78 protein-coding genes (1 of these 78 cut by a window edge) are annotated in these 102,582 nt (G+C 65.7%); 47 read left to right on the plus strand and 31 right to left on the minus strand.

The features are described from left to right. Positions 1–190, plus strand: the 3' portion of a protein-coding gene (locus G5C50_RS19850; RefSeq protein WP_165072165.1) for an alpha/beta hydrolase. The gene continues 803 nt to the left of window position 1, outside the view; 190 of the gene's 993 nt are visible here — the last part of the coding sequence; its start codon lies beyond the left edge, outside the window; its stop codon occupies positions 188–190. Here the strand turns inward: G5C50_RS19850 and G5C50_RS19855 are convergent. The 4 genes from G5C50_RS19855 to G5C50_RS19870 all read right to left on the minus strand — a co-directional run bounded on the left by G5C50_RS19855 (position 153) and on the right by G5C50_RS19870 (position 6,351). Next, the gene (locus G5C50_RS19855; RefSeq protein WP_165072167.1) at positions 153–2,522 is read right to left on the minus strand and encodes a tetratricopeptide repeat protein; all 2,370 of its coding nucleotides are present in this window, start codon (positions 2,520–2,522) and stop codon (positions 153–155) included. The genes G5C50_RS19850 and G5C50_RS19855 overlap by 38 nt on opposite strands. Positions 2,523–2,668: 146 nt before the next feature. After that, entirely contained in the window at positions 2,669–4,066 is a 1,398-nt protein-coding gene (locus G5C50_RS19860) for an MFS transporter (protein WP_165072169.1), read from the minus strand. Positions 4,067–4,198: 132 nt separating this feature from the next. Then, positions 4,199–5,350 (minus strand): glycosyltransferase, encoded by a 1,152-nt coding sequence (locus tag G5C50_RS19865; protein ID WP_165072171.1) that lies wholly within the window; start codon positions 5,348–5,350, stop codon positions 4,199–4,201. Continuing rightward, positions 5,347–6,351 carry a DUF1573 domain-containing protein gene (locus G5C50_RS19870; RefSeq protein ID WP_165072172.1) on the minus strand — a complete coding sequence of 335 codons (1,005 nt, stop codon included), beginning with the start codon at positions 6,349–6,351 and terminating at the stop codon, positions 5,347–5,349. The genes G5C50_RS19865 and G5C50_RS19870 overlap by 4 nt, the downstream gene beginning before the upstream one ends. Positions 6,352–8,064: 1,713 nt before the next feature. Between G5C50_RS19870 and G5C50_RS19875 the strand changes: the two genes are divergently transcribed. The 7 genes from G5C50_RS19875 to G5C50_RS19905 all read left to right on the plus strand — a co-directional run bounded on the left by G5C50_RS19875 (position 8,065) and on the right by G5C50_RS19905 (position 15,413). After that, complete coding sequence (locus tag G5C50_RS19875; protein ID WP_165072174.1) at positions 8,065–9,081, plus strand: hypothetical protein; 1,017 nt, start codon at positions 8,065–8,067, stop codon at positions 9,079–9,081. A gap of 682 nt (positions 9,082–9,763) precedes the next feature. After that, entirely contained in the window at positions 9,764–10,237 is a 474-nt protein-coding gene (locus G5C50_RS19880) for an STAS domain-containing protein (RefSeq protein WP_165072176.1), read from the plus strand. Positions 10,238–10,261: 24 nt separating this feature from the next. Next, positions 10,262–10,624 carry an STAS domain-containing protein gene (locus G5C50_RS19885; RefSeq protein WP_165072178.1) on the plus strand — a complete coding sequence of 121 codons (363 nt, stop codon included), beginning with the start codon at positions 10,262–10,264 and terminating at the stop codon, positions 10,622–10,624. Between the two features lie 134 nt (positions 10,625–10,758). Further along, entirely contained in the window at positions 10,759–11,196 is a 438-nt protein-coding gene (locus G5C50_RS19890; RefSeq protein ID WP_165072180.1) for a PilZ domain-containing protein, read from the plus strand. Positions 11,197–11,557: 361 nt separating this feature from the next. Further along, positions 11,558–12,817 carry a hypothetical protein gene (locus G5C50_RS19895; RefSeq protein WP_165072182.1) on the plus strand — a complete coding sequence of 420 codons (1,260 nt, stop codon included), beginning with the start codon at positions 11,558–11,560 and terminating at the stop codon, positions 12,815–12,817. Then, a complete protein-coding gene (locus tag G5C50_RS19900) occupies positions 12,814–14,358 on the plus strand; it encodes a hypothetical protein (RefSeq protein WP_165072184.1) in 1,545 nt (514 codons plus the stop codon). Before G5C50_RS19895 ends, G5C50_RS19900 begins: the two co-directional genes overlap by 4 nt. Before the next feature lie 569 nt (positions 14,359–14,927). Further along, positions 14,928–15,413, plus strand: coding sequence for a TraR/DksA family transcriptional regulator (locus G5C50_RS19905; RefSeq protein WP_165072186.1), 486 nt, complete (start codon positions 14,928–14,930; stop codon positions 15,411–15,413). A gap of 167 nt (positions 15,414–15,580) precedes the next feature. On the opposite strand, the gene G5C50_RS19910 is transcribed toward G5C50_RS19905, so the two are convergent. The 4 genes from G5C50_RS19910 to G5C50_RS19925 all read right to left on the minus strand — a co-directional run bounded on the left by G5C50_RS19910 (position 15,581) and on the right by G5C50_RS19925 (position 18,711). Next, positions 15,581–15,982, minus strand: coding sequence for an RNA recognition motif domain-containing protein (locus tag G5C50_RS19910; protein WP_220369762.1), 402 nt, complete (start codon positions 15,980–15,982; stop codon positions 15,581–15,583). 197 nt (positions 15,983–16,179) lie between these two features. After that, positions 16,180–16,812, minus strand: a complete 633-nt coding sequence (mobA, locus tag G5C50_RS19915; protein WP_165072190.1) for a molybdenum cofactor guanylyltransferase — start codon at positions 16,810–16,812, stop codon at positions 16,180–16,182. 24 nt (positions 16,813–16,836) lie between these two features. Then, a complete protein-coding gene (locus tag G5C50_RS19920; protein WP_165072192.1) occupies positions 16,837–17,271 on the minus strand; it encodes a TIGR03067 domain-containing protein in 435 nt (144 codons plus the stop codon). 111 nt (positions 17,272–17,382) lie between these two features. Continuing rightward, positions 17,383–18,711 (minus strand): sulfatase-like hydrolase/transferase, encoded by a 1,329-nt coding sequence (locus G5C50_RS19925; RefSeq protein ID WP_165072194.1) that lies wholly within the window; start codon positions 18,709–18,711, stop codon positions 17,383–17,385. 254 nt (positions 18,712–18,965) lie between these two features. Between G5C50_RS19925 and G5C50_RS19930 the strand changes: the two genes are divergently transcribed. Both G5C50_RS19930 and trpD read left to right on the plus strand, forming a co-directional pair. Next, complete coding sequence (locus tag G5C50_RS19930; protein WP_165072196.1) at positions 18,966–20,483, plus strand: trypsin-like peptidase domain-containing protein; 1,518 nt, start codon at positions 18,966–18,968, stop codon at positions 20,481–20,483. 12 nt (positions 20,484–20,495) lie between these two features. Further along, on the plus strand, positions 20,496–21,518 hold the full coding sequence (trpD, locus tag G5C50_RS19935; RefSeq protein ID WP_165072198.1) for an anthranilate phosphoribosyltransferase: 1,023 nt from the start codon (positions 20,496–20,498) through the stop codon (positions 21,516–21,518). Here trpD and G5C50_RS19940 read toward each other — a convergent pair. From G5C50_RS19940 to G5C50_RS19955, 4 genes are all read right to left on the minus strand, one after another. Continuing rightward, complete coding sequence (locus G5C50_RS19940) at positions 21,509–22,003, minus strand: GNAT family N-acetyltransferase (RefSeq protein WP_165072200.1); 495 nt, start codon at positions 22,001–22,003, stop codon at positions 21,509–21,511. The genes trpD and G5C50_RS19940 overlap by 10 nt on opposite strands. Next, the gene (locus tag G5C50_RS19945) at positions 22,000–22,932 is read right to left on the minus strand and encodes a rhomboid family intramembrane serine protease (protein ID WP_165072202.1); all 933 of its coding nucleotides are present in this window, start codon (positions 22,930–22,932) and stop codon (positions 22,000–22,002) included. Before G5C50_RS19945 ends, G5C50_RS19940 begins: the two co-directional genes overlap by 4 nt. A 175-nt stretch (positions 22,933–23,107) precedes the next feature. Beyond that, positions 23,108–23,488 carry an STAS domain-containing protein gene (locus G5C50_RS19950; RefSeq protein ID WP_240907278.1) on the minus strand — a complete coding sequence of 127 codons (381 nt, stop codon included), beginning with the start codon at positions 23,486–23,488 and terminating at the stop codon, positions 23,108–23,110. Between the two features lie 158 nt (positions 23,489–23,646). Beyond that, positions 23,647–23,871, minus strand: a complete 225-nt coding sequence (locus G5C50_RS19955) for a hypothetical protein (protein WP_165072206.1) — start codon at positions 23,869–23,871, stop codon at positions 23,647–23,649. A 359-nt stretch (positions 23,872–24,230) separates the two neighbouring features. On the opposite strand from G5C50_RS19955, the gene G5C50_RS19960 reads away from it, so the two are divergent. From G5C50_RS19960 to G5C50_RS19975, 4 genes are all read left to right on the plus strand, one after another. Next, on the plus strand, positions 24,231–25,256 hold the full coding sequence (locus G5C50_RS19960) for an FAD:protein FMN transferase (protein ID WP_240907279.1): 1,026 nt from the start codon (positions 24,231–24,233) through the stop codon (positions 25,254–25,256). A 96-nt stretch (positions 25,257–25,352) separates the two neighbouring features. Continuing rightward, a complete protein-coding gene (locus G5C50_RS19965; protein ID WP_206107775.1) occupies positions 25,353–26,330 on the plus strand; it encodes a DoxX family protein in 978 nt (325 codons plus the stop codon). A 29-nt stretch (positions 26,331–26,359) separates the two neighbouring features. Beyond that, positions 26,360–27,913 carry a Gfo/Idh/MocA family protein gene (locus G5C50_RS19970; protein WP_165072209.1) on the plus strand — a complete coding sequence of 518 codons (1,554 nt, stop codon included), beginning with the start codon at positions 26,360–26,362 and terminating at the stop codon, positions 27,911–27,913. A gap of 163 nt (positions 27,914–28,076) precedes the next feature. Then, on the plus strand, positions 28,077–29,405 hold the full coding sequence (locus G5C50_RS19975) for a citrate synthase (RefSeq protein ID WP_165072211.1): 1,329 nt from the start codon (positions 28,077–28,079) through the stop codon (positions 29,403–29,405). 18 nt (positions 29,406–29,423) lie between these two features. Here G5C50_RS19975 and G5C50_RS19980 read toward each other — a convergent pair whose 3' ends face one another. Next, positions 29,424–32,000 carry a bifunctional YncE family protein/alkaline phosphatase family protein gene (locus G5C50_RS19980; RefSeq protein WP_240907280.1) on the minus strand — a complete coding sequence of 859 codons (2,577 nt, stop codon included), beginning with the start codon at positions 31,998–32,000 and terminating at the stop codon, positions 29,424–29,426. Between the two features lie 352 nt (positions 32,001–32,352). On the opposite strand from G5C50_RS19980, the gene G5C50_RS19985 reads away from it, so the two are divergent. Next, on the plus strand, positions 32,353–32,655 hold the full coding sequence (locus G5C50_RS19985; protein WP_165072213.1) for a carboxymuconolactone decarboxylase family protein: 303 nt from the start codon (positions 32,353–32,355) through the stop codon (positions 32,653–32,655). 12 nt (positions 32,656–32,667) lie between these two features. Here the strand turns inward: G5C50_RS19985 and G5C50_RS19990 are convergent, their stop codons facing one another. From G5C50_RS19990 to G5C50_RS20005, 4 genes are all read right to left on the minus strand, one after another. Next, positions 32,668–33,330, minus strand: coding sequence for a LutC/YkgG family protein (locus G5C50_RS19990; RefSeq protein ID WP_165072215.1), 663 nt, complete (start codon positions 33,328–33,330; stop codon positions 32,668–32,670). Next, positions 33,327–34,820, minus strand: coding sequence for a LutB/LldF family L-lactate oxidation iron-sulfur protein (locus G5C50_RS19995; protein ID WP_165072318.1), 1,494 nt, complete (start codon positions 34,818–34,820; stop codon positions 33,327–33,329). Before G5C50_RS19995 ends, G5C50_RS19990 begins: the two co-directional genes overlap by 4 nt. Before the next feature lie 32 nt (positions 34,821–34,852). Continuing rightward, entirely contained in the window at positions 34,853–35,614 is a 762-nt protein-coding gene (locus tag G5C50_RS20000) for a (Fe-S)-binding protein (RefSeq protein WP_165072217.1), read from the minus strand. 141 nt (positions 35,615–35,755) lie between these two features. Then, positions 35,756–37,111 (minus strand): hemolysin family protein, encoded by a 1,356-nt coding sequence (locus tag G5C50_RS20005; protein ID WP_165072219.1) that lies wholly within the window; start codon positions 37,109–37,111, stop codon positions 35,756–35,758. 272 nt (positions 37,112–37,383) lie between these two features. Between G5C50_RS20005 and G5C50_RS20010 the strand changes: the two genes are divergently transcribed. Beyond that, positions 37,384–38,226, plus strand: a complete 843-nt coding sequence (locus G5C50_RS20010; RefSeq protein ID WP_240907282.1) for a gluzincin family metallopeptidase — start codon at positions 37,384–37,386, stop codon at positions 38,224–38,226. 609 nt (positions 38,227–38,835) lie between these two features. On the opposite strand, the gene G5C50_RS20015 is transcribed toward G5C50_RS20010, so the two are convergent. The 7 genes from G5C50_RS20015 to G5C50_RS20045 form a co-directional block, all read right to left on the minus strand. Then, the gene (locus G5C50_RS20015) at positions 38,836–39,363 is read right to left on the minus strand and encodes a hypothetical protein (protein WP_165072222.1); all 528 of its coding nucleotides are present in this window, start codon (positions 39,361–39,363) and stop codon (positions 38,836–38,838) included. Continuing rightward, on the minus strand, positions 39,360–41,207 hold the full coding sequence (locus G5C50_RS20020) for an alkaline phosphatase family protein (RefSeq protein ID WP_240907283.1): 1,848 nt from the start codon (positions 41,205–41,207) through the stop codon (positions 39,360–39,362). The genes G5C50_RS20015 and G5C50_RS20020 overlap by 4 nt, the downstream gene beginning before the upstream one ends. A 134-nt stretch (positions 41,208–41,341) precedes the next feature. Further along, entirely contained in the window at positions 41,342–44,584 is a 3,243-nt protein-coding gene (locus G5C50_RS20025; RefSeq protein ID WP_165072224.1) for an efflux RND transporter permease subunit, read from the minus strand. Between the two features lie 48 nt (positions 44,585–44,632). Next, positions 44,633–46,030: an efflux RND transporter periplasmic adaptor subunit gene (locus tag G5C50_RS20030; RefSeq protein WP_240907284.1), complete on the minus strand. Its 1,398-nt coding sequence runs from the start codon at positions 46,028–46,030 to the stop codon at positions 44,633–44,635. Positions 46,031–46,193: 163 nt separating this feature from the next. Then, positions 46,194–46,931: a TetR/AcrR family transcriptional regulator gene (locus G5C50_RS20035; protein WP_165072227.1), complete on the minus strand. Its 738-nt coding sequence runs from the start codon at positions 46,929–46,931 to the stop codon at positions 46,194–46,196. Positions 46,932–47,094: 163 nt separating this feature from the next. Then, positions 47,095–47,625: an ankyrin repeat domain-containing protein gene (locus G5C50_RS20040; RefSeq protein ID WP_165072229.1), complete on the minus strand. Its 531-nt coding sequence runs from the start codon at positions 47,623–47,625 to the stop codon at positions 47,095–47,097. Positions 47,626–47,666: 41 nt separating this feature from the next. Continuing rightward, complete coding sequence (locus tag G5C50_RS20045; RefSeq protein ID WP_165072230.1) at positions 47,667–49,202, minus strand: sulfatase family protein; 1,536 nt, start codon at positions 49,200–49,202, stop codon at positions 47,667–47,669. Positions 49,203–49,590: 388 nt separating this feature from the next. On the opposite strand from G5C50_RS20045, the gene G5C50_RS20050 reads away from it, so the two are divergent. Beyond that, positions 49,591–50,640, plus strand: coding sequence for a DUF1559 domain-containing protein (locus G5C50_RS20050; protein WP_165072232.1), 1,050 nt, complete (start codon positions 49,591–49,593; stop codon positions 50,638–50,640). A gap of 34 nt (positions 50,641–50,674) precedes the next feature. On the opposite strand, the gene G5C50_RS20055 is transcribed toward G5C50_RS20050, so the two are convergent. Beyond that, positions 50,675–51,079 carry a hypothetical protein gene (locus G5C50_RS20055; protein WP_165072234.1) on the minus strand — a complete coding sequence of 135 codons (405 nt, stop codon included), beginning with the start codon at positions 51,077–51,079 and terminating at the stop codon, positions 50,675–50,677. A 657-nt stretch (positions 51,080–51,736) separates the two neighbouring features. On the opposite strand from G5C50_RS20055, the gene G5C50_RS20060 reads away from it, so the two are divergent. From G5C50_RS20060 to G5C50_RS20070, 3 genes are all read left to right on the plus strand, one after another. After that, entirely contained in the window at positions 51,737–52,435 is a 699-nt protein-coding gene (locus G5C50_RS20060; protein ID WP_165072320.1) for a 3-keto-disaccharide hydrolase, read from the plus strand. 184 nt (positions 52,436–52,619) lie between these two features. Further along, positions 52,620–53,183 carry an elongation factor P gene (efp, locus tag G5C50_RS20065; protein WP_165072236.1) on the plus strand — a complete coding sequence of 188 codons (564 nt, stop codon included), beginning with the start codon at positions 52,620–52,622 and terminating at the stop codon, positions 53,181–53,183. Between the two features lie 83 nt (positions 53,184–53,266). Next, entirely contained in the window at positions 53,267–54,418 is a 1,152-nt protein-coding gene (locus G5C50_RS20070; protein WP_165072238.1) for a M20 family metallopeptidase, read from the plus strand. A 208-nt stretch (positions 54,419–54,626) separates the two neighbouring features. Here the strand turns inward: G5C50_RS20070 and G5C50_RS20075 are convergent, their stop codons facing one another. Then, entirely contained in the window at positions 54,627–54,959 is a 333-nt protein-coding gene (locus tag G5C50_RS20075; RefSeq protein WP_165072240.1) for a hypothetical protein, read from the minus strand. A gap of 106 nt (positions 54,960–55,065) precedes the next feature. On the opposite strand from G5C50_RS20075, the gene G5C50_RS20080 reads away from it, so the two are divergent. Beyond that, positions 55,066–56,253 (plus strand): M28 family metallopeptidase, encoded by a 1,188-nt coding sequence (locus G5C50_RS20080; protein WP_165072242.1) that lies wholly within the window; start codon positions 55,066–55,068, stop codon positions 56,251–56,253. A 3-nt stretch (positions 56,254–56,256) separates the two neighbouring features. Here G5C50_RS20080 and G5C50_RS20085 read toward each other — a convergent pair whose 3' ends face one another. Then, a complete protein-coding gene (locus G5C50_RS20085; RefSeq protein ID WP_165072244.1) occupies positions 56,257–58,332 on the minus strand; it encodes a PD40 domain-containing protein in 2,076 nt (691 codons plus the stop codon). Positions 58,333–58,721: 389 nt separating this feature from the next. Between G5C50_RS20085 and G5C50_RS20090 the strand changes: the two genes are divergently transcribed. From G5C50_RS20090 to G5C50_RS20130, 9 genes are all read left to right on the plus strand, one after another. Further along, complete coding sequence (locus G5C50_RS20090; protein ID WP_165072246.1) at positions 58,722–59,249, plus strand: 3-hydroxyacyl-ACP dehydratase FabZ family protein; 528 nt, start codon at positions 58,722–58,724, stop codon at positions 59,247–59,249. 355 nt (positions 59,250–59,604) lie between these two features. Then, the gene (locus G5C50_RS20095) at positions 59,605–59,991 is read left to right on the plus strand and encodes an acyl carrier protein (protein WP_165072248.1); all 387 of its coding nucleotides are present in this window, start codon (positions 59,605–59,607) and stop codon (positions 59,989–59,991) included. 134 nt (positions 59,992–60,125) lie between these two features. Beyond that, positions 60,126–60,674, plus strand: a complete 549-nt coding sequence (locus G5C50_RS20100) for a 3-hydroxyacyl-ACP dehydratase FabZ family protein (protein ID WP_165072250.1) — start codon at positions 60,126–60,128, stop codon at positions 60,672–60,674. A 123-nt stretch (positions 60,675–60,797) separates the two neighbouring features. After that, on the plus strand, positions 60,798–62,120 hold the full coding sequence (locus G5C50_RS20105) for a beta-ketoacyl-[acyl-carrier-protein] synthase family protein (RefSeq protein WP_165072252.1): 1,323 nt from the start codon (positions 60,798–60,800) through the stop codon (positions 62,118–62,120). Between the two features lie 70 nt (positions 62,121–62,190). Then, positions 62,191–63,489: a beta-ketoacyl-[acyl-carrier-protein] synthase family protein gene (locus tag G5C50_RS20110; RefSeq protein ID WP_165072253.1), complete on the plus strand. Its 1,299-nt coding sequence runs from the start codon at positions 62,191–62,193 to the stop codon at positions 63,487–63,489. 68 nt (positions 63,490–63,557) lie between these two features. Beyond that, positions 63,558–64,646, plus strand: a complete 1,089-nt coding sequence (locus tag G5C50_RS20115) for an alpha/beta hydrolase (protein ID WP_165072255.1) — start codon at positions 63,558–63,560, stop codon at positions 64,644–64,646. Between the two features lie 26 nt (positions 64,647–64,672). Continuing rightward, on the plus strand, positions 64,673–66,367 hold the full coding sequence (locus tag G5C50_RS20120; RefSeq protein WP_165072257.1) for a GH3 auxin-responsive promoter family protein: 1,695 nt from the start codon (positions 64,673–64,675) through the stop codon (positions 66,365–66,367). A 174-nt stretch (positions 66,368–66,541) separates the two neighbouring features. Then, the gene (locus G5C50_RS20125) at positions 66,542–67,936 is read left to right on the plus strand and encodes a DUF1571 domain-containing protein (protein ID WP_165072259.1); all 1,395 of its coding nucleotides are present in this window, start codon (positions 66,542–66,544) and stop codon (positions 67,934–67,936) included. Positions 67,937–68,141: 205 nt separating this feature from the next. Further along, positions 68,142–68,534, plus strand: coding sequence for a response regulator (locus G5C50_RS20130; protein ID WP_165072261.1), 393 nt, complete (start codon positions 68,142–68,144; stop codon positions 68,532–68,534). Positions 68,535–68,562: 28 nt separating this feature from the next. On the opposite strand, the gene G5C50_RS20135 is transcribed toward G5C50_RS20130, so the two are convergent. Continuing rightward, positions 68,563–70,797: an NfeD family protein gene (locus tag G5C50_RS20135; protein WP_165072263.1), complete on the minus strand. Its 2,235-nt coding sequence runs from the start codon at positions 70,795–70,797 to the stop codon at positions 68,563–68,565. 271 nt (positions 70,798–71,068) lie between these two features. Then, positions 71,069–72,046, minus strand: coding sequence for a hypothetical protein (locus G5C50_RS20140; RefSeq protein WP_165072265.1), 978 nt, complete (start codon positions 72,044–72,046; stop codon positions 71,069–71,071). Between the two features lie 609 nt (positions 72,047–72,655). On the opposite strand from G5C50_RS20140, the gene amrB reads away from it, so the two are divergent. From amrB to msrB, 11 genes are all read left to right on the plus strand, one after another. Then, a complete protein-coding gene (amrB, locus tag G5C50_RS20145) occupies positions 72,656–73,921 on the plus strand; it encodes an AmmeMemoRadiSam system protein B (RefSeq protein WP_165072267.1) in 1,266 nt (421 codons plus the stop codon). Between the two features lie 123 nt (positions 73,922–74,044). Further along, positions 74,045–75,313 (plus strand): precorrin-6y C5,15-methyltransferase (decarboxylating) subunit CbiE, encoded by a 1,269-nt coding sequence (cbiE, locus tag G5C50_RS20150; protein ID WP_165072269.1) that lies wholly within the window; start codon positions 74,045–74,047, stop codon positions 75,311–75,313. Positions 75,314–75,346: 33 nt separating this feature from the next. Next, positions 75,347–76,090 carry a PIG-L family deacetylase gene (locus G5C50_RS20155; protein ID WP_165072271.1) on the plus strand — a complete coding sequence of 248 codons (744 nt, stop codon included), beginning with the start codon at positions 75,347–75,349 and terminating at the stop codon, positions 76,088–76,090. A gap of 87 nt (positions 76,091–76,177) precedes the next feature. Then, positions 76,178–77,116 carry a PP2C family protein-serine/threonine phosphatase gene (locus G5C50_RS20160; RefSeq protein WP_240907285.1) on the plus strand — a complete coding sequence of 313 codons (939 nt, stop codon included), beginning with the start codon at positions 76,178–76,180 and terminating at the stop codon, positions 77,114–77,116. Positions 77,117–77,195: 79 nt separating this feature from the next. Next, the gene (locus G5C50_RS20165; RefSeq protein WP_165072273.1) at positions 77,196–78,533 is read left to right on the plus strand and encodes a serine/threonine-protein kinase; all 1,338 of its coding nucleotides are present in this window, start codon (positions 77,196–77,198) and stop codon (positions 78,531–78,533) included. A 69-nt stretch (positions 78,534–78,602) separates the two neighbouring features. Continuing rightward, positions 78,603–83,036: a DEAD/DEAH box helicase gene (locus G5C50_RS20170; protein WP_165072275.1), complete on the plus strand. Its 4,434-nt coding sequence runs from the start codon at positions 78,603–78,605 to the stop codon at positions 83,034–83,036. A gap of 120 nt (positions 83,037–83,156) precedes the next feature. After that, the gene (locus G5C50_RS32765) at positions 83,157–84,683 is read left to right on the plus strand and encodes a protein phosphatase 2C domain-containing protein (protein WP_240907286.1); all 1,527 of its coding nucleotides are present in this window, start codon (positions 83,157–83,159) and stop codon (positions 84,681–84,683) included. A gap of 88 nt (positions 84,684–84,771) precedes the next feature. Then, on the plus strand, positions 84,772–86,310 hold the full coding sequence (locus G5C50_RS20180) for a class II fumarate hydratase (RefSeq protein ID WP_165072277.1): 1,539 nt from the start codon (positions 84,772–84,774) through the stop codon (positions 86,308–86,310). A gap of 96 nt (positions 86,311–86,406) precedes the next feature. Next, a complete protein-coding gene (locus G5C50_RS20185) occupies positions 86,407–87,609 on the plus strand; it encodes a hypothetical protein (protein ID WP_165072279.1) in 1,203 nt (400 codons plus the stop codon). Between the two features lie 60 nt (positions 87,610–87,669). Beyond that, positions 87,670–89,130, plus strand: a complete 1,461-nt coding sequence (locus tag G5C50_RS20190; RefSeq protein WP_165072281.1) for a M4 family metallopeptidase — start codon at positions 87,670–87,672, stop codon at positions 89,128–89,130. A gap of 96 nt (positions 89,131–89,226) precedes the next feature. After that, a complete protein-coding gene (gene msrB, locus G5C50_RS20195) occupies positions 89,227–89,955 on the plus strand; it encodes a peptide-methionine (R)-S-oxide reductase MsrB (protein WP_165072283.1) in 729 nt (242 codons plus the stop codon). Positions 89,956–89,966: 11 nt separating this feature from the next. Here the strand turns inward: msrB and G5C50_RS20200 are convergent, their stop codons facing one another. Beyond that, entirely contained in the window at positions 89,967–90,836 is an 870-nt protein-coding gene (locus G5C50_RS20200; protein ID WP_165072285.1) for an alpha/beta fold hydrolase, read from the minus strand. Beyond that, positions 90,829–92,067, minus strand: coding sequence for an enolase C-terminal domain-like protein (locus G5C50_RS20205; protein ID WP_240907287.1), 1,239 nt, complete (start codon positions 92,065–92,067; stop codon positions 90,829–90,831). The genes G5C50_RS20200 and G5C50_RS20205 overlap by 8 nt, the downstream gene beginning before the upstream one ends. 178 nt (positions 92,068–92,245) lie before the next feature. On the opposite strand from G5C50_RS20205, the gene G5C50_RS20210 reads away from it, so the two are divergent. From G5C50_RS20210 to G5C50_RS20235, 6 genes are all read left to right on the plus strand, one after another. Beyond that, positions 92,246–92,806: an NfeD family protein gene (locus tag G5C50_RS20210; protein ID WP_165072287.1), complete on the plus strand. Its 561-nt coding sequence runs from the start codon at positions 92,246–92,248 to the stop codon at positions 92,804–92,806. 40 nt (positions 92,807–92,846) lie between these two features. After that, complete coding sequence (gene floA / locus G5C50_RS20215; RefSeq protein WP_165072289.1) at positions 92,847–93,926, plus strand: flotillin-like protein FloA; 1,080 nt, start codon at positions 92,847–92,849, stop codon at positions 93,924–93,926. Between the two features lie 42 nt (positions 93,927–93,968). Beyond that, positions 93,969–94,718: a hypothetical protein gene (locus G5C50_RS20220; protein ID WP_165072291.1), complete on the plus strand. Its 750-nt coding sequence runs from the start codon at positions 93,969–93,971 to the stop codon at positions 94,716–94,718. Positions 94,719–94,991: 273 nt separating this feature from the next. Beyond that, the gene (locus tag G5C50_RS20225) at positions 94,992–96,071 is read left to right on the plus strand and encodes a thioredoxin family protein (RefSeq protein WP_165072293.1); all 1,080 of its coding nucleotides are present in this window, start codon (positions 94,992–94,994) and stop codon (positions 96,069–96,071) included. Between the two features lie 69 nt (positions 96,072–96,140). After that, a complete protein-coding gene (locus tag G5C50_RS20230) occupies positions 96,141–97,211 on the plus strand; it encodes a YihY/virulence factor BrkB family protein (RefSeq protein WP_165072295.1) in 1,071 nt (356 codons plus the stop codon). A gap of 335 nt (positions 97,212–97,546) precedes the next feature. Continuing rightward, positions 97,547–102,154, plus strand: coding sequence for a tetratricopeptide repeat protein (locus G5C50_RS20235; protein WP_165072297.1), 4,608 nt, complete (start codon positions 97,547–97,549; stop codon positions 102,152–102,154). The last annotated feature ends 428 nt before the right edge of the window (positions 102,155–102,582 follow it).

Consider the following 102,582-nt stretch of genomic DNA (forward strand, 5'->3'; position numbering starts at 1 on the left):
CTACGCGCGGCGTCTATCAGCGGCCGGGACGCCGACGACTCTTTCCCGATACCTGGGCATGATCCACGGCTTCCTTCGGCGTTACCCGTTCTTCGACGAGGGGAGACGGGGCATCGACGAGATCGCGACGGCCCTGCGTGCGGCGTTCGGTCTTACTGGGTCGAGCCGAGGCGTTGACGGAGTCGGATGAACTTCTCCCGGATCCGGCCGCCCCCCAGTTCGGGGTGCAGGATTGCCGTTCCCTCGATGAGTTGCTGAGCGTCTTTCCGTCGACCAAGCCGGTAATACGCCAGGGCCAGCCCGTATCGGGCGTCGAACCACGGCGGCGAGCCCGCGGCGAGTTTCTTGATCCGCAATCGTTCGACGTCGATCGCCAGCTCATTGGCCTCCAGCCGGAAGTAGGCGTCGGCCAGATCCTTGAGAAACCGATCGTCGACTCGATTCGTGGTCGGCGACCAGTTCTGAAGCGTCGTTTGTGCAGCCTGTGCATCGCCCTGGAAGAGCATGGCGCGAGCCAGGCGGAAGGTCAGCTCGTTCCGAAGATCGTCAGCCAGAGAGGGGTCCTGGAGGAGCGGTTGGATCAGCATCCGGGCCACCTGGCCGAACCTCCTCTGAGGCAGGTCGGTTTCCGAGGCCGCCGCGTTGAGGTCGATCTGGCGGACCGCGTCCAGGAGACCGGCGCGGTCGGATGGGTCGACCCAGTGCGGATGTTGCTGGGCCTCGCGCTCGGCCTCGACGTAGCGGCCCTGGGCCGCCATGGCGATCATTCGGGCCAGACGCGCTCGATAGCGCTGGGACGCTGTGAGATTCATCGTCAGGCAACGATCGGTCGCGTCGCGAGCTGTCGCCGGCTTCCCGACGATCGGTACAAGATTCAAGCGAGATTGCGCAATGAGAAGCTCAGCGCGGTCAGATTCGGGGCGGGGACGGGCGAGGTCGATGCTCTCCTCGATGAACGCCTCAGCTCGGGAGAAGGCTGAATCGAGCCCTTCCCGTTCCTCCGCGGCCACCCGATCTTCCAGTGCGTGCCGAGACGCCTCGCTCGCGGCCGTGCGCGCCTGGATCCAACGGGACGATCCGAGCGGCACGCTTTTCCAGAGCTCCAGTGCGCGGTCGGTGCGTCCTTTCGACTGTTCCAGAACGCCCAGAAGCCAACGGGCCTCGATCGCGGTGGGGTCGTCGGGGAACTCGCGGAGTTGCCGTTCCAACGCATGTTCATAGGAATCGGTGGAGCCGCCAGCCGCGGACGCCCGTGCTCGCGCAAGGGCTTGCAGCAGCCCCGCCCTGGCGCGCGCCGGCCCGGCCTCGCGGTCGGAGACGACTTTTTCCAGGACGGCGTCGGCGTTCGTGTATTTTCCAGCCTGGAAGAGGAAGCCGCCGGCGCGAAGTCGGGAGGAGGCGGCCTGATCGCGTCGACCGAGTGCATCGGCACGCGCGGCGGCTCGTTCGCTCATCTCGGCGGCCTTCACCGAGTCCCCCCTGATCTCGTGGCCTTCAGCGACGGCGTCCCACAGTTCAACCGGGGCCTCGTCAAACGTCGCTCCGGCGGCCAACTCAGAGAGGGCCAGCCGCAACTCGGCCGCGTGAGCGTTCCGGAGGGACTGAACCTGATTCAAGAGGTCGCCCACAAGTTCTCGACGCCTGGCCTGTGCCGCATCGCCGGAAGCGTCCTTCCATTCCGCCAGATCGATGCGCAGCCGCCAGAGGTCCTTTTCCGGGTCGCTGATCGTCATGGCGTCGGCCGCCTTTCGGGCTTCGGTGAAGCCTCGGCGGACGAGAAGGATTGGGATCAAGACGTCGAGAATCTCGGCGTCCGGCGGAGGGGTCGCAGCCTTGGCCGCCGCGGCGACTTGCACCGCCGCATCGTCGAGATTGCCCTCCTTCCGCAGCAATTCCGCCGTCAGCAAGGCGTGAAAGCCGGCCAAAGAGGGTTCGCCTGGCGGCTTTTTCAGGAGGTCGAGAGCCTCATCGCGGCGAAGACGGGCCGTCGGCGAATCGAGCGGCTCCAGAGCGGCCCGATCGGTCAGGGCCCAGGCCAGCCGGAACCGGATGTTGTCTGTGAGCCTCCCCGGATCGCCGCCGACGATCAGCCGAAGCCTCGCGATCGCATCATCGAGCGCGGCGGTTTCCTCGGCGACGGCCCGCGAGTCGGCCGGGAAGAGGGCGTGGTGATCGTGCCAGGCGCGAGCCGTGGCCCAGCGGTAGACGGCCGACTGGAGGCCGAGCTCACGCTTGCGGGGTAGCTCCGCGTTGTGCTTGCCGAATTCGTCGAGAAGGCCGACGGCGGCGTTCCACCGTGTCACCTTGTCGTCGAGCTTCGGCTCAGCCCTGGCGGAGCGATCGAGCGTCGCGGCGGTCTCCAGGGCCAGGTCGGTTCGGACGCCGAGGTCGATCGTCGGGTCGTCCAGCCGCTGCTGCATCGCGTTTAAATGTCGCCGGGTCTCGTCGAGTTCGGGCTCCTGCGCCCGAAGCGACGAGACCAGGCCGAGAATCACCGCGGTGAAGAGCATGGCTCGCCGCACGATAGACCGCCTCCCAGGCCGGGACGTATCGAATCCGTTCCTGCCTTCAGCTTACCGCATCACCGACTGCGCGAGCGACGCCTTCGAAATCGAAGCGGCGGGGAGGACCCCCGCCGCCTTGACCTCACGATGCAGCGAACCGTCGCTCAATGAACGGCCGCCGTCGATTCCGGCAACGCCTCGCCGTCCTCGCGGATCTCGCCGATCTGCTCCTCGCGGAACAGCAAGGCGAAAATCCCCATGCAGACGAGGGTCAGCAGGAACGGACCCATCCAGATGCCTTGCCAGTTGTGATCGGCGGCGGTCGCACCGGCGCCGGTCTTGAAGTGGTCGAGCGTGTAGCCCGCGATGGCGCTGCCGGCCACCGTGCCGAGCCCGTAGATCACGAAGATCAACAGCGACTGGGCGGACGCCTTGATGTCGCGGCTGGCCGACTTGTCCACGAACATCTGGGCGACGATGAAGAAGAACCCGAACGCGAAGCCGTGGAGCATGAGCGTGCTGATCATCAGCCACTTCGGCTGGCCGACCGCTGAGAGCCCGAAACGAGCCGCCCAGGCCGTCATGCCGATCAGCATCGTCTTCTTGAATCCGAGGTTGGCGACCGACCAGGGGATGAAGAGGACGACGACCGCCTCGGCGAACTGCGAGATCGTCATGAAAGCGCCGACCTGCTCGGCCTTCACCTGGATCGCCTCCAGGAAGAAGTTCTCGCAGGCGAAGTAGAACGCCAGCATGATTCCGATCAACGCCGCGACGACGATCAGAACGGCGAACGAACGAAACCTCATCAGCTCCAGCGACTCCAGCAAGGCCGACTTCTTGTCGATCGGGTCGGACTCCTTGGCCGGGGTCGGGGGAGTGTGCGGCAGCGTCAGGCAGTAAAGGCCGTACAGGAGGGAGAAGAAACCGGCCACCCGGAGGCAGTCCTTGAAGCTCGGCAGACCGACGAAGGGGATCGCGAAGAGCGATTCCAGAGCCGGGACGACGGACGCCCGCCACCAGCCCAGGAAGGACTCGAACGGACCGGCCAGGCCGATCAATTCGAAGATCGAGCGGTAGAAGCCGAGTTCCTTGTAGTCCATGTAGGCGGCGAAGAAGAGGCCCGCCGCAATCCAGCCCACGGTCCCCCAGACGCGGATCGAGGGGAAATACGACTGGTTGGCTTCGCCGAGGCTCCTAAATGAGAGCGAGTTCGTCAGGGCCATCGTCGGCATGTACAGATTGCAGTACGCCAGAAGCAGCAGGAAGATCGGCCAGAAGCTTTGAGCGTACGCCGCGGCGATCAATAAGAGGCCGCCGGTGAAATGCGCGAACGCCAGCACACGCTCGGTGGCGAAATAGCGGTCGGCGAGTTGCCCCATAATCAGCGGGCCGAGGATCGAGCCGAACCCATACACGCTGAAGATCCAGCCGATCTGACCACCGTCGAGCTTAAGGTCGTTCGGCCCGAGGTGCTGCGCCAGCATCGGGAGCCAGATGCCCCAGACGAAGTATTGCAGGAACATCATAATCGATAGGCGCACGCGCAAACCAAAGCTCATCGAGGTCCTCCTTCGGGCGTGGTCGTTCCCGCCGGCGGCGAGTCGTCGACGCGAATCTCGGAAACGACTCTAGCGACGTAGCCCGTTCGACGCCACCTCGTTCCGACGCATACCGATCTCTTGACGAACGCATCAGCCCATCGCGGCGACGACTCTGGCGGCCACCTTCGCGCAGGTGTTCGCCGCGGCGTGCTCGCGGCGCAAGGCGGCTCGGCCGTCGTCCGAGTCGGCCGCGAGGATCCGGCCGACCGCCGCGATGAACGCCTGGTCGGATTCGGCCACGTCGAACAGGTGGGGGTAAAGAAGGCATTCGGGCAAGGCCGTCGAGACCATCGGCCGCGTCGCTCCCATGCCGTCCATGATCTTCGTCGGCGAACACGCCAGATTGAACGGGTGGTCGACGAGGTAGGGGATCAGGTTGACATCGAACGACTGATAGTAGGCCGGCAGCTCGTCCTGCCGCCGCCATCCTATCACATGAACGTTCGGGAGTTCGATGACGCGTCGGCAGACTTCACGCCAGGGCTCGACTCCCGGACCCGGCGGCCGGCCGATGATCACGATCGACGCCTGAGGGAAGGTTGCGGCGAGTTCCTCAAGCAACGGCCAGTCGAGCCGATCCTCCAGCGAGCCGACGTAGCCTAGCAGCGGGCGAGGGAGTGCGGCGACGTCGGCCGGGGCCGGGCCTGGCCGGTGCAGGGGGCCGCTCGCCAGGAACGCGGCGGGCGTTCCGTGGGGGATGTGGTGGATCCGAGAGGCGGCGGAGGGAACCGCACGCCGAAACGCCTCGGCCTGAGCACGCGCCACGCAGACGGTCGCCGCCGACCGCTCAATCAGGTCGTGTTCCAGTCGTCGAAGCGGCTCCGCCCATCCCGGCCAGTAGAGGGCGTAGTCATCCATGTTGTAGTAAAGGGTCGCCTCGGGTCGGGCCAGGTCGACCAGATGACGGTAATGAGGGTACGTCACGACCAGCCCGCGACGGGCTTCCGGGCGGATGTTCCAGAATCGCTGGATCGCGCGTGAGATCGGCCGCATCCCCAACTGGGGGAACCGCTTCATCCAGCCGGGAGGGAGCAGAACGTCCTTCGCCCACAACTGCTCACCAATCTGACGCCTGCGACAGGACGCCGACCAGGGGCGAATCCCCTTGCGCCAACCGTTGCGGTAGTCCATGCAGCGAAGGGCAAGGGTCGAGATCGCCGGGTCGTTCAGCTCGCGGAACAGGTTTTCGGTCGTGAACCAGCTGACGTCGGCGACGGCCAGCGCGAGCGGCTGGGAACTCATTGGCTGACGGTCGCGAAGGCCTTGAGGACGGCCTCCGGCTCGTCGGGGATGTCGGTCTTGACCTTCATCAGCGAGTGGAATGCGCCGGGGGATTCGGGGGCCTTGAACGTCAGCTTGACCTGATGGACCGCCTGGGCTCCCTTGGTCTGGTCGTCGGACTGGAGGTCGTCCCTCGTGGTCGCCAGGCTCGTGATGGAAAAAGGTCGATCGGACCGGACCAGGACCGTCTTGGAGACGCTTTCCCCGGGCTTCACCTGGCCGAAGTTGATGATCGAGGGAGTGAGAGCCACGGCGCTCTGGATGTTGGCGACGACGGAGACCGGGATCCTCTCGTTTCTGCTGGTGATCAGAGTGATCCCGTCCTTGAAATACCCGGTGGGGGCGTTCGCCTTGAGGGTCGTCGTCAGCGAGTAGGCGGCATAGCCCTCGACCGTCCTGCCTGCATCCTGGAGCCTCGCCTCGATCCGGTCTGTTTCCGTTTCGATCGCCGTCACGGCCCAGTCGGGCTGCCCGCCGGCATACGTCAGCGTCAGTGTGGACGTGGGAGGGGTCCCCGAGCGGCGGACGATGCCGAAATCGACCTGACCGGGACTGACGGTGATGTCGCCCCGGATGTAACAGGCGGTGTTAAGGTCCACCTGGACGTACGAAGGGCTTTCAAAGATCAGGGTCAGGCCGGACGGCTTGTGCCCAAGAAACCGCGTCGTGTCGACGGTGACTTCAACGGTCGTCTGAGTGCCGGGAGGAATTGACTTCGCGCCGACCTTGACGTCGGTGCAGCCGCACTTGGTCCGCCACTCCAGGATCCGGATTTCTCGGTCCGTCCGATTGACGACGGGGAAAGCGTGGCGAAGTTGAGATCCTCGGGCGACCGTTCCGAAGTCGAACGAACGCTCGGGAAGGGCCGAGTCGAGCCAGTCGTAGCTCTGGGCGCGAACGGCGGGGACGGCCGCGGCGTACAGGACGGCCAGGCAGAACCGGTGGAATCTCATCGAACGCATCGCGGCGGCTCCGAGAAGGTTGCGACGCCTGGTTGTGAGGCTGGCCGGAAGGCTCGACTCCATTTCGAGTCGGCGGACCTCGTCGCGTCCGGGCTGACGCCTTGCATTGTACTCCGTTGGCGAGCCCGTGCGAGAGGAGGCGCGGCCCACGGGCGCTCCCATGATCGGTCATCGGCGGACGAGATCGGGGGCCAAAGTCCAATTCACCAACACCTTCAGGCCGCCGTTCGGTTGCAAGGGTTCTCCGGATTCCTTCGCCGAAGGCCTCGGCGGACCGCGACCAGGAGTCCCGGCCCTCCCGCGGCGTGCGGCGGGGACGCGGGTCGGCTCCGAAATGGCTCCGTTCGCACGAGACCGCGAGCAAGCCCGATCGATGGAATTCCCGTGTGAATAGTAGGTTGCGGAGCGACCGCCGGTTTTGCGCGGTGGGTTCGTTCGATCGTTTTCCACAATCGAACGTCACGTCCCACCGCCGGTTTCAATTGCATGGCGGCTCACGAAGGGGAAGGCCGCAATTCCCGACGCACGGTGCCGATCGGGCGCTGGTGACCTGGACGATGATCAGCACCGACGCGTCAGCTTCGGTCGGGTTCGCTCGCACGCCGCGCGAATAGGTCGATGTCGACGCAACATCTCCTGTCGAAACGTGTTGGAGTCGGTTCCTCGCCGCATGGCGGCGGGTTCGTTCGGCCGAATTCAGGCCAGACGCCCCGTCGTCGCCGCGGGTTTCGAGTTCGGAAGGCGAATTGTCAAAGAGGCGTCGTCCATCAAGTAGAGTGGGGGGTGGAAACTCGTCGTTGAAACGGGAATTCTTCCGGTTTTTACGAGTGAGGAGCTCTCGATCCGTTGCAGACGAGATATCCCGGATATCCCGACTTTCGACACCTCTCCTCAACCGGCACGCTCGGTCTGGGGCGTTGACATCACTTCAAGGACGAATTCCCGAGGCGACAGAATACCCCATCTTCGCCAAGAACCGTCGAGCAGCATTGATGCCCCCGTCCGCCGCCTCCTCTGTCCCCGTCCGCCGTCGGTCCGCTGTCACCGTCCCGCGAGGAGCAGTGATGTCCCGGTCCGTCCCACCTGTCCTCGTCCTTCCCGCCCGGACATCGTGGACGAACCTGATGCGGGGCGGGGTGAACGCATCCGAATTTGCCCAGACCGCCGGCGAATTTAAGAGCGACCCCTTTTGAGTCCCCCTTTTGAGTCCCCTTTAAGAGCGACCCCTTTTGAGTCCCCTTTTGAGTCCCTTTTGAGTCCCCTTTTGAGTCCCCCCTTTCCGGCGAATTTAAGAGCGACCCCTTTTGAGTCCCCCCCTTTTGAGTCCCCTAAGAGCGACCCCTTTTGAGTCCCCTAAGAGTGACCCCTTTTGAGTCCCCTAAGAGCGACCCCTTTTGAGTCCCCAAGAGTGACCCCTTTTGAGTCCCCTTTTGAGTCCTTTTGAGTCTCCCCTGGTGGAGCAAGTGAGCCATGACGGTTCGTCGTGAAACCTTGTGCGGGCTCGCCCGGGTATTGCTCTTGGGGTTGGCGGCGGCCGCCCTCGGCTCACCTTTTGGGGCTGAGGCCCAATCGGTCGACGGACTGGCGGCTGATTTCGAGTCTGCCCTGACTCGGTTGGGGCCCCCGCCGACCGTCCATCGGTCCATGATGAATCCCAACCCGACGCCGATGGTCGTCCTGGGCCTAGACCGCTACCGGTCGGAGGCCGAAGCGTTGGCCAAGCGGTACGGGCCCGCCTCCCTGAATTATTTGTCTGAGCAGATCGAGGCAGTGCCAAGCCGAGCTAGCAACATGTCTCGCCGAGAGTTGGCGTTCGCAGTCCTGGTCGCCATGGTCGATGATGAGGGGGCCGCGAGGGTCCTCGAACGTTGCCTCACCCGCCGTAACCTCGACGAACGCCTGGCTCTCGTCGCCGCCACTTACGCGCCGCCGAAGCTCGGCCGCCGGCTCGGCCTCGAGGCCATGGCGAGGATCGCGCCAAGGAATGCCGCCCTTGAGGATGCCACTGTCCTACTGCGTTTCTTCGGAGACGAAGAGGACCTCAAGAAGTTGGAATCGATGCTCGATGCGGATCGACCCGCAGCTTCCAAACTCAAGTCCAATCTCGTGGCGATGCGCCAGAGGCTCCGGCTTCCCGTCGCGGAGCGCCTCCCTTGGGTGGATGACGACCTGGCCGTCTGGCGTGCCGCCAATTACACGCGGGACCGATCCGCCTCCGGCCAACAAGGCATCTTGGTCAGCGAACTCGGGCTTGCCGCACGGGGGCGAATCCGGACCGGCTATCTGAGGGATCGCCTGACGGCTTCGTCCATCCACTCCGACGAACTCTTCCTGGTGCTTTTGACGGTCAAGCGTCAAGATGAGGCCTCATTGACGTCCGAACTGGCCGGGATCGTGTCAGAAGGGCGAGAGGGATGGCAAAACGCCGCCATTGCCTTAATGTCGATAGGCGATCCAGCCGGGTTGAAATCTCTCCGTACGTTCTTGTCCCAAGCGACGGGGGGGCCGCCGGCCTCGGACGCCGATGTCGCTCTACGAAACCTCCGGAGGCAACTCCTCGCCTTCCTCACGACCCAACGCATCTTTGATCCGGCGACCCCGGCTACGTTGGACTTTTGGACGAGCCTGAGCGAAGACCCATCTTACCCGCCCGCCGATCGCGCCGCGTTTTCACGCGTCAGGGATTTCGTGAAGGACATCCTCTCCAAGCATCCGAACGACGTTCGTTAATGTGGTGCAAATTGTCGACCGACGGTAAGAGTTGCGAGGCATCACGAGCCATGCACCAGCTTTCGACATATGCGGGTGGGAAAGCGGGTGGGAAAGGCGGGTGGGAAAGGGGTCGCAGGGTGGGAAAGGGGTCCAGGGTGGGAAAGGGGTGGGAAAGGGGGTGGGAAAGGGGTCGCTGCTAGATTTCGTGGCAACCCAGGTAGGATGGACCGTTTCGGCTCGCGCGACTCGATGCCTCGTCCTGGCCGTACACTTACGGTTCGGGGATCGACGCGCGGTAAATCGGGCCGGGTCGCCCCGGGGGATTGCTCCCCCCGAGCTCCCACTGCCTCTTTGGGTCCGCTGTGCGGGCCTTTTAACGTCTAGAATAATAGACCCGCTTCAATGCGTCCCCCGATCGGCCGGCTAGGCGTGGAGATCAGCGGGCGAGCGGCTCCGTGAGGAAGGGGCCTGTTGCTCGGTGACCAGGGTGAAGCAGGACGTTCCACGCGGCTCGTACGCCCGCCGGTCGTCCGGAATCGCACGACCTGGATTTTCGACTTGGACCCGCACAGCGGATCCCCTTTCTCGGACTCGGGCCTACACGCACAGGCCCGGGGGACTCGCGCCTGGTGGCGGGTTGGACCCGATGCTAAGATAAACCCCGAACCGATCCGAATGGTCCGCCCGGCCCAGGTGAACGATGCTGAAGCCTTCCGTCCAGGTCCACGACGTCGACGGGATCTTGCTGGCCGAATTCTGGGACTGCCTCCGGCTTGATCCGGCTCCCACGCTTGAACTGCGCGAACATTATGATCGACATCTCAAGGCGAATCGACGCCCGTTCGTGTTGATCGACCTGTCGGGTGTAGGGTTCGCAGGCTCGTCGGCGCTCGGGAATTTCGTGGCACTGCAACGAACCGCCAGGCAGAATGGTGGCCGAGTGGTCTTCTGCCAGGTCGATCCGACGGTCGCTGAGGTCTTTCGGGCCAGCAACCTTGACCGGTTGTTCGAGTTCGTCGCAGACCGAGAGGCCGGTCTCGCCGCCATCGCCCGAGGCGAGCCGACGACGGACGCCAAGGCGGCGGAAGTCGCCTCCGCCCCCACGACCCGGCCGGCCGGCTCCGATCCCCTCAGCCGCCTCCGCCGCAGGCGGTCGACACCCGAAACCGAATGATAAAATAAAGCAGGATCAGCAAACATGCCCCCAGCAGACCGGATCAGCATGTCGGAGGTCGACGGGGTCAAGGTCGTCCGCTTTCACGACCGCCAACTGTTCGACGAACGGACCGTTCGCGAAGTCGCCGACCAGATCGCCGCCAAACTCCCCAACGACGGCAAGCCGATCCGTCTGGTGCTTGACTTCAGTGAAGTCGGCCTCATCTCCAGCACCCTTCTGAGCAAGCTCATCCTGCTGCAACGCCGGGTCGACGGCTCGCACGGCAAACTCCGGCTCTGCGAGCTTTCTCCCGTCCTCCAGCAAGTCTTCCGCACCTCCAACCTCGACCGCCTCTTCGGAATCGACCGCGATCAGAGGTCGGCCATGGAAGTGCTCCGAGTCTGAGCGCGTTGCCAAATCCCTGCGCGCGTTGAATTCCGGCGACGCAGCCTGCACCCTCCGCTAAGCGGCCTAGCGTTGCGATAGAAGGCGACGTCATGTGTCGCCTGCGACGCTCCGGCGCGAATCGGGAGGTAGGCATGCGTGAACTGAAAAGGTCGACCGAGGAAGGGGTCTCGTCACGTCCTCGACGGACCGGGGGACCCCACATCTCTCTGGAACGCCGGCTCCATCCCCGGCTGCCTGCGGTCGACTACAGAATCTGGGTCGGCGGTTGGGCGTCGGCGCGCGACTTCGTCACGATCGCCGCGCGCGTCGTCAACCTGAGCCGGGGCGGCTCACTGATTCTGACGAACGTCCCCTTCGCCGTCGGCGACGACGTTTGGCTGCGGCTCGGAAGTCCCGCCTACGACGGCTGCGTCCGGGCGGAAGTTCTCGATGCGACCCCAACGAGCGAAGGCGATCACCTCGTTCGTCTCTGTTTTCACGAGCAATGTCCGGACGTCTTCTACGAGGTGGTGACCATCGGGCTCGCCTTTGGAGACGGTGAGCATGGAAAGGCTTCGCAGGGGGCCTGACGAGGTGGCGCAGGGTGACAGGACCGAGGACCTCCTCGAAGCCGTTTCGTTACCTGATCGCCCATCGGCGTGAGCCGGCGAGCAACTGTTTGGGGCTTCCTCGGTTTGTGGGCTGAGCATGGGAGACCCGCAACTTCTCCATCGATCACCGGTAACGCGATTCGCGGAATCGGGACCTCCTCACTCATAGGAGCCGCGGCCTCATCCCGAGGCCGCGGCTTCGTGCGCGCTGGGAACGTTGACCTGGCGGACGCCGGCCTCCATAATCACGAAGACGTCTGTCCGACGTTCGTCCTGATTTCGACGCCGTCGTTATGGCCGCCGTGCGGTCGAAGCGCGAGCGGGCGGGGAGAGGTGGGTCTTGGGGCTCTTCGGCCGCGCGAAGAACTTGATCAAGGGCCTTGCGGCTCCGAGCGAAGCCGCTGTTCAGTACTACAACGTCGTCTGTCCGTTGGGCCATCGTGTCCGGGGCCAACGGACGGCAGGCTATCAAGCGCTCAGGTGCCCGGCGTGCGGCGAGGGGGTCTTCGTCCTGCCGATCAGCCCGCTGCCGGACCCAGGCCCCAGGCTCGCATCCCCTTCGGGTCGGCGAAGCGTCGATCCCCTGGAATCGTCGCGGGTCGTCGAGGAAGGCCCGGTCGAGCTCCACGACCCTGGCGAAGCGACCATTGAGATCGCCGACGCCCCGAAACCGCGACAAGACGTGGAGATCCCCTGGGAAGAGGACGTCAAGCCTTCGCCCTCCCCGGCGGAGTCGACCCCAACGCGGCAACCGGAGCCTCGTCAGCCCGAGGCCCGACCCCGTGCGGAGCCCTCGCGTAAACCGAGCCGTCCCATTCCCGAACCAGCAATGATCGAGGTCCAGTCGCGCGGCCGCCGTCGCGAGGGCTGGCACCCACTCTGGATTTTCGGGGTCGTCGGTTTGCTCGTTCTGGCGACCGTGGCTCTTCGCGTTCGGCGGAACCTCCGACAGGAGTATCCCCAACTCGCCGAGTTGGGTCGCGTCGAAGGGATCCCCGCACTCCAGGCCGGCGAATTCGACCGCGCGTACCAACTCCTGGCTCCGGCCCGGCTCGCCGTCGATTCCCTCGGCGGCCAGGTCGAGGGCGCCGATCGGATCCGTCAGGCCGCCGATGAGGCTGAACTCTACGTCAACTTATCTCCGATCGGCCTGGAGGAAATGCTCAACGACGCCCATCTCAAAACGCCCGAGGCCTGGGCTCCTGTTTTCTCCCGGTACAAAGGGAGGGGCGTTCTGTTCGACGCCCACATCAGCTCGACTCCGGACGGGCCGAAGAACCGTTACGAGATCGACTATATTGTCCTTCCCACCGAGCAGGCCGCCAACTTTCGAGCCGGCGGCCTTCGCCCGGCGACCACGGCGAGGATCGACTTCAAGGGATTCGAGTTGTTCGACCTGGCCAAACCCAAAGTCGGCGACCACGTCGTCTTCGGGGCCCGCCTGGCCGGCTTTCAGTACGACGCATCAAAAGACGAGTGGATCGTTTCGTTGGAGCCCAAGAGCGGGCTGTTCGTCCAGTTTCACGAGGCTTTGGAATCGCTGGGATGGCCCGAAGCCGTCGGTGGCGGAGCCGCTCCTGAGATCGGAGGCCAACGATGAGACGCTTCAGCCTCGTCCTGACCATCTTTGTTCTGACCTCCGGCCTTCCCGCGGCCAGAGCCTGGCAGGAGTCGGCCACAGCCGTCGAGCCCGCCGACCTGGCGCGTCGCGAGGATCTGGTGGGCAAGCTCGTCAACGTGGACGACCGCGTCCGGTTCTTTCAGAACCACCCGCGCGTCGGCTTCGACGAGTTGTATCTCCGTCGCACGCCCGTGGTCTTCCGTCTCCCCCCACCGTTGCGTCCCGACTCGCAGCCGGGAAATCCGGCGGTCGTCGTACAGGGGCGATTGGTCAGAGAAGGTACGCAGCTTTTCGTCGATGTGACGTCGCTCAGCCTGCAACCGGCTGACCTCGAACGTCTCGACAAGAGCGTGGCCTCGCTCTCGGCACGCGATTACACTTCGCGCCTGAAGCTGGCGGAGTGGGCGGCGAGGCGAGCCCGGGATTTTGCCGACAACGCTCTGGCCGCGCGGGCGAAGGAGATCGAGGCGGAAGGCTATCGGATTGAATCCAACGCCAAACGCCTCGTCGACCCTCCTCAGGAATGGCTGTCGCTGGCGAAAGAAGGGCGGAAGAAGGGCGTCGCCGAGCCCGATCCATCGGCCCTCGCTCATCGAGCGTTTCGCGCCATGCTGGCGGCTGCGAAGAGTCCGCCCGACCTGGACTCGCTCAAGGAGGAGGTCGAACGGTTTTTCCCGTCGTCCGCGACCCCTCCCGCCGGCGGCGAAACGGGCCTTGGCGCCTGGGGGGAGCAGTACGAGCAGGACCCGGCCACGGCCTACCGTTCCGCCCCCGCGGGGGTCCGATCGGCCCTCGACCGCCGACTTTGGGCCGACATCGTACAGAAGGTGCTGGAGTCGCGGGTCGCCATGGATCTCCAGGGCGCGCTCAAGGCTGTGGACGATGCCGAGAAGTTGGTGCCCGAGAGGCCGTTGCTGGCGGCGAAGCTGGTCGATCAGGCCCAGACGCGGGCCCGAGAGACTCTGGCCTCGCTGAGTTTGGCCGAAGCTCGCAGCGTCGCGTCTCTCCTGCAGAAGCAGGCCAAAGACCAAGGACCGGCGCTCGAATTCTACCGCGATTGGCTCAAGGTCCGCCGAGATCGACTCAGTCCCACCGACGCGGAAGGGCCCGTTGCACTCGCATCGCTCTATGAGTCGCTGCTGAACGACGCCGACTCCGCCCGACGGCTCCTCGATCGGGCCTGGAAGATCGCGCCGGGATCGGGACCGGTCACCGAGGCGTACAAGCTCCGGGGCTATCGTCGAGTCGGAGACGGGTGGGAGAAAGATTCCCCGGCCGTCGCCGAGGTCGCCGCGGCGCCGACCGGAACGCCCGACGCCAGCCTGCAAGGCAAAACCCCCGCGGAAGTCAAGGCCATCGTGGGCGGGGAACCGACGAATCAGGTCGTCGTCGCCACCAAGGGACGGATTACTCTCCAGTGGATCTTCCAGGAGACCCGGCAGACGCGTTACGTCAATTTCGAGCGTCGTCCAGGGAGTCAGACTCCGCGCGTGGTGTCTGATTTCTTTCTGGCTCGGTAGGAAATGGTGCCCGTTCCGTCGGGAGAAACCCTCCATTCTCGATGAATAAATCGTTGAGCAGGCGATTTTTTTGTTGATTTTCGGGGATCTGGCTCCAAAATAGCGACGCTTTCCCGCCTCCTCATCCTTCCGCCTCTGATCGTCGAGCATCCCCCCACGATCGAAGGGGTCGGCCCATCCGGGAATGAAACGCCGCAGGCGATTCAAGATGGCCGCAGGCGCGGACCGAGAAGGTTGGAACAAAATCCTAGAAAATTCGTCAAACCTTTCGAGGATCGCGGCGTAGAACTCCCAACATCGGTTTGGTCGAGTCTTCGATCCCTCCCCCTTGCCGGCGGCGCACTATGTGCTAGTAGTCGATCGCTGGGAGGCTGAGGATGGGTCGGAACGACTGAACCCGTGGGGAATCCCCCGTTCCGAACGACCGGGGCCGCGTGAATGAGCTATCCTTGGGTCGACATCCAATTCGAACCGTATCATACGTTCGCTGATACTCGTCGGTGATGCGGAGTCCGAACCGCGGCAGCCGAGTCTCGGTGAGATCGAAGAAATACACCAGGAGGTGTAAGATGGCCCGTAAAGACGCTCTGCTTCGCTTGACCTCTCGGTTGGTCGCACGACGGGACGCTCTCCGCAAGGCCCTCTCCGGGGACCTCGACGGTTTTCGTAAATTCTCCGAGACGGGCGGCGTGGGCGATAACGTCGACGCGGCGGTCGACTCGGCCAACGACGAGATCAGCTCCCGGCTAGTAGAAATCGAGAGTCGCGAACTAGGCCAGATCGAGCACGCCCTGCAGCGGATCGCCGCCGGGGTCTACGGTCGTTGCGAGTTCTGCGGCGGTAAGATTTCCGAGCCTCGTCTGAACGCTCTTCCCTATACGAACAGCTGCATTGATTGCCAGCGCGAGAACGAGCGGCTAGGGCAGGGGGGCCGCGGGCTGGAGACCGATTCCCACCGGTGGGCCAAGGTCTTCTCCAAGCCGGCCGATGACGAAGCCGAAGCCCCGATCAATCTCAGCGACTTCGAGATGGACTTCAGCGACTCCGCCCGCTGAGACGGCGACCACGGCGCGGGCCGTTTGAAGAGCGATTGATGGAAACGACGCAGGCCGCCGAGAGATTGGTATCTCTCGGCGGCCTGCTTTGCTTTTGGCTCAGGGGAGTCGCGAGGTCGACCCTGGATCAAACGCGATAATTCGAGCGAGCGCTGAACGGAGGGCGATCAATAGCGGTCGCGACCGCCACGGCCGCCGCCGTAGCCGCCGCCACCGTAGCCGCCGCCGCCGCCACCGTAGCCGCCGCCGCCGCCACGGGAGCCGCCGCCGCCGTAGCCGCCGCCGCCACCGTAGCCGCCGCCGCCGCCACCGGGTCGGGGCTCACGAGGACGAGCCTCGTTCACCGTGAGACGCCGGCCGCCGTTCTCCTGGTCGTGCAGTGCCCGGATCGCATCCTGAGCTTCGGCGTCCGTGTCCATCTCGACGAAGCCGAATCCCTTGCTGCGACCGGTCTCGCGGTCCGTGATCACCTGGGCGCTCTGGACCGTCCCGAACTGGGAGAACATCTGCTCCAGCTCAGCACTGGTGACCCCGTAGGCGAGGTTCCCGACGTACAATTTCTTGCCCAACTTGCAATCTCCTGAGCCTGGTCGTAAAGCGGCCCGCATTTGACTTTCTGGGCCGAGGCGAAAGGGGCCGGATGGAGGCCCGGGGCGGCGGGGCAGGGGAGTCGGCGATAAGGTCCTACGAGGATCGACGTCGCGAAAACTTCCAGTTCCCAACCATCCCTGATTATACAGTCGCCTTGTGACGCCTCCCAACAAAATCATTCGCGTTTTGAGGGATTCGCGAGACCGGTTTCCAACCGTTGACAGGCCTGATGGTACTCCCCCGGCGTATTGAGGTTCAGAATCGTCGAGAGCGTTGGGTCTACGTGTCGCAACTCGTGTTCAGGGATAAGTTTGCATCGCACCGCGGAGAGAACCGCCGAGAGCCGTCGGGTGCCTGCGGCGAGCAATTCCTCGGCCGCCGCCCTCACGGGAGAGCAGCGGTAGAGCGCCGCGATGGGGCTGGGACGGCCGTCGACGATCCCGGCGACCGCTTCTTGATCGCCGATCCTCGATGCCAGCAACTCCAGCCACGCTGGCGAAAAGAAAGGTGCGTCGACAGCGCTAAGGTAAGCCAGTTCCGTCCTCTTTGGGACGGCCCGGAGCCCCGTGACGAATCCGTGAAGCGGTCCCCACCCGGCCTCGGTGTCTCGCGAGATGACGACATCGGCCGGGAGGTTCGGCACGATCTGATCGGGAGCGGCCGAGATGATGACCGGCGATGTTACGGGCGAGAGCAGTCGCACCGCGCGTTGCAGAAGTGATTCGCTCCCCATCGGAAGGTCGGCCTTCGACCTCCCCATGCGTCGACTCTGGCCGCCGGCGAGGATGATCGCCGCGATCTCGGGCATGCTTGGAAACCCCGCGAATCGGACTTACGGCCTGTTCGAATCGGCGACTCGGGGAGGCTCGGATCGACGAAAGGCGACGACGTCGGCCAGGGGGCCGTCCCCAGGCGCAAAGTCGACAGGGCGCGCCCCGTTGAAGCCCCCGTTGCAGAGGATGAGAGCTTCACCTTCCAGCTTATAGACCCCCTGAATCTCGGGGATCGCCTGAAAGTCGCCAGCCGAGAAGCCCACCCAGTCCACTCGCTTCGGCGATGTGGACTCGTCGATTCTAATTTCCCCTCGCGCCTTGATCTTCAAGCCCTGAGGCGTGTGGATGACGACGTGCGCCTGTTTCCCCGTGAACTCAAGGGTCACGCGCAACTCGCGTGAAGCGCCCGCCTGAGTCTCCCACTTCCCCTGGAGCTTTGCTAGATCCCCGGAGACCAGGCCGTCCTCGCCGGCCTCGGCCCATGCTGCCGTCACGACGAGGAATCCCAACGCCCACCGAATACGAGTTCCGACCACGTTCGCCTCCCTCGTTGAATCTCGATGCTTCTGAATCGCGCCGATCGGTTGAGCACTCCCGCCTTATGATCACTTCGCTCCGGTGCCGGCCGTGGGCAGCCAGGCGTCGAGGCTGGACTTGAGAGCCTCGACGTATTCCGGGTGCTGGGCCGAAACGTCCCGTCGTTCACCTGGGTCGTGAGCCACATCGTAGAGTTCGGGCTTGCCGCCGCGCGTGACGACGAGCTTCAGGTCGCCCTGCATCGCCGCGATCTGATCTGAGCCCTCGTCACGCCACTTCCAGAAGAGTGCTCGAGGCGGCAGAGAGCCCTTCCCGAGCCAGACCGGTAGCACGTCCAGGCCGTCCACATGCCATGAAGGCGGAACGGTCGCCCCCGCCGCCGCCGCGAAGGTCGGCAGGAGGTCGATGAGTCCGAAAACCTCGTTGGAGGCGCTCCCCGCGGCGATTCGCCCCGGCCATCGCACGACGGTCGGCACCCGGAGGCCCCCTTCCCACAGGGTCCGTTTTTGACCGCGGAAAGGCCCGTTGCTGTCGAGCGCTGCACTCGCCCCGACGTTCCCCGCTTCGAAGGTGGCTCCGTTATCGCTCGTGAAGACGATCAGCGTCTCCTCGCGGAGTCCCAGGGCGTCGAGCCGATCGAGGACCCGCCCCACGTTCGTATCAAGTCGGGTCACCATCGCGGCATAGTGGGAACCGAACTCCTGGCCCGGCGTCGGCTCCGGCACCCGTCCACGGTGCTTCTCAACCTCTTCAGCAGGGGCGGCGACCGTGAAATGGGGAGCGATATAGGCGAGGTAGAGGAAGAACGGCTCCTCACGACGACGATCCAGGAAATCGAGAGCGCGGTCCGTGAAGAGGTCGTCGGCGTACCCCGCGACGGGAACGCGACGGCGGCCATCCCAGAGCTGCTTGGGGAATTTCTCCCAGGCGGCCGTCGCGTCGGTATAGCCGAAGAACGCATCGAACCCCTGATCGAGAGGATGCACATAGTCGCGTTCGCCTGCGGGTGGTCGGCCGTGATGCCACTTGCCGAAGACGCCCGTTGCGTAGCCGACCGGCTTCAACGCCTCGGCGATCGTGGTTTGAGCCGAGGGGAGGTCGTCGCTGTTCCTGGCGACTCCGGAGTGGATTGGCGACTTGCCCGTCAGGAAAGCTCCCCGGCTCGGAGCGCAGATTGGGGCAGCGGCGTAGCATCGATCGAGTTTCAACCCCTGGGCGGCGAGTCGATCGAGATGAGGCGTGGACCACTCCTTCCGCCCGTTGAATCCGACATCCCCCCAGCCAAGGTCGTCGGCCACGATCAGCACGACGTTCGGTCGATGCTCACCAGACTTCGCTGAGCCTGTGAACAACAGGCTGACCACCCAGGTTCCCATCCAGAATCGTGCCTTGCTCATGTCTCGTCACGCTCCCCTGGGGGGTCAACTAGGTGACTCATCACAACTGGATTCGACCAGACACGCTCCAGGTCTTCAGACAATCAATAGTTTGCCTATTGGAAAAGTCAAGAATAGGGTCGGCGACGCGCCGGCTTTTGACTTGAGGAGAGTCGGAGAGGTATATTGAAGGGGCGATGGTCCCCTTCGGGCGTTTTTGCGCGATCGTTCGCACACCTGCCGCGTCAGCCGATCTTTAGGCCTGGAGCCTGTTTATGAAGATGCGGTCGGCCTCGATGATGCTCGCTGCGGGCTCGCTGGCAGTCGGCCTGGGAGTCGGCTTTCAGCTCGGTCGGGGCGGCGGTGTCTTGTCTGCCCAGGTGGCGCCCGCACGCGGTGGGGACGGGGCGGAGCTCCACAAGGTCAGCCGAGTGGAGGAGAACGACGCCAAGACCTATGACGAGTTGGCCCGGGAGTACGACCGGTTCAAGCACGTCGACCGGATGTTCGAGCTGGTTTCGCGGGCCGTCCGTCCGACGGTCGTCCATATCGTCACCCAGAAGACGACGCGGCAAGAGGAAGGCCAACGGGTCCGTAAATTCGAGGAGACGGGCTCGGGGGTGATCGTCCGGAGCGACAAGGCTCCGGGATTGTTCGTGCTGACGAATCACCACGTGATCGAAGGGGGACGGCCCAACCGGGTGCGGGTCTATCTCCACGACGGTCGTTCGTTCGCGCCGGAGAAGATCTGGAGCGACGTCATGGCGGACGTGGCCGTGCTCAAGCTCGACCGAGACGATCTTCCCGCCGCACGCCTGGGCGACAGCGACACGGTTCAGATTGGGAGCTGGGTTCTGGCCCTGGGCAGCCCGTTCGGACTGACGCATTCGGTCTCTCAGGGAATCATCAGCGCCCGCAGCCGCCACATGGATGAACTGCAGGACGTCGAGAACCAGGACTTCCTTCAGACCGACGCGGCGATCAATCCCGGAAACTCAGGCGGTCCCCTGGTGAACATGCTCGGCGAGGTGATCGGCGTGAACAACTCGATCGCCAGCAGCCACGGCGGCAATGAGGGGGTCGGCTTCAGCATCCCGATCAACCTCGCGCGTTGGATCATGAACGAACTGATCGTGAACGGCCGGGTATCTCGCGGTGGGCTGGGCGTGGAACTCGACCCCGACTTCCGGCAGGAGAAAGCCGTCGAGCGTGGGCTCGATCGCCCCCGAGGCGCACTGATTCAGAGCGTCAGTCCGAATTCGCCGGCTGCGCAGGCCGGCGTCCGCAAGGGTGACGTCGTTATTGAGTTCGCCGGCGTTCCGATCCAGGATCTGAACCACCTGATTAACACAGTTTCGATGGCCCCGATCGGCCGGGCCGCCGAGCTTGTGGTCTGGCGCGATTCGCGGGAAACCAAGCTCCAGGTCACGGTGGCCGAACGGGAACGGACGCTCCGCACTCCCAACGACTCCAACCGCACCGGGGGAAAACCCGACGGAGCGCCCACTCCCGCCCTTGGGCTCGATCTGATCAGTCTCGACGACGATTCAGCCGTCGCTCACGGGCTTCCTCGCACAACCCGAGGAGCCCTGGTGGTCGCCGTCGACCCCGACAGCCCGTTCGCCTCGCTCTGCAAGGTCGACGATGTGATTTCCTCCATCAACGATCAGGCGATTCAGTCCGCCGAGCAGGCGGCGCGGTACCTCGCCCACGAGGACGCATCCCCACTCATCATCCAGATCGACCGCCCCGCCAACGGCCGGATCGAACGCCACATGTTCCGGGTTCCCTGACGAATGCACGCAATGGAATTGGTCGCGACGGCCGTCGAACGCCTGGCCTCGAACAAGCACCTGGGGCGTGAGGAAGTCCGCGACGCCGTCGCCGCGATGCTCGACGGCCAGGCGGGAGACGTCGAGACCGCCGCCTTCCTCACGGCCCTTCATATCAAGGGCGAGACCGGCGAAGAATTGCTCGGCGCGGTCGAAGCGATCCGCGAGCGGATGATCTCGTTCGACTCAGGCCGATCGGGAGCGATCGACACCTGCGGCACCGGCGGCGACCGGGCCGGAACCGTGAATATCTCGACGGCGGCGGCGGTCGTCGTGGCGGCCTGCTCGGTTCCTGTCGTCAAGCATGGCAACCGCGCCGCGTCCGGCAAGTCCGGGAGTTCGGACGTTCTGGCGGAGCTGGGCGTCGCCGTCGAGGCGGAGCCCGCATTACTCCGTTCGATTTTGGATGACCTGGGGATCGCCTTCCTGTTCGCTCCGCGGTTCCACCCGGGTCTGCGAGGAGTCGCTCCAATCCGACGAAGGTTGCCGTTTCGGACGGTCTTCAACCTGGTCGGGCCGTTGTGCAACCCGGCATCGCCTGCGTTCCAGGTCGTGGGAGTTCCCCGCGAGTCGCACGCCCGACGAATGGCCGAGGTTCTTGCCCGGACTCCCTCCATCCAACGCGCCGTCGTCGTGCGGGGCGTCGACGGGCTGGATGAGGTCACGCTCACTGGCCCGACCGAGGTCTTGCTCGTCGAAGGAGGTACGATCTCCGAACTGACGTGGACTCCGGCTGATTTCGGGCTTCCCGAAACCCACGCGAGGGGACTGGGGGTCGACGGTCCGGCGGCGAGCGCCGCGCTGATTCGGCGGACATTCGCCGGCGAAGACGGTCCGGTCCGGTCGTACATCCTGGCCAACGCCGCCGCCGCCTTGTGGACGGTGCAGGGAACGCCGCTCGCCGACGCTGTCGTCTGTGCCGCCGAGGCGATCGATTCGGGTCGGGCCGCTTCGCTTCTGGAGCGTTGGGCGGAGCTTTCTCAGCCTCAAGCCTGAGGCGTGTCGTCGGCCTTCGATGGGTTCAGCCAGAGTTCCTCGAGGACGGAGTATCCGGCGTCAGCCATTCCCAGGGCCTTGTAAGCGTCCTGGGCTCGGTGGTTTTCGTCCTCGACGTAGAGCCGGATTCCGATGACGTCACCGGCCGCGATCGCCTCTTCGCGAATTCGGGCGTAGAGAGCCTTGAAGACGCCCAGGCCGCGGGCGTCGGCCGCAACGTAGACGCTCTGAAGCCACCAGAGCCAGCCGTTGCGCCAGTCGCTCCACTCGCGGCTGACCGCCGTCTGGCCGATGACGCCGCCGTCGCGGACGGCAACCCAGTATCGAAGCCGATCGGACTCCGCCAACGCGCGGTCGACGCCCTCGCGAAGGATCGCAAGGTCGAGCGCTTTGTCCTCAGTCTCCCAGGCGAGCCGGCGGTTGAACTCGACGATCACGTCGAGATCAGTGGGGACGGCGTCCCTGATCGTGAAAGGAGTCGTCAACGCCGGTCGCTCCGCCGGTCGCGGGCGCGTCGGCTGGCCTCCTGGAGGACCTTCCGTTCATCGTCGGTGAGGTCGTTGCCTCCCTCTCGGGCGATCTTGGCGAGGACCTCGTCGAGCCTGGCGTCGAGCTGGTCCTCCGGCAGTACCGAGGTGGTGGGAGTCATCGAGCCGACCGTCTCATTGGCGGTTCGGGTCGGGACGGGGGTCCGGGGACGGCTCGCCTCATAGCGAGGAGGTGCAACGACTTTCAGCCGGGGACGGCCGAACCGTCCCTCGATCAGTCGCGACCATCGGAGATCAAAATGCTTGAAGAGGAAGGCGAAACCCGCCCCCGCCAGGTGCGACTCGATGGCAACGCCTCCCGCGCCTCCCCGTCCCTCGGCCAGGATCGGCCAGACGAGGTAGATGGCCAGGACCAGCCACATCGGCATGGGAATGAAGCCGAAAAACAGGATCTCTCGCTTGGGGTAGTAAAGCGTGTAGAGCGTTACGACGGCCAACACCGCCCCAGAGGCTCCGATCATCGGCAACGGATTGGGGGAGAACTCCTGGACCAGGGCCCAACAGAACGTGCTGACGATCGCCGCGGCCAGATAGAAGGCCAGGAAGTCGCGCCCGCCGTAGAGCGACTCCATCTCCCGCCCCACGATCCAGAGGAACACCATGTTGACGATGATGTGCAGGAATTTCTGCTGATCGTGGAGGAATGTAGCCGTCAACAGCTCCCAGATCCGGCCCTGATGGAAGATCCCCCGCGGCGTGGCAGCCAACCAGTCGACGACGAATCCGTCGTCGATATTGAGGAGTCGCTGGGCTAGGAAGACGACCACATTGATGAGGATGAGGGTCTTGCACCAGGGGGCTGGACCGCTGAACCACCCGGGCCCGGTTTTCTCGCCACGATAATACTCGCGGTCGTAGATTCCCATCTTCAGCGGGGCTCCCGGAAAGGCGGCGTCTGGGCAAGTTCTCGGTGGATCAGCGGCCTGAATCGTTCATCATGGGAGCCGCAGGGGAGACTGTCAACGCCTGCCGTGAAGAGTCGACGCGACGTCGCATCGGCCCTTCGTGCTTGACATCCGGAACGGCCTGTCGAGGCTGCGGTCAGTCGAGCATCAGAGCCTCGATCGCCTCGTTTCGGGTGTCGTAGATCGGCCAGACGATGTCGAGCGAAGTGACGCGAAGGAGTTCGCGCGTCCGCTCGGTCACGCCCGAGATGGCCATTGACCCGCCCCGAGCCGAAGCCAGCTTCCAGGTCCGGATCAGAAGGGCCAGGAACATCGACCCGAAATAGTTGACCCGGCTGAGGTCGAAGAGGATCAGCGGGTTGTCCTGCTTCTTAATCGGGTCGAGGATCATTTCGGCGGCCTGCTCCTCGAGCCGAAACGAGAGCTTTTCCAGCGCCGGAGTGGCCGTGATCACCGTCACGTCGCCATGTCGCTCGATCGTGAAGGCCTCGTCGGTGTTGGATTTGTTGGTGACCATACGATGTGGCTCGCTTCGAGAGGTGCGAATCGAAAGGGGTCGGGCCGTGGCGGAGTGGCGACGCGCCCGCATCATCTGCCACCTAGCCTAGCGCCTCATCGGCGCGTCGGCAAGGTCGAAGGAGGGCGGACGCGTCTTGCAGCCGTGGATGGTCTGATTTAGGCGGAGGGTCGGCAATTCGAGAAAGCGCGCACGACCTCGTAAAGATCACCGCTCACGAGCAGCTCGTCGTTTTCGAAGTCTCGAAGCCAGACGTAGTTGTCGCGATAAGCCTGGGCCAGCAGGGGATACAGGTCGCAGAGCCGGATGGGGATGGACGGGGATTCGACTTCCTCGTGGTCTTCCTCGGGATACGGGAAGAGACGCAGCCGTGCGGTCGCCATCGATATTCGTCCTCCGTGCAAGCCCGCGGGCCGAGATCGGACGATCCCGCGCCGTCTTCGTTTCGCTCGAGGGCCGAGCATGAGCCAAAGGCGCGTCGACGAGACATGAGCTCGACCCGCCCGGCTCCATCCTGAGACAGATACATCCATCGGCGCCGCACGGGGGTGTGCATCAGGAAAAAGGGCGGTGGGGCGGGGCCGCTGGAGTTTCTGCCGGTATGGACTCTTCCCGCGCCGGCTCCGTCTGTTATAGTCGAGGGATCGCCCCCGCCGTCCAAGGCCCGGAGCGACCCTCCCACACCCTTGCAAGGGCCCCCTCCGTGAAGGCTCCTCGAAGCGGAGTGAATCGTCGCGATCTTATGCGCCTCCGGCGTATGGGAGATCAGGCCTCGCGCACTCCCGTCGACGCTCACGGGCACGCTGGGGCCGCCGACCTGCTGCGCGTCCACCGGCCGGGGATGGGCTCTTCTTTCGAGGTCCGTCTGGGGGCCCGCGTCCCTGGCGGCCTCGATCTGGCTTGCCGCGCTTTGGACGTGGTCGAGGCCCTCGAATCCCAACTGACGATCTATCGCGACGATTCCGAGGTCGCCCGCCTCAACCGGACGGCCCATGAGGCTCCGGTCGTCGTCGAAGAGGGCCTGTTCCGGCTGCTGGAGTTGGCCCGAGCGATTTCGGAGTGGAGCGGCGGCGCGTATGACGTGACCGCTGGGGCCCTGTCCGAAATCTGGGGATTCGTTCGAGGCCCTCGTCGCGTTCCCTCCGACGCCGAGCGGGCTGACGCCCTCGCTCGTTCGGGGTGGAACAAGCTCCACCTCGATCCGGCTCGTCGCTCGGTCGCATTCGACGTGCCGGGGCTTGTGGTGAATTTCGGCAGTATCGGCAAAGGATATGCGATCGACCGGGCCGTCGACGTGATCCGAGGCCATCTTCTGCCGACCTCGGCTCTGGTGCACGGCGGCCGTTCCAGCCTGTACGCCCTGGGGTCCCCCCCGGGCCGATTCGCCGACCGTTGGGACGTCGCCTTGAGGAATCCGTTCGACGCCGAAACTCCCCTGGGGGCCTTTCGCGTCCGCAATCGCGCGATCGGTACTTCAGGAGACGCATTCCAGCGGTTCGAGGTCGGCGGCCGATCATACGGCCACATCCTCGATCCTCGCACGGCCGAACCGGTCGAAGGACCGGCCAGCCTGACCGTCCTCGCCCCCAACGCCGCCGAGGCCGATGCGCTTTCGACGGCCCTATACGTCCTGGGTCCCGACGCCGCCCGCGACCTGGTCGCGCGCCGGCCCGAGATCGGGGTCGTCATCGTCGAGGAGGGGCCGTCGGACCGCTCCCCACGCGTCACCGCCATGGGACTCGGCCCCGGCGATTTCTCCCCCACCTGACCCCCTTCACGCCTGTAAGCTAGTCAGTAAGAAAGGAGGCGTCCCCTGAACGCCGTCAGACGCTACCAGATAGGGTTCCTCGGGGCGCTCTTTCTCGTGCTCCTCCGCATCGCGATCGGCTGGCATTTCCTCACCGAGGGGCTTGAGAAGTATCATGCCGACAAGACCGGCAAGCCCTTCTCCGCCGAAATGTACCTGAAAAACGCCAACGGTCCTTTCGCCCCCTACTTCCGGGGCATGCTGCCGGATCCCAACGGGATCGACCTGCTCACGCCCGAGCGGCTCAAGCAAGCCTGGACCGACGACGTCGCCAGGATCGAGCGGTTCTACGGTTTCGACGAAGATCAGAAGGGACTCGCCGAAAAGCGCCTGGCCGAGGCCGTCAAGTGGGCCGACCAGTGGTTCGCCATTCCGGACAACGCCCACGACCGAGACAAGTACTTCCACGACCTGCGTCAAGCGATGCTCGTCGAGCGCGACCCGAAGGCCATGTCGTTCGAGAAAGAACGAGCCTGGGACGCCCGCAAGGAGCTGGAAGGCGATCGCAGGAAGCTCACCGCCCCCATCCTTGAACAGGCCGCGGCGCTGCGAGCGGATATCATCGGGAAGGCGACCCCCGACCAGAAGGAGGCCAAGGCCAAGGCCATCGACCTGACGGGTTCCGGTCCCCAGTATCAGGGACCGACGACCTTTCTGGACGTCGTCAACGTAATGACCAAGTACGGTCTGATCGTGATGGGCGTCTGCCTGATCCTGGGTCTCATGACGCCGTTCGCGGCCCTCTGCGCGGCGGCCTTCCTGGGGATGATTTATCTCTCGATGCCTCCCTGGCCGGGCCTCCCAGACAATCCGAAGGTCGAGGGACACTACTTCATCGTCAGCAAGAACCTGATCGAGCTGATCGCCTGCCTGCTGATCGCCTGCACGCCGAGCGCCCACTGGCTGGGACTCGACGCCCTGCTGTTCGGCGCCCGCCGCCGTCGCCGCCTGGCTCGCCTCGATGCGGCCGAGGCGCGGGCGGAAGCCGATGACCTTGCCGCCGACGAATCCGCCCGTTACGCGTCCCGTCACTAAGAGACGCTTCTTATTCGAGAGGAAATGCCATGACGCATCTGACCCCCGAGCAGCGCCTCCTGGGCCGTGAGAACGCCGACCGGGCCCTGGGCATGAGCCGTCGCGACTGGTTGGCCGCCGCGGCCGCCGCCCCCGCGATGGGCGCCTACTATTTCGGCTACAACAAGATGGGGGACAAGCCCCCCGTCAAGGCGGCGATCATCGGCACCGGCGACGAAGGTTGCCAGGCCATGATCCGCTTCCACAACCGCGACTACATGAACTTCATCGGGATGTGCGACATCCGCCCCACCCAGCAGGAGCGGGGCCGCAAGGAGTTCGCCAGCCACAAGCAGTACGGCGAGGCCGACGCCGCCAAGATCAAGCAGTACAAGAACAAGGAAGAGATGTACGCCGACCCGGACGTCGAGGTCGTTGTCATCGCCCTGCCGCTCTGGCTGCACGCCCCGGTCGCCATCGAGGCCATGAAGGCCGGCAAGCACGTCTTCACCGAGAAGCTGATGGCGCACTCGATCGCCGAGTGCAAGCAGATGTGCCGGGTCGCCCGTGAGACCAACAAGCTGCTCGCCGTGGGCCACCAGCGCCACTACTCGGCGCTCTACGACAACGCCAATTACCTGCTCACCAGCGGGCTGATCGGCGACGTTCGCCACATCCGCGCCCTCTGGCATCGCAACAACGCGCTGCCTCGGATTGCCAAGGACAAGGCCGGCAACACGGTCTATGACTCCAACGGCCTGCCCCAGGTCGAGCGTGACGAGAAGGGAAACATCGTCTACCAGGATTCCTGGAAGCGTCCCATTCCGGACGCCGACAAGGACGTCGACTTCAAGGCCCACGGTTATGAGAGCCTCGACGAGCTGATCCGCTGGCGGCTCTACAACCGCACCGGCGCCGGCCTGATGGCCGAGCTGGGGAGCCACCAGCTCGACGCCTGCTCGATCTTCCTCGGGAAGAAGCACCCGCTCGCCGTCACCGGCGTCGGCGGCAAGTTCTTCTACAAGGACGACCGCGAGGTCGACGACCACGTCTTCACGATGTTCGAGTTCCCGGGGGCCGACGAGTCGGACCGCATCGTCGTCACCTACTCGTCGATCAACACGAATTCCTTCGACGGCTACGGCGAGCAGGTCATGGGCTCGAAGGGGACGATGCTCGTCGCCGGCGAGAAGGAACTGCTCCTCTTCAAGGAGGCCGGCGCCGCCGCGCTCTCCAAGACGACCAGCGTCACGGTCGAGACCCAGGGCAAGAAGCCGGTTCTGGAGACCAGCCCCAGCACCGCCGGCCCCAGCGCCGCGACGGCTATCGGCGGCCTCGCCACGGCCGACCCGTCCCGCGGGTATCGTGAGGAGCTGGAGCACTTCGCCTACTGCGTCCGCCACGGCGACGCCTCCAACTATCACGCGGACAAGGACCACCAGCCCCGCTGCAAGGGCGAAGTCGCCCTGGCCGACGCGGTCATCGCCCTGACCTCCAACATCGCGATGCGCGAGAACCGCCGGATCGTCTTCGATCCCAAGTGGTTCGACTACGCCGACAACGCCACCCCCGACGGCTCGACCGTGGTGGTTCAGCGCGGCTGATTCGTCTCTCCGATGATTGCGACGGGCGGGACGATCGACCTCGCCCCGCCCGTCCCTCCTTTCTCGCCCGTGGTTTCCCGGCGCGGCGGTCCTCTCTCCCTCACCGAGCCGACGTCTCGCGTCGCCCCGTCTTCGTTCGCCGGCTCACGTCGAGGAACCGTTCATGCAACCCGCCCCTGCTCCCGCTCCCGACGCCGACACTCAGCGTGCGTCCGCCCGCGTTCAACTTCCCGAGGTCGAGGTCGACCTTCCTGTGATCGTCGGCACCGAGGACGAGCACGCCGTCGATATCAGTCGGTTCCGAGACAAGACCGGCTACGTCACGCTTGACCCGGGCTTCGGCAACACCGCCGCATGCAAGAGCGCCATTACGTACATCGACGGCGAGCAGGGCATCCTCCGCTATCGCGGCTATCCGATCGAAGAACTGGCCGAAACGAGCACCTTCGTTGAAGTCGCCCTGCTGCTAATCTTCGGCGAACTCCCGACGAAGGAGAGGCTCGAACGCTTCCGCGGGATGCTCACCGACGAGCAACTTCTCCACGAGGGGATGCGCTACCACTTCGAGGGCTTCCCCTCGCACGGGCATCCCATGGCCATGCTCTCGGCCATGATCAACGCGTGCGGATGCTATCATCCGGAACTGCTCTCCTCCGAGATGGACGACGAGCGGCTGCTCCGGGCGACGGCCACGGTCATGAGCAAGGTCTGCACGATCGCGGCGTTCAGCTACAAGATGACGAAGGGGCAGCGGATGGAATATCCCGACCCTTCGCTCTCCTACTGCCGCAACTTCCTGCACATGATGTTTTCGAAGCCGCACCGGCGGTACGATCCGCCGTTGCAGGTCGTCCGGGCGCTGACGAAGTTCCTGATCCTCCACGCCGACCACGAGCAGAACTGCTCGACGTCGACGGTTCGCATGGTCGGCTCGTCGGGGGCCAACGTCTTCGCCTCGGTCGCCTCTGGCGTGTGCGCCCTGTGGGGGCCGCTGCACGGCGGGGCGAACATGGCCGTGATCGAGATGCTCCAGGAGATCCAGGCCGGCGGCGACGATCCCAAGACGGTCGTCGCCAAGGTGAAGGACAAGAAGTTCCGCCTGATGGGCTTCGGCCATCGGGTCTACAAGAACTTCGATCCCCGCTCAAAGATCCTGGAGAAGACCTGCACCGAGTTGTTCGACGTTCTGGGCGTCTCCGACCCCCTGCTGGACACCGCCCGCGAACTGGCCTCGATCGCGCTCACCGACGACTATTTCCTGGAGCGGAAGCTCTACCCCAACGTCGACTTCTACAGCGGCATCATCCTCCGGGCGCTTGGCATCCCGTTGAACATGTTCACGGTGATGTTCTCGATCGGCCGTGTTCCCGGCTGGATCGCACACTGGTACGAACTTTACGGCGACCCCGACCGCCGCATCTGCCGGCCCCGTCAGATCTACACCGGGGCCGGCAAGCGCGAATATGTTCCGATGGATGCGCGTCGTTGCTAGAAGGGATCTCGCGGAAGGTCACTCGGGCGACTTGCGGAGCGGCCTGAAAGCGATCGCCCTCCGGACTGCGGGGGGCGTCGGCGCATCGGCCCCTTTGATCGCGTGCCAGAGGATTTCGTTCAGCTCGAAGTCGTCGACGAGGTCGTACTCGCGGAAGTCCATCTGCGACGACCGATCAGCTCCGTACGCCAGCGGCGTGTTCTTGGCGTTGAGATCGATCCGGGCCGGGAGGTGGTCGTAAGCCGTCAGGTCGGCCTGATCGGTGAATGACTCGAACATCGGCCTCGCCGCCGCGTCGAACTGGCTGAGAGGGTGCAGGCCGAGGATCAACTCCATCGTTCGAATCATGCTGACGGTCTGGTACTGGGTGCTGTCCACGAACTTGCGCTTGGTATACGGGCTGATGACGAGGCCCACGGTGCGGTGGGCGTCGACGTGATCGGGCCCGTTCTGGGCGTCGTCCTCGATGACGAAGATCGCCGTTTCCTTCCAGTATTTCGACTTGCTCACGGCGTCGACCAGTCGCCCGAGCGCCAGGTCGTTGCTGGCCACGCAGGCCTGGGGAGTGAAGGCTCCCGGCGTGGTCCCTGAAGTATGGTCCTCGCCCATGCTCATGACGATGAAACGCGGCAGGTCGCCGTCCTGTTCGTAGCGACGGAATTCTTCGAGGAAAGCGTCGACGTTGTCGGTGTCGCGGTCGCGTTCGCCGGCGACTTTCGGGATCCCGTACTTGGGCGCCATGTGGCCGACCAGGCCCGGGACGGCCGCCTCGAACTTCACGGCGCCATCGGCCTCGCTGACGCGGCGACCGGCTTCGCGATAGCTGCGATAGGTCAGCCCGGCACGGGCCGCGGCGTCCCAGATGTAGCCCGAGGGAGCCTTGGTCAGGTTCGCCTCATCGTCGTCGTCGATCCCCTCGCGGCGCGAGTACGTCAGCATCCAGTCGCGGGCGACGTAGTCGGTGTTGTAGGCCATGGTTGACCAGGGATGCCCGTCGCGAGAGACCTGGCCGTTGCAGTACAGGTTGTCCAGGAGAACGAACTCCTCGGCCAGCTTGTGGTGGTTCGGCGTCACCTCGCGGCCGAACATCACCAGGCTGGGATCGCCGTTCCCCTTTTCGATGTCGCCGAAAACCTGGTCGTAGGTTCGGTTCTCCTTGATGATGTAGATGATGTGCTTGATGGGCGACGGATCCCCAACCTTGGTTGGGATGGCCGTCTTGGTGGGATGCGGGGCGGCGGTCAGTTGCTCGTCAGAGTAAGGGCAGTTCTTGTAGACCGTCGCCGTGTAGGCGGCCAGGGCCTTCTCATCGGGAATTGGAACGATCGAAAGCGCGCCCGAGAGGGTCGTGCCGATGTAGGGGTAGAGTTGACCCCTGGCGTTCGCCTTCTTCGCCGGCGCCTGGGCAGTCTGTTTGTCGGCGTCGCCCTTCGCCTCTTTGGGATAGAAAGGGTTGGGCCTGGTCTGGTTCCCCTTTCCAACGCCGACGAGCAGGTTCTTGCCGTCGGGTGAAACCGCGACGGCGGTCGGGTACCAGCCGGTCGGGATGAATCCTTTGACGCTGCTTTCGTCTGGCTCCTCCACGTCGATGACGGCCACGCAGTTGTTATCCGCGTTGGCCACGTAGAGCGTCTCGCCGTCGGGGCTCACGGCCAGGGCGTCGGGCGTGCTTCCTTCAGGGGCGCGCGGGAACAGGCCCGTGAAGATCGTCTCGGTCACCACTCCGCGAGCGGTGTCGATCACCGCGACGTTGTTGCTCGAGGCGCAGGCGACGAACAGACGGTCGTCCTTCGGATGTCGGGCGATCTGGTTGGGATGCTCGCCCACGCCGATCTTCGCAACGACGCGGAGGTCGTTGGGTGAGATCGCCAGGACGCTGCGGCCCGCCCAGTCGGAAACGTAGAGCCGAGCCCCGTTGCGCGAGAGGGCCACATCATAGGGGCGTCCGCCGATCGTCGCGACGCGGTCGGGCGCCTTGCCGGCGACGTCGATCGCCGTAAGCGTTCCGGCTTCGACGTCCAGGGCGTAGAGAACCTGCTTCACCGGGTCGAACGTGAGACCGCCGTGGAAGTGCTTCGGCGCGGCCGCCCGCTGCTTTTTGGGGATCGCCGCGGTGGCGGGTTCGTCCTGGCCGATCCGGCGGAGTTCGCGCCCCTTGAGTTCGTATACGTGGCGGATCCCGGTCCCACCACCGGCCCACCAGACGCGATTGCTGTCCGGGTCGTGGGCAAGGCCGAACCAACTCTCCCGGACGTTCTGCCGCGCTACGACCGCCTTGGTCTTGAGGTCGACGAGGTTGAGGTCGTGGTCGTTGTACCCGTTGCACGTGACCAGGGCGTGCTCCCCGTCCGGCAGCGGGAGAATGTTGAGCGGCAGATCATGAAGGACGACCTGATCCCCAGCCGGAGAGATCGTCCAGCCGTTGGGGAGCAGGAATCCGCCCTCGACTGGGCCGGCCGCACGAGTCTTCGCGAGTGCGGGGCTAGCCTTTCGGGGATCTTCCTGCGCTAGAAGCGGCAGGGCCAGGGGGGCCGCCGCGGCGAGTCCGACGGCCATGAATCGGTAAGCGGAGGGAAATCGTCGGCCGAGGTTCACGAGTGGGTCCTCCCCGGAGAAGCTCACATCTCAAGTAGGGTTGAAGCTACCGAATTTAAGTTTCGAGTGAGTGTGAAGGATGATCATCGCGTGATCATGGCGAGTAGAGGCGACACCCTCTGACAAGATCGCCGGCAGCAAAGACTTTACCCCGACCTTGAGCGTCGGTCTGCCGTCCGCTGCAGATTCCAGGAGGGAACCACAAACGTGAAGATATTCCGAATGGACACGCCACGCCGTCGAGGCTCTTGAGACGGCGATGGTACGGACGTAACGTCTTCTTACCAAGAACTCCGGCCGTCAGAGTCTTCGCCTGGTGTTGGTTCTCTCCTCGAAACCGACGGAGTCCGTCATGTACGACCCTGCGAACCTCAAGAAGCTTGCGAAGTTCGGTGAGCTGGCCCCCGCGGCCTGGGAGGGCTTTCTCGCGTTCGACAAGGCGGCGATGGCCGATGGGGTGATCCCAGCCAGGACGAAGGAGTTGATCGCCGTCGCGGTGGCGATGACGACGCAGTGCCCCTACTGCATCGAGATCCACTCCCAGCGAGCGAAGGCCGCAGGCTGTTCCGAGGCCGAACTCGCCGAGGCCGTTCTGGTCGCCGCCGCCTTGCGGGCCGGCGGCGCGGTGACCCACGGAACTCACTGCCTGAAGTGAGGGGGCTTCGCGTCAGACCACGTCCAACTCGGTCACGACGATCACTTCCAGCGTCCTTGGCCCGTGGACGCCCTCGACGCGGTTCAGCTCGATGTCGGAAGTCGCCGAGGGTCCGGAGATGAACGTGATGGGGCGCGAAGGCTCTGCCGCCGCGGCCTCGAGCTTCACGACGGCCTCCGGGACCAGGCCGACGACCTGATCCTGGCGGATCACGCAAAGGTGGTAGTCGGGGACCAGCGTGATCGCGCGGCGGCCCTGGCCAGGACCGCTGTCGAGCACGATGGTCCCGGTCTGCGCGATCCCGAGTGCGCAGGCGGTTAGAACGCCGTCGGACTGATCGAGCTGCTCATTCGTCAGGCCGGGCTCGCGGACCAGTTCCACGCCCGGAGGCGCCCAGCCGTCGGGGAGGTCGGCCGGGACGACGAGTCGCTTCACGCTGCGAGCCGCGCACGATTCGACGATGGCCGCCGCCAGCGCCTCGGGTCGCACGACCTTGACTTTCGCCTTGTAGTCGCGGACGCGATCGATGAAGAGTTCGAGCCGCTTATGGACGTCGCCGTCGTCGACGTGCAGGTAGGCGCGGTCGATGTAAACGTCCTTGGGCTGCTCGGTGGGGGGGACGTCCTTCAAGGCGGCGCGGATCCGGCCGAGGACGACGTCTCGCGGCGAACTCATGGCCGGGCCTCCTGGCGGGGAACCGTCTTGGTGTTTGAGACCTTCTCCCGCTGCTTCCACCATTCGCGGAACGTCTGAGGGGCGATGGGGTAAACGTCTCGCACGGCCGTCCAGCCGCCGAGCTGTCCCGGCAGCCGTTCGATGACCCCTCCCTTGACCATCAGCTTCTGGCCGAGTCGACCGGCCTTTTGCGCGGCCTCGTAGCGCCGGGGCGAGGCGAACACGCGGGCCACCGTCTGCATGGCGATGTTCTCCCCCGAGAGCTTGCCCGCCAGGGTCGCCTGCTTGTGGCGAACGACCTCGCCGCGGAGGTGCAGCAGGACTTCGGGGATGTTGATCTTCACCGGGCAGACCTCGTAGCAGGCTCCGCAGAGCGACGAGGCGTAGGGGAGCGACCCGGCGTTCTCCACCCCGACGAGTTGCGGCGTCAGGATGGCGCCGATGGGGCCGGGATAGACGGAGTTGTAGGCGTGCCCGCCGGTTCGCTCGTAGACGGGGCAGATGTTGAGGCAGGCCGAGCATCGAATGCAGTGCAAGGCCTGCCGGCCGTTGCGGTCGGCGAGGACCTTGGATCGGCCGTCGTCGAGCAGGATCAGGTGGAACTCGTCGGGCCCGTCCCCCGGTGGTGCGATCCCCGTCCAGAACGAGGTGTAGGGGTTCATCCGCTCGGCCGTGCTCGACCGCGGCAGCAGTTGGAGGAATACCTCCAGGTCCCGCCAGGTGGGGACGAGTTTTTCGATCCCCATGACGGAGACGAGCACCTTGGGGAGGGTCAGGCACATCCGCCCGTTCCCCTCGGACTCGACGATGCAGATGGTCCCCGTGTCGGCGACGCCGAAATTCACGCCGCTGACGGCCACCGGGACGGTTAGAAACTTGCGCCGCAGGTGGGCCCTAGCGGCGGCGGCGAGTTCCTTCGGCTCGTCGCCGAGGTGCTCTGTGTTTTCCAGGGTGCGACGGAAGATCTCGCGGATCTCGGCCCGGCTCTTGTGGATCGCTGGGACGAGAATGTGCGACGACCGTTCGTCGGCGAGCTGGATGATCAGCTCAGCCAGGTCGGTCTCGTAGGCCTTGATTCCCTGGTGGGCGAGAGCCTCGTTGAGGCCGATCTCGTCGGTCGTGAGCGACTTGATCTTCACGACCTCTTTCGCGCCGTGGGACTTGACGATCCCGGCGACGATCCGATTGGCGTCCTCGGCGTCGGCCGCCCAGTGGACCTTGCCGCCGACGCGGGTCACAGACTCTTCAAGCTGGATCAGGTACTTGTCCAGATGGCGAAGGGTCCGGTCCTTGATGGCTCGCCCGGCCTCGCGGAGGTTCTGCCAGTCGGGCATCTCGTCGACGACCTTGTACCGCTTGGCGCGGATGGTCGTCGTGGCTTTCCCCATGTTGAAGCGAAGCTGCGTATCCCCCAGCGAGAGCCGCGCGGCATCTTGAAAGGGCATGGCCGGGGCCGAGACCGGGAGCGGCGGAACTCCCTCACGCGACATCAGCTCGGCGTTGGTGGTCGGCTCGCGACGGCTCATGATCGCACCTCCTTCGCGGCGGGGGCGTCTTCGTCGGTCGACGCCAGGATCTCGGCGAGGTGGATTGGATTCACGCCGGCACGCTGGCGATGCAAGCCGCCGCCGATGTGCATCAGGCACGAGTTGTCCGCCGAGGCGCAGTATTCGGCCCGGGTGTCGAGCACGCAGCGAATCTTATCCGAGAGCATCGCGATGGACGTGTCCGCGTTCTTCACGGCGAACGTCCCGCCGAAGCCGCAGCACTCGTCGGCGCGGGGCAGTTCCACCAGGTCGATCCCGCGCACCTTGCGCAGGAGCTTTTGCGGTGCCTCGCCGATGTGGAGCATCCGCTTGGAGTGGCAGGTGGTGTGGAAGGTCACTCGGTGGGGGAAGTAGGCGCCGACGTCTTCAACGCCCAGCACGTCCACCAGGAACATCGACAGCTCGTGGACTCGCGGCGAAAGCGCTGCGACCTCGCGGCGGAGCGATTCGTCGCCGAACTCGGCGGCGACCCTGGGATACACCTCCTGCACCATGCTCACGCATGAGGCGGACGGCGAGACGACGACCTCGGCGTCGCGGAAGACGTCGACGAAGTGACGCACCAGCGGCAGGCTCTCACGCTGATAGCCGCTGTTGTAGTGCATCTGGCCGCAGCAGGTCTGGCCCATCGGAAACTCGACCTGATGGCCAAGTCGTTCGAGCAGGGCGACCATGGCCTTGCCGGTGTTGGGGAACAGGGTGTCGTTGAAGCAGGTGATGAACAGCGAGACGCGCATGGACGACCTCTGGCGGGACCCGCGACAGTCGACAAGGAGGGCGACGCCGCGTCGGAAGCAAATCCGACCGCGCGTCCCGCAGGTCGCGATTCGCTCACGATTATATCGCGGCTGAACGTCGGCGGAAGCGACCGGCCGGGCTCAGGGAGCCTCGGTTTCTCCTTCGGCTTTCGATTCTTCCACAGGTTCGGGACGAATGGGTTCGATCCGGACGCGGCGGACGCGGGTGGGATCAGCCTTCAAGACGATGAACCGGCGACCTTCGATCTCGACGTGGTCCCCCTCACGGGCCAAACGGCCGAGCAGATCCAGGATCAGGCCGCCAGTCGTCTCGGCGTCGGTCTCGGGAAGCTCGATGCCGACGGCTTCCTCCAGGCGGTCGAGCGGGCAGGAGGCTTCGACCTCGAAGACGCCGTCTCCCAGGTCGATGACCTCGGGCGCCTCGCGGTCGAACTCGTCCTGGATCGGGCCGACGAGTTCCTCCAGCACGTTTTCCAGCGTGACCATCCCCACCACGCTGCCGTACTCGTCGAGCAAGAGCGCGAGATGGACCCGATTGCGTTGGAATTCCAGCAGCAACTGGTCGAGTCGCAGGGTCACGGGGAGGTAGGGAGCTTTGCGCGCAAGCTGACGGAGGTCGACTCGGCCGTTCTGGAAGCCGCCGCTGCGAAAGACGTCCTTGACATGGATCATCCCGATCACGGTCGTGAGGTCGTCCTCGCAAAGCGGGTAGCGCGTGTGCCCGGCCTGGCGAGCGAGCCGGAGGTTCTCTTCCAGAGGACGCGAGAGGCTCAGGTAGACGATGTCCGGACGGGGGATCATGACGCGGCGGGCGGTCTTCTCCTCAAGGGTCAGGACGTTCTCGATCATGACCCGTTCCGAGCGCGTCAGGTGGCCTCCCTCGACGCTCTCAGCGAGGATGTGGCGCAGCTCCTCGTCGGTATGGCTGATCTCCTCGTGGCTCGCGGATCCAAGTCCCATCAGACGCAGGGTCAGATTGCTGGCCGCGTTCAGCAGCCAGATGGCAGGCCAGAAGATGTAGGCCAGGAGGACGAGCGGCGGAGCCGTGACGAGCGCCACGATCCTCGGCGCCCGAATCGCCAGGGTCTTCGGCGCCTGTTCGCCCAGCGCCATGTGGAGGAACGTGACGAACGTCAGCGAGAGAATCGGCACCAGCGCGATCGACATCCCCGCCACGGCCAGCCGGGAATGCCCCAGGCCGACCCAGCTCAGGACGTGCTCCATGAGCGGGTCGATCCACTTCTCGATCGCTCGCCCCAGCGCGAGGCTCGCCACCGTGATGCCGATCTGCGAGGCCGACAGGTACAGGTCGAGCCGATCGAGGGCCTTGCTGGTCAGGCGGGCGGCCCAGTTCCCCTGTTCGGCGAGCTGATCGATCTGGCTGGTCCGCACCTTCACCAGGGCGAACTCGGCAGCCACGAAATAGGCGTTGATCAGGATCAACCCCGAGATGATGAGGAAGTGGGACGTCTCCATGTCGGGCTTGCTGAATTCCTGATCTCGGGGTGGCCGACGAGGCGGCGAGAGTGGCGAGACGGCCGCAGGACTGGGGATTCTAACCGATCGCCGGTTGACTGACACTCTCGAATTCCATGCCGGACCAACGTTTAGGAGCAGGGGGAAGTCGAGGCGACAGGCTCGGCGGTTTCTGCTAAAGTTTCGACCGCCAGACGCCGAGGGGTGCCACCCCGGCGCGGATCGCCCGAAGGATCGGCCCGATCGCGAACGCTCATGGAGGAGTGCTCCGCATGGAAGCCCACTGCTGCGCCCGGCCGTCGACTCGCTTCCTCTCGGTCGTCCTGTCGGTCGGGGCTCTGCCCCTCCTTTGCGGGGCCTCGCATCGGACCACCAACTTCGTCGTCGAGGCTCGATCAGCCGACGTGGCGAAGAAGGTCGCCGAGCATGCCGAGGAGTGCCGCCGGACCATCGCTCGCGCCTGGCTCGGCCGCGAACTGCCTGATTGGGCTGAACCCTGTCCGGTGAAGGTCAAGCTGACCGGCGGCGAGGCGGGCGGGCTGACCTCCTTCGGGTTCGACCACAACCACGTCAGCGATCAGAGCATGGTCGTTGAGGGCCGCCTCGATCGGATCCTGGCCTCGGCCGTGCCGCACGAGGTGACGCACACCGTTTTCGCTGCGTTCTTCGGCGGTCCGATGCCTCGCTGGGCCGACGAAGGGGCTTCGCTCCTGAGCGAAGACCAGCGCGAGAGGAGCCGCCACGACCAGATCGCCGTCGATCTCATGGCCCGTCGGGGCGAGATCTCGCTGGGCGAGCTGTTCCAGATCGATGAGTATCCCAAGGACCTGATGGCCTTCTACGGTCAGGGCTATTCGATCTCGCGGTTCCTGATCGAGATCGGCGGCCGGCCGCGGTTCCTGGAGTTCGTCCGCGACGGTCTCGCGACCGGATGGGACGCCGCCACGCTCGACCACTATGGCCTGGCCAGCGTCCGCGAACTGGATCGTGCCTGGCGATCATGGCACCGGGGCCTCGCCTCCAACCGCAACGCGCCGCCGATCAACGACCCCGCCCTGGCGCTCAGCGAGCCCGCGCAACCCATCGACGAACCCCGCCGCAACGCGCTGCGGTGAGGACGATCGCAGGATTCATCGGAGTGCCCCTCAGCGGGTTCTGTTGAATTGCTGAGAGTTTCTCGGCGAGCATCAGAAAAGCTCTCCTTCTCTCACGCTGACGCCCCGACGCTTTTTCGGCGGCGGCGTTAAAACGTCTTCCTCCCTCGCGGGGGAAGACAGACCGCAAAGCGGTCAGATGAGGGGAACGACCGCCAAGGAGTTCTCAGTTGTTAGTTCCCAGTTCTCAGCCGAGGGAACACAGTCGTCTTCCTCTCTAGAGCGGCGACCGCTTGAGTTTCACACGGCGGAGGAGAAAGGGGACTGGCTCCCGGCGCGAGCGCCTCGGCCCTTGGTATCGACCTGGCGGCCGGGTGCCTGTCCCCTTTCTCCGGGCATCCCCGAGGCCGCTTCGGAGCCAAGGGGGACAGGCACCTCCGCTGCGCTGCGGAGCCAGTCCCCGTTGACTCCTCCGCTCTGTGTGCAACCCGAGCGGTCAGCGCTCTAATGACTGAGAACTAAGAACCATTCGTCCCCTTCGGGCCACCTTCCCCCGCCAGGGGGGAAGGCCGTTATGGTTGCGACTTCTGAAAATGTGTTGGGGTGTCAATCGCGCCTTGGCTGCCGCGTTCAGCCGATGTACCCCAATCCCCGAAGACGCTCGCGGACCAATTCGTCGTCCTCGTCCGACTCGGCCGAAAGCCGATCCACCAGGATGTTTCGACCCTCCGAGCCGGGCAGGGGGGGAAGGCCGGCGAGTTCCAGCAGCGTCGCGGTCAGATCGGCGGGCTTGACTCCCTCGATCGCGCCGAAAGGCGGCAGGTGGGGCGCGGCGAGGATGAACGCCTCGGGCTGATCGCCGGGCGCAGCGACGATCGCCACGAGAGCGTCTTCGCTGAGGTTTTCGAGGTGCTTCCCGACCTCCTCATCGAGGCGCTGCGGATCTTCGACGCCGCTCAGCTCCGGATCGGTTTCGATGAGGATCGGATCCCCGCCGACCTGATTCCGAATCGCCGTGGACGGTTTGATGGACGATCCCTCGACCGCGAGGCGGCCGAAGCAACCGACTTCCATCAGGCTGCGGATGGTCGTGAGGCTCTCGTCTTCCAGCAGGACGTCGGGAGCGATGCGGTTGAGTTCGATCAAGAGGATCTTCATGGGTTCAGCGGGCTCCCTTTCATGTTCTTACCCTTCTCGACGCCCAGCGCGGCGAGGATCGTCGGCGCGAGGTCCTGGAGACTCGCCCCTTCGCGGCGGAACGGTCGGTTCATGAACAGGACGCCGGGGACGGCGGCCGGGTCGATGCAGTGGTCGCCGGACCATTTTCGCAGGTTGTCTTCGTGCAGCGGGCCGTCGGAGACGCCCCCCATCGAGGACGACCAGGAGATCCGATAGCCGGGCGCGTAGTCGACCACCACGTCGGGCGCCTCGTCGACGTAGGGACCGGTGTAGACGTCTTCGCGAGGGCGGGCTGAATGGATCGAGACCTGGCCGCGTTCTTCGTCGCGAGCCCCCGACAGCTTCTCGGCGATCGAGCGTCGGAGCGATTCGGCCTCGTCAGGGCGGACGATCCCGCGCCCTTCGCGACCTTGCAGGTTGAGGAAGAGACCGCTCAGGCCCATCGCGTACGCCCGCGTTTTCTCCCAGTCGATCCCCTGGAGGAATTCGCCCGAGCCGCCGGGCGCGAGAGTGAGCAAGCCCTCGCGCTGGAGCCATGAGTTCAGGTGGAACTGACGCTGAAAGCTGCTGAAGCCGTGGTCGCTCATAACGATCAGGAGCGTGCGGTCGTCGACGTGGTCGAGCGCCTGTCCGACGACCTCGTCGCCGCGACGGTAATGATCCTCGATCGCCCCGGCCAGCGCGGGATTCGCGTCGCGTCCGCGGTTGGCCGGGTGGTCGGGCTCTCGGAAACGCCAGAGCATGTGTTGAACGCGGTCGGGCGTATCGAAGAGGCAGTAGAAGAGTCCGGAGTCGAACCGCGACAGTTCCCGCTCCATCATCGCCCGACGCTCGCGCCAGGCGTCCTCGCACTGGGCGAGGAATTGCTCCTCCGAGATCCGCTCGTTGATGAGGCCGTTGTGGTCCTCGACGAATCCCGCCGTATGGAAACGGCCGATGTCCTCGGCCAGCGTTCGTGCGTACTCCGGCGGAGAGCTGATCGGGAACAGGGGGGCGATGGGGTCGAAGTTGGCCGGCGAGGCGTAGAGGATGACTGTCGGGTCGCGGCGGATCAGGAGGAAGCGGACGATCCCGTGGGCCGATTGGAGCGGGCCGACCTTGAACTTGATCTTCAGCCAGCCGCTCCACTCGCCCTCTCGGATCTGCAACTCGCGCGGTTCGCCGGGCGATTGGATCGTCAGCACTCCGGGCTCGGGCGAGCGGGCGAGCTTCACGTCGGCGGTGACGTCGGCGCGGCTGCGAGGGTTCCGGGGGCCGATCAGGCGGGTCGCGATCGGCGAGCGGCCGTCGTCGACGATCGCAACCACGTTCTCGCTCTCACCGGCCGCACCGGGCTCGACGGCATAGTACGTGGACGTGCCGAAGCCCCCGCGCAGGTCGGGCACCCCCATGCCAGCCAGCAGCGAGCCGCGGAGACGGTCGGGTGGGTAAGAGCAGGGATGGCGCAGGATCGTCGAGGAAACGCCGGCCGCGGAGAGGACGTCCCAGACCGTCTCCCCCCGGCGCTGATTGACGGCCTTTGGAGGGAGCAGGGGGGATTTCTGCTCGTAGTGGTTCAGGCCGCTGTCGATGCGGTATGTCGCGGGGTCGCGACGGAGGAAGTCGAAGACGCCGTGGCCGCCGGGGTCGACTCCGGTGGCGAACGTCGACCAGGCGACGGGCGTCTGTGCGGGGGCCGTGGTGGCGACGCGGGCGACCGGGCCGTCGCCGGACAGGCGGGCGAAGTTGGGAAGCTCGCCTCGGGCGAGCATCGCCTCGACGATCGTCGGCTCCAGGCCGTCGAGCCCGACGACCACGACCTTGCGTAACGGTTGGCTGCTCAAGGCTCCGTCCCGGTTCTTCCACGCGGGGATTCCCTGGGCGCGCAAAAGCCCCCCCGCGGGGCCGAGACTACCAGGGGCCGCTGCCTCTGGGCAAGCTCGGTTCCACGGGGGGGCGTGGAGGGGGGATTTCTCGGTCAGTCCTGGGGACCGTGGACGGCCGCCTCGGTGGCTCGGTAGTGGACCAGTCCGTTGCCATCCACGCCGGCCAGGACGGGATGCTCGTCGGAGCGGTCGGCGTCGTGCTCGTGGTCGTCCTCTTCGTCCACGTTCCGGAGCCGCTTCAAGTAGTCGCTCAACCGCTCGCCGAGGACGTAGTAGATGGGGATGACGAATCGGCCGAGGATCGTGGAGATGGCGATCCCCGCCGCGATGACAACGCCCAGCGAGTTTCGGCTGGCGGCGCCGGCGCCGGTGGCCCTGGCCATCGGCAATACGCCCATGACGAAGGCGAACGACGTCATGAGGATCGGCCGGAGTCGCTCGCGAGAGGCGATCATGGCCGATTCGATGATGCTCTTGCCGTGCTTCTCGCGCTGTTCGACGGCGAACTCGACCAGCAGAATCGCGTTCTTGGTCTCCAGGCCGATCAGCATGACCAGGCCGATCTGACCGAAGACGTCCAGCGGCATGTCGTACCACCAGAGGCCCACGACCGCACCGAACATGGCCAGGGGGACCGTCAGGATAATGACCGCCGGCCGGATCCAGCTTTCATACAGGGCCGCCATGAACAGGAAGACGCAGATGACCGACAGGCTGAAGATGTAGATCGCCTGATTGCCCGTCTTGACTTCCTGAAGCGTCGTCCCGGTGAACTCGTAGCCGAAGCCTTCGGGGAGCACCTGGTCGGCGATCTCGCGGAGGGCGTCGAGCGCCTGGCCGGAGCTGAACCCAGGGGCCGGGTTTCCGGTCATCTTGGCCGATGTGTACAAGTTGTAGTGGGGGACGTCGATCGGGCCGAGGGTGTAGTGGACCTCGCCCAGGCTGGACAGCGGCACGCGCTCGCCCTTGCGATTGAGCACATACAGGTTGGCGATGTCGTCCGGCTTGGTGCGGACGCCACCTTCAGCCTGCATCAGCACGCGCCAGACCTTGCCCTGAAGGTCGAAGTCATTGATGTAGTAGGCGCCCAGGTTCACCTGAAGCGTGGCGAAGACGTCGGAGATCGGCACGTCCAGGCGGCGGGCCTTGATGCGATCCAGCTCGAAGCGGAGTTGCGGCACGCGGGTCGTGTAGGTCGTGAAGACGCTCGCCAGCTCAGGACGCTTTCTGGCGGCGTCCTGGAACTGGTCGACGACTCGCTGCAAGGCGTCAACGCCCTTGGCCGCGCGGTCCTCGATCATGATTTCGTGACCGCCGGTCTGACTCAGACCGCGGATCGGCGGGGGCTGGAGGACCAGCGGGAGAGCGTTGTGAATTTCCTTGAAGAGCATCCCCTGGAACTTCTGCGAGAGCGCTGCGGCCCGCAACTCGGGAGACCTTCGCTCCGACCAGGGTTTCAACGGCGTGAAGACGACACCCGCGTTGCTCTGGGTCGTGGAGTTCATGATGTTCATGCCGTCCAGAGCCACAACGTGCTGAATGCCGTCAAGCTCCTGAGCGATCGACATCACCTTCTTGATGACGGCCGAGGTGGCCTCGCGGCTGGTGCCGTCCGGAGTCTGGACGACGCAGATCAGGTAGCCCAGGTCTTCGGTCGGCACGAACGCCTTGGGACGCACGGCGACCATGTAGGCCGTCAGGACAAGCAGCCCGAGCGAGGGAACGACGATCGTCCACCAGTGCTTCTCCGTGAAGAGGAGCACCGAGTCGTACGAATCCTCGATCCACTTCATGCCGCGGTTGAACCAGCGGAAGAGGAAGAACCTCGTCTCGCCGTGCTTCGCCTTGAGGAACAGCCGGGCCATGGCCGGGCTGAGCGTCAGCGAGTTGATCGCCGAGAAGACGAACGAGAAGACGATCGTCATGGCGAACTGGTTGTAGAGCTTGCCCGTCATGCCCGGCATGAAGGCGACCGGGACGAACACCGCCGCGAGCACCAGGGTGATCGTGATGATCGGCGTGGTGATCTCGGCCATCGCGGCGCGAGTGGCTTCCAGCGGCCGATAGCCGCGGTGGAGGAACTTCTCGACGTTCTCGACGACGATGATGGCGTCGTCGACCACAAGGCCGATCGCCAGCACCAGGCCGCAGAGCGTCAGCGAGTTGATTGAGAAGCCGAACAGGGCCATCGCCGCGAACGTCGCGATCAGCGAGACGGGAATCGCGATCATCGGAATGATCGTCGCCCGCACTCCCTGAAGGAAGACGAAGACCACGAGCATGACCAGGCCGAAGGCCTCTAGCAGAGTGTGCTCGACCTCGTCAATGTTCTCTTCGACATATTTCGTCGTGTCGTAGGCCATCGCGTAGTCGAGGCCTTCGGGGAAGTCCTTCTTCAGCCGTTCCATCTCGTGACGGACGGCCTCGACGATGTTCAGAGCGTTGGCGTCCGAGTACTGGAAGATCGGCATGGCGCCGGCGGGCTTGCCGTCGAGAAAGCCGGCCGTCTCGTAGTTCTCGGAGGCGAGTTCGACGCGGGCCACGTCCCTGAGCCGGACGATCGAGCCGTCGTCGTTGCGGCGGACGACGATCTCCTCGAACTCCGCCGCCTTGGAGAGCCGGCCCTTAACGGTGATCGGGAACTCGCGAAGCTGGCCCTCGGGAACCGGCGAGCCGCCGATCTTGCCGGCCGCCGCCTGGAGATTCTCCTGGCGGACGGCGGCGAGAATCTCGTCGGTGCCGATCTTCATGTTGGCCAGGCGGTCTGGATCGATCCAGATCCGCATGGCGTACTTGCGGCCGAACGACATGACGTCGGAGACGCCCGGGATGCGCTTGAGGACGTCCGTGACGTAGATCTGGCCGTAGTTGTCCAGGAAGTTCGCGTCATGGCGGCCGTCGGGCGAGGTCAGGTTGACGACGCAGACCATGTCAGTCGACGTCTTCTTGATGGTGACGCCGTACTGCTTGACTTCGGGAGGAAGCTGGGCGTTGGCCGTCTGCACCTTGTTCTGAATGTCGACGGCCGCGATGTCCTGGCTGTAGCCGACGTCGAACGTGGCCACGATGTTCGAGACGCCGTTGCTGGTGCTGTCCGAGCTGAAGTAAAGCAGGCCCTTGGTGCCGTTGACCTGCTGCTCGATGGGCGTCGTGACCGTCCGGGCGACGCTCAATGCGTCGGCGCCGGTGTAGGTCGTCGTGATCTGGACCTGCGGCGGCGCGATCGGCGGATACTGAGCGATCGGCAGCAGGAAGGCGCAGATGCCGCCGATCAGCACCATCAGGATCGCCAGGACGGTGGCGAAGATCGGCCGTCCGATGAAGAAGTTCACCATGATGGGGATGTGCTCGCTGGGTTGAGTTGGCGTCGCCTGTTCGACGGCTCAGTGGGAGCCGGAGGCCGGAGCGGCCTTGGACTTCTCGCGTGCGGCGGCCGGCGCCGACGCGGAGGCTTTCTTCTCGGACTCCTTCGCGGCCGGATCCGCCTTGGTCGGGGTCTCGACCGGCCGGGCGAGGGTCGCCGGAGCGACGGTGACGGGCATTCCGGGACGAACCATCTGAAGGCCCTCGACGATCACGGGCACGCCCGCGTCAAGGCCCTCGAAGATCACCCGCACCCCCTGGTAGTTCGACATCCCCGCCCGCACGCTCTGGATGGCGACCTTGTTTTCCTTGTCGGCGATGTAGACGACCGGGCCAGACTCGGTCTCCATCACCGCCTGGGCGGGGACGACCACCACGTCCTTGAGCTGTTCGATCTCGATCCGGAGCTTCACGTATTCGCCCGGCAACAGGCTGTTGTTGGGGTTGGGAATCCGGGCCCGCGAGAGGAACGTCGAGGTGGTCTCCTCGATGAAGTTGTCGATGAAGTAAAGCTGCCCGTTGTAGGGGTGCTGCTCCTCGCCCTCGACGCCCGGGCGGTTCAGGATCACGGGCGTTTGCTTCTGGACCAACTGGGTCACTCGGTCCAGGTATCGCGAACTGATCGGGATGTCGACGCCCATCGGGTCGAGCTGCTGGATCGTGGCCAGTTCGGTATACGAGCCCCCCTCCTGGCCGGGGCCGACGAGATTCCCCACCTTGACCCTCGCGACGCCGATGCGGCCGTCGATCGGAGCCGTCATCCGGCAGTATCCCAGGTTGAGCTGGGCGTCCCGAACGCCCGCCTTGGCGTCCTCGAGCTGGGCGTTGGCCGCCAGGACGCCGATCTCATAGTCGGCCTGAGCCTGCTCGTAGCTGGCCTGGTCGGCCTCCACCTGGGCCTCGTACTGCTTGCGGTCGGCCTCGGCCCGGTCCAGGTCTTCCTGCGACCCGGCGTTCCTCGTCAGCAGGATTCGAGCCCGCTTCTCCTCGATCCGCTTCAGATTGAGCTGGGCCTGGTCGAGGAGCACCTTGGCGGACGCGGTCTCGCGGACCTTGGAGCGCTCGGCCTTGCTCACGGCCGCCTCGGCTTCGGCCTGCTTGGCCTGGGCTGAAGCCAGGGCCACCTTGTAGGGCTCTTCATCGATGATGAAGAGGAGATCCCCCTTCTTGACGAACGAACCTTCGTCGAAGCGTCGCTCCGTGATGAAGCCCCGAACTCGAGCCCGAAGCGTGACCATTTCCAGGGCCGTCGTCGTGCCGTTGGGCGTGTCGATGACGGGGATGTCCATCCGCTTCGACTCGACCACGCCCACCAGGGGCGGCGGCGGGACCTTGGGGGCCGCCGGTTTGGAGCAGCCTGCGAGACTCGCTCCGATCAGCGCGAGGGCCGTCGGGGCGATCGATCGCAGGGCCCTCATCGGCAACGCTCTTCGTGTGCGCATAGATGTCCCGTCCCCTCGCGGGGAGTCCTCAAAAACGATAGTGATGCCGGACGACGAACACGTTCCGCGCTCGTCGCGAAATTCATGGAGTGAATCAAGGATCAATGTCGCGAGCCGCTCCGCCGGAGAAAGCGGGACGTCAGGGTTGCTCGCCGATGGCCCGCCATTCTTCCGGAAAGATGCTTTCCATCACTCGGACGCGGGTGGCGGCGTACTCCCATTCCGAATAAAGGGGCCGCCAACCGAAGCCGTCGAGCAACACGTTGATGCTCTCCCGCTTCAGCCAGCAGGTCTTTTCCATGGGGCACTCGCCGAACAGCGGTTCACCGTGAGCCAACCCGATGTGCGTTCCGACGGCGATCGCGAAAATCGCCGAGGCCAGGCTTTCGGCCGTCCACGGTTCACGCAACTCCAGGTCGCCCGCGGCGACGGCCGCCTCCACGATCTCCCGAACCCATTCGGCGCACTCGGTGTCGCGCTCCCGCAGAAGCTTCCGCCTCTGGACGTCGGCGCGGTCCTGAAGGTTCGCCAGGCGGATGACCATCTCCGCTTTATAATACTGAGGATGCAGCCGGCCGAAGATCTCGTCGGCCACCCCGATCGCGAACATCCGCTCTCGGGGACGACCCTCGAACTTCATCGCCCGCTCGAACAGCTCTCGGCGATTCTCAATGCTCTGAACCGCAAGGGCCGCGACGAGGTCTTCCTTCGTCGAGAAATGCTGGTAGATCGTCCCCTTGGAATACTCCGTCGCCTCGGCCAGGCGGTCCATGCTGAGACCCGAGAAGCCCTGCTCCATGAGCATCTTACGGGCGACGTCCAGCAGGTACGCCTCGCGTTGACGGATCTCCCTCTGCTTCCTCGTGGTCGTGCTCATGCGGGGATTATTGACGGATCGTCGAAAATCGTCAAGGAGTCGTTTGACGATTCGTCAAAAAGCGCCGAAGCGTCGATCAGCCGTCGACGGAGTCAAAGGCCGTCGCGGTCGACGTTTATGCGTCCTGGTTGGAGGTTCGCCAGCGACGCGCAAAAGTCATCGATCAGGGCGATACTGGCTTGCCGCTGGGCGATCTGGATTCGATGTATCGAATCATCGCGTCCTGACCCTGTTCGCGGGCGTAGCCCAAGGCGCTGGTGCTCTGACCGTCGGTGTGGAGTGGGTCGGCCCCCTGATCGATGAGGAGTCGCACGATCTCCCAGTGGCCTTCGCCGGCGGCGAGGGTGACCGCCGTGAAGAAGTCGAGGTCTTGCCGGTTAGGGTCGGCTCCTCGCTCAAGGAGGACTTTCACGCATTCGGTTCGGCCGGCAAAGGATGCGTGCATCAACGGCGTCCAGGGGAAACGTCCATCGACGACCCGATTCACGTTGGCGCCCTCGTCCAGCAGCTCGCGGACGCGAACAGCGTCGCCGTCCTCTGCAGCGTGAATGAGGTCATAGGGGAGCCGTTCCAGCCGTTCCAGCCGGCGGACGTGGCTGATCCAGGCTCCCAGCGCGACCGCGATCAGCGCGATCCATGCGAGGAGGCTGCGGAGCCGCGGGCGACTTCGCTCTGCGAGGCGGAGAATTTTCATGACGAGGCTCCGCTCCAGCAGTGACGCCTTCGATTGAACTCTTATTCTCCCGACGGTTTGCGTCGGAACGTCACTTTCCGGTCGTTGGGTTGTGCTAGTCCGGGAGTGCTCCGGCCGTCGTCGACGTACTTCCGCATGAGAGCCGTGAGCCGGGCGACGATCACGGGATGCTCGGCCTGGAGATTCTTCGTTTCGGCCGGATCGTCGGCCAGGTTGTAAAGCTGGATGGGAGGGAGTTTCGAGGCGTCGTCGCGGCCGGGCCGGGGGGCGCTCCAGCCGCCCGAGTCTGGGCAGAAGATCAGCTTCCACGGCCCCTGACGAATCGCGAACGAACCGTTGATCGAGTGGTGCACCGTCGCCTCGCGGACCGGGCCGTTCGCTGTGCCCTTGAGGATCGGCACGAGGCTTACGCTGTCCTCGTTCGCGTCCGCTCGAAGGGGCTCGCCGACGATCTCGGCGGCGGTGGCCATCAGGTCGGTCAGGCAGATGGTCTGGTCGCTGGTGGAGGCCGCGGCGACATTCCCGGGCCAGCGAACGACGAACGGGATGCGGTGGCCTCCTTCGAAGATGTCCGCCTTGTAGCCGCGGAAGGGACCGCTGGGGTGGTGGCCGAGTTTGACCATGTCGTCGAACCCCGCCGCCGGCGAACAGCCGTTGTCGCTGGTGAGGACGACCAGCGTGTCGTCGGCCAGTCCATGCCGGTCGAGGGCGTCAAGAACCCGGCCGACGGCTGCATCGGTTTGCATCACGAAATCGCCGTAAGGGGTCAGGCCGCTCTTTCCCTGCCACTCGGAGGTCGGGACGATCGGCGTGTGCGGCGAGGTGAGCGCCAGGTAGAGGAAGAACGGACGGCCGGTCTTCGAAGGCTGGGCTCCCGCGGCGATGACCGCTTCAGCTCGCTCGGTCAGGCGAGGGAGGACGTCGACGGCCTCGAAATCGGCCCCCGCAGGCCCCTTGCGGATCCAGGTCTTCTCCACAGTTGGAGCCTGAACCACCCGATCGTTTTCGAGATAGACGAACGGGGGCATGTCCAGCGAGGCGCTGATGCCGAAGTACGAGTCGAAGCCTCGGCTCGTCGGTCCCTGGGTGAAGGGGAGCGTGTAGTCCACCTTCCAGTCGACCTTGTCCTTCCCCGCGGCCCCATCCTTGCCGGTCCAGTCGAAGCCGAGGTGCCACTTGCCGACGGCCGCCGTGGTGTAGCCGGCCTTGCGCAGCAGAGCGGGGACGGTCGGCCGATCCGGGCCGATCAGCGCCGGCGAGAAGCCGTTGAGCACGCCCTGGGCGAGCGTCGACCGCCACGAATAACGACCCGTCAAGATCCCGTAGCGCGTCGGCGTGCAGACGGCCGAGCCTGAATGCGCGTCGGTGAACCTCATCCCCTGAGCGGCCAATCGATCGATGTTGGGCGTGGCGATCTTGTTGTCCGGCTGGTAGCAGCGGACGTCGCCGTATCCCAGATCGTCCGCCAGGATGTACACGATATTCGGCTTTCCGCCTGCGGCGTTGACGGCTGCAGAGGTCGATATCGCCAGAAGCAGGAGGGCCGAGATCGTCGGGAGAAGTTTGGGGAGACGCATGAAGTCGCTCGTGAAGAGGTTTGCGAAAGGCTCGAACTCGTCGGTCATTCCCGACAGAGCGGGCTCGCCCGCCGACTACGACTCGATCACGGCGGCGGTATCCCAATCAAGAGGTTTCCGCGTAGCTTCGACGCGTCCATCGGGGCCCCGTCGGCGCTGACAGGGAACAGTATGATTTAAGTAATTAGGTGTTGAATCAAACATGGATTATCGATTGGATCCAAGCCGACATTTTGTTTTGGTGCGATAAAATTCGGGTCGATTGCCTCTGGCGTGCTCGCCATGCTTTGCGCAAGATGGTCGCGTGCGAGGCCGGGTCGGATCATCGACCACACATCTCTTTTTGACCAGCACATCTTGAGATTCTTTCAGGAAAGGCAGGTCGCTCATGCTGCGCTCGCAGCGTCGGGGTTTCACGTTGATTGAGTTGTTGGTGGTGATCGCGATCATCGCGGTTCTCATCGCCCTGCTGCTTCCGGCGGTCCAGGCGGCTCGCGAGGCCGCCCGGCGGATCCAGTGCACGAACAATCTGAAACAAATCGGACTGGCGCTCCACAACTATCACCAGACGACGGGCGGTCTCCCCTGGGGCGACGGTCCCGACGAATGGAATCAGTGGTCGTCGCTGGCCCTGATCCTTCCCTACATGGAGCAGGGAAATCTCTACAACGCCATCAACTTCTTTTACGGCTTGCAGGACTGGAATCTGCCGTACAACACGACGACCCATCGGACGCGGGTCTCGGCCTATTCCTGCCCCTCGGACCTCGATCGGCTGACGAACGCCGACGGCTCGTCGAGCTACGCGGGGAACGCCGGCTCCAACCCGGCGACCTTCTACGACTGGGACAACAGCGGGGCGTTCAACGGGCTCTTCGGCTGGTCGGGCAACTCGCGGAAGACCGGCAACTACATCAAGCAGACCCCGGCGATCGGCTTCCAGGCCATCATTGACGGCCTCAGCAACACCGCGTGCTTCAGCGAGAAGGTGAAGGGGATCGGTTGGTACACGACGGCCCGGGTCAACGACCCCCTGACGCCGCCGTCGACGTATGCCCTGATCACCAAGCCGGCCGCCGCCGACCTGCTCAACCCGACGGCTGTTTATAATCAGTGCAAGGCTCTCAATCCGTCGGCGCTCTCCACGCCGCAGAACCAGAACAGCCTCTATCCCAACGGCTCCCTCTGGTACAACGGCTGCCCCAGCAACTCGCGTTTCAACACGGTTCTGCCGCCGAACACCTGGGGGTGCACTTACGGCGGCCGTTGGGGCGACATGGGAGGCGCTGTACCTCCCACCAGCCGCCATCCGGGCGTCGTAAACGTCACGATGGCCGACGGCTCGGTGAAAGCGATCAAGAGCTCGATCGCTCCCGGCGTTTGGTGGGCGCTCGGCTCACGCGCCGGCGGCGAGGTGCTCTCTTCCGACTCCTACTGAGTCGGGGCGGTGTGAAGTTCCCGCCGCGCCCGTCTCAGGGCGCGGCGGCTTGAACTGGCGGCAGTGCGGCGTCGAACGAGTTGTCGCCGGCTTTCACCTCGCAGTCCAGCGACACGTCCTGCAGCGATGGATCGCGAGTGAGTTCAGGGACCAGGAACGTCACCCGGTTCATCCCGACGAGCGTTTTGACCTCGTACGTCCCGTCCGGTTGGATCGGGGCGCTGCGAGCCGTCGCATCCCTGCGCAGGTGGTTCGAGGGATCGAACCGAATGTTCCCCTTGGCGATCGGTTTGCCGCGGAGCGTGACCGTTCCCTTGACCGTGGCTTCCTCGGTCGAGGTGTCCACCGGCGGCTTCCCCTCGCCGCATCCCAGAACAACCGAGAGGAACCCCGCCGCCGCCAAGGCCGCGGTTCCACGAATCGAGGAACTCCTCGTCATCGGTCGACCCTTTCTCAAGAGGTGGAGATGCGGCCGCGCGCATTCATGACCACGGCCGAACTCGGCGAAGATTTGAATGAAATTCTCTTCACGCGTCCCTGAGCCTCCGGAATCGGACGGTCGGGACGACTCGGGCAAAGCCCACGACCAGGGCCTCGCGACAATGCGCCTTCATAACATAACGGCGCAGGGTGGACGTCGCCAGTGCCGGCAGCCGGATATAGCGTCGATGCGAGCAGAATTCCTGCGGGTTTCCTGGTCAGCCAATCGAGTTTGGGACCAAATTCCTATTGGAAGGACGGGGCGTTCCGAGGAGTCGGTTGGATCGTTCCGGGGAGGTCGGCTCAAGATGGTGACGAGAAATCAGCGTTGGCGTGGGCGGAGAAATGACCAATCGAAGCCAATTTTTCAGAGTCGGTTTCGTGGCGCATCAGGTTTTGTGGTCATGGTTTGCGATAGGTAGGGTTCAAACGTAGGCCGGACGAGGGAACCCAATTCGCGGCGGGTGCGTTCGCACGCCGAACCTGCCCCCGCCTTCTCGTTCTCCATCGGCCGTCGGCGTATGATCGGGCGAAACGGTCAGTGGCGGCGATGATCGCACGAGCGGGATCGACCGCCTCGATTCGGCCGCCATCATGCCAGGGGAGGGGTTTCGTGATGATGTTGATCGGTCGCTCGATCGTCGTGATGGTTGCATTCCATTTGGCACGGATCTCGTTGGCTCAGGACTCCGTTCCCAGGCCGCTCTTCGACGGCAAGACGCTCGACGGCTGGAAGGCCGAGAGCGGCAAGGCCGAGTATCGCGTCGAGGACGGCGCGATCGTGGGGAAGACGGTGGAAGGCTCGGGGAACACGTTCCTCTGCAAGGGGCCGTTCCGGGATTTCGTCGTGGATCTGGACGTGAAGTGCGACCCCGCGTTGAACTCGGGGGTCCAGGTTCGCAGCCACCTCTACGAGGCTGGGAGCGAAGGCGCGAAGCGGCACGGCGTCGGGCGGATCTACGGCCCTCAGTGCGAGATCGCCGTGAACGGCACGGCCGGCAAGTTCTACGACGAAGCGCGAGTCGGCAAGTGGATCGACGGCGAGGAGCCGAAGTCGTCCGAGGCCGCCAAGGCGTTCAAGGCCGACGGCTGGAACCACTACCGAATCGTCGTCCAGGGGGACCATTACCGCTCCTGGATCAACGGCGTTCCGACGGCCGATTTCACCGACGGTCGGGACTCGGAGGGGCTGATCGGTCTTCAGGTCCACGCGATCGCCAAGGGGACGGGCCCGTACGAGGTCCGCTGGAAGAACGTCATGCTGCTGGAACTGGCCCCCGGTCAGGCCGTTCCAGCGCCGGTCGCGAGGCCGTAACGGGGGCGGGCGACGGATCGGAAGTGAAGGCCGCACTAGGCAAAACGACGTGCGGCCAGTACATTCAGACAGCGGGTTTTTTGCGGCGCCGCGGCGTCGCGCCGGTATTTACTTACGAGGACGTCGTCGGCCGGAGGGAGCCGGGGCGGTCGTCCGGACAGGCTTCAGAGAGACGCAATCTGCCATGATGCTCAAAGCGACCGACATCCGCCGCGGCATGGTGATCACGATGGAAGGCGTGAACTACGTCGTGGTCGACTTCGCCCACCACACCCCCGGCAATCTTCGGGCGATGGTTCAGACCAAGCTCCGCAACATGAACAATGGGTCGCTCATCGACAAGCGGCTGCGGTCGGTGGATCAGATCGAGGTCCCCTACGTCGAGACGAAGGAGTTCGAGTACCTGTACTCCGCCGGCGACGAACACGTCTTCATGGACACCGAGACCTACGACCAGCTCCACTTCGCCCCCGAGATCATCGGGACGGCGATGGAGTTCCTGCTGCCCAACTCCAGGGTGATGGTCAAGTACATCAACGACAAGGCGGTGTCGATCGAAATCCCCGACTCCGTCGAGTTGACCGTCACCGACACGCCGCCCGCTCTGGCCGGCGCCACGGCGACGAACCAGTACAAGGAAGCCACCCTGGAGACCGGCCTGAAGGTCCAGGTCCCGCCGTTCATCAAGCCCGGCGAGAAGATCCGGATCGACACCCGCACCAGCGAGTATCTCGAACGCGTGAAGTGACTTCGATGTGAACGACCGCCGCGGCGTCGAGGCCGACGCCGCCCCGCCCAACCTCACCCCACCCAGCCTGAGGAGCGCGGATCGTGGACGAGTCGACCCGCCTCCTGGCCGATCTGGTCGCCATCCCCAGCGTCAATCCGATGGGGAGGCCCGTCAGCGGCCCGGAGTACTTCGAGGGCCGAATCGGCGCCTACCTCGAAGATTGGTTCCAGCAAGCCGGGATCTCGACCGTTCGCCAGGCCGTCGCGCCGGGGCGGTCGAATATCCTGGTCCGCTATGAGGCGCCCGGATCCTCGGCCCCGACGATCCTTCTCGACGTTCACCAGGACACCGTCCCGGTGGACGGCATGACCATTCCCCCGTTCGAGCCGCGGGTCGAAGCGGGCCGGCTGTACGGCCGGGGCTCGTGCGACGTGAAGGCGGGGATGGCGGCCATGCTGCTGGCTTTCCGTCGCCTTTGCTACGAGCGGCCGAAGGGCTCGGCCTCGGTGATCCTGGCCTGCACGGTCGACGAGGAATACACCCACCTGGGCTCGGACAAACTGGCCGAAACTCAGAAGGGGATCGACCTCGCCGTGGTCGCCGAGCCGACCAAGCTGGACGTCGTCCCGTGGCACAAGGGCTCGGTCCGCTGGAAAGTTCGGACGAAGGGCGTGGCCTGCCACAGCTCGACCCCCGAGCGCGGCGCGAACGCCATCTACCGGATGGCGAAGGTCGTCGACGCCCTGGAGGCTCACGCTGAAGAGCTATCCCGGTCGGTCCCGCATCCGAAGCTCGGCCCACCGAGCCTCTCGGTCGGTCGGATCGACGGCGGCCGGAGCGTGAACGTCGTCCCCGACTGGTGCGAGATCGAGATCGACCGCCGCCTGCTCCCCGGCGAGACCTGGGAGGAGGCCGTCGAACGGGCTCGCGCGTGCGTCGCGTCCCAGGTTGTGGATCCATCGGTCGTCGAGTTCGAGCCCCCCTGGGGTCGAATGCCCGCGCTGGAGACCCCCCTCGGCCCCTGGCTGGAGCCGCTCACGAAGGCCGTTGAGGCGGCGACGGGTCGGGCCCCCGCGTTGGTGGGCGTCCCGTACGGAACCGACGCAGGCCCGCTCGGGCAGGTCGGCATTCCGGCGATCGTCTTCGGCCCCGGCGACATCGCCCAGGCGCACACCCGCGACGAGTGGATCGAACTGGATCAGGTGGCTCTGGCCGTGGAGGCGTATTACCGGATCGCCCTGGCCCTGGGTTGATCGCATCGAGACCGCGCAACGGAAACCGCCCCGGCGGCCTCCCTCTGGGAAAAGGAAGGGCGGGGCGGTTTCGAACGGGAAGCACGCTCACCGTGAATCCTGGGGCGGCGGCCCGGCGATCTTGGCGGTCGTCGGACGCAACCGGGCCCACTGAAGGGTGACGAGATCGGTTGCGACCGTCGACCGGGCTTGCCTGTCAGGGGACGGCTCAGAAGACGTCCATGGTGAAGTGGTTGCCCTGGTACCACTTCTTCTTGTCCCAGTCGTGCCAGCCGTGGGGGTGCCGGAACTTGTCCAGGACCCGATAGCCGCCGTAGAAATTATGGTAATACGGCCCCTGGATCTGGGGCACGATCCGCTGCTCGCGGGGGTACTTGTACCAGCCGTCGTACAGCCCGTTGTACTCGAACCCGTTGCCCGGGACCTGGGGCGGCACATAAGGCCAGTGCAGGTAGTCGTTCCAGTCCTGGGCCTTGGCCGAGCCGCCCAGCGAAAACGCCAGGGCCAGGGCGAACGCGGTGATCCATGAGCCTCGCGACACGTTCCACCTCCGTGTAGGGAACCATCACAATCCACGAGTAGGATGACACACGGTTCCCGGCCGTGCGGCGAATTCGCAGACGGATTTCCGGCCCCCAGGAGCGGTTATGCACGACGCATCGACTCGTTCGCAGAGGTTCGCCCCGAGGGTCCTTTCGGTCGCTCGTCTCGTCGCGGTCGCGACGGTTGCATGCCTCTTCCGTTTAGGGACGGTCTGCGCCGAGGAACCCGGCCGGATTGAGCTGGAACGCTGGGTGAAACTGCTGGCCTCGCCTGAATTGGAAGGGCGACGCGGAGAAGGGGGGAGGAAGACCGCCGGCGCGATCGCCGACGAGTTCCGCCGCCTCGGGCTGAAGCCTCTCTTCGACGGTCAGTACATCCAGGAGATTCCCCCTGCGCCGCCGGCCGATATGCTCGGCCGGAACGTGGGGGCGATCCTGCCGGGGAGCGACCCGAAACTCGCGGCAAGGTACGTCATCCTCTCCGCCCACTACGACCACCTGGGAGTAAGGGGGGGCGTCCTCTATCCGGGGGCCGACGACAACGCCTCGGGTGTGGCGATGATGCTCGAATCGGCTCGTTGCCTGGCTGAGGCAGCCGAGAAGCCCCAGCGGTCAGTCGTCTTCATCGCCTTTGACCAGGAGGAGGCGGGGCTCTACGGCTCTCGCTATTTCGTAGCCCATCCGCCTTTCGCCGTTGAGAGCGTCGACCTGTTCGTTACAGCCGACATGATCGGCCGATCGTTGGGGGGCGTCTGCGGCGACTTCTTCTTCGTCATGGGGACCGAGCACGTCCCGGCCCTTCGCCCATGGCTGACCGAGGCGGTGGGGGGGCGTCCGCTTCGGATGGGGATCCTCGGCGCGGATCTGCTCGTCCTCAACCGCAGCGACTATGGGCCGTTCCGGTCGAAGAAGGTCCCGTTCCTCTTCTTCAGTACTGGGGAGAATCCTCGATATCACTCGCCCAGCGACACGCCCGAGACCATCGATTATCCCAAGATGACTGAGATCAGCCGCGTGATTTACGGGGTGGTGGCCCGGGCAGGCATGGCCCCGACGCTCCCTGCTTGGAGCGACCAGACGGACAATCCCGTCGAGGAGGCGATGACGATCCGCGAGGTTCTCAAGTCCCTCGATGCCCACCGTGACGCCCTCAGGCTGAACGCGGCCCAGGGTTATGTGATCGACGGAGCACTCAAGACCCTGGAGGGGGTCGCCGCGCGGGGAGCGATCACAGCGTCGGAGCGGTCGAGTCTCCTCCGAGCGGCTCGGCTGGTCCTGATGACGGCCTTCTGAGGTCTACGGTTGGACTTCGAGCGGGACCACGCGGAGGCCGGGAACCGGGGGCGGCGTGAAACGTGGGAGCATCCCCGGCGGCTGAATGTCCAGAGGGGGCGGGGGGGCGTCCCCCAGGTTTGGCAACCTCCGCCGGAAGGGGATGATTCCGAACTCGTCCGGAGGGACGGCGAGGCCGTTCGGGTTGGGTGCGAAGGGGGCGATGGGCATCTGGTCGGGAGCCGGAGCCCAGCCGCCAAGGTTGATGGCGTCCGCCGTTTCTCCGTGAGATCCCAGTTCGTTGGTGCTCTTACCCGTTCTCTGGAGGGTGCCGTCGCCGGCGATCGTTTCCAGATGCGTCGCCCAGGCGTTCGTGGGGTCGGCGACGGCGGCCAGGGAATAACCACCCGCCGTCTCCTCAATCGACGACCGCGAACCACGGGTCTCCCGTTCGAGATAACTCACGATCCCACGCGCTCGGCCGACTTCCCCCTTGCTCATCAGAATCTGGGCGCGAAGACACATCCATCGGAGTCGGTCGCGAGGCGTTTCGGCCGTGGATTCGACGGCGGCCAGAAGCCGCTCGGCGGCGTCGTAGTCCTGGGCGAGGTAGGCGAAGAAGAGGCGGAAGTCTTCAAGTCCGTCTTCTGGGGCGGCGGGGGGAGACGTCAGCGGACCAGAGGCGAACTTCGCCAGCCGTTTCAATCGGAACTGCCGGGGGTGGAAGCCGCCCAACTCGCCGAGGATCGGCAGGACCGTCGCTCGCACGCCTTCGCCATCGCCGGTCGGCGACGGGAGCCAGGTCTGCAGGAGATCCAAGGCGCACGACGCAAGGCGGTCCAGCCATCGGCGGCGGCTCGACAGATCCGGGGCGACGGGGATGGTTTCCTTGGTCGTAAGATCGAACAAGGCGACAAGGCCCGCACCACCGCCGTCATCCACCCGGAACGCCAGATTCAGGCCGTCCGGCGAGATCGCCGGCGCGCCAAGCTGCAGTCCGCTATCCAGGGGGTGGAACCGGTCGTAGGTGTTCTGACCGACCAGGCTGCACCAGCGCATGACCTGTTCCTGCCCGTCGTTGATGAGGCAAACGCCCTGGTCCTGTTCGGCGTCCATGGTCAGGTCGACCCGGGCCGAGCGAGGTCGGGGATCTCCTCCCATAGTGGCAGGCCCTCGCATGCGGCCCGGGACGTTCGTCGGCGAGATCGATTCCAGCGTCGAGACGGGCGTCGCATAGCCCCCCTCAAGCCCGACGCGAACGAGGCTGACGTTCCTCGTTCGGAACGCTCCTCCGCCCGGTCCAGCGATCATCATGAGCGACTGGCCGTCCTGGCCCCAGGCCAGCAGCGACGCGGTCAGAGCCGAGGCGTTGACGCGCAGAACCTGGTCGCTCCCTCCAATCGCGGTGAGGAGATGCACCTGAACCGCCGGCTCGGCTTCGGGAACGGGGATTTCCTTCAGGAACGCCATCCGCCGCCCATCGGGAGACCACGCCGGCGCGAAGGCTCCATCGAGCGTCAGGGCGGTTCGGCCGTCCGTCAGGTTCACCAACCACAGGCCGGCGACGGCTCCCGGTCGGGGGACGGCCACCCGGCGGCCGTCCGGACTGGGGGCGAGTTTCTGACGTGCGATCGCGACGCGGTCCTCAGCGTTGAGTTCCAGGTCGGCCTCGACGGCGATCGTCTGTCTGCGGTCCAGGCCCGATCGCACGACCACCTCGAATCGACCATGCTGAGTCGATCCCCCTTCGCCCTCGGTTGGGTTGAATCGGCCGTAGACGAGGGTCCGGCCGGAGGCGACCCAACTCGGCGACGAGAGCGGCTGGGGAGACTCCTCGATCAGGACCGATTCCCCGCTCTTAATCTCGGTCGCCCAGATCCGGTAGATCCTTTGCGGGACGACGGGAGCCGAGTGCGTCGCGTCGGGTACGCCGCCCGGCGCGAGCATCCAGCCTGAGGGCAGGGCGGTGGCGTCTGAGCTCTCTACCGTCGTGTAGGCGATCCAGCGGCTGTCGCGGGACCACTCGACCGGAGCCACGGGGGTCGCCGCGACGAGCGCGACCGATAGAACGTGTGCGAGTCCTGCGAGACTCGACGACATGGGGGACTCTCCGCCGGGTCGAGGGCGCGTCGCGTTCCCGCGCCTCGTGGAACACCGATCTTCGGTGTCGAGGACGACGCTGTTCAAGTATAAGACGGCTGGCGCCGACTTCCTAGTTGAAAGGTCGAGACGCGACGGCTCGCAGAACCATCCTGGAACAGAGGACGGATGGTCCATGTGTTTGACCGTCGGCCTGCAGGTTGTATCCTTCCGGGAACGGGTTACGTCCGTCGCCCCAGGCTGCGCCGCTGGGCCTGGTCCTTGAAGGAGGGCCAGGCCGAGGATAAGATGCGGGGTCGTCGACGGCGGACGCCCCGACGCTTCGAATCCCGGCCGGCTCGAGAGTCGGGCCCCTCCAGAGTCTCGCCTTCTTGAATTCGGGAGCTTCCATGCGTTTCGTCCTGATCGACCGGATCGTCGACGTTCAACCCGGCCGTTCGCTGCACGCCGTCAAGAACCTGTCGCTCGCCGAGGAATATCTGGCCGACCACTTCCCTGGATTTCCGGTTATGCCCGGGGTCCTGATGCTGGAGGCTCTGACTCAGGCCGGCGCGTGGCTCCTTCGGGACATGGAAGACTTCGCGAACAGCATCATTCTGCTGAAGCAGGCCAAGACGATCAAGTACGGAAGCTTCGTCGAACCTGGTCGGCAGCTTGAACTTAAGGTCGAGCTGATCTCCGACGCCGCCCCCGACGCCACGTTCAAGGCCGTCGGCGTGATCGACGGCCAGGAGATGGTCAAGGGCCGGATCATCCTGACCAGATACAACCTCCGCGACAAGAACCCGCATCTGCACGCGACCGACGCTTCGATTGTGGCTGGGCTTCGCGATCTTTACGCCACCTTGCGCAAAGGATCGGTCGGCGCCCGCGCGATCTCTCGGACGCCAGAGCCTGCGGGCGTCAAGCTCATCTGACACGTGGTTGGGCGTATGACCCGCCCAGCCGGCGCACTCGGCGCAGCTTGCCGAGGCGGGCCAGAAAAAAACCAAGGTTCCCGTCAACTTAGGTCGTATCATTAGCTTGAGCTTGCTGAGGTTGCAAGAAATCCCGATTTTCTGGACAATGCCAGGCGTGCCCAGGATCCAGGCCGAAGGATCGTGGGCAGCCTTCCAATACGAATCGGGCCTCACCTTGCCACCCGCCCCACTTGAAGTTCGCCGCTCGATCTTGCCGACGATTAAGTGAGCCGACTTAATCGTAGGCCCGTCCGCGTCCCCGATTCGCAGCCGATCGAGTGCGAGCCCTGGTCCCCTTTTTCCTGAGGATGACATGCCCGCATACGAAGAAATCTTCGACAAGGTCCAGTCCACGCTCGTCGACGCTCTTGGCGTGGACGAAGAGGACGTCACTCGCGAATCGACCCTCCAGGGCGATCTGGGAGCCGAGTCGATCGACTTCCTCGACATCGTTTTCCGTCTCGAGCGGAACTTCGGGATCAAGATCCCCCGCGGCGAGCTCTTCCCGGAGAACCTGGTCGCCGATCCCGAGTGGATCGCCGACGGCAAGCTCACGCCGAAGGGCGTCTCCGAGCTGAAGGCCCGCCTGCCGTTCGCCGACCTCTCGAAGTTCGAGGCTGATCCGGACGTCGAGAAGATGGGCGATCTGTACACGGTCGACATGCTCGTCCATTACGTCCAGAGCAAGCTGGCCGCCTGACCATCGCGGCCGACCGCCCCACCAGCCCGGAACGGCCGCGGCCCTTGTCATGGGCCGCGCGTCCGGCGACTGGGCGTGTGGGGGACCGGCCTCTCCTTCTCCACCTTCCCCCTGGCCCGGCGGCGCGCCCGATCATGCGATGGATCTGGATCGATAAATTCACGGAGTTCCGGAGCGGTCAGTTCGCGCGAGCGATCAAGAACCTGACCCTTGCCGAGGAACACCTGCACGACCACTTCCCGGGATTTCCGGTCATGCCCGCCTCCCTCATCATCGAGGGGCTGGCGCAGACGGGGGGCATCCTGGTGGGCGAAGCCAGCGGCTTCGCGGAGAAGGTCGTGCTCGCCAAGCTCCCTCGCGTCGAGTTCTTCGGCGTCGCCTGCGCCGGCGACCAGTTGACCTACGAGGTGACGCTCACCGATCTGCGGTCCGAAGGGGCTGTCGTCGACGCCAAGGCGTTCCTGAACGGCGAACTCCTCTGCGACGCCGAGATCGTTTTCGCGCACCTGGACAATACACGGGCCAACCAGATTTTCGGCCCCAAGAACTTCGTTTTCACCCAGCAGCTCCTTGGGGTCCTGGACCTCGCCAAGGCGCAACAGCGGGCCAAAGAGCAGGCGGACGCGTCCGCCGATGGTCAGGCCAACGGCGAGCCCACCACGCCGACTCCCCCCCAGGGTTGAGGCTGCGACGGTCGCCAAAGCTGCGAAATTCGGGTAGACTGTCCGCATTCAAGAGTTTTTGACGTTTCGCGCGACGGGACGGATCGGGGCCCAAGCCCCCCAACGGAGTCCGACGGGTCATTCATGGTTGGTCTTGAACGCCGCGTGGTCATCACCGGTCTGGGATTCGTGACGCCCCTGGGCGATACGCCAGAGACGCTCTGGGAGCGGATCTCCGCCGGCCAGGGTGCGCTTCGGCGGATCGAAGAGTTCCCCGTCGCGGGGCTCCCCAACGACGTCGTCGCTGAGATCCGGGGCTTCGACTTCATCAAGGGCTACGCCCTACCCAAGTTCCGCAAGACGCTGGCCAAGAGCCGCAAGTACATGGCCCGCGACATCCAGCTCGCGGTGGCTGCGGCCCAACGCGCCATGAGCGACGCGGGACTCGTGGACGGCGGCGTCGATCCGACGCGGATCGGCATCGACCTGGGCGCCGGCCTGATCTCGACGGACCTCGACGAGCTGGCTCCGGCCATCACGATGGCCACCGAGAAGACGGGCCAGTTCGAGTTCCCCGTCTGGGGAAAGGAAGCCATCGGCGTCATCGAGCCGATCTGGCTTCTGAAGTACCTGCCCAACATGCTGGCCTGTCACATCTCGATCCTGATGGACTGCCAGGGGCCCAGCAACACGATCACGGAGGCGGACTCGTCCTCCAACCTCGCCATCGCCGAGGCCGCCCGGATCATCGCCCGCGGCAAGGCTGACGTGATGATCACCGGCGGGGCCGACTCCAAGATCCATCCGCTCAGTCTGACCCGGATGGCCCTGTACAACACGATGTCGCGCTGGGAAGGAGAGCCCTCCGCGGGCCTCCGCCCGTTCGACGCTCGCCGCGACGGCACGCTTCCCGGCGAGGGGGCTGGCATTCTGATCATCGAGGAACTTGGTCACGCCCTTCGACGCGGGGCCAAGATCCACGGCGAGATCCTCGGCGCCGGTTCGGGCTGCGACGCCGTTCCGACCGGGGGGCTGGACCCGCAGGGCGGGGGGACCGAGATCGCGGTCAAGGCCGCACTCCGCGAGGCTCGTATCAAGCCCGAGGACGTCGGCCACGTCAACGCCCACGGCGCGGGCTTCAAGGTTGGCGACCTCGCCGAGGCTCGGGCCTTTGAGCGGGTCTTCGGCAAGGGTGCTGTGCCGGTCACCGGCCTGAAGGGCTACCTGGGGAACATCGCGTCGGGAGCGGGGGCTGTCGAGCTGATCTCCAGCCTCGTCGGCGTGAACCGGGGCCTGATCCCCCCCACGCTCAACTGCGAAGAGGTCGATCCGGCGTGCCACGTCGACGTCGTGACGGCCGCTCCCCGGCCGACCGACAATCCCATCTTTGTTAACACCAACGTCACCATCAACGGGCAGGCCTCGGCCGTCGTGGTCAAGGGCGGGCCGATCGCCCCCGAGGGCTGATCTCGGGCCAGGGCTCGTCCTCGTTTCGGTTTTCCTCAGAGGTCGGGCGAAGGCCCGGGAAGATAGCTCCATGCGGCGGGTCGTCGTCACAGGAATGGGAATGGTCACCCCGGTCGGCGGGGACGTTGAGTCGACCTGGCAGGCGCTGCTGGCCGGCAAGAGCGGCGTCGGGCCGATCTCGCACTTCGACGCTCGCACCTTCCCGACCCGGATTGCCGCCGAGGTGAAGGATTTCGACCTCTCGCGGTATCTCGACGACGCCGACCGCTGGGCCGAATACTCGCGGAACACGCGGTTCGCCCTGGCCGCCGGCAAGATGGCGATGGACGACTCGGGGCTGACCGAGTGTCAGGACCTGGACCGTTCGCGGTTCGGCGTCTATCTCGGCGCGGGCGAGGGGCAGCAGGACTTCGGCCGATTCGTCAAGCTCGTCTACAAGTGCACGAAGGGAGTGGGCGACTCCCATCTGAAGGTCTCCGAGTCGGAGTTCACCCGGCTGGGCGTCGACAACCTGCACGTCAGGCACGAATCCGAGCAGGAACCGGGCACGCCGGCCGCTCACCTGGCAGCTCGGTTCGGCGCTCGGGGAGCGAACTCGAACTGCCTCACGGCCTGCGCCGCCAGCTCGCAGGCGATCGGCGAGGCGTACGAGATGATCCGCCACGACTGCGCCGACGTGATGCTCTCGGGCGGCACTCATAGCATGATCCACCCTTTCGGCGTCACGGGCTTCATCCTGCTTACGGCTCTCTCGACTCGCAACGACGAGCCCCAGAAGGCGAGCCGCCCGTTCGATCGCGAGCGTGATGGATTCATCATCGGCGAAGGGGCGGGCATGCTCGTGCTCGAGGAGCTTGAGCACGCCAAGGCTCGGGGCGCGAAGATCTACGGCGAGCTTGTCGGCTACGGCTCCACGGCCGACGCGTTTCGGATCACTGACAGTCACGAAGACGGCCGCGGGGCGATCGCCTGCCTGCGTGAGGCTCTCGACGGCGCTGGGTTGGCTCCCGAACAGATCGACTATATCAACGCTCACGGGACCAGCACGTCGGTCAACGATTCCGTTGAGACCCTGGCGATCAAGAAGACCTTCGGTGAGACCGCCTATAAGGTCCCCATCTCGAGCACCAAGAGCATGATGGGCCACCTGATCGCCGCCGCCGGCAGCGTCGAGGCCATCGTCTGCCTCCTGACGATTCGCGACGGCGTCCTCCCTCCCACGATCAACCTGGACAACCCCGACCCCGACTGCGACCTCGACTACATTCCCCACGAGGCTCGTAAGAAGCACGTCGACGTCGCGCTTTCCAACAGCTTCGGCTTCGGCGGCCAGAACATCACCCTCATCTTGAAACGCTACACCGACTGACCGATGTCTCGCCGGGTCCGTTCCTGCCGCGCAGGGGCGATTCTGGCGAATCGAACGGGAGTGCATTCGTGACCGGCCTCTCTACCTTGCTTGTCATCCTGGTCGTCGTCGCGCTGATCCCCGTGGTGGTCTTCGGCGGCTTCCTGCTGTTCTGCATCTGGATGTACTGCCCGGTCATTCGGCGAATCTTCGAAGAGCGGCCGATGTTCATGCCGCTGAAGCTCACTCCCGAGGACGTCGGCGAGGCGGCCTCGTTCAAGACGGGCGACGGCTTGACCCTCCAGGGGAGCTACTTCAAAGCCCGTACCGACTCTCGGGTGGGCGTGCTCGTCTACTGCCACGAGTTCCTCAGCGACCGCTGGAGCTACGCCCCGTACCTCGACCATCTGCGCGACCGCGGTTTCGACGTCTTCAGCTTCGATTTCCGCGGCCACGGCGAAAGCGCCTCGGAGCCCGGCTACGATCCGCTCCAGTACGCCTCGGATCGTGAGGTCGACGACCTCCAGAGCGCCCTCGCGTATCTTCGGACTCGTCCCGACCGCGACCTGTCCGGCTACGGCCTGTTCGGCGTCAGCCGCGGGGGCGGTACGGCCCTGCTGGTCGCCGCCGACGAACCCGACGTCTGGGGCGTCGTCACCGACGGCGCGTTCGCGACTCGCGGCACCATGACCGCGTACATCGTCCGCTGGGCTGAGATCTTCGTCCGGGTCAAATGGTTCCTGAAGCTCGTTCCCCGTTTCATCTTCGCCATCCTCGGCGACGTGGCTCGGGCCGGCACGGAGCAGCAGCGAGGCTGCAACTATCCCAGCATCGAGCGTGCGGTTTCCCGTCTCACGCCCCGCCCTTGGCTCCAGATCCACGGCCAGCGCGACGTCTACATCGGCGTCGACATCGCCCGCGAGTTCTTCTCGTGGGCCGGCGAGCCGAAAGAGCAATGGCTGGTCGCCGACGCCAAGCACAACCGCTGCCGGGAGACGGCTCCCGAGGAATACTCGCTCCGCCTGGCTGAGTTCGTCGACCTCAACGCTCCTCGGCGTCCGCTCATCGACGCCGAGGACGAACCGGCCGCGACCGATTTCCGTAAGTTCTCCGCCGTCGAGGGCCGGATCGTCGGCGGCGGCCTGATGACCAACGTCGCCTCCCCCGTCACCGGCTGAACCCTTCACCTCCGGGACGCCGACCCATGCTCAGGTTCATCAAGCGGCTCGTCGGCCGCCCGATCGCGAACCGCGCCCGTCGCCTCGCCGGCGAATTCCTCCAGCAGACGGAGCAAGCCGGCAAGGTTCAGCGCGACCTGCTCCTGTCGCGGATCGCGCGCAACGCCGACAGCGACTTCGGGCGCGACCACCACTTCGCCGAGATCCGCACCCCGGAAGACTTCCGCCGCCGCGTCCCCATCGGCGATTACAACCGCCACGAACCTTATATCGACCGCGTGCGAAACGGCGAGGTCTCGGCCCTCTTCGGTCCCGGGACCGAAGTGCTCATGTTCGCGATGACCTCGGGGACCACCAATCGTCCCAAGACGATCCCCGTCACCCGCGAAGCTCTTCAAGACTATCGCGAAGGCTGGCTCGTCTGGGGGATCCAGGCGTTCGACGCGCATCCCGACATGATCCAGGACGGGATGCGCCCAATCCTTCAGATCGCCAGCGATTGGCGTGAGAGCTACACGACCGCCGGCATCCCCTGCGGCGCGATCACCGGCCTCACGGCCTCGATGCAGAACCGGATGGTGCGGACGACCTACTGCATGCCCCCCTCGGGATCTCGGATCAAGGACGTCGAGTCGAAGTATTACGTCGCCCTCCGATACTCGATCTACAAGAACTTGGGGACGATCATCGCGGCCAACCCCAGCACCATCCTGAACATGGTCCGGCTCGGCGACCGCGAGCGCGAGACCCTCGTCCGCGACCTCTACAATGGGACGCTCGATCCCAAGTGGGCGGTCCCCGACGACGTCCGCCGCGAGATTCGCTTCCGGACGCGGATTCGTCGCAAGGAGACAGCCCGACGACTGGAGTCGATCATCGCCGAGCACGGCCGACTCCTCCCGCGCGACTACTGGCCCAACCTGGAGTTCCTCTCCAACTGGATGGGAGGAACGATGCGGGCCTATCTCAGGGGCTACCCTGAGTTCTTCGGCGAGAAGCCCGTGCGGGACGTCGGCCTGATCGCCTCCGAGGGCCGGATGACGATCCCAATCGAGGACGGGACGCCCGCCGGGGTGCTCGACATCCGCCACCACTACTTCGAGTTCATCCCCGAGGAAGAAGCGGAGAAGCCCGACCCCCAGACCGTCGAGGCCGTCGATCTCGTCGAGGGGAAGAACTACTTCATCCTCCTGACGACGGCCGGCGGGCTCTATCGCTACAACATCTTCGACCTCGTTCGCTGTGTGGGGTTCCACGGCGAGGCGCCGGTCGTCGAGTTCCTGAACAAGGGGGCGCATTTCTCCAGCATGACTGGGGAAAAGCTATCCGAACATCAGGTCATCACGGCCGTCGAGACGGCCCAGCGGTCGGTCGGGCTTCGGCTGCGGTCGTACCTCCTGCTCCCCATCTGGGGCGATCCTCCTGCGTATGGGATCCTGGTGGAGAACTCCGACCTTCCCGACGACGAGCGAGCCGACAGGTTCGTCGCCGCGGTGGAGGATCAGCTCCGAACGCTTAACGTGGAGTATGCGGCCAAGCGAGACAGCCTCCGTCTCGGCCCTCTCCGCACGATCCGAATCCAGGACGGCGGCTGGGGCGAATTCCAGAAACGGCGGCTCGCCCGCAGCGGCGGAACAGTCGAACAGTATAAGCAGCCGCACCTGATCCCCGACGTTGAGGCTATTCACGCCTTCCCGATCGTCGCGACGATCAATTCCTGATCGATCGGTGCGGTCCAGCCCGCGACGAACGCCAGCCCGGCTGTGCGTTCGCCTTGCCGGTTTGCGGCGGATGTGGTATGCGTGCGCGTGTGTTACGGATGATCCAGGCCAGGGCTCCAGGCCGCCGACCGGACGGACCGTCCGACGGAATCCCCACTGAAGGGGAGCGATGACATGAATCCGGCGAACAACGCCGCATCGAAGACCAGGTCCGCAGGGCTCGCCGCCCTGACGCTTGCCGCTGCTTTGAGCACCGCCGGCTGTGCGACGAGCGGCGGCGAACTCTGGCATTCAGGATCGAGTTCCCTCACAAACCTGCTCTGGCCTCGCGAGCGAGCCGAGCCGGGTTACGACCTGTACGCCCAGAACATGGCCGGCTCGAAGGGCGTCAAGCAGGCCGAATCCGCGGCGCAGGCTGGCGCCGATCAGGAGAATCCTTCAAAGCCCGCGGCGACTCGCTCCGCGGCCGAGGTCGCGGCCGACGATCGTGGGGCGGGGGCCGCTTCGGCCTTTGCCGAATCCAAGCCGCGTGGGGTCAACGACGCCCGGGTTCGCGTCACGCTGGGACGTCCTGAAAGCGTTCCTGTCCTGAAGGACGCCGACGGCCGACCGGGCCCACTCATCGCTTCGACCGCGCCCGATATTCAGGGGCCGCTTGCGCAGGCGACTGATCCGGCCCCTGCGCCGGGCGCTGCTCAGCGACAGGGAGTTGCGGAAGCGAAGCCTGAACCTGCGCCGGCCCTAGCCGCCGCCGATTTGGCGCCTGAGCCGGCGCCTGCTCCCGCAGCACCTGCACTCGCTCAGGCCGAGCCGGCCGCCGAGACCCAGGCCGCCCCGCCCGAGGCGAACCTCAAGACGATCCTGGACGGCGCTCGCGAGCGTCTGGAGGGGATGTCGACCTATCAGGTCGCGATCACGCGCGTCGAGCGCGTCGGCAGTCAGGTTCTGCCCGAGGAGAAGGCTCTGCTGAGCATCCGGCGAAATCCGAAGGCGGTCCGGCTGGAATGGCCGGAGGGGGCGAACAAGGGGCGCGAGGTCATCTACTCGGCCGCGATCAACGACAAGGTGATGCACGTCAACGTCGCCAATTCGGCGATCCCGATCCCTCGCATGACGCTCCCCGTCGACAGCCCGCTCGCCATGCGGAACAGCCGCCACGCCATCACCGAGGCCGGCTTCGACACGATCTTCAACAACCTCTCCAAGCAGGTCGACTCTCAGGGTCGCCCTACTGGCGCGGAGGGGAGGCTCACCTACAAGGGGCTCCAGCAACCGGAGGGGGGCGATCGGCCCTGCCATCTGATTCAGCGGATCACTCCGGCCAAGGAAGTCTGGCGCGTCTATCTCGACGAGGACACTCTGATGCCGGTCGTCGTCACCGCCCATCAGGCTGACGGCGGTTTGCTGGAGTCGTATCGGTACGAGAACCTCAAGGCTGATCCGACCGAGTTGGCCGCCGCCGAGGCGTTCGACCCCGACAAGCGTTGGGGACCTTCGCAGGGGCTTTTCTCGCGGATCGCTCGGGCCGCCGCCGCGACCGCCGAACAACCCGCCGCAACGACCCGCTGACTGCCAAATCGGCCGGCAACGAGCCATTCAAAGACTTTCACCGGTCGCCGAACGTCGCTTTTTTGAGAATTCCAAAGGCTGACCTTGTAAGAAGTTGTCGTGATGGAGTCTGATATCGGAGGCGACGTCTCAGAGGCTGGCGCGAGATTTGCTCTTGTTTGCCGGCCGACAGGATTCTCGGTGCGGATCAACGTGGATCGGGACTATGCCGTCACCAGCAGTGCAGGACTATTCGATTCTCATCACGGACGATGACGCCGGAGTGCGTGAAACGCTCCGCGACATCTTCGTCCCGCATGGGTATCGTACGTTCCTGGCGGAGAGCGGCGAGGAAGCCATCGACATCGTCCGGGTCCACCCCGTTCACGTCGCCCTTTTCGACATGCACCTGCCCCGGCTCTCCGGGCTGGAAACCCTCGCCGTCGTCCGCCAGATGCGCGGAGCGCTGCCGGCCATCCTGATTTCAGGCGCCTGCGACGAGAACCTGCTGCGTCGCGCCCTCTCCGAGCACGCCTTCTGCGTACTGGAAAAGCCCGTCAGCCGACACGTCGTCGTCCACGTGGTCCATCGGGCTTTGCAAAAGTACTACCAGAACTGACAGCCGACGGCCGTTTGACTCGGACGACTCAGGACATTTCGTCGATGTCCACGTCGGGCTCGGTCCCTTCCCACTTCTTCACGATCACGCGGGAGCCCTGCACGTCGACGACCTCGACGAGGCTGTCAGGCTCGATGTAGAAGTTGTCGGCCGTCACGTCCAGGAGGAGTTTCCCGAAACGGGCCTTCCCTGTCGGCCGTAGCGGCGACGTGGTGCGGCCGGTCTCGCCGATCAGGTAGGCGAGTGAATCGTAGCCTTCCATCGGCGGCTTCACGGTGGGATCGAGAGTCTCCCCTCCCGCGCCCGTCCAGGGTTCGGGTTTGAGGATCAGCTTGTTGAAGATCGGGATCGCCGGGAAGTAGTGGGCCAGCACCACCGCGCCGACCGTTACTCCGATGAGGGCGACGATCAACTGGATGAGGGTTAAGCCCATCTCACGGTATTCGTAATCCTGAGTCGGCCACGTAAAGGTGTGGCTGGCCATCACGATGCTGCCGAGCATCAAGACGATGCCCGACATGCCGAAGATCCCGAAGCCCGGAAGCACGAAGAGTTCCACAGCCAGCGAGATCAGTCCCAGCAGAAAGAGGATGATCTCAAGCTGATCCGCGGTGCCGCTGAGGTAGTGGCTCCAGAAGAACAGCAAGAAGGCCAGGGCTGAGACGATCGCCGGCAGACCGATCCCCGGCAGCTTCAACTCCACCACCATCATGAACAGGCCGACGAAGAGGAGCAGCCAGCTCACGTAAGGGTCGGTCAACAAGGTGACCAGGGAGTCGACCCAACCAGGGCCTTCCACGCGGATCGCAACCCCCTGGAGACCATAGAGGGTCTTCAATTCCTCGAAGTCCCGGACGACCTGATTGAATCCGTACGCCGAAGCCTCGGCTGCGTCGATGGTCAACGGACCGCCGGCGCGATTGCGGGGTTCCAGGTTGGTGAATCGATTGGGATCGGCTTCCGCTTCGCGGAGCAGGACCAGTCGGCGGCCCTGGGTGTTTTGATCGGTCGCTTCGACGACCTCGGCTCGAGGGTCGATCATCGCTCGGGCGACGGCTTCCGAATGGCCCTTCTTCGCAGCCAGGAAAGCCGCCTTTTCGGCGAGGCCGGCGATCTGGACTTCGGTCAGATCCTCGAGTCGCCCTCGCGCCGTGATGAACTGGGCGACGTCGCCCATCCGGGCTCCCTCTTTGAAGACCACGTCGCGACAGGCGAGCGGCAGAAGCGCTGCTACGCCGAGCGCCCGTTCGTTGAGATAGGCCACGGTCTTCATGTCGTCGATGCCGGCGATCAGGTCGGCGACCGTGTCGGCCGTCTCCACCATTCCTCCCGGGCTGTCGATCTCGAAGAAGACGAGGTTCGACCTCTCGCGGCGGGCCTGGTCGAGTCGTCTCCCCAGGTAGGAGATCATCGCCGATTCGATGGGCCCCTCGATCTTGATCCAGACCGGGCGGACGTTCTGGCCGAGCGTCGGGTCGTCGACCGTGGACCCGCCCGCGATGTGGTAAAGAGCGGCGACCTCGGCGGGTGAGTGGGCGATTCGTTTGCAGAAGCCCTCCTCACGCGCCCGGTCGGCCGTCAGGACGCCTCGCCGTCCCCCTTCCCAGGCCGGGCGATCGTCGAGGGCCTGGTTCGACTTGAGGAACTCCGGCATATGCTCGGCCATGACGTAGCGGATGCCCTTGTCCGGCGTCCGGATAAGCCGGAGGTCGGCGTCACGGTCAAGCATTCCCAGGATCAGGTCGGGGTCGCGGGTCTTGCGAACGGCCAGGAATCGCACGGGCTCGCGCAGGGCCGGATCGAACGATTGGGTCTCGGGAGTGATCGGCCCCAGGCTGGCGTTCGGCCCCATGACGATCTCGGTGCAGGCCACCACCGGGAGGACCGCGAACCCGGTGATTGGGTCGGGTACGTAGGCGACCGTTGATTTCGCGCCGCCGAGTTCGCGGGAGATGTAGTTCGCCAGATCGTAGGCGGCGCCGAAGTCGGTCGTTCCCGGCGCGGATTCGCCTGGAAGGAACTGGAAGACGAGGATCGGGCTCTGTCCCTGGGCGTCAGCCGAGGTCTTTTTGACGAGACCTCGCGTCTTGGATTGGATCTTGGCGATCTGGTCGTGCGTGATCGGTTCGGTGATCGTGAAGAACTGACCGGGAGTCACTTCGGCCCTGGCGGCGGGGGCCTCGGCCCGGCTCGCCGTCGGTATGAAGGAGGCCGCGGTCGAGACGAGCAAGACGGCGAGAGGGGCGACGGCTGGTCGTATCATCAGGGTCAGACTCCCTCCGCGGACACACGTCATGAACAGCCCTGGGCGGGATCCGAGCGTCCGTTCGGACGTTGTGGGCCGAACCCCAAGGGGGCCTCGGCGGACATCCCGAGAGGGCGACGTCGCGGATCGAGCCGGATGCGTCCCTGATCGCTACCGCGCTGATTATAGAGCCGGTTGAAATGACCGTCAAACGAACGCCCGGCGCGCGAAAGAGCCCTCCGAGGGGAGGGCTCGATTGGATCTCGATTGTTTTGGGCGTCTGCTCGGGTCAACGCCGGGGGGCGGCGCCAGGAGTACGGGCCGCGCTGGCGGGGGCAGCGGCGGCCGGGCGGGCCGCCGGGTTGCCGGCTGGGGCGCCGGGCGGGCGGGTCCCCGGAGCGTTGCGGGGCCGGTTCTCACCCATCGGGTTGTGAACCACCTTCCAGCCCTTGGCGGCGAAAGCCGCCACGTTGGGAGTGAAGTTCTCGTCGTTGACCGCGACGTTAGGCTTCACGGGGTTCAGGCGGAAATTCTTCGTCCCCTTGCCGGTGGGGGCGTAGAGGATGATCTGGATCGGCAGGATGAAGGAACTGTCCAGCAAGACGTACGACTTGCTGAAGCTCTCCCGGTCGACGTCGAGCTTGGGAATGATGCTCACCGCGTAGGAGTTCGCATCGGGCGCCTTGATCATCTCGATGGTATAGCGCTGCTTGGCTTCTTCGGCCTTCATGTTGAAGAGGAACGGCAGCGGGCCTTCCTCGATCGCCTTGGCGGCCTGATCTTTCTCGAGCGGGTAGACGAAGATCTGGCCGGTGTCGCTCTTGAACTGCACCACCTCGTTCCCGGTGCAGACGATCCGCTCGTCGTCGATGCTGTCCCAGGAGCCGTCGGCCTTCTTGGCCGGCTTCTTGCCCGCGTCCTGCTTGATCTTCTTGAAGTTGATGAAGGCCAGGTTGGGGTTCTTGAAGATGGCCCGACCCTCGTAGTACTCAATCTCGTCGAACTCGGGGATGTCGTCGCGGCGGAAGATCGAGACGTCCAGGGTTTTGAGCTTGGAGCTTTGCTCCTCCCACTTCCGCAGCAAGGTCTCGACGTCGATGTTCGGCGCCGCGGGGGCGGCTTGATCCTGAGCGGCTTGTGCTGGGGCGGCGCCCTGTTGGCGAGCGCCGGCGGCGGGCCTCGCCGCCTGGCCGAACGCAAGGGTCCCAGCCATCGTCCAGGCCGCTAGCAGCCCGCTCGTCCCGATCATTACTCCTCGTCGATCCATGACTTCCTCCCCGTCCTGAGCCAGGCGCCGTTCCGAGTGTTTCCGGGTTCTCCTGAACCTGGGGAAGCGGCCTCTCGGCGCGCGGCCCCCCGACACTTGAGGTCTAATTACCAAAGGACCGGATTTCCCACCAGATCAGCCGCCGATCTCCTCACCCTCCTCTGTCGGGCCGAGTGTCGTCTTTTCGATCAGTCCGCCCGCGGAAAGAGCGTGGATCGCCGATTCTTGCGGACTCGGGGCTGGAACGGTCACATCGCAACTCCTTGTAAAACAGAGAATTTGGTCGATATTACGGTTTGGCGCGAACCTTGCATGAGATCCGTTCGTCTGTCGAGGCTGCCGATCCCACGAACCGAGCCGGCCCCGTTTCTGGAGGCCGATCTCCGAACGAGGAAGGAGTGCGACATGCGACCTGGACCCATTCAAGAGATGGCCCCTCCGACCTGGCCCCTTCCGCTGATCGCCAGCGAGCCGCGAGGGCCGCGGCAGGCCGCGTGAGGCGGGCTAAGACAGGCCGACCGACTTGACGCAAACGGTCTTCGCGCCAAAGATCTCGTAGTCGTGCTAGGCGTACACCTCCCCCGCCCACGTCACGAGATTCGGTGATCCATGCCCGCTTCGGAACGTCCCCGGCTCCGTCCGCTCTCTGCGCGTCGCATCGAGAACCACGAACCTCCGTTGATGGTCCTGGACGACCCGCGACGCTTTTGTTCCTCCCCGATCATCCTGCCGCTCGACGTCTTTCACCACGTCGTTCGCCACTTCAACGGCCGAAACAGTCTTGCCGACGTGGAACGACTCGCCTTTGAGTCGAGCGGGCAGCGACTGGGCCTCCATTACGTGCGTCGACTGGTCAACGACCTTGACCGCGCCCTGGCTCTCGAAGGACCTACCCTCGACGCCGCCGTGCAAGCCTATCACGACGCCTCTGAACGTCCCGCCGCTCTTGCTGGCCGGTCTTATCCCTCCGACCGCCTGCGACTCGCCGCCGATCTCGACCGCTACTTCCGAGCGCGAGGCGGGGCGGGCCCGATGGCGCTGGCCGGGCCGGATCGCGGGCAGGACACGCGGGCCGACTCTCCCCGCCTTCGCGCGGTGGTCAGCCCGCACATCGACTTCCCCCGCGGCGGAGCGACTTACTCCTGGGCCTACAAACGCCTCGTCGCGGAGAGCGACGCCGAGATCTTCGTCGTCCTGGGCGTCGCGCACCAGTTCTGCCGCAGCCGGTTTGTCCTCACGCGGAAGGATTTCGCGACTCCGTTCGGGACCGTGAAGACCGACCAGCCGTTCCTCGATCAGATCGTCGCCCACGCCGGCGAGGGCCTGTTCAACGACGAACTTGTCCACAGGTCGGAGCACTCGATCGAGTTCCAGGCCGTGTTTCTGAAGCACGTCCTGGGGAATCGGCCCTTCACGATCGTGCCGATCCTGGTCGGCTCGTTCCACGACTTCGTCGAACGCCAAATCGACCCGATCGAGGATCCCGAGATCGCCCGGTTCATCTCCGCGCTCAAGGAGGCCGAGCGGGAAAGCGGCAAGAAGGTCGCTTATATCGGCGGCGTGGACATGTGCCACGTTGGGCCGGAGTTCGGCGATCCCGACCGCGTGGACGCCGGCTTTCGCGACCGAATCCGTCGTTTCGACCGGGAGATGATCGACCGCGCCGAGGCGTGCGACCCCGCCGGCTGGTTCCGGACGGCCGCCGAGGTGGGCGATCGATGGAGAGTCTGCGGCCTGGCCGCCACGTACACCATGCTTCACGCTCTGGGACCAGCGCAGGGCCGATTGCTGCGGTACGATCAGGCCGTCGACGACCACGAGCGAAGCTGCGTGAGCTTCGCCAGCATGGTTTTTCATGAGGCTCCGACGGCTTAAGCCGCGGCGGCGACGCCGTGGGGCGGTCCCTGGTTGACTCCGCGGCGGTGGGCTACAATGGACGGCCCCGCAGCGCCCGGCAGAGTCGCCGGCCGTGCATCGCCCAGGAGAAGCGAGAGCTCGATGAGCGCAGAGGCTCGGTCCAAGCTGGTGATCCTCGGGATCGGAGACGACGGAACCGCCGGGTTGACCGAAGCTTCGCGGAAGCTCCTGGCCGAGGCCGACGTGATTCTGGGAGCCCGCTCGACGCTGGATCAGGTCGGGCGCGTCGCCGGCAGGAAGCAAGTGCTGGAGGCCGAGATGCCCGCCGCGCTGGAGCAAGTGCGCGAGGCCCGCTCGGCCCTTCGGCCGGTCCTTGTCTGCGGCGGCGACCCTCTGTTCTACGGAGTCGCCCGCTACCTGTGCGATCGCCTGGGTAAGGACGGATTCGAGGTCGTCCCGCACGTCAGCAGCATGCAGTTGGCCTTCGCCCGGGTGAAGGAAAGCTGGGAAGACGCCTACCTCACCAGCCTGGCCGGCAGGCCGCTGGAGCCGGTGCTCGATCGGATCCGCACCGCTGAGAAGGTGGGCCTCTTCTCCAGCGATCAGCACCAGCCGAACAAGGTGGCGCGCGCGCTGCTGGACCACGGCGTGGATTACTTTCGGGCGTACGTCTGCGAGAACCTGGGCTCGCCCGACGAGCGCGTGACGCAGGCCGAACTCTCCGAACTGGCGGAGATGGAATTCTCGCCGCTGAACGTGTTGATTTTGATCCGCAAGCCGGGACGTCCCGACCGGCCCAATCTCGGCGGCGGTCGGCGGATCTTCGGCAATCCTGACGACGTGTTCGAGCAAAGCCGGCCGGCGTCGGGCCTTGTGACGCAGGCGGAGGTGCGGGCGATGGCCCTGGCCCAACTCGACATCCGGCCGACGAGCGTGGTGTGGGACATTGGCGCCGGCAGCGGTTCGCTGGCCATCGAAGCGGCGCAGCTCGCCAGTTTAGGCACCGTTTTTGCGATTGAGCCTGAAGCCGCCGACGTGGCGCTGATCGAATCGAATGCGCAGGCGTTCGGGACGGCCAACGTCCGAACCGTCGCCGGCCGCGCGCCGGAGGCGCTGGCTGATTTGCCCGATCCGGACGCTGTGTTCATTGGTGGCCTGGCGCGGCAATTCGAGCCGCTCATCGAGGCGGCGTTCGGCCGGCTCCGCAGCGGCGGGACGCTGGTGCTCAACGTGGCGACCGTGGAGTCGCTGTCGTCGTCCTATCAGGCGATGAAACGGTTGGGGGTTCCCGTCCGCGTCTGGAACGTCATGATCGCCCGGGGCGTCGAGCAGATGGACACTCTCCGATTCGATGCGATTCCCCCGTCGTTTCTGCTGGCCGCGACGAAGGCGGCCTCGGGCCGGAGCTGAAGCCGGGGAGCGACCCCGAGGAAGATTCAAGGCATGCCAGCGACCGACGTGGAACTGGACCTGATCGCCGTGGGGGCGCACCCCGACGACATCGAAATCGCCTGCGGCGGTACGCTCGCCAAGCTGGCCCGCAAGGGCTACGCCGTGGGGATCGTCGACCTGACCGACGGCGAGCCGACTCCGCAGTCGCCCGGTCCCGACGTCCGCCTGGAGGAGGCTCGCCGCGCCGCCGAGATCCTGGGCGTGCAGACGCGGATCAACCTGAATCTTCCCAATCGACGCCTGTTCGACTGCTTCGAGGCCCGGCTCGCCCTGGCGAAGGTCTTTCGTCGCCATCGTCCCAAGGTCGTGATCGGCTTCGGGGGCAAAACGGTAATGGCCTCGCCCGACCACTATCAGGCCATGCTGATCACGGACGCGGCCGTCTTCTATAGTCGGCTCACGAAGTGGGACGAGCACTTCGAGGGGCTGCCGCCGCACACGATCCAGAACCAGTTGAGTTTTCCGCTGGCGTTGCACGGGCTCGACTTGCCGGAATCTTCAGGGTTTATTATCGCCGACATGGGAAGCACGCTGGACGTTAAACTGGAATCAATTCGCTGCTACCAGACACAATTCCCTCCAAGCAAGGTAGGAATCTTCAAGGCCGTGGAAACCATGAATCGGTATCATGGACTAACGGCGGGGTTTGAGGCGGGCGAGATTTTCCTGACGTATCGGTCCGTCGGCGTCGACGATGTGATGAGGTGGGCGAGCCCGGCCCACGCGCGGACCTGAGAGGGGAAGCCGGCGACGGCCGCCTGAGGGCGGTGCCGTCAGCCGTTGGACGCGTAGCGTAATTTCGAATAGCAATAGGCGGTCGTCGTGGCCTTTTTATCGAATTTGAAGCGATGGTGGCGGCAGACGTTCGGGGGATGGTCGAGCGACCAGGACCTCGAAGCGACCGACGAGTTCGCCACTCTGTCGTCGCTCACCCTCGACCCGGGCCGCCTCCGTCTCAAGGTCGGGGTCGTCTCGGTCCGCGGCAACTATCGCGAACATAACGAAGACAACTATTTCGTCCCCGGCCGCCGCCCCGTCCGCCACGACGTTCTGAATGAGAGCGGCGAGCATCCGACGATGACGCTGGAACCCTCGAACTTATTTATCGTCGCCGATGGCATGGGGGGCCAGCAGGGGGGCGAACAGGCCAGCCTGATGGCCGTTGAGATGATCCCCCGCGAGATCGCCAAGCGGCTCCCCGCCGACCAGACCGAGCCCCGCCACGTCCAGGAGGCGATCCGAGAGGCCGTCGCCCAGGTGAACCAGGAGATCCTGGGCAGTTCCGGAGCTCTGACCGAATTCGCCAACATGGGGACGACTGTGGTCCTGGCGCAGTTCCGGCCGGACAAGGTCTACGTCGCCGGAATTGGAGACTCTCGCGCCTACCGCCTGCGAGACGGAGTCCTGGAACGGCTGACGAAGGATCACTCGTTGGCCGACGCCCTGGTCGAGGCCGGCACGATCACGCCCGAGGAACTTCAGAACCACAAGTTCAAGAACGTCCTCTACCTTTACCTGGGGAGCAAGGACGCGCGGAGCGGGCCGGAGGACTTCCGGGTGATGGACGTCCGCCTGGGCGACCGCTTTCTGATGGCGAGCGACGGACTCACCGGCGTCGTCTCGGATCTGGAACTCGGGAGGGTTCTCGGATCGGTCAACGACCCCCAGGAAGCGGCGGTGATGCTGAAAAACCTCGCTCTGGCGAACGACTCGAAGGACAATGTCACCTGCCTCGTGGTCCACGTGGTGGCGCAGGCGTGACCGGATCGATCGACCGCCGCGGGCGTGTCCCCGGGCTTCACGAGATCGATCCACGGCCTGAAGCGATGAGAGTCGGTTGATGATCGGGGTGGAAGAGTTTCTGGAGGGCGTCGACCGCTCGGGCCTGGTCTCGCGAGCGGACCTGGCGCCTTACCGCGCGCGCAACGTCCGCGACGACGCCGCCAACCTGGCGCGCCGGCTGGTCCAGCAGAAGCTGCTCACTCAATACCAGGCCCGCAAGCTGCTCGCCGGGGCGACGAGAGGCTTCTTTCTGGGAGGCTATCGGATCCTCCGCCCGCTTGGCGAAGGGGGCATGGGAAAGGTGTATCTCGCCGCCCATGAGGCCGACGGGACTCAGGTCGCCATCAAGGTTCTCCCACCGCGGCGGGCGTTGGAGGAGGTCAACAGCCTCGCCCGCTTCAAACGCGAGATGGAGCTCTCCTCGCGCTGCAACCACCCCAACGTGGCGAGGACGCTCACCTTCGGCAACGACGGCGACGTCCACTTCATGGTCCTGGAATACATCCCAGGCATGAGTCTGTTCGACATGGTCAAGAGCGAGCAATACGGCCCGCTCCGGGTCGCCTCCGCGTCACGGCTCTTCCTGCGGATCCTCAACGGGCTGGAAGCCGCCCACGCCGCGGGATTGATCCACCGCGACATCAAGCCGTCGAACGTCATGATCACGCCCGACGGCGACGCCAAGATCCTGGACCTCGGACTGGCCAAGGCGCTCGGCGAGGAAGGGGGGCTGACCCGCGCCAACTCGATCCTCGGGACGCTCGACTACGCCAGTCCAGAGCAGCTCCGCGACGCCGCTGGCGCCGACGCCCGCAGTGATATCTACAGCCTGGGGTGCACCCTCTACTTCGCCCTGGCCGGGGAGCCTCCGTTCAGCGGCGGCGATCCCATCAACAAGATCTTCAAGCAGCGCATGGTGGATCCGGACCCGATCGAGAAGGTCGTCAAGGGAGTCCCCGCGGCGTTCGGGGCCGTCGTTCGCAAGCTGATGGCGAAGGAGCCGGAGGATCGCCACCAGACCTGCGCCGAGGTTCGCTCCGACCTGGAGCGATGGACCGACCCGCTGTTCGTCCGCTCGCTGCTGGGCTCGGTTCCTGAGACGGCCCACGTTTTCCATCCGCCGCCGCCCGTGCTGGAGGAGGAAGACCTCCGGCTCCTCTCGGCCGACGCCAACCCCAGCGTGATCTCGCTCCGCGACCTCGGTGAAGCCGAGCCCACCCCAGCTCCTCGCCGACCCATACCCCCTACGCCGCTCCCCGCCAAATACCGCCAGCCGCCCCCCGAGGAAAGCTCGGGTTTCCTGGAGGACAATCGCTGGCTGGTGCACTTTTCGCTGGTTGTCCTGGGGATCGGCGTTGTGGCCGTTCTGGCCATCGCCCTCTTCCTCCATTCCTGATCGTGGTGGACTTCTGTATCATGGAGGGGTGGGGAGCCGATTTCGGGAGCCGTTGATCCGCGAGGCGCCATGTCGTCGGGACGCAAGAAACGCGGGGGACGGCCGGGGGACGACGGCGACGTCCTCGATCTGTTCCTTCCTCCGGTCGCCTCCTGGTTTCGATCGACCCTGGGAGAACCCACAGCACCCCAGCGGCAGGGGTGGCGGTCGATCTCGGCGGGCAAGAACACGCTGATCGCCGCGCCGACGGGCTCGGGCAAGAGCCTGGCGGCGTTTCTGGCGGCCCTCGACCTTCTCTGGCGACAGCCGGCGCGCGGTCGAGGCGTGCGGATTCTCTACATCTCGCCGCTCAAGGCTCTCAACGCAGACGTCCACCGCAACTTGCAGGTCCCGCTCGCGGGCATCCTGGAAGAGGCCGAGGCTTCCGGCACGCCGCTTCGAGCGCTCTCCGCAGCCGTTCGGAGCGGCGATACCCCGGCGAGCGAACGGGCGCGGATCCTCCGCAAGCCGCCCGAGATCCTCATCATCACCCCCGAATCGCTCCACCTGATGCTGACCTCGCAGGCCCGTGAAACCCTGCGCGAGGTTTCCCACGTCGTCGTCGACGAGATCCACGCCGTCTGCGGCGACAAGCGAGGCGTCTTCCTGGCCCTCCTGCTTGAACGTCTGGAAGCCCTGGGCGCGGGGCGTGCGTTCGTCCGCATTGGCCTCTCGGCGACGCAGAAACCCCTGGAGGAGGTTGCCCGCTACCTGGGAGGACTTCGGCCGACGGGCTCGGGATGCATGGAGTTCCGCCCCGTCGAGATCGTCGACGCCTCCGCCCCGAAATCGATGGACCTGCGCGTGATCTGGCCCGGGGGCGACGGCGGACTTGGCCCTCCTGGATCGATCTGGCCGGCGATCGAGGACCAGGTCCTCGGGATGGTCGAGGAACATCGCTCGACTCTGGTTTTCGCCAACAACCGGCGGACCGTGGAGAAGCTCACCGCCCGGCTGAACGAACTGGCCGCCCGCGACGTCGAACGCGACACCTCCAACGACTCCGAAACCGACCCCGAGCCGGGCCCTTTCCGCGCCCATCATGGAAGCCTCAGCCTGGAAGAGCGCCGGACGACGGAGGAGATGCTCAAGAACGCATCGCTGCGAGCGGTCGTTTCGACGGCCTCGCTGGAGTTGGGCATCGACATGGGCGAGGTTGACCTCGTCTGTCAGGTGGAGTCACCGGGGAACGTCGCGCGAGGGCTGCAGCGGGTTGGGCGCTCGGGACACCTCGTCGGAGGGACGAGCCGGGGCCGGCTGATTGCGAAGACCCCCAGCGATCTGCTCGAATCCGCCGCGCTGGCGAAGGCGATGCTGGCCGGGGATATCGAACCTCTGCGCGTACCGCGCAACTGCCTGGACGTGCTCGCCCAGCAGGTCGTCGCCTGCGCGGCCGTCGACCGCTGGGAGGCACCGGCGCTGTACGACCTCGTCCGCCGCGCCTACCCGTTCAGCGACCTTCCGGCTGAGGCGTTTGAACGTGTCCTGATGCTGGTCTCCGGGCGATACTCCACCGGCTCCATCCGAGACCTCCGCGCCCGGATCGTCTGGGATCGCATCCACAACCGCCTCGCTCCATTGCCGGGGACTTCTCGGTTGGCCCTGACTGGCGGGGGGACCATTCCCGACGTCGGCCACTACCCGGTCTACCTGGGCGAAGGCGGACCGAAGCTCGGCGAACTTGACGAGGAGTTCGTCTTCGAACGGCGCGTGGGCGAGAGCTTCATGCTGGGCAACAGCGCCTGGCGGATCGACGTCATCGACGTTCACAAGGTGCTCGTCAGCCCGGCGGGCGGCAGCCAGGTCGTCATGCCCTTCTGGCGGGGTGAGACCAGCCCACGATCGATGGAGTTGGGTCGTGCCGTCGGCGGCCTGACGCGTGTGATTGCCGAGCATCTCGACGATCCCAGCCTACCTCGCCGATTGGAGGAGGAGTGCCGCGTTGAGCCGCCGGCTGCGCGCTTCCTGATCCGACATGTAGGCCGTCAACGAAGGCTCGCCGGAATGGTGCCCGACGATCGCACCGTGCTGGTCGAGACGTTCCGCGACCCGGCCGGCGAAACCGCATTGGCCGTGCTTTCACCTTATGGACGGATGCATCTGGGTCTGAAGTTGGCGCTGCTGGCGCGGATTCAGGATCGCCTGGGGATGACGGCCTCGTGTCTGCACGGCGACGACGGCCTCCTCTTTCGGCTGCCCGGGACCGACGATCCACCGCTCGATATCCTGGAAGGTCTCGACGGAGCTGAGGCGGAACGGTTGATCCGCCGAGTCCTCCCGGATACGGCCCTGTTCGGCCTGCGGTTCCGCCAGAACGCCGGCCGGGCGCTTCTCATGCCCAGGCCGGACCCGACCAAACGGACCCCGCTCTGGCTCCAACGGCTCCGAGCCAAGGACCTGCTCGGGGTTGTCGGCGCATTCCCCGACCATCCGATCGTCGTCGAAACCTTTCGCGAGTGCCTCGACGACGACCTGCTCATGCCCCGACTCCGGGAGTTCCTCGACGCGATCGCCGCCGGAACGATCCGTGTTGAGAAACGCGCGGCGGAGGTCGCCTCGCCGTTCGCCTCGGACCTCGTCTTCCAGTTCACGGCGGCCTATCTCTACGAGTGGGACGAACCTCGGCGTAAGCCCGATTCGACGGCCTCGGCCGCCGTGGATGAGGGGCTGCTCGACGGTCTGTTGCACGGGCTCGAGGCCGGTCGGGGGATCGACGAGCAGGCCGTCGGCCGGCTTGAAGCCCGACTCCGAGGGCGGGGCCGCCCTCCTCGTACGGCCGATGAGATGGCGGAGACGCTCCGCACTCTGGGCGACCTCGCCCCGACTGATCTCTCGGGCCCGATGGAGGCCTTCGCGATCGAGTTGGAGGGGCAGGGGAGGGCCGAGCGCATCGATCTCCCCGGAGTGCGAGAGACCGCCCGCTGGATCCTGGCTGAGGAGGTTTCGCTCTACAAATCGGCGTTCGGCGATCATCCCAGTGTGGAGGACATCGCGACGATCGTGCGGCGGTTTCTCCGCACCCATGCCCTCGTCGGGCTGGCCGACGTCCTGGGGCGTTATCCGATCGCCGCCGAGACGGCTCGCGGGTTGCTGGAGGAGTGGGTCGAATCGAGCGGCGTCGTTCGGGTGGAGCAGGGGGAGGACGGCCCGCTCTGGGCGGATCCTGAGAATCTCGCGGAAGTCCAAAGGCTGACGATCGCCCAGCGCCGGCGCGAGAGCGTGGCCGTCGCGCCTGAGGTCTTCGCCGACTTCGTCGCCCGCCGCCAGCACGTCCATCCCGCTGAGCGTCTTTCGGGCGTGGAAGGGGTCGAGGTCGTTCTCGACCAACTTCAGGGGTTCGCCGGGACGGCCCAGGCGTGGGAGGAGGAACTGCTCCCGCGGCGCGTCGTCGGTTTCACGCCTGCCATGCTCGATGAGATCCTGGCACGCGGCGGCTGGTCGTGGCGAGCCTGGACAGAAGGCGCTGGCGAGCCAACCGTAACGCTGGTCACCCGCGACTTCGGCGGTGGTTGGCCGTCGGAAGAGTCGGTTCCCCTGACAGACGCCGAGCGAGCCGCACTTGACGCCCTGGGTCTTCGTGGCGCCTCGTTCGCGGCGGATCTGGCGCGTGGGGCGAACCTGGATCAACACGCCACGAATCAGGCTCTGCGATCGCTAATGCGGCGGGGCCTCGTGCGCAACGACCGCTTCGACCCGCTGCGTCCGGGAGCTTTCGACGTGGTCGCATCGGCCGCGCGCGGCGGGCTGCGACGGGGGCGGTCTCGACGCCTTGACCTGAGCCGTCCCGAGGGCCGTTGGGAGGTCGTGCCCGAGGCTGACCCCGATCCCGAGCGTCGGGCCCTGACCTGGATCGACGCCCTGTTCGCCCGATTCGGCGTCCTGGCTCGTGAGACGGTCGCGTCCGAACCGTGGGCTGCTCCCTGGTCTGAGCTTTACCCGCACCTCGCCCGGCTGGAGCTTCGGGGGGAGATCCGAAGGGGATACTTCGTCGAGGGGCTTTCGGGGGTCCAGTACGCGACCGAGGAGGCCGCGGAGACTCTCGGAACGCTCGCGGCCTCGACAGGCCAGGAGGAGGCCGAGGTCATGCTGGCGGCCAGCGACTCCGCCAACCTCTACGGATCCGGAGCGCCGCTCGACGTCCCGCTGCTCGAAGGGGGATCAGCCCGGCTGCTGAGGTCGCCCGGGAATTTTCTGGTGCTGCGCGGGGGCCGGCCGGTCCTGATCATTGAGGCGTACGGACGACGGCTCACCGGCCTGGCGTCGGCCTCGCGAGAGGAGCTGGATTCGGCCTTAGCCCGGGTGCTGGATCTGGTGTCGCCCGAGCGACGAGTCTTCAAGGTTGAGACCTACAACGGCGAACCGACTCTCGCCAGTCCCGCCGCCGGGCGGTTGGCGCAGCTCGGCTTCGTCCGCGATTATCCGGCGATGACATACTACGCCGCCTGGTCGGCCGGCGGGATTTGAAGATTTCGTGGATCGCGGTCGTCCTTTGCGCGGGCTGTTTGCCATCCTGTCGACCGAGCGTTACGCTTCTGCGAGAGAGCAGCGCCGTTCCGTGGGCCTTCTGGGAGTCGAATCGACCCGATGTCCGTCCTTGCGCCGCCGGAACTTCAGGACCGGATGTACGATTGCATCGTCGTCAGCGACCTCCACCTCGGCAGCGAGGTCTGCCAGGCTCGGCTGCTGGAGGAGTTTCTGATCTGGGCGTTCGAGCATTGCCGGACGCTCGTGATCAACGGCGACATCTTCGACGACCTGAACTTCAAGCGGCTCTCCAAGCGTCACTTCGCCTGCCTGAAGGTAATTCGCCGCAACAGCGACCGCCGCGACGTGCGCGTCGTCTGGGTGCGCGGTAATCACGACGGTCCGGCGGAGATCGTCAGCCACATCGTCGGCGTCGAGATCCTCGACGAATACGTCTACTCGAACGGCAAGATTCAGCTTCTCATCCTCCACGGCGACCAGTTCGACAGGATTGTCAGCGATTATCCCTGGCTCACCGACCTTGCTTCAGGGGCGTTTTATTACATTCAGAAGTGGATGCCCCATCGCGCCGCGCGATGGATTCGTCGGATCAGCAAGAAGTTCCAGCGCAACAGCCATTTGATCGAACTTGGCGCGGCCGATTACGCCCGAAGCCGGGGCTTCCGCTTCGTCACCTGCGGCCACACCCACCTGCCGCTGACGGCCGATCATGACGGCGTCCGCTACATCAACAGCGGCACATGGACCGATGCGCCGCCCTGTCCCTTCGTCGTCGTGGAAGGCGCCGACGCCCGTCTGGAGTTCTGGCCGCTGCCGGCGGTTGTCCTTGATTCCGATCCGGTCCGGCCGCATCTCAGAGCGGGAGGCGTCTCGGACCGTGGGAATGTTCGCGAGCATAATGAGGACAACTACTTCATCCCCGGTCGCGACGATGCTCGGGACAAGACCGGCGATTCCCACGAACTATCGAGCCTCTTCCTCGTGGCCGATGGGTGTGACGGCTGGGATGAGCCCGGGGGCGAGCAGGCCAGTTTGATGGCCGTCGAGAGGATCCCTCGCGAAATCGCCCGGCGTCTGCCGGCCGATGAGACCGATTCTCGCCTCGTCCAGGAAGCGATCCGCGAGGCCGTCGCCCAGGTCAATCAGGAGATCCTCGGCGGCTCCGAGGCCATCGGCTTGGGGACGACGATCGTCCTGGCCCTGTTTCGCCCGGATCAGGTGTACGTCACTGGTCTGGGCGACTCACGAGCCTACCGCCTCCGCGATGGGGAGCTGGAGCGTTTGACGACGGACCACACGCTGGGGTGGGCTTTGGCCAAGGCCGGCACGATCACGCCGGAGGAGCTGCCGAACCACAAGTTCAAGAACGTCCTGTACCTCCACCTGGGGAGCAAAGAGGCCCAGAACGGGCCCGAGGACATCCGTGTGATGGACGTCCAGCCGGGAGATCGCTTCCTCCTGGCGACCGACGGGCTTACCAACGTCGTCTCCGATCCGGAGATCGGTCGGATTCTGGGGACGGTCGACGACCCCCAGGCGGCGGCCGTCATGCTGAAGGATCTCGCCCTGACGAACGACTCGAAAGACAACGTCACCTGCCTGGTCGTTCACGTCCCAGCGCGATAGGGGCTCGGCACAGCGTTTCCATGTTCGCTCTTCGCGCCAGTCGAGCGGTTGACCGCCCGGATTCCCGACCATTACCAGGAGCCCTCCCATGGCCACGACGCGACCTGAGCGCGATTCGATGGGCGAGATGGAAGTGCCGGCCGACGCCTATTACGGAGCGCAGAGCGAGCGAGCCCGGCGCAACTTCGAGATCGGTTCGCTCAAATTCCCCCGCCCCTTTCTACGGGCGTTGGGGCTCATCAAGAAGAGTGCGGCGAAGGTTAACGTCGAGTTGGGTCTGCTGGACTCCCAACTCGGAACGCTGATCGAGCAGGCCGCGCAGGAGGTCGCCGACGGCCGTCGCGACGACCAGTTCCCGCTAGTAATCTTCCAGACGGGGAGCGGCACGTCCACGAACATGAACGCCAACGAGGTCATCGCCGGGCTGGCCAACGAGAAGGCGACCGGCCGTCGCGGGGGACGTTCGCCGGTCCACCCCAACGACGCCGTGAATTTGGGGCAGTCGTCGAATGACGTCATCCCGACGGCCATCCACGTCTCGGCGCGCGAGGAGATCGAGCGACGTTTGCTGCCCGCCCTGACCCGCCTGCGCAATGCACTGGCCGAACGCGCCGAGGCTTTCGACGGGATCGTCAAGATCGGTCGCACCCACCTGCAAGACGCGGTGCCGATCCGGCTGGGCCAGGAGTTCGCCGGCTACGCTTCCCAGATCGATCACGGGCTGCGGAGGCTGGCGACGGCGTCCGAGGCCCTGGCGGAGCTTCCCATCGGCGGCACGGCGTTGGGGACAGGCGTGAACACCCACGCAGAATTCCCGGCGCGAATGGCCGAGGCGATCGGCCGTGAGACCGGTCTCACGTTTCGCCCCGCCTCGAGCTTCTTCGAGGCGATGGCGGGGCGTGACGCCGTCGTCGAGGCCTCGGCGATGCTCCGCACGACGGCGGTGAGCCTGTCGAACATCGCCAACAACCTCCGGCTCCTGGGAAGCGGCCCGCGCTGCGGGATCGGCGAGATCAAGATCCCGGAGTTGCAGCCGGGAAGCTCGATTATGCCGGGAAAAGTCAACCCGGTGATTCCCGAAGCCGTCATGATGGTCGCCGCGCAGGTTGTCGGCAACGACGCAACGATCGCCTGGGCCAACGCGCTGGGGTCGAATTTCGACCTCAACGTCATGATGCCCGTCATGGCGTACAATCTGTTGGAGTCGATCGAGTTGATGACGGCCGCGGCCGAGCATCTCGTCGCCAAGTGCATCGACGCTCGCGAGTTCCTCTCGGGTCAGAAGGCCCACGGGACGACGCGCATGGAGGCCGACGAGGCTCGCTGCCGGGAGCACGTCGAGCGCAGTCTGGCGATGTGCACGGCGCTCGCGCCTCGAATCGGCTATGACAACGCCGCGGCCCTGGCGAAGACCGCCTACCGCGACGGGGCGACGATCCGGGAACTGGCTCACTCGATGGCGGGGCTCGATCCAGACGCCGTCGCCGGCAAACTCGGCGATCCGGCATCGGCCGAGGTACTCCGGAAACACGGGGGCTTTCCGTCGGCGGCCGAGATCGATCGGCTGCTCGACCCGATGAGTCAGACGGAACGCGGCATGGGGGGCGTTGGCGGCGGCGGGGGCTGATCATGTGGATTCGGGGAAACTCCTCTGGGCGGGCGGGGGGCTGATCGTGGAAAATTGGCGGCGGTGCGAATCACGCTGGCAAGAGGGCGACGTCTCATGAGCGATCTCCCCGATTTCGACCTCGACTGCGAGTGGCTCGACCCGTCGTCTACCGCCGAACCGCAGCCGCCCGCGGCAGCCGCCGCGCCGGTGGTCGACGAGCCCCCGACGGCCAAGCCGGCCGATCCCGTCGTGGTCATCCAATATCGAAACCGCGGCGTCTCGCCGATCCTGCTGTTTCCGATGACGCTGATCGCTTCCCTTGCGCTCTTCGCGGGCTACCACCATTTCTTCGTCCGGCCGATCTACACGCAGGACGGGGGCTTCGCCTTCGCCCGCGCCGCCGAGCCCGCCTCGCTCGCCGCTCCGGAACGCGATCCCGCGGTTGCGCAGGTTTCGACGACCTTGCCGATTCAGGTCGCGCCGGCGACCGTGCCGCTGTCGCTGGAAAGCCAGCCGCTCGGACCGATTGCGCCAGTGCTGCCGCCTCCCCTGACGCTCGAGGTTCAACCCGCCGGGCCCGTTGAAGCGCTCTCGCTGACGCCGTCCGTCGTCCAGTCGACTGAGACGCAGAAGCCTGAGCCCGCCGAAACACCCAAGGTCGATGCCGAGGATTCCAAGCCTCGGATCTCGATCGCCTCCACGGCCGTCGATCCCGTGAAGGAAGAGCCTCCGGCGCCAGAGGCCGACGCCATCCCCGCCGCGGATACCCCGACTCGCGAGCAGATGATGGAGCGGATTCGACAGGAAGCCGAGCTAAAGGAGTTGCAGCAGAGGGGCATGGAACAACGCCAGGCTGACGCCGCCGCCCAGTTCCATGCCGAGGACACTCAGCGGATTCAGGAGGAGCGGGTGTCTTTCCACAAGTCGCTGCAAGAGATCGTATCGGTCGGCGGTCGGGACGTCGGCAAGGCGATCGACGACCTCTGCGACAAGTACGGCCGCGGCTACAGCCAGGAGAAGAGGAACGAGGTCAAGGCCGTCATGGAGCGGGCCCACGGCAAGCGGTCCCGCCGGGAAGAGGTCGGGCTGCTCCGTTACATGGGCGTGCCCGAACCGGGTGTTCTCGATTACCTCTCGAACGAGGTCCATCGCACCTCTCTCCACAAGCGCAACGGCCCGCAGAATCCGGACGAGGTCCGTCTCTTCGCCGCGCGGCAGTTACTCCAGATCGGCCCGGATGCCCCCCCGCCGCGCGTGACCGGCGACACCCCTCAGCCTCAGGTGAACCGCTCCGTGCCGATGCGTCGCGGACGCTAATCTCGTAGATCGTCGAAATTGATCCAGGACGAAGCCTTCACCGGACCAGGGAAGACTCCCATGCATCGTTTCGCCTTCGCGGCGTCGTTGATCTCCGCCATCGCCTTCGGTTGTGTCGTCTCAGCAGAGGACAACCCGGACGTCAAGGCGGGAACCGGGCTCCTGAAAGAAGGCGACGACCTTGCCGACAAGGGACAGCCCAACGAGGCCCAGATCCGTTACAAGGAGGCCTTCGAGAAGATCCTCCCAAAACTTCGCGGAATCCCCTTCCGCCACGAGGTCAAGCGCGACGTCACCAAGCGCGAGAAGATGCAGGAGATGCTCCTCAAGGAGTTCGAGGCGGACATGACCCCCGCCGAGTTCGAGGCCCAGGAGAAAACCTACAAGGCCTTCGGCATGATCCCGGCGGACATGGATCTGAAGAAACTCCTCGTCGACGTCTACTCTGAGGAGATCGCCGCTTACTACGATCCCAAGACCAAGACGATGTACATGATTGAGGAGCCTGAGGAGCAGCGGAACAAGCCCCCCACGTTCCTGGAGAAGTTCCTCGGCAAGACGGGAGGGTTCGACAAGGACGAGAACAAGACGGTCATCGCCCACGAGATGACCCACGCCCTCTCCGACCAGCACTTCGATCTGGACGCCCTGCACGAGGCCTCGAAGAAGAACGACGACCATTCGATGGCGGTCTCCGCACTCATCGAAGGCGAGGCGACGCTCGCCATGATGGCCGCCGGCCAGGATGACTGGGACGGGAGCCAGATCGTCAAGACTCCCGCCGAGGCGCTGGGCCGCACCATGGAGTTCATGGCGCCGTTTCTGACCTCCCTGGGTGGCGGCAAGTCGCTGAAGAACGCTCCGCCGATCATCTCGGATTCGATGCTCTTCCCCTATCTCCGCGGCCTGGTCTACTGCGCCCGCCTCGCCAACGACGACGGCTGGAAGGGGATCGACGCCGCCTACCTCGATCCGCCGCTCTCGACCGAGCAGATCCTCCATCCCTCGAAGTATCGGGCCAAGCCGGATTACCCCACTCTCGTCGACCTGGGGGCGATTTCCCCGGGTGATGGCTGGAAGGAGATCGCCCGCAACGTGATGGGTGAAATGCAGACGGCCGTCATGCTCAAGCGCCACGGGGGCGGGCCCGCCGCCGCCGGCTGGGACGGCGACCGTTACGCCGTCTTCGAAGGCCCCGACGCAAAGCTGGGCCTCGTCTGGATGACGACCTGGGACAGCGAGGATGACGCCCAGCAATTCGCCGAGGCCTACGCCCGATACCAGACCTCGCGCATGGGGGACAAGAAGTTCCAGCCGGTGGAAGTCCCGCGCTCGCTCTGGAGGGCGGTCGACGACGTGACGTGGATCGTGGACCGTCGGGGCTCTGACGTGGTCGTCGTGGAAGGTTTCCCGCCGTCGACCTCGTCTCCCCTGGTGGAATCCGCCTTCAAATCGGCGAAAACGGAGATGAAACCGACGCCCAGGGAACCGAAGCCGGCCGTTCCGGAACCTGCCCACTAGACCGACCGGTAGAATGAAGTCAAAGTCAGAATCTCACGGCGTCGCCGCGCGGCGACGCCTGCGCCTGTCCCGACTTCAACCCAGGACGGCCGTTCCATGCTCATCCTTCCCCCACGTTCCGGCCTGATCCGCCTCGTCGTCAGCGCCGGTTTCCTCGCCGCCTTCACGAGCTTCGCCTCCGCTCAGTCGACGTCGAACCGCCAGGAGGCCCAGCCCTCCACCAAGGACGCGACCCCCGCCACCCCAGCCGACGAGGCCTCCAAGGATTCGACCGCCCAGAAGAACGCGCCCGCCAAGGAACCCGAGCACGTCTACAAGACGGACGAGGAGTGGCGACGGCTTCTCACCCACGACCAGTATCTGGTGACTCGGATGAAGGCCACGGAGCCCGCCTTCTCGGGGCGCTACGCGACCGGCCACTACAAGGGGACGTTCCTCTGCGTCTGCTGCGGGGCGAAGCTGTTCGACTCGCAGACCAAGTTCGATTCCGGCACCGGATGGCCCAGCTTCTGGCGGCCCGCCACCGCGAAGGCCCTTGAACAGGCCTACGATCGCAGCGAGGCGGAACTCCGGGTCGAGGTCACCTGCGCCCGCTGCGGTGCGCACCTTGGGCACGTCTTCAACGACGGCCCAGCGCCAACGGGTCTGCGCTACTGCATCAACTCGCTGGCCATCAAGCTGGATTCCGAGCCGGTCCGGCCGACGTCCGCCTCGCGGCGGGCGCCGAACCGGAAGCGATCGACGCAGACCCGCGACGCCCGCGCTGAGTCTCCTGAGGCCACCGCGCCTCCCGAGGACGACGCGAAACCGAAGAACCCGGCCTGACCGGCGCGCGATCAGTTCGACCGACGCCGGATCGCCTCGAACCGAGGCTCCAGCCAGGCGATCAGGTCGCGGGCGTACTCGCCGGGTTCGGGGTCGAACTCCAGCGTGTGGCAGCCGTCGGGATACTCGATGACCTCCCGATCCGTCGCCGCCAGCCGGTCGAAGTAGCGGCGAGTCCGGTCGTTGTCGACGATCCGGTCCCTGCCGCCGAGCATCAACAGCGTCGGCTGGCGGATCTTGCTCGGCGACCGCTTGATCCGACGGTCGATGAGGAAGCTGGCGAGCAGCAGTCCGGCGGTGGCCTGTCGAAGTCCCAGCGGGTCGTTCCGGATGAACTCCTGGCCGGCGGGATCGTCCGTGAAAAGGGCCGGATCGGCGAGAGGGATCGGGAACGTCTTGCGGCGGTTGGTGAAGACCGCGTGGGCGATGCGAAGCTTCTCGCCGAACGTCACCCCCACCTGGGGCTCCAGTCCAGGACAGATGAGAGCCAGGGCGTCGACCAACTCCGGCCGCTTGGCGGCGGTCAGGACGGCAATTTTCCCCCCCCAACTGATCCCCGCCAGGGCGACGGGGAGGTTGGGGGTCTCCTTGCGAACCTGCTGGATCCACTCGGCGATGTCGTCGACCAGGCGATGACCGGAAGGCGTGTGCCCTCGGTCGCGTTGATTGGGACCCGAGCCGCGACGGTTCGGGAACGAGACGTGGTACCCCGCCTCCGCGATCCGGCTCCCCAGCCCGTTGTACCACCCCGAATGGCTCTGGACGCCGTGCAGGACGACCACGATCCCGCGCGGAGTACCCACGGCAGCCCGTCGCGCGACGTGAAACGGATAGCCGTCGGAGGTGGTGAAGGTCAACTCCTCGGCCGCGACCTCAGGCATGATCGATCTCCCGGGTCTGGGTCGTCATCGCGGCGAGCAGGTCGGGATCGACGTTCACGCCCAGGCCGGGCCCAACGAACGGCGCTGCCCGACCGCCGTAGCCGAATGTCAGGTCGTCAGTCGTCAGGTTGGACCGAAGGATGTGGCGGTCGTATGAGCCTTCCAGATAACGGATGCCGTCGACCCGACTGGCGACGTGCCGGCCGGCCGCGGAGAGGATCGCCGTCTCTCCAGGATGGCAGCCTAGTTGGACTCCCAGCCCATGTCGTCGGGCCAGGCCGATCAACCGCAACGAGGGCAGAATCCCGCCGCATTTGGACAGGCGGACGTTGAAGAAGTCGGTCGTCTTGCGCTCGATCGCCGCGAGGCCGTCCGGCCAGCCGCAGAGCGACTCGTCGAGCATCACCGGAACGCCTAACCGGGGGCGAAGCTCTGTCAGAGCGTCGACCTCGGCGTGCGCAACGGGCTGTTCGAGCAGCGACGGCCGGTAACGGAGCAGGGGGGCGACCTTCTCAACCAACTCGTCGGCGCGCCAGGCCTCGTTGGCGTCGATCCGGATATCGACCCGCCGACCCAGGATGCGCCGGAGGGTTTCCATCCGACGGGGGTCGTCTTGCCCAGCGACGCCGACCTTCGCCTTCACGTCGCGAAAGCCGTACACGCGGAACTTGATCGCAGAGATGATCTCCTTGCGCCGCGACTCGGCCGTGATCGCCGCGCTGTAGCGGACGGGGCCAGGTTTGGCTCGCCGTTCCAGGCCCTCGGCGGTCGCTAACGCGACGGCCTCGCCGATCGACGCGCCGAACGATCGGCTGTAGGCGTCGAGCACCGCGAGTTCCAGGGCGCAGCGAGCGGCGTTTCCGCGCATGCCGCGGGGGTCGTCGTCGATCTCAGGCAGGCTCAGGCGTTCGACGGTTGCGACGACGTCGGCGAACGAGGAGGGGCGACCGAGTCGTCGGGGCCAATCGCACCGGGCGACGGCGTCGACGGCGGTTTCGATCGTTTCGCCGGTGACGTACTCGCGAGGCACCCCCTCGCCGTATCCCGTCGAGCCGTCGTCCAGATCCACTTGCACGATCAGGTTGGCGCTCGAGGTCCGCTCGTGCGAGGCGTGCTTGACCGGCTTCTTGAGCGGCACCTCCACGCGATGCAGCACGAGTCGGCGGATCGCAGGGCCTCCGCGGGTGGGGCGGGCGGCGGCGATGGGCGGGGCAGCGGACGGATCGGCCAAGGGGGTCTCCCGGCCGCCAGGCTTGGAACGGCGGCCGCATCCAGCCTAACACATCCCCGGCCGGGGCGTCGATTTCGGGGGGCTCTGACGGTCGCGCCCCTCGTTCGCATACAATTCGGTCATGGTACAATTGATCGAGGCCGCGGCGAACGACGCGGATCGAGTCGAGGAGGGGATCGTGAGCGACCTGTTCTGGCCGGCGGTCTTCCTGACGCTGGGATTGCTGCTGATGAGCCTGGAATTGTTCGTCCCCTCGGGCGGGCTCATCGGCGTCGGCGCAATCGTCTGCCTGGGGTTGGGGCTGTGGAACGCCTTCCAATCGTCGCGACGGTTGGGGATGGTTTTTCTGCTGGTCGACTTCGTCGTGGTCCCGACCGCGGCGGTTGCGGCGCTCCGGCTGTGGGTGCGTTCTCCCTTCGGCCGCAAGCTGGCCCTGACGCCTCCCCGGCCCGACGAGATCGACGTCTCGCACGCCCACGCCTCGGCGGAAGATCTGGTGGGCTCTGTCGGAAGGGCGTTGACGCCCCTTCATCCTTGCGGCCACGTCCAGGTCGGCGGCCGCCGCCACGACGGCATTTCCGAGTCCGGGTTGATCGCCGCAGGAGCGCGAATTTGCGTCGTCCGCGTCCGCTCCGGTCAACTCGTCGTCCGATCGATCGAGTCGCCGGCCGCGGAGGAGCGGCCCGAGACGAATGGGGATCCGTCCCCCTCACCCCTGGACCTCGGCGCCGGGCTCTGAGCCCGCTCGCGCCCCGTACCACTCCGAGGACCTGATCTCCATGACTGCCATGATTCTCGCTCAGGCCAACGCCCCCTCAACGGTCAGCACCTTCTTCTGGATCGGGGTCTTCACGCTCGGCGTGATCGCCCTGCTGGGCGGGATCTTCATCACCAAGTACTTCAACCTCTGGATCCAGGCGTTCTTGACGCACGCCAACGTCAGCATCGTGGATCTGGTCGGGATGTCGTTCCGCAAGGTGAACCCGAACATCATCGTCCGGTCCAAGATCATGGCCTATCAGGCTGGACTGACGGAGAAGGACGGCCTGACGACTCGGGCCCTGGAATCCCACTACCTGGCCGGCGGCAACGTCCCCAACGTGGTCCGAGCCCTGATCGCGGCCAATCGGGCCGACATCCCGCTTTCGTACAAGCAGGCGACGGCCATCGACCTCGCCGGCCGCAACGTGCTGGAAGCCGTGCAGACGAGCGTCAATCCCAAGGTCATCCCGTGCCCCGACCCCACACAGGGGAGGAACACCATCGACGGCGTCGCCCGCAACGGCATCCAACTCAAGGTGAAGGCCAAGGTGACCGTCCGGACGAACCTCGACCGTCTCGTGGGCGGGGCGACCGACGAGACGATCATCGCCCGCGTCGGCGAGGGCATCGTCAACGCGATCGGGTCAGCCGACACGCATCTCCAGGTCCTCGAGAAGCCGGACTCGATCTCCAAGCGCGTGCTCGACAAGGGGCTGGACGCCGGGACCGCGTACGAGATCCTCTCGATCGACATCGCCGACATCGACGTCGGCGACAACATCGGCGCCAATCTCCAGGCCCTTCAGGCCGAGGCGGACACCCGCGTCGCTCGAGCCAAGGCCGAAGAGCGTCGGGCCTTCGCCGTCGCCAAGGAGCAGGAGATGCAGGCCGCCGTTCAGGAGAACCGCGCGAAGGTCGTGGAGGCCGAGGCCGAAGTCCCGCTGGCGATCGCCGAGGCCTTTCGCCAGGGCCATCTGGGCGTCAGCGACTACTACAACCTGAAGAACGTCCAGGCCGACACCGACATGCGTACGGCCATCGCCGGGACCGGATCGGGAAGCAACGCCGCCCGTCAGACCGCCGGAACGCCCCAGTGACCCTGGGCGTACCACGCCCCCGCTCGATCGCGGAGCCCGTCCATGCGGATGATTGAAGCCCTCTCCCAGTTCATCGTCCCGTTGATCTTCCTGATCGTCTGGGCGATTACGTCGCTGCTGAACCGCGACAGCCAACCGCTTCCCCAGCGGCCCAACCGCCCTGGGGCGGGCCCGGGAGGGGCTGGCTCGAACCGGCGGCGGGACGCCCTCACCGCCTCCAAGGCGGAGGACGACGAGCCGGCCGTCGCCGACTCTTCCCCACCGAGACGGCCGGGGCTCGCTCCGTTCGACGCCAGGACTCAGGGCCGACCGTTACAGGCGCCGACTCGGCCTACGTCGCCGCGGTCGAACCGCCCGAACGGGGCGACCGGCGACGACGAGGTCGTGTTCATCGAGTCCGCCCGACGTTCCATCGGCGGCTCCGCCTCGCCTCCGTCGCCCCGCAAGCCGGCTCGGGGTCGTCGAGCCGAGCCAACTCCCGCGCGAACCCGACGCGGCGAGCCTGTGACGCAGCGAGCCCTCTCGGAGCAGGTCGGCCAGTCGCTCGCCCAGAATCGAAGCCAGCCGCTGGGCCTCTCGCCGATCAGCGCGAACCTGTCGAGCCTGTCGAGCGCTTCGCTCCGCGACGCCTCGTCCACCGCCGCGAGGGTCACACCAAACGCCGCCCCCCCCGCGCTCTCGGCGGCCGAAGTGCGCCGGATGATGGCCGACGGAGCCCGCCTCCGCGAGATGGCCGTCCTCGTCGAGTTGCTTCAACCCCCCGTCAGCCGTCGGCCTCGCCGGCTCGGGTGAATCGTAGCGGATTCGCATGAAGCCCGGCGCGTGACGATCGCGCCGGGCTCGGCTCGCTCCGCGTTAAGAGGGTGTAGGAAATCGCTCCAGGGGGAGCGTCGACGCGCCGATAAACGAGTCTGGCCCGGGAAACCTTTCTCGGCCGCAGGTTGCCAACGGCGTGGCGCCTTTCCGCTCCTTGGGGCGGGCATCTCCATGGATGGAGCGCGTTCGATTCTCGGACGCTTACTCGAACACGAATCCATAGCGATCCCCCGTCGACGAGGAGGTGCGATGACTTCCCACCGACCCGCCCTGCGCCTCGTTCGCCTCGGCGCTTTGCTCGCGCTGGCGGCGGCGATGCCGAATCGGCCCACATTCGGACAAGAGCCTCTGGACGCTCCCGTCTCCTGGCGGACCGACTATGGGTCTGCGCTGGAAGAGGCCCGCGCGGCGGATCGGTTGCTGTGGATTCAGTTCACCGGCTCCTGGTGCCCGAACTGCGTCCGGATGGAGCACGACAGTTTCGGCCACCCCGCCGTGGTCGCCCGCACACGGTCCGAGTTCGTCGCGGTCAAACTCCAGGCCGACGTCTATCAGGACCTCGCTCTGGGCTTCAACCTGTCCGGCCTGCCAGCCAGCGTGATCGTCGACCCGTCGCGGAACGTGCTGGCCGTCTACCAGGGATACCTGGGGCCGGACGATCTTGACGCTCTGCTCGGCCGCGCGGTCGCACTCCACACGCCGAAGGTCAATCCCGAGGACGTCGTCGACGCTCCCCGGTTGGCCTCGGCCTTCATCGGTCCGGACGACCTCTCCAACCCGCCGGAAGTCCCCGACGAGTTTGCCATCGTCGTGGCAAGGCCGATCAAGAAGGAGGAGCACGCCGCCCTCTCCGGCTACTGTCCGGTCAGCCTTGTGGCGGAGAAGAAGCTGATCGAGGGCCAGGCGGAATACGCGGTCTCGCACGAAGGTCGCATCTACCGGTTCGCCAGCCTTGTGACGTTCAACCTCTTCCGTCGCGACCCCGAGCGTTACGTCCCCGCCAACGACGGCCGCTGCCCCGTCGAACAGATGGACAAGGGCCTCGAAGCCGCCGGCGATCCTCGCTTCGGCGCCCTGTACAAGGGCCGGCTCTACCTCTGCTCCTCCAGGGAGGATCGGGCTCAGTTTCTCAAGGAGCCCTCGCGCTACGCGACCGTCGGCGTTGAGGACGGGGGCAACTGCCCGCATTGCCTCGCCGAGGGAGGAACCACGGTTCCCGGCGACCCTCGTTACAGCCTGTCTCAGGGGGGACGACGGTTCTGGTTCCCCGACGACGCCCACCGTAGCGCGTTCATGTCGCTGGCTCCGTCGACGACCATCCGCCGTTAAGCTCTGGCATTCCGTTTGCTCCATGGGCCGAGTCGTGATTCCAGCAGGGCGAGGACGAGGCGCGAGCATATGGACGCGACGACGCGACGTTTCCGTTCCGCGATGGATCTGGGGGGACTGACCCTCCGCGAGGCGCTTCGACGGACCTGGATCAAGCTCCAGGAGCACGAGCTTCTGACTCGCGCGGCGGCGATCACGTTCTATGCAGTCGCATCGTTGGTCCCCTTTCTCGGTCTGTTCGCACTGCTGGCGGCCCACGTCTTGCCGCTTGTCGCCAGGGGGCGCGACGTCGACCTGGCGGGCCTCCTGAACGCGTTCCTCCCCGCCGAGGCTGCAAAACTGCTGCGGGACCAGTTGGAATCCATGCGCAGCCAGCCTGGGGCTGGGGTGGCCTCGTTCGGTACTGTGGCGCTGCTGTGGCTCAATTCCAGCCTGTTCATGTCGGTCATGGATGCGGCCAACCGTATCATGGGTGTTCAAGAGACCCGTCCGTACTGGAAACAGCGGCTGATCGCCGTTCTGATGGCGTTGCTTGAGGCGGCGCTTCTGATCCTGGTTCTGGCCAGCACCTTGCTCTGGCCGCAGATTCTCGGGTTCCTCCGGTTGGACTCCGTTTCGTCGTTCCTGCTGACGATCGTCCACGGCCTGACGATCGTCAGTCTGGTGTTGGTGAGCTTCGCGACGGCCATGTACTTCGCGCCCGACGCCGAACAACGGTGGGAGTGGATCACGCCGGGGAGCCTGCTGGGGTCGCTGCTATTGATCGTGATGAGCTATTTCTTCCGCTACTACGTGCAGCGGTGGGGGAACTACAGCGCGACCTATGGGTCACTGGCCGGCGTGGTGGTGTTGATGAGCTGGATCTGGCTTTGCAGTGTGGAGTTGCTGGCAGCGGCCGAGTTCAACAAGGTCATCGAGGACGCCTCCCCCTACGGCAAGGAATACGGCGAGCGTTCGGAAAACCCCGCCACCCGCGCCCGCGCGGCGGGTTATTTCGAGGCTTTTTTCAAGAAAGGGCCGCTGCCGGAATCGCCCGGCCGACTGCGGTCGCCGGTCTTTACGCCTCCTTCGGAACCGCCTCAGACGCCGCCTGAATCGAATCCACATGACCCCCAAGACGCGGTCGACGCGGGTTCATGAGTGCTCGGGTTGAGGAAAGTCGACTTGAAGTGCGGGCGGGGAAGCCCTATTTTGTCCGCTGCCTCGATGCTGGAACTGCGGCAATGGATTGCGACACCTGAGGTCAAGCAGGGCGGACGGCTTCGCCAGACCACTCGCTAGGCATCGCATCGCACCACGCCCCTCGTTCCCGCCTCCCGGCGGAGTTCGCGTCGCCCGTCGACGCCGATCTCTCAATCTCCTCTGATACACTACGCCCGCCGCGTAGGGCTCCTCGCGCGAACCTGGACGGTTCGGCGTCGGGGAATCAGCCCGCGGGGCGGCCCGGAATCTTCGAGCTGAAGGAGACTGGCCCGATGACCGTCCGCTGGAAGCCCCTGCTTATCCTCTCCGGACTCTTCGTCGCGGTCGCCGTCGTCGGCGTGATCGCGATCTCGTCCACGCTGGCGCCACCGACAGCCCAGAGCGTGTTGAAGCAGGCGCGAACGGCCCGCGACGGCGGCCGGCTCGCCGACGCCGAGATCTACTACAAGCAGGCCCTCCAGGCCGACGGCCGCAGCGCCGCCGTTCATGAGGAGATCGCCGACCTCTACGACGCGATGCTGAAGACGGCTCCGGACGAACGCCGCGAGGCGCTCCGCACCGAGCGGAACGACCACCTCATCAAGGCCGTCAAGCTCGACAAGAATCTCAAGGGCCCGCGGCTGCGGCTGCTTCAGGAAGCCATGGCGGACGACGTCGCGACCGACGCCGTCTACTGGGCTCGCGAGGTCGCCACCATCGATCCCGGCAACGCCGACGCCGCGTTCGTGCTCGCTTCCAAGGAGCTCGAAGGCGCCGCTCCGAATCTCGCCGAGGTCCGCAAGCAGCTCGACCGGCTGAACGCCGCCAACGCTCCGGAGGTCCGTCGTCTGCTCATTCAGGCCCGCCTCGGCGCCGCCGCCAACGACGACGCCGCTCGCGATGCGGCGATCGCCCGTGGGCGAGACGTCGTCCTGGCCGACGACGCCAACCCGATCGACATGATGGCCAAGCTCCGTCTGTCCGCTCTCACGCTCCAGAGCGAGCCCGACCAGGCCAGGCGGGCCGAGATCGTCAAGGGGATGGTCGCCCTCTCCGACCGCATCGTGGCCTCCGCCGAGCCCGGCTCCCAGCGAGTCACCCGCCTGAGCTACCTCCTGGAGCAGACTCAGAGGGGCTTGATCCGTCAGTCTCGGATGCAGACCGACGCCACGACCGATGAGCTCGTTGAGACGATCGAGCGGCAGCTCGCCGCCCTCTTCGACAAGAGCCGTCAGGCCGGCGATCGCACCGACTTCCAGATCCATCTGACTTACGCCGACCATCTGCGATTCCGCCGCCAGCGCGACCGCTGCCTCCAGGTCGTGAACGAGGCCCTCGCCCTGCCCGCCGCTGCTCGGCCGTCGTCGAGCCTCATCGCGCTTGGGCTTCACTCGATCGGCGCCGAGATGTCCCTCGTCCAGGCCGACGACTCGGCCCGGACGACGAAGGCCGCTCCGCACATCAAGGCCCTGCTCGCCGCCGCCGAGACCCGCTACCAGGGCCTTGGCCACCTGTTCCAGGGCGCCGTCGAACTGGAAGAGTCCGGCGTGACCGCCGCCCTGGCCCGCAAGCCTGAAGGCGAAGCCCTCAAGACTCAGCCCAAGCTCCGCGCCAGCGCCCTGGCGCACCTGAAGGCCGCCGCCCAACAGCTTCCCGAAGTCGCCGAGGCCCAGGCCCGCTACGGCGTCGCCCTCGTCCTGAACCAGGAGCAAGGGCTCGGTCGGCAGTATCTCCAGAACGCACTGCGGATGTCGGCACTCGACCCCCAGTACGAGTTCTGGGCTGCGTGGACCATGCTTCAGGCCGGCTATCCTGAGGAAGCCGTGCCGATCGTCGATTCGCTCGCCCGTCAGCTTGCCGACGGGAGCGTGCCGCCTGAGATGAAAGTCGTCCTCCACCAGCTCAGCGGTGAACTTTACCAGGCCCGCCGCGGCCCCGGCGACCTCGACCGGGCGGCTCAGGAGTTCGAGAAGGTCGCCAAGCTCGGCGACAAGGGGAACGGCGGCTCGATCCTCCGCCTCGCTCAGATCGACGCCCAGCGCGGCAAGCTCGAAGAGGCGATGGCCCGCATCGACGGCCTTCGCAAGTCCGGCCAGGCTCCGGCGGCCGCTGAGAATCTCGCCGTCCTGATCCTGGAACAGCAGGGGAAGAAGGACGAGGCCCGCAAGGCCCTGGCCGACGCCCGCGCGAAGTACCCGGAGGCCTCGGAGATCGTCAGCCTCGACGCCTCCTTCAAGGTCAAGGACAAGCAGCCGGCCGAGGCCGATGCGGTCCTGGCGGCCTTCCTCGCCGCCCACCCCGACGACGTGACCCTCACGATGATGCGGGCCCAGATCCTCAACGACCAGCTTGACCGTCCGGCCGACGCCCGCAAGCTGCTGGCCGAGCTTGGCGAACGCTGCGACACCTCGGCCCCCTGGGTTCAGCTCGCCCAGTTGGAGATGGGCCGCAACGATCTGGAAGCCGCCGCCGCGGTCGTCTCCAAGGTCCGCAGCCGTTGGCAGGAAGGCGCCGTCGGCGACATCCTGGAAGGCCAGCTCGCTCTCAAGCGGAAGGACGTCCCCGCGGCCGTCGCCTCCTTCGACGCCGCCCTCAAGAAAGACCCGGAGAACAAGATCGTCGCCTTCTGGAAGGCTCAGCTCGTCGGCCGCACCGGCTCGGTGGCTGAAGCCTCCAAGGCCCTTGAGGAGATCGTCCGCGACAAGCCGACCAAGGAGGTCGAGTCCGGCGTCAGCCTGATGGCGGCCGCTCAGTCCGCTCTCGCCGGCCTGTCGCTCCAGAACGGCGACGTCGACGACGCCATCCGTCGCTTCGAGGAGCTGAAGCGGAACAACGAGGCCGGCGCCATGACCCGCGCCGACCGCTGGCAGCTTGTGACCGCCTACGTCGCCAAGAACCAGTGGCCCACCGCCAAGGTGGAACTGGCCGCGCTCCTCTCCGACGCCAAGAACCCGCCGGGGCTGGACGACCAGGTCCGCGCCGCGAACCTTTATCGTCTGCACGACGAGGAACCCACGGCGATCGCTCTGGTCGACAACGTGCTGAAGGAGAACCCGGCGAACGCCGCGGCCGTCGTCACGCGTTCCTTCCTCCACATGAAAGTAAAGCAGTACCCCGAGGCGACCACCCTGCTTCGCGGCGCCGTCGACCGTTGCAAGAAGGACGGCGAGAAGGTCCCCGACGCGTTCTACCTGATGCTTGCGGCCGTCGAGAACGAGTCGCCGCCGCTGGAGACCTCCCCCGCCCGCACGATCAAGGTCGTCGACGAAGCCCTCGCTGATCAGCCCGACCTGGTCTCGCTGATCCAGGCGAAGTATCTGATCATGGCCAAGGGAGGAGACGCCGCCGGCGCTCTGGCCTTCCTCCAGTCGAAGTCGGAGAACGATCCCAAGGGGACCTACCGCCGGATGCTCGTCGACGTCTACCGCGAGCGGAAGGACTACGACGACGCCGAGAAGCTGCTCCGCGGCCTGATCGCCGAGTCGCCCGACGACGGCAACCTCGCCGCCGGGCTCGTTGAGGCCGTCTGCCTCTCCGCGGCCGACGCCATGATCGCGGGCGAGGCCGAGAAGCTCCACGCCCTCGATGAGAAGGCGGCCAGCCTGATCCGCGACTACCGCGGCAAGTTCCCCACCAACCTGGGCATCCTCCAGGCCGAGTGCGACCAGGCGGCTCGCCGGGGCGACTACACGCAGGCCCTGGAGGTGACCAAGGAGATCGACAAGGTCGCCAGGAACACGTCCGTCGGCCCCCTGCTTCGGGCCCGTCTCTTCGCCTCGCAGAATCGCCGCCTCGACGTCGCCAAGGCTTACGCCGAGGCGGTCGAGCGCGAGCCGCGTCGGCTGGACGTCCGCATCTTCCTCGGCCAGGCTTCGCTCCAGACCGGCGACGTCGACGAGGCCATTCAGCAGGCTGAATACGTGCTGAAGAACGAGAAGGCCAATCGTCAGGGGCTCCTGCTCAAGGCTCGGGCGCTCGACGTCTCCGGCCTCAGCGACGCCCAACGCGAGTCGGCCCGGGCCAACGCCGTCGCTCTGCTCGAGACGGCCGTCGCGGCTGACCCCAAGTTCGTGGAAGGCTTCCAGACGATCGCTGAGATCGAGCTGAAGCGGAACCGCCGTCCGGCCTCCCTCGCGGCTCTGAAGCGAGCCCGCGAAGCCGCGCCCGACGACTCCACGGTTCTGTCCCAGTACGTCCAGGTTCTTGCGGAGCCTGCCAGCGGGCAGCCCGCGCTGGACGAGGCCCGCAAGATCGCCTCCGACGCCATCACCGCCGGCGACGGTCCCCGGGTGCTTGCGGCCGCCCTCGGCCTGCACAAGGCCCATCGCCTGGACCTGGCGCTGCCGACCTCGGAGAAGGCCGCCGCGCTCCTGCCGGACTCGCCCGTCGCCCACCTGAACCTCGGCGACCTGCTCCTGTCCCTGGCCGAGAGCCAGAGCGACGCCGCCAAGGCCAAGCCCCTGTTCGAGCGGGCCGTCCAGGAATACGACCGCGTCCTGAAGATCCAGCCGACCTCCATCGAGGCGGTCAACAACAAGGCGTGGGTCATGCACAGCTCCCTGAACCAGAGCCGCGAGGCGCTGGATCTGGTCCAGTCGCTCGCCTCCAAGGCCAATCCCATGGCGCTCCCGGGCGAGTTCTACGACACGATGGGCGCCATCCAGGAGTCGGTGGGACAGGCCTCCGACGCTGAGCGGTCGTACCAGGAAGGGCTCAAGCGGGCGCCCGATCTGGCGGTGCTCCACTACCACCTCGGCAAGCTGATCGCGTCCGACAGGACCCGCGGCGAGCGGGCCAAGGACCACCTGTCCAAGGCCGTCGCCGCCAAGGAACAGCTCACCCCGGCCATGGCCGACGAGGCCGTCCGCCTGGTGAAGCAGATCGAGTCCGACGTCCGCTGACCGACCGTCCGCCGAATTGTCAAAGACCCACCCCGCCCCAGGCCCGGCCGCTTCAAACGGCCGCTCTGGGGCGGGTTCGTTTACGCGGCGACGGAACGATGGTGATTGGCGTAACTGCCTGTTCAATCACCGTTTCGATCGATGCGACGTTGGCTTCGTTCGTCGCCTTTTGCGAGGCGGCGGCGCCCTTTCGTCCCCTCTCCCGCCGGGAGAGGGTGGCCCGAAGGGCCGGGTGAGGGTCGTCGGACCTGTAGGCACAGTCTGGCTCGACGACTTGCACAACCGTCACTCCCTCCGAAATCCCACGACCCTCACCCGCCGCTTCGCGGCTGGTCTCTCCCGGCGGGAGAGGGGACGACCGCCGTCGGACGTGCGAACGATCGGCGGGTTCTGATCCCGACGCCGATCCCCCCTCATCCGGCCGCTTC

The organism is Paludisphaera rhizosphaerae, assembly GCF_011065895.1.
Lineage (GTDB): Bacteria > Planctomycetota > Planctomycetia > Isosphaerales > Isosphaeraceae > Paludisphaera > Paludisphaera rhizosphaerae.

What these genes read in the sequence shown, in the direction of transcription:
- G5C50_RS19860 (WP_165072169.1), bottom strand. Translation starts at nt 4,066, where the DNA reads ATGAGCTTTGGTTTGCGCGTGCGCCTATCGATTATGATGTTCCTGCAA.
- G5C50_RS19865 (WP_165072171.1), bottom strand. Translation starts at nt 5,350, where the DNA reads ATGAGTTCCCAGCCGCTCGCGCTGGCCGTCGCCGACGTCAGCTGGTTC.
- G5C50_RS19870 (WP_165072172.1), bottom strand. Translation starts at nt 6,351, where the DNA reads ATGCGTTCGATGAGATTCCACCGGTTCTGCCTGGCCGTCCTGTACGCC.
- G5C50_RS19880 (WP_165072176.1), top strand. Translation starts at nt 9,764, where the DNA reads ATGCTGAAGCCTTCCGTCCAGGTCCACGACGTCGACGGGATCTTGCTG.
- G5C50_RS19885 (WP_165072178.1), top strand. Translation starts at nt 10,262, where the DNA reads ATGCCCCCAGCAGACCGGATCAGCATGTCGGAGGTCGACGGGGTCAAG.
- G5C50_RS19890 (WP_165072180.1), top strand. Translation starts at nt 10,759, where the DNA reads ATGCGTGAACTGAAAAGGTCGACCGAGGAAGGGGTCTCGTCACGTCCT.
- G5C50_RS19900 (WP_165072184.1), top strand. Translation starts at nt 12,814, where the DNA reads ATGAGACGCTTCAGCCTCGTCCTGACCATCTTTGTTCTGACCTCCGGC.
- G5C50_RS19905 (WP_165072186.1), top strand. Translation starts at nt 14,928, where the DNA reads ATGGCCCGTAAAGACGCTCTGCTTCGCTTGACCTCTCGGTTGGTCGCA.
- mobA (WP_165072190.1), bottom strand. Translation starts at nt 16,812, where the DNA reads ATGCCCGAGATCGCGGCGATCATCCTCGCCGGCGGCCAGAGTCGACGC.
- G5C50_RS19925 (WP_165072194.1), bottom strand. Translation starts at nt 18,711, where the DNA reads ATGAGCAAGGCACGATTCTGGATGGGAACCTGGGTGGTCAGCCTGTTG.
- G5C50_RS19930 (WP_165072196.1), top strand. Translation starts at nt 18,966, where the DNA reads ATGAAGATGCGGTCGGCCTCGATGATGCTCGCTGCGGGCTCGCTGGCA.
- trpD (WP_165072198.1), top strand. Translation starts at nt 20,496, where the DNA reads ATGGAATTGGTCGCGACGGCCGTCGAACGCCTGGCCTCGAACAAGCAC.
- G5C50_RS19945 (WP_165072202.1), bottom strand. Translation starts at nt 22,932, where the DNA reads ATGGGAATCTACGACCGCGAGTATTATCGTGGCGAGAAAACCGGGCCC.
- G5C50_RS19950 (WP_240907278.1), bottom strand. Translation starts at nt 23,488, where the DNA reads ATGGTCACCAACAAATCCAACACCGACGAGGCCTTCACGATCGAGCGA.
- G5C50_RS19955 (WP_165072206.1), bottom strand. Translation starts at nt 23,871, where the DNA reads ATGGCGACCGCACGGCTGCGTCTCTTCCCGTATCCCGAGGAAGACCAC.
- G5C50_RS19960 (WP_240907279.1), top strand. Translation starts at nt 24,231, where the DNA reads ATGCGCCTCCGGCGTATGGGAGATCAGGCCTCGCGCACTCCCGTCGAC.
- G5C50_RS19970 (WP_165072209.1), top strand. Translation starts at nt 26,360, where the DNA reads ATGACGCATCTGACCCCCGAGCAGCGCCTCCTGGGCCGTGAGAACGCC.
- G5C50_RS19975 (WP_165072211.1), top strand. Translation starts at nt 28,077, where the DNA reads ATGCAACCCGCCCCTGCTCCCGCTCCCGACGCCGACACTCAGCGTGCG.
- G5C50_RS19985 (WP_165072213.1), top strand. Translation starts at nt 32,353, where the DNA reads ATGTACGACCCTGCGAACCTCAAGAAGCTTGCGAAGTTCGGTGAGCTG.
- G5C50_RS19990 (WP_165072215.1), bottom strand. Translation starts at nt 33,330, where the DNA reads ATGAGTTCGCCGCGAGACGTCGTCCTCGGCCGGATCCGCGCCGCCTTG.
- G5C50_RS19995 (WP_165072318.1), bottom strand. Translation starts at nt 34,820, where the DNA reads ATGTCGCGTGAGGGAGTTCCGCCGCTCCCGGTCTCGGCCCCGGCCATG.
- G5C50_RS20000 (WP_165072217.1), bottom strand. Translation starts at nt 35,614, where the DNA reads ATGCGCGTCTCGCTGTTCATCACCTGCTTCAACGACACCCTGTTCCCC.
- G5C50_RS20005 (WP_165072219.1), bottom strand. Translation starts at nt 37,111, where the DNA reads ATGGAGACGTCCCACTTCCTCATCATCTCGGGGTTGATCCTGATCAAC.
- G5C50_RS20010 (WP_240907282.1), top strand. Translation starts at nt 37,384, where the DNA reads ATGGAAGCCCACTGCTGCGCCCGGCCGTCGACTCGCTTCCTCTCGGTC.
- G5C50_RS20015 (WP_165072222.1), bottom strand. Translation starts at nt 39,363, where the DNA reads ATGAAGATCCTCTTGATCGAACTCAACCGCATCGCTCCCGACGTCCTG.
- G5C50_RS20025 (WP_165072224.1), bottom strand. Translation starts at nt 44,584, where the DNA reads ATGGTGAACTTCTTCATCGGACGGCCGATCTTCGCCACCGTCCTGGCG.
- G5C50_RS20030 (WP_240907284.1), bottom strand. Translation starts at nt 46,030, where the DNA reads ATGAGGGCCCTGCGATCGATCGCCCCGACGGCCCTCGCGCTGATCGGA.
- G5C50_RS20035 (WP_165072227.1), bottom strand. Translation starts at nt 46,931, where the DNA reads ATGAGCACGACCACGAGGAAGCAGAGGGAGATCCGTCAACGCGAGGCG.
- G5C50_RS20040 (WP_165072229.1), bottom strand. Translation starts at nt 47,625, where the DNA reads ATGAAAATTCTCCGCCTCGCAGAGCGAAGTCGCCCGCGGCTCCGCAGC.
- G5C50_RS20045 (WP_165072230.1), bottom strand. Translation starts at nt 49,202, where the DNA reads ATGCGTCTCCCCAAACTTCTCCCGACGATCTCGGCCCTCCTGCTTCTG.
- G5C50_RS20050 (WP_165072232.1), top strand. Translation starts at nt 49,591, where the DNA reads ATGCTGCGCTCGCAGCGTCGGGGTTTCACGTTGATTGAGTTGTTGGTG.
- G5C50_RS20055 (WP_165072234.1), bottom strand. Translation starts at nt 51,079, where the DNA reads ATGACGAGGAGTTCCTCGATTCGTGGAACCGCGGCCTTGGCGGCGGCG.
- G5C50_RS20060 (WP_165072320.1), top strand. Translation starts at nt 51,737, where the DNA reads ATGATGTTGATCGGTCGCTCGATCGTCGTGATGGTTGCATTCCATTTG.
- efp (WP_165072236.1), top strand. Translation starts at nt 52,620, where the DNA reads ATGATGCTCAAAGCGACCGACATCCGCCGCGGCATGGTGATCACGATG.
- G5C50_RS20080 (WP_165072242.1), top strand. Translation starts at nt 55,066, where the DNA reads ATGCACGACGCATCGACTCGTTCGCAGAGGTTCGCCCCGAGGGTCCTT.
- G5C50_RS20085 (WP_165072244.1), bottom strand. Translation starts at nt 58,332, where the DNA reads ATGTCGTCGAGTCTCGCAGGACTCGCACACGTTCTATCGGTCGCGCTC.
- G5C50_RS20090 (WP_165072246.1), top strand. Translation starts at nt 58,722, where the DNA reads ATGCGTTTCGTCCTGATCGACCGGATCGTCGACGTTCAACCCGGCCGT.
- G5C50_RS20095 (WP_165072248.1), top strand. Translation starts at nt 59,605, where the DNA reads ATGCCCGCATACGAAGAAATCTTCGACAAGGTCCAGTCCACGCTCGTC.
- G5C50_RS20100 (WP_165072250.1), top strand. Translation starts at nt 60,126, where the DNA reads ATGCGATGGATCTGGATCGATAAATTCACGGAGTTCCGGAGCGGTCAG.
- G5C50_RS20105 (WP_165072252.1), top strand. Translation starts at nt 60,798, where the DNA reads ATGGTTGGTCTTGAACGCCGCGTGGTCATCACCGGTCTGGGATTCGTG.
- G5C50_RS20110 (WP_165072253.1), top strand. Translation starts at nt 62,191, where the DNA reads ATGCGGCGGGTCGTCGTCACAGGAATGGGAATGGTCACCCCGGTCGGC.
- G5C50_RS20120 (WP_165072257.1), top strand. Translation starts at nt 64,673, where the DNA reads ATGCTCAGGTTCATCAAGCGGCTCGTCGGCCGCCCGATCGCGAACCGC.
- G5C50_RS20125 (WP_165072259.1), top strand. Translation starts at nt 66,542, where the DNA reads ATGAATCCGGCGAACAACGCCGCATCGAAGACCAGGTCCGCAGGGCTC.
- G5C50_RS20130 (WP_165072261.1), top strand. Translation starts at nt 68,142, where the DNA reads ATGCCGTCACCAGCAGTGCAGGACTATTCGATTCTCATCACGGACGAT.
- G5C50_RS20135 (WP_165072263.1), bottom strand. Translation starts at nt 70,797, where the DNA reads ATGATACGACCAGCCGTCGCCCCTCTCGCCGTCTTGCTCGTCTCGACC.
- G5C50_RS20140 (WP_165072265.1), bottom strand. Translation starts at nt 72,046, where the DNA reads ATGGATCGACGAGGAGTAATGATCGGGACGAGCGGGCTGCTAGCGGCC.
- amrB (WP_165072267.1), top strand. Translation starts at nt 72,656, where the DNA reads ATGCCCGCTTCGGAACGTCCCCGGCTCCGTCCGCTCTCTGCGCGTCGC.
- cbiE (WP_165072269.1), top strand. Translation starts at nt 74,045, where the DNA reads ATGAGCGCAGAGGCTCGGTCCAAGCTGGTGATCCTCGGGATCGGAGAC.
- G5C50_RS20155 (WP_165072271.1), top strand. Translation starts at nt 75,347, where the DNA reads ATGCCAGCGACCGACGTGGAACTGGACCTGATCGCCGTGGGGGCGCAC.
- G5C50_RS20165 (WP_165072273.1), top strand. Translation starts at nt 77,196, where the DNA reads ATGATCGGGGTGGAAGAGTTTCTGGAGGGCGTCGACCGCTCGGGCCTG.
- G5C50_RS20170 (WP_165072275.1), top strand. Translation starts at nt 78,603, where the DNA reads ATGTCGTCGGGACGCAAGAAACGCGGGGGACGGCCGGGGGACGACGGC.
- G5C50_RS32765 (WP_240907286.1), top strand. Translation starts at nt 83,157, where the DNA reads ATGTCCGTCCTTGCGCCGCCGGAACTTCAGGACCGGATGTACGATTGC.
- G5C50_RS20180 (WP_165072277.1), top strand. Translation starts at nt 84,772, where the DNA reads ATGGCCACGACGCGACCTGAGCGCGATTCGATGGGCGAGATGGAAGTG.
- G5C50_RS20185 (WP_165072279.1), top strand. Translation starts at nt 86,407, where the DNA reads ATGAGCGATCTCCCCGATTTCGACCTCGACTGCGAGTGGCTCGACCCG.
- G5C50_RS20190 (WP_165072281.1), top strand. Translation starts at nt 87,670, where the DNA reads ATGCATCGTTTCGCCTTCGCGGCGTCGTTGATCTCCGCCATCGCCTTC.
- msrB (WP_165072283.1), top strand. Translation starts at nt 89,227, where the DNA reads ATGCTCATCCTTCCCCCACGTTCCGGCCTGATCCGCCTCGTCGTCAGC.
- G5C50_RS20200 (WP_165072285.1), bottom strand. Translation starts at nt 90,836, where the DNA reads ATGCCTGAGGTCGCGGCCGAGGAGTTGACCTTCACCACCTCCGACGGC.
- floA (WP_165072289.1), top strand. Translation starts at nt 92,847, where the DNA reads ATGACTGCCATGATTCTCGCTCAGGCCAACGCCCCCTCAACGGTCAGC.
- G5C50_RS20220 (WP_165072291.1), top strand. Translation starts at nt 93,969, where the DNA reads ATGCGGATGATTGAAGCCCTCTCCCAGTTCATCGTCCCGTTGATCTTC.
- G5C50_RS20225 (WP_165072293.1), top strand. Translation starts at nt 94,992, where the DNA reads ATGACTTCCCACCGACCCGCCCTGCGCCTCGTTCGCCTCGGCGCTTTG.
- G5C50_RS20230 (WP_165072295.1), top strand. Translation starts at nt 96,141, where the DNA reads ATGGACGCGACGACGCGACGTTTCCGTTCCGCGATGGATCTGGGGGGA.
- G5C50_RS20235 (WP_165072297.1), top strand. Translation starts at nt 97,547, where the DNA reads ATGACCGTCCGCTGGAAGCCCCTGCTTATCCTCTCCGGACTCTTCGTC.